This is a genomic window from Lysinibacillus sp. FSL M8-0355, assembly GCF_038008985.1.
GTDB classification, from domain to species: domain Bacteria; phylum Bacillota; class Bacilli; order Bacillales_A; family Planococcaceae; genus Lysinibacillus; species Lysinibacillus fusiformis_D.
Map to the genome: position 1 here is coordinate 1,787,816 of NZ_JBBPAI010000001.1, position 115,343 is coordinate 1,903,158.

General features: G+C 39.7%; 114 protein-coding genes and 1 riboswitch (1 of these 115 cut by a window edge). Of the genes, 82 read left to right on the forward strand and 32 right to left on the reverse strand.

Going from position 1 to position 115,343, the window contains the following annotated elements; translation table 11 throughout:
• The first annotated feature begins 18 nt into the window (after window positions 1-18).
• The 4 genes from MKY46_RS08490 to MKY46_RS08505 are packed head-to-tail and all read left to right on the forward strand — an operon-like array spanning window position 19 to window position 4,361.
• Window positions 19-981 (forward strand): P1 family peptidase, encoded by a 963-nt coding sequence (locus MKY46_RS08490; protein WP_330493835.1) that lies wholly within the window; start codon window positions 19-21, stop codon window positions 979-981.
• Window positions 982-1,006: 25 nt separating this feature from the next.
• Window positions 1,007-2,563, forward strand: a complete 1,557-nt coding sequence (locus MKY46_RS08495; RefSeq protein WP_340833951.1) for an ABC transporter substrate-binding protein — start codon at window positions 1,007-1,009, stop codon at window positions 2,561-2,563.
• Between the two features lie 16 nt (window positions 2,564-2,579).
• Window positions 2,580-3,521, forward strand: a complete 942-nt coding sequence (locus tag MKY46_RS08500; RefSeq protein WP_036123050.1) for an ABC transporter permease — start codon at window positions 2,580-2,582, stop codon at window positions 3,519-3,521.
• A gap of 12 nt (window positions 3,522-3,533) precedes the next feature.
• Entirely contained in the window at window positions 3,534-4,361 is an 828-nt protein-coding gene (locus tag MKY46_RS08505; protein ID WP_249646014.1) for an ABC transporter permease, read from the forward strand.
• Here MKY46_RS08505 and MKY46_RS08510 read toward each other — a convergent pair.
• Window positions 4,350-5,987 (reverse strand): PucR family transcriptional regulator, encoded by a 1,638-nt coding sequence (locus MKY46_RS08510; RefSeq protein WP_058844699.1) that lies wholly within the window; start codon window positions 5,985-5,987, stop codon window positions 4,350-4,352. The genes MKY46_RS08505 and MKY46_RS08510 overlap by 12 nt on opposite strands.
• Before the next feature lie 139 nt (window positions 5,988-6,126).
• Between MKY46_RS08510 and MKY46_RS08515 the strand changes: the two genes are divergently transcribed.
• A complete protein-coding gene (locus MKY46_RS08515) occupies window positions 6,127-7,479 on the forward strand; it encodes an aspartate aminotransferase family protein (RefSeq protein ID WP_340833952.1) in 1,353 nt (450 codons plus the stop codon).
• Between the two features lie 42 nt (window positions 7,480-7,521).
• Here the strand turns inward: MKY46_RS08515 and MKY46_RS08520 are convergent, their stop codons facing one another.
• Window positions 7,522-7,974, reverse strand: coding sequence for a MarR family winged helix-turn-helix transcriptional regulator (locus tag MKY46_RS08520; protein ID WP_271912938.1), 453 nt, complete (start codon window positions 7,972-7,974; stop codon window positions 7,522-7,524).
• Between the two features lie 124 nt (window positions 7,975-8,098).
• Between MKY46_RS08520 and MKY46_RS08525 the strand changes: the two genes are divergently transcribed.
• Window positions 8,099-8,530, forward strand: coding sequence for a GNAT family N-acetyltransferase (locus MKY46_RS08525; RefSeq protein ID WP_036126584.1), 432 nt, complete (start codon window positions 8,099-8,101; stop codon window positions 8,528-8,530).
• A 241-nt stretch (window positions 8,531-8,771) separates the two neighbouring features.
• Here MKY46_RS08525 and MKY46_RS08530 read toward each other — a convergent pair whose 3' ends face one another.
• The 6 genes from MKY46_RS08530 to MKY46_RS08555 form a co-directional block, all read right to left on the reverse strand.
• The gene (locus tag MKY46_RS08530) at window positions 8,772-9,161 is read right to left on the reverse strand and encodes an RDD family protein (protein WP_141903034.1); all 390 of its coding nucleotides are present in this window, start codon (window positions 9,159-9,161) and stop codon (window positions 8,772-8,774) included.
• A gap of 63 nt (window positions 9,162-9,224) precedes the next feature.
• On the reverse strand, window positions 9,225-10,187 hold the full coding sequence (locus MKY46_RS08535; protein ID WP_340833953.1) for a carbohydrate kinase family protein: 963 nt from the start codon (window positions 10,185-10,187) through the stop codon (window positions 9,225-9,227).
• On the reverse strand, window positions 10,184-11,071 hold the full coding sequence (locus MKY46_RS08540; RefSeq protein ID WP_058844704.1) for a DMT family transporter: 888 nt from the start codon (window positions 11,069-11,071) through the stop codon (window positions 10,184-10,186). Before MKY46_RS08540 ends, MKY46_RS08535 begins: the two co-directional genes overlap by 4 nt.
• Window positions 11,072-11,134: 63 nt before the next feature.
• Window positions 11,135-12,385, reverse strand: a complete 1,251-nt coding sequence (locus MKY46_RS08545; RefSeq protein ID WP_101966826.1) for a glutamate-5-semialdehyde dehydrogenase — start codon at window positions 12,383-12,385, stop codon at window positions 11,135-11,137.
• Window positions 12,375-13,493, reverse strand: a complete 1,119-nt coding sequence (gene proB / locus MKY46_RS08550; RefSeq protein WP_340833954.1) for a glutamate 5-kinase — start codon at window positions 13,491-13,493, stop codon at window positions 12,375-12,377. The genes MKY46_RS08545 and proB overlap by 11 nt, the downstream gene beginning before the upstream one ends.
• A gap of 466 nt (window positions 13,494-13,959) precedes the next feature.
• Window positions 13,960-14,343 (reverse strand): hypothetical protein, encoded by a 384-nt coding sequence (locus tag MKY46_RS08555; RefSeq protein WP_036126554.1) that lies wholly within the window; start codon window positions 14,341-14,343, stop codon window positions 13,960-13,962.
• A gap of 215 nt (window positions 14,344-14,558) precedes the next feature.
• Between MKY46_RS08555 and MKY46_RS08560 the strand changes: the two genes are divergently transcribed.
• Window positions 14,559-15,182: a LysE family translocator gene (locus MKY46_RS08560; RefSeq protein ID WP_036126556.1), complete on the forward strand. Its 624-nt coding sequence runs from the start codon at window positions 14,559-14,561 to the stop codon at window positions 15,180-15,182.
• A gap of 11 nt (window positions 15,183-15,193) precedes the next feature.
• Window positions 15,194-15,985, forward strand: a complete 792-nt coding sequence (locus MKY46_RS08565; protein WP_340833955.1) for a DUF1835 domain-containing protein — start codon at window positions 15,194-15,196, stop codon at window positions 15,983-15,985.
• Window positions 15,986-16,118: 133 nt separating this feature from the next.
• On the opposite strand, the gene MKY46_RS08570 is transcribed toward MKY46_RS08565, so the two are convergent.
• Together MKY46_RS08570 and MKY46_RS08575 are read right to left on the reverse strand one after the other, a co-directional pair.
• Window positions 16,119-16,703, reverse strand: a complete 585-nt coding sequence (locus tag MKY46_RS08570; protein ID WP_340833956.1) for a DUF5412 family protein — start codon at window positions 16,701-16,703, stop codon at window positions 16,119-16,121.
• A 167-nt stretch (window positions 16,704-16,870) separates the two neighbouring features.
• Window positions 16,871-17,752, reverse strand: coding sequence for a LysR family transcriptional regulator (locus MKY46_RS08575; protein ID WP_089932495.1), 882 nt, complete (start codon window positions 17,750-17,752; stop codon window positions 16,871-16,873).
• 283 nt (window positions 17,753-18,035) lie between these two features.
• Here MKY46_RS08575 and MKY46_RS08580 point away from each other — a divergent pair, with 283 nt between their 5' ends.
• Together MKY46_RS08580 and brnQ are read left to right on the forward strand one after the other, a co-directional pair.
• Window positions 18,036-18,788, forward strand: coding sequence for an alpha/beta hydrolase (locus tag MKY46_RS08580; RefSeq protein ID WP_036129148.1), 753 nt, complete (start codon window positions 18,036-18,038; stop codon window positions 18,786-18,788).
• 185 nt (window positions 18,789-18,973) lie between these two features.
• Window positions 18,974-20,314 (forward strand): branched-chain amino acid transport system II carrier protein, encoded by a 1,341-nt coding sequence (gene brnQ / locus MKY46_RS08585; protein WP_340833957.1) that lies wholly within the window; start codon window positions 18,974-18,976, stop codon window positions 20,312-20,314.
• A 51-nt stretch (window positions 20,315-20,365) separates the two neighbouring features.
• Here brnQ and MKY46_RS08590 read toward each other — a convergent pair whose 3' ends face one another.
• Window positions 20,366-21,124 carry an SDR family oxidoreductase gene (locus tag MKY46_RS08590; protein WP_058844711.1) on the reverse strand — a complete coding sequence of 253 codons (759 nt, stop codon included), beginning with the start codon at window positions 21,122-21,124 and terminating at the stop codon, window positions 20,366-20,368.
• Window positions 21,125-21,277: 153 nt separating this feature from the next.
• Between MKY46_RS08590 and MKY46_RS08595 the strand changes: the two genes are divergently transcribed.
• The 10 genes from MKY46_RS08595 to MKY46_RS08640 all read left to right on the forward strand — a co-directional run bounded on the left by MKY46_RS08595 (window position 21,278) and on the right by MKY46_RS08640 (window position 32,109).
• Window positions 21,278-21,859, forward strand: coding sequence for a TetR/AcrR family transcriptional regulator (locus tag MKY46_RS08595; RefSeq protein ID WP_036129161.1), 582 nt, complete (start codon window positions 21,278-21,280; stop codon window positions 21,857-21,859).
• Window positions 21,860-22,555: 696 nt separating this feature from the next.
• The gene (locus MKY46_RS08600) at window positions 22,556-22,870 is read left to right on the forward strand and encodes a PadR family transcriptional regulator (protein WP_036129164.1); all 315 of its coding nucleotides are present in this window, start codon (window positions 22,556-22,558) and stop codon (window positions 22,868-22,870) included.
• 1 nt (window position 22,871) lies between these two features.
• A complete protein-coding gene (locus tag MKY46_RS08605) occupies window positions 22,872-23,408 on the forward strand; it encodes a DUF2812 domain-containing protein (protein ID WP_058844712.1) in 537 nt (178 codons plus the stop codon).
• 76 nt (window positions 23,409-23,484) lie between these two features.
• Window positions 23,485-24,015, forward strand: coding sequence for a DUF2812 domain-containing protein (locus MKY46_RS08610; protein ID WP_036129170.1), 531 nt, complete (start codon window positions 23,485-23,487; stop codon window positions 24,013-24,015).
• Between the two features lie 13 nt (window positions 24,016-24,028).
• Window positions 24,029-24,934 (forward strand): ATP-binding cassette domain-containing protein, encoded by a 906-nt coding sequence (locus tag MKY46_RS08615; protein WP_141903045.1) that lies wholly within the window; start codon window positions 24,029-24,031, stop codon window positions 24,932-24,934.
• On the forward strand, window positions 24,918-26,162 hold the full coding sequence (locus tag MKY46_RS08620; RefSeq protein WP_340833958.1) for an ABC transporter permease: 1,245 nt from the start codon (window positions 24,918-24,920) through the stop codon (window positions 26,160-26,162). Before MKY46_RS08615 ends, MKY46_RS08620 begins: the two co-directional genes overlap by 17 nt.
• 469 nt (window positions 26,163-26,631) lie before the next feature.
• Window positions 26,632-27,801, forward strand: a complete 1,170-nt coding sequence (locus MKY46_RS08625) for a toxic anion resistance protein (RefSeq protein ID WP_340833959.1) — start codon at window positions 26,632-26,634, stop codon at window positions 27,799-27,801.
• 232 nt (window positions 27,802-28,033) lie between these two features.
• Window positions 28,034-28,570, forward strand: a complete 537-nt coding sequence (locus tag MKY46_RS08630) for a hypothetical protein (protein WP_036129188.1) — start codon at window positions 28,034-28,036, stop codon at window positions 28,568-28,570.
• Window positions 28,571-28,705: 135 nt separating this feature from the next.
• Entirely contained in the window at window positions 28,706-29,614 is a 909-nt protein-coding gene (rarD, locus tag MKY46_RS08635) for an EamA family transporter RarD (protein ID WP_058844716.1), read from the forward strand.
• A 590-nt stretch (window positions 29,615-30,204) separates the two neighbouring features.
• A complete protein-coding gene (locus MKY46_RS08640) occupies window positions 30,205-32,109 on the forward strand; it encodes an endonuclease MutS2 (RefSeq protein WP_036129198.1) in 1,905 nt (634 codons plus the stop codon).
• A gap of 38 nt (window positions 32,110-32,147) precedes the next feature.
• On the opposite strand, the gene MKY46_RS08645 is transcribed toward MKY46_RS08640, so the two are convergent.
• Complete coding sequence (locus MKY46_RS08645; RefSeq protein ID WP_036129201.1) at window positions 32,148-33,398, reverse strand: helix-turn-helix domain-containing protein; 1,251 nt, start codon at window positions 33,396-33,398, stop codon at window positions 32,148-32,150.
• Between the two features lie 123 nt (window positions 33,399-33,521).
• Between MKY46_RS08645 and MKY46_RS08650 the strand changes: the two genes are divergently transcribed.
• Window positions 33,522-34,817: an MFS transporter gene (locus tag MKY46_RS08650; RefSeq protein ID WP_036129204.1), complete on the forward strand. Its 1,296-nt coding sequence runs from the start codon at window positions 33,522-33,524 to the stop codon at window positions 34,815-34,817.
• Between the two features lie 78 nt (window positions 34,818-34,895).
• Here MKY46_RS08650 and MKY46_RS08655 read toward each other — a convergent pair whose 3' ends face one another.
• The 4 genes from MKY46_RS08655 to MKY46_RS08670 all read right to left on the reverse strand — a co-directional run bounded on the left by MKY46_RS08655 (window position 34,896) and on the right by MKY46_RS08670 (window position 38,644).
• On the reverse strand, window positions 34,896-35,612 hold the full coding sequence (locus MKY46_RS08655) for a LutC/YkgG family protein (RefSeq protein ID WP_036129206.1): 717 nt from the start codon (window positions 35,610-35,612) through the stop codon (window positions 34,896-34,898).
• Window positions 35,609-37,039, reverse strand: a complete 1,431-nt coding sequence (locus MKY46_RS08660; RefSeq protein ID WP_340833960.1) for a LutB/LldF family L-lactate oxidation iron-sulfur protein — start codon at window positions 37,037-37,039, stop codon at window positions 35,609-35,611. The genes MKY46_RS08655 and MKY46_RS08660 overlap by 4 nt, the downstream gene beginning before the upstream one ends.
• A gap of 15 nt (window positions 37,040-37,054) precedes the next feature.
• Window positions 37,055-37,771 (reverse strand): (Fe-S)-binding protein, encoded by a 717-nt coding sequence (locus MKY46_RS08665; protein ID WP_089932483.1) that lies wholly within the window; start codon window positions 37,769-37,771, stop codon window positions 37,055-37,057.
• Window positions 37,772-37,915: 144 nt separating this feature from the next.
• Window positions 37,916-38,644, reverse strand: a complete 729-nt coding sequence (locus MKY46_RS08670) for a FadR/GntR family transcriptional regulator (RefSeq protein WP_036129236.1) — start codon at window positions 38,642-38,644, stop codon at window positions 37,916-37,918.
• A 499-nt stretch (window positions 38,645-39,143) separates the two neighbouring features.
• On the opposite strand from MKY46_RS08670, the gene MKY46_RS08675 reads away from it, so the two are divergent.
• Genes MKY46_RS08675 through MKY46_RS08685 form a run of 3 tightly spaced genes read left to right on the forward strand, consistent with a single transcriptional unit; the run spans window position 39,144 to window position 40,792 of the window.
• The gene (locus MKY46_RS08675) at window positions 39,144-39,854 is read left to right on the forward strand and encodes a cytochrome c biogenesis CcdA family protein (protein WP_058844721.1); all 711 of its coding nucleotides are present in this window, start codon (window positions 39,144-39,146) and stop codon (window positions 39,852-39,854) included.
• Window positions 39,855-39,905: 51 nt separating this feature from the next.
• Window positions 39,906-40,274, forward strand: a complete 369-nt coding sequence (locus tag MKY46_RS08680; RefSeq protein ID WP_036129242.1) for a response regulator — start codon at window positions 39,906-39,908, stop codon at window positions 40,272-40,274.
• A gap of 23 nt (window positions 40,275-40,297) precedes the next feature.
• On the forward strand, window positions 40,298-40,792 hold the full coding sequence (locus tag MKY46_RS08685) for a CcdC family protein (RefSeq protein WP_036129247.1): 495 nt from the start codon (window positions 40,298-40,300) through the stop codon (window positions 40,790-40,792).
• Between the two features lie 257 nt (window positions 40,793-41,049).
• Here the strand turns inward: MKY46_RS08685 and MKY46_RS08690 are convergent, their stop codons facing one another.
• Window positions 41,050-41,478, reverse strand: coding sequence for a DUF2621 domain-containing protein (locus MKY46_RS08690; RefSeq protein WP_141903346.1), 429 nt, complete (start codon window positions 41,476-41,478; stop codon window positions 41,050-41,052).
• A gap of 122 nt (window positions 41,479-41,600) precedes the next feature.
• Here MKY46_RS08690 and MKY46_RS08695 point away from each other — a divergent pair, with 122 nt between their 5' ends.
• From MKY46_RS08695 to MKY46_RS08725, 7 genes are all read left to right on the forward strand, one after another.
• Window positions 41,601-41,816 carry a DUF1659 domain-containing protein gene (locus MKY46_RS08695; RefSeq protein ID WP_058844042.1) on the forward strand — a complete coding sequence of 72 codons (216 nt, stop codon included), beginning with the start codon at window positions 41,601-41,603 and terminating at the stop codon, window positions 41,814-41,816.
• 13 nt (window positions 41,817-41,829) lie between these two features.
• Window positions 41,830-42,054, forward strand: a complete 225-nt coding sequence (locus MKY46_RS08700; protein ID WP_036129258.1) for a DUF2922 domain-containing protein — start codon at window positions 41,830-41,832, stop codon at window positions 42,052-42,054.
• A 66-nt stretch (window positions 42,055-42,120) separates the two neighbouring features.
• On the forward strand, window positions 42,121-42,243 hold the full coding sequence (locus tag MKY46_RS08705) for a YvrJ family protein (RefSeq protein WP_080717186.1): 123 nt from the start codon (window positions 42,121-42,123) through the stop codon (window positions 42,241-42,243).
• A 104-nt stretch (window positions 42,244-42,347) separates the two neighbouring features.
• Entirely contained in the window at window positions 42,348-42,956 is a 609-nt protein-coding gene (locus MKY46_RS08710; protein WP_036129262.1) for an SCO family protein, read from the forward strand.
• Window positions 42,957-43,070: 114 nt separating this feature from the next.
• Window positions 43,071-43,586, forward strand: a complete 516-nt coding sequence (locus tag MKY46_RS08715; RefSeq protein ID WP_101966819.1) for an RNA polymerase sigma factor — start codon at window positions 43,071-43,073, stop codon at window positions 43,584-43,586.
• The gene (locus MKY46_RS08720; protein ID WP_271912971.1) at window positions 43,579-44,466 is read left to right on the forward strand and encodes a hypothetical protein; all 888 of its coding nucleotides are present in this window, start codon (window positions 43,579-43,581) and stop codon (window positions 44,464-44,466) included. The genes MKY46_RS08715 and MKY46_RS08720 overlap by 8 nt, the downstream gene beginning before the upstream one ends.
• A 68-nt stretch (window positions 44,467-44,534) precedes the next feature.
• Window positions 44,535-45,071, forward strand: coding sequence for a DUF1572 family protein (locus MKY46_RS08725; RefSeq protein ID WP_036129271.1), 537 nt, complete (start codon window positions 44,535-44,537; stop codon window positions 45,069-45,071).
• 41 nt (window positions 45,072-45,112) lie between these two features.
• Here MKY46_RS08725 and MKY46_RS08730 read toward each other — a convergent pair whose 3' ends face one another.
• On the reverse strand, window positions 45,113-45,667 hold the full coding sequence (locus MKY46_RS08730; protein WP_036129275.1) for a hypothetical protein: 555 nt from the start codon (window positions 45,665-45,667) through the stop codon (window positions 45,113-45,115).
• Window positions 45,668-45,770: 103 nt separating this feature from the next.
• Here MKY46_RS08730 and MKY46_RS08735 point away from each other — a divergent pair, with 103 nt between their 5' ends.
• The 5 genes from MKY46_RS08735 to MKY46_RS08755 all read left to right on the forward strand — a co-directional run bounded on the left by MKY46_RS08735 (window position 45,771) and on the right by MKY46_RS08755 (window position 52,429).
• On the forward strand, window positions 45,771-46,604 hold the full coding sequence (locus tag MKY46_RS08735; RefSeq protein ID WP_058844045.1) for a hypothetical protein: 834 nt from the start codon (window positions 45,771-45,773) through the stop codon (window positions 46,602-46,604).
• 155 nt (window positions 46,605-46,759) lie between these two features.
• Window positions 46,760-48,439, forward strand: coding sequence for a methyl-accepting chemotaxis protein (locus MKY46_RS08740; protein ID WP_271912975.1), 1,680 nt, complete (start codon window positions 46,760-46,762; stop codon window positions 48,437-48,439).
• A gap of 202 nt (window positions 48,440-48,641) precedes the next feature.
• Entirely contained in the window at window positions 48,642-50,603 is a 1,962-nt protein-coding gene (locus tag MKY46_RS08745; RefSeq protein ID WP_036129282.1) for a methyl-accepting chemotaxis protein, read from the forward strand.
• Window positions 50,604-51,083: 480 nt separating this feature from the next.
• A complete protein-coding gene (locus MKY46_RS08750) occupies window positions 51,084-51,590 on the forward strand; it encodes a helix-turn-helix domain-containing protein (protein WP_180957783.1) in 507 nt (168 codons plus the stop codon).
• On the forward strand, window positions 51,575-52,429 hold the full coding sequence (locus MKY46_RS08755; protein WP_145991300.1) for an IS3 family transposase: 855 nt from the start codon (window positions 51,575-51,577) through the stop codon (window positions 52,427-52,429). Before MKY46_RS08750 ends, MKY46_RS08755 begins: the two co-directional genes overlap by 16 nt.
• Before the next feature lie 214 nt (window positions 52,430-52,643).
• Here the strand turns inward: MKY46_RS08755 and MKY46_RS08760 are convergent, their stop codons facing one another.
• Window positions 52,644-54,038: an alanine/glycine:cation symporter family protein gene (locus tag MKY46_RS08760; RefSeq protein ID WP_340810862.1), complete on the reverse strand. Its 1,395-nt coding sequence runs from the start codon at window positions 54,036-54,038 to the stop codon at window positions 52,644-52,646.
• A 240-nt stretch (window positions 54,039-54,278) separates the two neighbouring features.
• On the opposite strand from MKY46_RS08760, the gene MKY46_RS08765 reads away from it, so the two are divergent.
• The 12 genes from MKY46_RS08765 to MKY46_RS08820 all read left to right on the forward strand — a co-directional run bounded on the left by MKY46_RS08765 (window position 54,279) and on the right by MKY46_RS08820 (window position 66,651).
• Entirely contained in the window at window positions 54,279-54,977 is a 699-nt protein-coding gene (locus tag MKY46_RS08765; RefSeq protein WP_101966815.1) for an aspartate/glutamate racemase family protein, read from the forward strand.
• A gap of 1 nt (window position 54,978) precedes the next feature.
• A complete protein-coding gene (locus MKY46_RS08770; RefSeq protein WP_036127057.1) occupies window positions 54,979-56,037 on the forward strand; it encodes a DmpA family aminopeptidase in 1,059 nt (352 codons plus the stop codon).
• A gap of 382 nt (window positions 56,038-56,419) precedes the next feature.
• The gene (locus tag MKY46_RS08775; RefSeq protein ID WP_101966814.1) at window positions 56,420-57,034 is read left to right on the forward strand and encodes a M15 family metallopeptidase; all 615 of its coding nucleotides are present in this window, start codon (window positions 56,420-56,422) and stop codon (window positions 57,032-57,034) included.
• Entirely contained in the window at window positions 57,031-57,825 is a 795-nt protein-coding gene (locus MKY46_RS08780) for a M55 family metallopeptidase (RefSeq protein WP_058844953.1), read from the forward strand. The genes MKY46_RS08775 and MKY46_RS08780 overlap by 4 nt, the downstream gene beginning before the upstream one ends.
• A 447-nt stretch (window positions 57,826-58,272) precedes the next feature.
• Window positions 58,273-60,096, forward strand: a complete 1,824-nt coding sequence (locus tag MKY46_RS08785) for a peptide ABC transporter substrate-binding protein (RefSeq protein WP_101966813.1) — start codon at window positions 58,273-58,275, stop codon at window positions 60,094-60,096.
• Between the two features lie 81 nt (window positions 60,097-60,177).
• Complete coding sequence (locus MKY46_RS08790) at window positions 60,178-61,122, forward strand: ABC transporter permease (RefSeq protein WP_340833962.1); 945 nt, start codon at window positions 60,178-60,180, stop codon at window positions 61,120-61,122.
• Window positions 61,122-62,096, forward strand: coding sequence for an ABC transporter permease (locus tag MKY46_RS08795; protein ID WP_340833963.1), 975 nt, complete (start codon window positions 61,122-61,124; stop codon window positions 62,094-62,096). Before MKY46_RS08790 ends, MKY46_RS08795 begins: the two co-directional genes overlap by 1 nt.
• A 13-nt stretch (window positions 62,097-62,109) precedes the next feature.
• Complete coding sequence (locus MKY46_RS08800) at window positions 62,110-63,165, forward strand: ABC transporter ATP-binding protein (protein WP_080717001.1); 1,056 nt, start codon at window positions 62,110-62,112, stop codon at window positions 63,163-63,165.
• The gene (locus MKY46_RS08805; protein ID WP_340810868.1) at window positions 63,155-64,102 is read left to right on the forward strand and encodes an ATP-binding cassette domain-containing protein; all 948 of its coding nucleotides are present in this window, start codon (window positions 63,155-63,157) and stop codon (window positions 64,100-64,102) included. Before MKY46_RS08800 ends, MKY46_RS08805 begins: the two co-directional genes overlap by 11 nt.
• Window positions 64,099-65,031: a S66 peptidase family protein gene (locus tag MKY46_RS08810; protein ID WP_340810869.1), complete on the forward strand. Its 933-nt coding sequence runs from the start codon at window positions 64,099-64,101 to the stop codon at window positions 65,029-65,031. The genes MKY46_RS08805 and MKY46_RS08810 overlap by 4 nt, the downstream gene beginning before the upstream one ends.
• Window positions 65,032-65,038: 7 nt before the next feature.
• The gene (locus MKY46_RS08815; RefSeq protein ID WP_340833964.1) at window positions 65,039-65,824 is read left to right on the forward strand and encodes a serine hydrolase; all 786 of its coding nucleotides are present in this window, start codon (window positions 65,039-65,041) and stop codon (window positions 65,822-65,824) included.
• Window positions 65,821-66,651, forward strand: a complete 831-nt coding sequence (locus tag MKY46_RS08820) for an NlpC/P60 family protein (protein ID WP_141903069.1) — start codon at window positions 65,821-65,823, stop codon at window positions 66,649-66,651. Before MKY46_RS08815 ends, MKY46_RS08820 begins: the two co-directional genes overlap by 4 nt.
• A gap of 50 nt (window positions 66,652-66,701) precedes the next feature.
• Here MKY46_RS08820 and MKY46_RS08825 read toward each other — a convergent pair whose 3' ends face one another.
• The 3 genes from MKY46_RS08825 to MKY46_RS08835 all read right to left on the reverse strand — a co-directional run bounded on the left by MKY46_RS08825 (window position 66,702) and on the right by MKY46_RS08835 (window position 69,562).
• The gene (locus MKY46_RS08825; protein WP_340833965.1) at window positions 66,702-67,139 is read right to left on the reverse strand and encodes a hypothetical protein; all 438 of its coding nucleotides are present in this window, start codon (window positions 67,137-67,139) and stop codon (window positions 66,702-66,704) included.
• Window positions 67,140-67,257: 118 nt separating this feature from the next.
• A complete protein-coding gene (locus tag MKY46_RS08830; protein WP_230593731.1) occupies window positions 67,258-67,983 on the reverse strand; it encodes a glucosaminidase domain-containing protein in 726 nt (241 codons plus the stop codon).
• A 199-nt stretch (window positions 67,984-68,182) separates the two neighbouring features.
• Window positions 68,183-69,562 carry a hypothetical protein gene (locus MKY46_RS08835; RefSeq protein ID WP_340833966.1) on the reverse strand — a complete coding sequence of 460 codons (1,380 nt, stop codon included), beginning with the start codon at window positions 69,560-69,562 and terminating at the stop codon, window positions 68,183-68,185.
• Window positions 69,563-69,708: 146 nt separating this feature from the next.
• On the opposite strand from MKY46_RS08835, the gene MKY46_RS08840 reads away from it, so the two are divergent.
• From MKY46_RS08840 to MKY46_RS08890, 11 genes are all read left to right on the forward strand, one after another.
• A complete protein-coding gene (locus MKY46_RS08840) occupies window positions 69,709-70,767 on the forward strand; it encodes an AAA family ATPase (RefSeq protein WP_036116864.1) in 1,059 nt (352 codons plus the stop codon).
• A 3-nt stretch (window positions 70,768-70,770) separates the two neighbouring features.
• Window positions 70,771-72,567, forward strand: coding sequence for a vWA domain-containing protein (locus tag MKY46_RS08845; RefSeq protein WP_340833967.1), 1,797 nt, complete (start codon window positions 70,771-70,773; stop codon window positions 72,565-72,567).
• A gap of 97 nt (window positions 72,568-72,664) precedes the next feature.
• Window positions 72,665-73,621: an ABC transporter ATP-binding protein gene (locus MKY46_RS08850; protein ID WP_036116868.1), complete on the forward strand. Its 957-nt coding sequence runs from the start codon at window positions 72,665-72,667 to the stop codon at window positions 73,619-73,621.
• The gene (gene opuFB / locus MKY46_RS08855; protein ID WP_058844943.1) at window positions 73,614-75,131 is read left to right on the forward strand and encodes an osmoprotectant update ABC transporter permease/substrate-binding subunit OpuFB; all 1,518 of its coding nucleotides are present in this window, start codon (window positions 73,614-73,616) and stop codon (window positions 75,129-75,131) included. Before MKY46_RS08850 ends, opuFB begins: the two co-directional genes overlap by 8 nt.
• Before the next feature lie 77 nt (window positions 75,132-75,208).
• On the forward strand, window positions 75,209-75,343 hold the full coding sequence (locus MKY46_RS08860; protein WP_340810873.1) for a hypothetical protein: 135 nt from the start codon (window positions 75,209-75,211) through the stop codon (window positions 75,341-75,343).
• A gap of 418 nt (window positions 75,344-75,761) precedes the next feature.
• Window positions 75,762-76,085 carry a DMT family transporter gene (locus tag MKY46_RS08865; protein WP_058844942.1) on the forward strand — a complete coding sequence of 108 codons (324 nt, stop codon included), beginning with the start codon at window positions 75,762-75,764 and terminating at the stop codon, window positions 76,083-76,085.
• Window positions 76,086-76,097: 12 nt separating this feature from the next.
• The gene (locus MKY46_RS08870) at window positions 76,098-76,448 is read left to right on the forward strand and encodes a DMT family transporter (protein ID WP_036116874.1); all 351 of its coding nucleotides are present in this window, start codon (window positions 76,098-76,100) and stop codon (window positions 76,446-76,448) included.
• Window positions 76,449-76,519: 71 nt separating this feature from the next.
• On the forward strand, window positions 76,520-76,738 hold the full coding sequence (locus MKY46_RS08875; protein WP_340833968.1) for a hypothetical protein: 219 nt from the start codon (window positions 76,520-76,522) through the stop codon (window positions 76,736-76,738).
• 19 nt (window positions 76,739-76,757) lie between these two features.
• A complete protein-coding gene (locus tag MKY46_RS08880; RefSeq protein WP_089932467.1) occupies window positions 76,758-77,417 on the forward strand; it encodes an HAD family hydrolase in 660 nt (219 codons plus the stop codon).
• A gap of 150 nt (window positions 77,418-77,567) precedes the next feature.
• The gene (locus MKY46_RS08885; RefSeq protein WP_036116879.1) at window positions 77,568-77,999 is read left to right on the forward strand and encodes a hypothetical protein; all 432 of its coding nucleotides are present in this window, start codon (window positions 77,568-77,570) and stop codon (window positions 77,997-77,999) included.
• A 97-nt stretch (window positions 78,000-78,096) separates the two neighbouring features.
• Complete coding sequence (locus tag MKY46_RS08890) at window positions 78,097-80,271, forward strand: YheC/YheD family protein (RefSeq protein ID WP_170829810.1); 2,175 nt, start codon at window positions 78,097-78,099, stop codon at window positions 80,269-80,271.
• A gap of 188 nt (window positions 80,272-80,459) precedes the next feature.
• Here the strand turns inward: MKY46_RS08890 and MKY46_RS08895 are convergent, their stop codons facing one another.
• Complete coding sequence (locus MKY46_RS08895) at window positions 80,460-81,671, reverse strand: ATP-grasp domain-containing protein (protein ID WP_036116881.1); 1,212 nt, start codon at window positions 81,669-81,671, stop codon at window positions 80,460-80,462.
• A 140-nt stretch (window positions 81,672-81,811) separates the two neighbouring features.
• Here MKY46_RS08895 and MKY46_RS08900 point away from each other — a divergent pair, with 140 nt between their 5' ends.
• Both MKY46_RS08900 and MKY46_RS08905 read left to right on the forward strand, forming a co-directional pair.
• Window positions 81,812-83,206 carry a Mur ligase family protein gene (locus tag MKY46_RS08900; protein ID WP_036116883.1) on the forward strand — a complete coding sequence of 465 codons (1,395 nt, stop codon included), beginning with the start codon at window positions 81,812-81,814 and terminating at the stop codon, window positions 83,204-83,206.
• Between the two features lie 146 nt (window positions 83,207-83,352).
• Window positions 83,353-84,741, forward strand: coding sequence for a Mur ligase family protein (locus MKY46_RS08905; RefSeq protein WP_036116886.1), 1,389 nt, complete (start codon window positions 83,353-83,355; stop codon window positions 84,739-84,741).
• 42 nt (window positions 84,742-84,783) lie between these two features.
• On the opposite strand, the gene MKY46_RS08910 is transcribed toward MKY46_RS08905, so the two are convergent.
• From MKY46_RS08910 to MKY46_RS08920, 3 genes are all read right to left on the reverse strand, one after another.
• On the reverse strand, window positions 84,784-86,139 hold the full coding sequence (locus MKY46_RS08910; protein ID WP_340833969.1) for a C40 family peptidase: 1,356 nt from the start codon (window positions 86,137-86,139) through the stop codon (window positions 84,784-84,786).
• A gap of 242 nt (window positions 86,140-86,381) precedes the next feature.
• On the reverse strand, window positions 86,382-86,747 hold the full coding sequence (locus MKY46_RS08915) for a VOC family protein (protein WP_036117818.1): 366 nt from the start codon (window positions 86,745-86,747) through the stop codon (window positions 86,382-86,384).
• A 1,560-nt stretch (window positions 86,748-88,307) separates the two neighbouring features.
• Window positions 88,308-88,853 (reverse strand): hypothetical protein, encoded by a 546-nt coding sequence (locus tag MKY46_RS08920; protein ID WP_036117815.1) that lies wholly within the window; start codon window positions 88,851-88,853, stop codon window positions 88,308-88,310.
• Between the two features lie 162 nt (window positions 88,854-89,015).
• Window positions 89,016-89,207: riboswitch (cobalamin riboswitch) on the forward strand.
• A 30-nt stretch (window positions 89,208-89,237) separates the two neighbouring features.
• On the opposite strand from MKY46_RS08920, the gene MKY46_RS08925 reads away from it, so the two are divergent.
• From MKY46_RS08925 to MKY46_RS08965, 9 genes are all read left to right on the forward strand, one after another.
• On the forward strand, window positions 89,238-89,360 hold the full coding sequence (locus MKY46_RS08925; RefSeq protein WP_255358843.1) for a hypothetical protein: 123 nt from the start codon (window positions 89,238-89,240) through the stop codon (window positions 89,358-89,360).
• Between the two features lie 64 nt (window positions 89,361-89,424).
• Window positions 89,425-89,601 carry a hypothetical protein gene (locus tag MKY46_RS08930; protein WP_170829809.1) on the forward strand — a complete coding sequence of 59 codons (177 nt, stop codon included), beginning with the start codon at window positions 89,425-89,427 and terminating at the stop codon, window positions 89,599-89,601.
• A gap of 87 nt (window positions 89,602-89,688) precedes the next feature.
• The gene (locus MKY46_RS08935) at window positions 89,689-90,333 is read left to right on the forward strand and encodes a TetR/AcrR family transcriptional regulator (protein WP_230593747.1); all 645 of its coding nucleotides are present in this window, start codon (window positions 89,689-89,691) and stop codon (window positions 90,331-90,333) included.
• Window positions 90,334-90,349: 16 nt separating this feature from the next.
• A complete protein-coding gene (locus MKY46_RS08940) occupies window positions 90,350-91,369 on the forward strand; it encodes a 2,3-butanediol dehydrogenase (RefSeq protein WP_036117812.1) in 1,020 nt (339 codons plus the stop codon).
• Between the two features lie 190 nt (window positions 91,370-91,559).
• Complete coding sequence (locus tag MKY46_RS08945) at window positions 91,560-92,921, forward strand: PepSY-associated TM helix domain-containing protein (RefSeq protein WP_036117808.1); 1,362 nt, start codon at window positions 91,560-91,562, stop codon at window positions 92,919-92,921.
• A 178-nt stretch (window positions 92,922-93,099) separates the two neighbouring features.
• Complete coding sequence (locus MKY46_RS08950; RefSeq protein WP_036117805.1) at window positions 93,100-94,578, forward strand: sensor histidine kinase; 1,479 nt, start codon at window positions 93,100-93,102, stop codon at window positions 94,576-94,578.
• Window positions 94,556-95,242, forward strand: coding sequence for a response regulator transcription factor (locus tag MKY46_RS08955; protein ID WP_101966808.1), 687 nt, complete (start codon window positions 94,556-94,558; stop codon window positions 95,240-95,242). The genes MKY46_RS08950 and MKY46_RS08955 overlap by 23 nt, the downstream gene beginning before the upstream one ends.
• A gap of 144 nt (window positions 95,243-95,386) precedes the next feature.
• Entirely contained in the window at window positions 95,387-96,097 is a 711-nt protein-coding gene (locus MKY46_RS08960; RefSeq protein ID WP_257982919.1) for an ankyrin repeat domain-containing protein, read from the forward strand.
• Window positions 96,098-96,278: 181 nt separating this feature from the next.
• Window positions 96,279-96,743: a hypothetical protein gene (locus MKY46_RS08965; protein ID WP_340833970.1), complete on the forward strand. Its 465-nt coding sequence runs from the start codon at window positions 96,279-96,281 to the stop codon at window positions 96,741-96,743.
• A 162-nt stretch (window positions 96,744-96,905) separates the two neighbouring features.
• On the opposite strand, the gene MKY46_RS08970 is transcribed toward MKY46_RS08965, so the two are convergent.
• From MKY46_RS08970 to MKY46_RS08985, 4 genes are all read right to left on the reverse strand, one after another.
• Window positions 96,906-97,511 carry a response regulator transcription factor gene (locus tag MKY46_RS08970; protein WP_058845269.1) on the reverse strand — a complete coding sequence of 202 codons (606 nt, stop codon included), beginning with the start codon at window positions 97,509-97,511 and terminating at the stop codon, window positions 96,906-96,908.
• Entirely contained in the window at window positions 97,508-98,500 is a 993-nt protein-coding gene (locus MKY46_RS08975) for a sensor histidine kinase (protein WP_271913006.1), read from the reverse strand. Before MKY46_RS08975 ends, MKY46_RS08970 begins: the two co-directional genes overlap by 4 nt.
• A gap of 91 nt (window positions 98,501-98,591) precedes the next feature.
• A complete protein-coding gene (locus tag MKY46_RS08980; RefSeq protein WP_340833971.1) occupies window positions 98,592-99,761 on the reverse strand; it encodes a DUF418 domain-containing protein in 1,170 nt (389 codons plus the stop codon).
• Window positions 99,762-99,913: 152 nt separating this feature from the next.
• Window positions 99,914-100,621 (reverse strand): class I SAM-dependent methyltransferase, encoded by a 708-nt coding sequence (locus tag MKY46_RS08985; protein ID WP_340833972.1) that lies wholly within the window; start codon window positions 100,619-100,621, stop codon window positions 99,914-99,916.
• A 157-nt stretch (window positions 100,622-100,778) separates the two neighbouring features.
• On the opposite strand from MKY46_RS08985, the gene MKY46_RS08990 reads away from it, so the two are divergent.
• A complete protein-coding gene (locus MKY46_RS08990; protein ID WP_036117161.1) occupies window positions 100,779-101,021 on the forward strand; it encodes a hypothetical protein in 243 nt (80 codons plus the stop codon).
• A 49-nt stretch (window positions 101,022-101,070) separates the two neighbouring features.
• On the opposite strand, the gene MKY46_RS08995 is transcribed toward MKY46_RS08990, so the two are convergent.
• Window positions 101,071-102,120 carry an NAD(P)/FAD-dependent oxidoreductase gene (locus MKY46_RS08995; protein ID WP_036117163.1) on the reverse strand — a complete coding sequence of 350 codons (1,050 nt, stop codon included), beginning with the start codon at window positions 102,118-102,120 and terminating at the stop codon, window positions 101,071-101,073.
• Between the two features lie 145 nt (window positions 102,121-102,265).
• Between MKY46_RS08995 and MKY46_RS09000 the strand changes: the two genes are divergently transcribed.
• The 7 genes from MKY46_RS09000 (at window position 102,266) to MKY46_RS09030 (ending at window position 109,713) form a co-directional block, all read left to right on the forward strand.
• Window positions 102,266-102,403 (forward strand): hypothetical protein, encoded by a 138-nt coding sequence (locus MKY46_RS09000; RefSeq protein WP_157492985.1) that lies wholly within the window; start codon window positions 102,266-102,268, stop codon window positions 102,401-102,403.
• A 157-nt stretch (window positions 102,404-102,560) separates the two neighbouring features.
• Entirely contained in the window at window positions 102,561-103,355 is a 795-nt protein-coding gene (locus MKY46_RS09005; protein WP_340833974.1) for a nuclease-related domain-containing protein, read from the forward strand.
• 739 nt (window positions 103,356-104,094) lie between these two features.
• On the forward strand, window positions 104,095-104,511 hold the full coding sequence (locus MKY46_RS09010; protein WP_036117167.1) for a MarR family winged helix-turn-helix transcriptional regulator: 417 nt from the start codon (window positions 104,095-104,097) through the stop codon (window positions 104,509-104,511).
• Window positions 104,512-104,525: 14 nt separating this feature from the next.
• Entirely contained in the window at window positions 104,526-105,725 is a 1,200-nt protein-coding gene (locus tag MKY46_RS09015; RefSeq protein WP_036117169.1) for an MFS transporter, read from the forward strand.
• A gap of 163 nt (window positions 105,726-105,888) precedes the next feature.
• Complete coding sequence (gene efeO, locus MKY46_RS09020; protein ID WP_036117171.1) at window positions 105,889-106,758, forward strand: iron uptake system protein EfeO; 870 nt, start codon at window positions 105,889-105,891, stop codon at window positions 106,756-106,758.
• Window positions 106,759-106,763: 5 nt separating this feature from the next.
• Window positions 106,764-108,023: an iron uptake transporter deferrochelatase/peroxidase subunit gene (gene efeB, locus MKY46_RS09025; protein ID WP_036117173.1), complete on the forward strand. Its 1,260-nt coding sequence runs from the start codon at window positions 106,764-106,766 to the stop codon at window positions 108,021-108,023.
• Window positions 107,998-109,713 carry an FTR1 family iron permease gene (locus tag MKY46_RS09030; protein ID WP_036117175.1) on the forward strand — a complete coding sequence of 572 codons (1,716 nt, stop codon included), beginning with the start codon at window positions 107,998-108,000 and terminating at the stop codon, window positions 109,711-109,713. Before efeB ends, MKY46_RS09030 begins: the two co-directional genes overlap by 26 nt.
• A gap of 35 nt (window positions 109,714-109,748) precedes the next feature.
• On the opposite strand, the gene MKY46_RS09035 is transcribed toward MKY46_RS09030, so the two are convergent.
• Complete coding sequence (locus MKY46_RS09035) at window positions 109,749-110,639, reverse strand: pentapeptide repeat-containing protein (RefSeq protein ID WP_155273166.1); 891 nt, start codon at window positions 110,637-110,639, stop codon at window positions 109,749-109,751.
• Window positions 110,640-110,752: 113 nt separating this feature from the next.
• Between MKY46_RS09035 and MKY46_RS09040 the strand changes: the two genes are divergently transcribed.
• From MKY46_RS09040 to MKY46_RS09055, 4 genes are all read left to right on the forward strand, one after another.
• Window positions 110,753-112,357, forward strand: coding sequence for a PucR family transcriptional regulator (locus MKY46_RS09040; protein ID WP_036117176.1), 1,605 nt, complete (start codon window positions 110,753-110,755; stop codon window positions 112,355-112,357).
• Between the two features lie 136 nt (window positions 112,358-112,493).
• On the forward strand, window positions 112,494-113,762 hold the full coding sequence (locus MKY46_RS09045) for a cytosine permease (RefSeq protein ID WP_036117179.1): 1,269 nt from the start codon (window positions 112,494-112,496) through the stop codon (window positions 113,760-113,762).
• Window positions 113,759-114,862, forward strand: a complete 1,104-nt coding sequence (locus MKY46_RS09050; RefSeq protein WP_036117181.1) for a DUF917 domain-containing protein — start codon at window positions 113,759-113,761, stop codon at window positions 114,860-114,862. The genes MKY46_RS09045 and MKY46_RS09050 overlap by 4 nt, the downstream gene beginning before the upstream one ends.
• Window positions 114,855-115,343: the 5' portion of a hydantoinase/oxoprolinase family protein gene (locus MKY46_RS09055; protein WP_330494062.1), read on the forward strand. It continues 1,062 nt past the right edge of the window; only the first 489 of its 1,551 coding nucleotides appear in the window; the start codon lies at window positions 114,855-114,857; the stop codon falls past the right edge of the window. The genes MKY46_RS09050 and MKY46_RS09055 overlap by 8 nt, the downstream gene beginning before the upstream one ends.

Sequence of the window (115,343 nt, forward strand, 5' to 3'; positions counted from 1 at the left end):
AGAGTGGAGGTGTTGCAGATGTTTGGCAATATAACGGATGTGCCAGGTGTCAAAGTCGGACATCGTGAAAATAAGGAAGGGATTACGGGCTGCACGGTGCTATTAGTAGAAAGTGGGGCGGTGTGTGGAGTGGATGTTCGAGGCTCTGCACCAGGCACTCGTGAAACAGATGCATTAGACCCTATTAATGAAATTGATCGAGTCCACGCCATCTGTTTAGCTGGGGGCAGCGCCTTCGGATTAGATGCTGCCACAGGTGTCATGCAATTTTTAGCCGAGCAAGGAATTGGCGTCGATGCAGGTGTGGCAAAAATACCGATTGTGCCGAGTGCTGTTCTCTTTGACTTATTTATCGGTGATCCCCATGCTCGACCTACTGCGCAAATGGGCTATGAAGCGGCACAAGCAGCACAAGTTGGCCCATTTACCAATGGCAATATAGGTGCTGGCTATGGCGCAACTATTGGCAAACTAGCAGGACCTAATTTTGCGATGAAGGGTGGGCTTGGTAGTGCTTCCTATGCGGGGAAAGATGGTCTCGTAGCAGGAGCCATCGTGGCAGTGAATGCCGTGGGAGATATCAAGGACCCTGCTACACGGCAAATTTTAGCAGGAGCCAGAGATGCGCATTCTGGTCAGTGGGTGGATTGCTGTGCCTATTTAGAGCAGCATGCACAATCAGAGGCATTAGCTGGCACTAATACAACGATCGGTGTGGTAGCAGTGAATGCCAAGTTAACGAAGGCAGAGGCTAAAAAAATTGCACAGCTTACGCAAAATGCTTTAGCACGAACGATTTATCCCGTTCATACCATGCTGGATGGCGATACGATTTTTGTGCTAGGGACAGGCGATCAACCTTATGCACTTGATTATCTAGGACATTTAGCAACAAAGGTAATGGAGGAAGCCATTCTCGCTGGCATTAAAGGCGCTGATAAATTGGCAGATGTTGAAAGCTATACAAGCATTCAAAGATAGGCATATGGGAAAAGGGGGAACGACTATGCAATGGAAAAAAAGAGGACTGATGCTCGTGACATTGTTATTAGCAATTATCATGACAGCATGTTCAGGTGATGGAAAGAAAAATACGACAGGTTCAAGTTCTATAGATGGTCAAACGGTAGCCGATGTTCCACAGGAAATCGTTGTACGTGTCAATGACGATCCAGATTTTTTAGATCCACATAAGGCTACAGCGTCTATTTCCTATCAAATGATTCTTAATCTGTTTGAAGGGCTTATGGCACCTGAAACGGATGGTTCCTTGAAAGAGGGGCTTGCAGAGAGCTACGACATCTCGGAGGATGGTTTAACGTATACGTTTAAAATACGCCAGGGTGTGAAGTTTCATAATGGTGATGATTTAACGATGGAGGATATCCAATATTCCTTTGACCGTTTAATGGGGAAAAATGGTGGGGAGAAAATGTCTAATAACTTTGATAATGTAGCATCTACAGAGGCACCTGATGCGACAACATTTATTATCAAGCTAAAAGAGCCGAACTCTAATTTCTTGTATTCATTAACAGCAAGACAATCAGCTATTATTCCTAAAAGTAATGATGGTAAGCATAATGAAAACCCAATTGGGACAGGACCGTTTGCCTTTGTAAAATACGCACCTGGCACCAATTTAGAGCTCAAGAAAAATGAGCAGTATTGGCAGGAAGGATTGCCTTATTTGAATAAAGTAACCTTTGCCTTCCAATCAGATGATCAGGCAGCCATTATGAGCTTGATGGCGAATGAGGTAGATTTAACGAGTGTTCCTTGGCATCGTGTTGGTGAGGTAGAGGGTAGCTATAATTTATCCCATCAAAATAATAACTCATCATTAATCGTTACTTTTAACGAAACAAAGGCACCTTTCGATAATGTGAAGGTTCGTCAAGCGATCAATTACGCCATTAGTAAATCCGATATTATTGATTCTGTATTTGCGGGCTATGCTGTTCCTCTAGGATCTAATATGAGTCCAGCAATGGGAGACTTCCAAAAGAAGGGCTTAGAAAGCATGTATGAACGAGATGTGGAAAAAGCGAAAACCTTATTAGCGGAAGCGGGTTATCCTGATGGCTTTAAAACAAAAATAACGGTGTCTTCACATAATGATATTTACTCAAATATTGCCCAAATTGTAGTGGCTAATTTGCAGGAAATTGGCATTGATGTAGAAATTGAAGTAGTTGAATGGGGTATCTGGCTAGATCGTGTGTACTTTGGCCGCGACTATGAGATGACAACGATTGATTTAACAGGTCGTGCATCTGCCTTTGAAATTTTGAATGACTATATCTCCACAAATGATAGTGAAAATTTCTTCCTGTTTAAAAACGAAGAATACGACAAAATTATGGCTGATGTCTTGAAGGAAACTGATCAAGCTAAACAAATCGACTACTACCATCGTGCACAGGAAATTTTAGCAGAGCAAGCCACTGCGGTTTACATTGCTGATTATCAAATCGTGTGGGGTACTGACAAACAAGTGACGGGGCTTAAGAGTTATCCATTCTGGTTCCATGATATGTCTGAGGTTAAGTTTTCAAACTAGAAAGGGATGAATGCTTATGATGTATATCCTACGTCGAATCATCCTGTTAATAATCACCATCCTTCTAGTATCCATCATTACATTTGGCGTTTTTCAAATATTACCTGGTGATCCGGTTCGCACGATGTTAGGGACGGAGGCGGATCCCACACAAATTGAAAATTTACGATCTGAGCTCGGCTTGGATCGTCCTCTTTATGAACAATATGTAGATTGGATGAAGGGCTTATTGACAGGGCAATTAGGGAATTCCATTCGATTTTCCATGCCAGTAAAAGAATTATTATTTGATCGACTTCCTGTCACCATGTCATTAGCAGGGCTTACCCTTATTATGGTCTTAATCATTTCCTTACCTTTAGGGATGTTTGCTGCAAGAAGACAAAATAAATTAAGTGATGTGTCATTATCCACTATGACGCAAATTGGGATGGCAGTACCATCCTTTTGGCTAGGGATGATGCTTATTCTTTACATTGGCTTACAGTTTAGCTTCTTTAAAATTAGTGGCTATATTCCTTGGACCCAAAGTATAGCAGGAGCACTTAGCACGCTTATTCTTCCAGCTTTAACGATTGCCATTCCACAAATTGCGGTGAATTTCCGTTATGTCCGTACAGCTATTCTAGAACAAGTCCAACTCGATTATGTCCGTACAATTCGCAGTAAAGGGATGTCTGAACAAAATGTAATGTATAAGCATGTATTAAAAAATTCGATGATCCCGATTTTAACGGTTTTTGGTTTGATCATGGCAGAGGTAGTAGCAGGAACGATTATTGTGGAGCAGGTGTTTTCCTTGCCAGGTATCGGTCAGCTACTAATTACGGCTATTAGTAATCGTGATTTTCCACTTGTGCAGGGGATTGTCATGTATATTACAGTAGCTGTCGTCATGATTAATTTTATCGTTGATGTTTTATATTCTGTGTTGGACCCTAGAATTCGATTACGTTAAGAGGTGGCTACCATGAAACAACTACAGCGCTATACTAAAAAAATCAATTTAGTCATTGGTCTCCTCGTTATTGTCGGCTTTTTGCTCGTCATGCTTGTTAGTTTCTTTTATACACCACATGATGTCAATGCGATGAATATACCTGAAAAATTGCGTGGACCTGGTGGTGCCTATATGTTTGGAACAGATGAATTCGGGCGTGATATTTTTAGCCGCATTATGAAGGGGACACAAACAGCCTTTGCTGTGGGTCTATTAACCGTGGCAATTGGAACGGTGTTTGGCATTCTTATCGGTGGTATTGCGGGCTATATTGGTGGCTGGATCGATGAAATCTTTATGCGGACGATGGACGCTTTAATGGCTTTTCCAGGCATTATTTTAGCCTTAATGCTTGTAGCAGTATTCGGTCCAGGGATTACAAATACCGCTATAGCGCTTGGCATTATCGCTATTCCAGCTATTGCAAGGATTGCACGTAGTGGCTTTGTGCAGCAACGTGACTCGGAATATGTACTGGCAGCGAAATTAATCGGGGTCAAGCCTTATAGCATTATGTTCCGCCATATTTTACCGAACATTTCGTCGCAAATTATTGTGGCTGCAACCGTGACATTTGCGACGGCGATGTTAGCCGAGGCAGCACTAAGCTATTTAGGGCTTGGAGTACAACCACCAAACCCTAGCTGGGGCAGAATGTTAAAAGATTCACAAGCCTATTTAATCGGTGCCCCTTGGTATACGTATGCGCCAGGAGGAGCCATTACCATTCTTGTTCTTGGTTTATATATGCTCAGTAATGCTTTACGAGATTTTATGGACCCACGTTCAAAATCGTAACACATCAGGTGCTGTTTTTTGTAAGAGTTCATATGCCTTAACAGCCATTTCAATATTGAGGCGATGGGGAGCTTGTAAAAAATCAGCACCTAATATACTTTCTAGCCGTTCAATTCGTTTATAGAGTGTTTGACGGACGATAAACAGCTGTTCTGCTGTATCATTTTTAGCCCCGTTACAGGCCAAATAAACAGCTAATGTTTGAAATAAATCAAGGCTACTTTTTTGATCTAATAACAATATCTCTTGTAAATAATCTTTCACAAATTGTAGGAGAGCTGTCTGATCCTGCTGTAATAATAATCGATAGACACCTAGATCCTTATAGTAGATGGAGCTAGCCAATTGCTGATGTTGCATTTGAATGGCCGATTTCGCCTCTTTATAGCCAAGATGAACACTTTCAATCGACTGATAGACATTGCTAATGCCACAGCTAAGGATAAGCTGTTCAAAAAACTGTGCTGCTTTTCTCGCTATAATCTGTGAAATGGCTTGATCGAAGGAATCACGATTGTCTTTCATATAATCTGCGGCAATAAAAAAGGCTAAAATAATAATCTCATGCTGTCGTACCGAAACAGTAGGGAAAAATCCGAGCTTTTTTAAAATTGAGCGAATATACATGGCATTTTGGAGCTGTATTTCCTGCCACTCTTCTTCAGACACAGTATTAGCTTTATCATGAAGATTGAATACGACGACTCGGTAAAATAAATTACGACTCTCGATTGGCAAATAGCTTTGATAGTATGGTATATCAACGGGCTGTCCTTGAATTAAGGCAAGGATAAATTCATCCTCACGGCTTTGCTGTCGCTCCTGCAGCATGCGATTACGCATTAAAATATGGGCTATCGACATCGTAGCCCGTTCTAGATTCAACAAGGTGTAATCACTCGGCTTTGGCAGTCCAGAATGCATACATAAATAGCCCCAAACTTGTCCAAGTCCATTCACAGGGATGATGACAAAATGATCCTTATCAATGGATAAAAGGTGCAGAGGCTCTTGTATTTCTAACTGCTGACAATGCTCCTCCATAACACGCAAGTATTTTTTAGCCTCCACGGGATAATAAAAGCTTTTTGTATCTTCTGAGACAAATAAAAAGGGCGCATCCGTATCTTGGTGGAGAACTTGTAATATTTTTAAAATTCCATTTGGCATTAACGATAATTCCATAAATGTTTTGGAGAGTGTATCTAGCTGTGTTAGTGCCTGCTGGTGTTGATTAATTATGTACGTGTGTAAATCTTGCGTAATATCGATAAATCGTACAATGTCTTCAAAAATAATAATTGGGAAATGATGGGCGTTCGCCATAGCAATCAATTCTACAGGGACATGATCGAAATAGTCTCCAATTTCTATACAAAGACCAGCAGCTTCATTGCGAATAAGGTTTTGTAAGTAGGCGATTTGTGTTTCACGTTCGAGCTGTAAACCAACACCAGTAGTTAAAATCAATTCACCACCATTAATTAATGTATCAAAATCTTTGATTTCTAATATATGTGTCCATAAAACTTGGCGATCAAGACCATGCTGCCCAGCGATAAGCTTCGCTGATTCAAAATGCTTGCGCTTGAGGACATCACGTACGAGTAGAGGATGTTTCGCCATCAATTAGCACCTGCCCTTCGAATGTACAATGTCTATTTCATTATGTTAGAGAAATCAGAAAATTTCAATATTAACTAGTTTAATAGGGAAAATGGTGATAGATAAAAAGACATCGATGATCACGATTGGAGGTCATGATATGGAGCAGAACGATCAATTCACACATGATTTACAGCAAAAAGACCATGAAAATGTTTGGCATCATATGTCTATGTACAATGACAATGCGCCCCCTATTATTGAACAGGGAGAAGGAGCATGGATTACCGATAGTTTAGGCAACCGCTTTTTAGATGGCATGTCAGGCTTATGGGCAGTGAACGTAGGCTATGGCCGTGAGCGTCTTGCTAAAGTTGCGTATGAGCAACTGAAAAAGCTATGCTATGCCCCTTTAACCCAAAGTCATGAACCGGCCATCAGACTCGCTGAAAAAATGAACAGCTTACTAGAAGATGACTATATGATGTTTTATTCCAATAGCGGTTCGGACGCGAATGAAGTAGCCTTTAAGCTAATACGTCAATACCATCAACAAAATGGGGAAGGAACTCGTTATAAAATCATTGCTCGTTATCGAGGTTATCATGGTAGTTCACTGGGAGCATTGGCAGCCACAGGACAGGCCTTACGTAAATATAAATATGAACCCTTAACACCAGGCTTTTTGCATGTTGCCCCACCTAATCATTATCGTCGACCAAAAGGGCAGTCCGTGGAGGCGTATAGTTTAGCATGTGCTCGTGAAATCGAGGAAAAGATCATTTGGGAGCAAAAAGAAACAATAGCGGCCGTTATTATGGAGCCACTGATGACTGGTGGCGTTCTTATTCCACACCCTACTTATGTTAAGGAAGTCGAGCGCATTTGTAGACGACATGGGGTATTACTTATCATTGATGAAGTCATATGTGGCTTTGGACGAACAGGGATGCTATTTGGTCATCAGCCTTTTGACATTCGACCAGATGTCATTACTATGGGAAAGGGGTTAACAAGTGCCTACCTACCGTTATCCATCACGGCTGTACGCAAAGACATTTATGAAAAATTTAAAGAGATGGATGGCTATAGTCATTTTCGGCATATTAATACGTTTGGTGGTAATCCAGCAGCCTGTGCAGTGGCTTTAGAAAATATAAAAATCATAGAAGAAGAAGGGCTCGTACAGCGCGCAAGAGATTTGGGTATACAATTGCTACATGATTTGCAAGACTTATTGGAGCTACCCTTTGTTGGAGATATACGAGGGCTTGGGTTGCTCATAGGCATCGAGCTTGTCGAAGATAAACCATCACAAGCACCCGCAAAGCCAGAGCGAATAGCGAAAATTATAGCTGATTGTCAAGCAAACGGGTTAATTGTTGGGAGAAATGGCGAAACAGTAGAGGGCTATCATCATATCATTATATTAAGTCCGCCACTTTGCTGTACTGATGAAGATCTTGATTTTATGGTAGCCGTGTTAAAAAGAGTATTGGCAGCCAATGTTTAGTACGTGGCGATTCCAAACATGTGGAAATACAAGGAATCGCCTTTAATAGTGTCGTTTATGCCCCTTTTTTACATCCTCCCAGTCAATCTCGATGTTATGCAAAACACGCGTTAGTAGATTGTGGATGCTGTCAATCTCTCCAGTGGAAAAACCTGCAAGTGCACGAGCATTGGAATATTCGCCCTCTCGTTTCAAGAAAGGATAAATCTCTAAGCTTTTTGCTGTTGGGAAGAGCAATTTATTTTTTTTATTTCCTTGTTCAATACGCTTTTCAATAAAGCCCTTGGTCTCTAATTTTTGAATAGCCCGCGAAGCAGTCGTACGATCCACCTTTAATAGCTCTGCAACTTTTTCTTGAATGATACCAGGATTTTCACAAATTCGGATGACATATAAATATTGTCCCTTTGTTAAATCCAACTCCTTAAATTCAATATTACTAATTGAGTCTAATGCCCGTGCAATAGCACCTATTTCACGTAAAATTTCTTTCATGGTCGATCCTCCTGAAATTTTTATTGTATTTGCAATAAAAATTATTCTATACTAATAGTATCATCTTCGAAGTGAAATTGCACCTAGTGAAGATGGTCAATAGGAGAAACTAGGAGGAATATTCATGAGCATAAAAAAAGTGACAACTGAAGAAGAATTACAAACAGCGTTCGATTTTCGTCGACATGTTTTTATTGAAGAACAACAAGTACCTGAGGTAGAAGAGTACGATGAATTTGATTCGCTCGATGCACCATGTGATCATATTCTTGTGTATTACAAGGAGCAACCTGTTGGAACAGGCAGGCTTCGCATTGTGGAGGGCTATGGCAAACTAGAACGTATTTGTATATTGGAACAATACCGTAAATTTGGCCTGGGGAAAGAAATCATTATGGGCTTAGAGCAAATCGCACGAGACAAAGGTTTAACAAAAGCAAAGCTGAATGCCCAGTCCTATGCAGAAGGTTTTTATGAAAAATTAGGCTACCAGCGTGAAGGCGAAGAATTCATGGATTGTGGCATCCCGCATATTTTAATGAAAAAATATTGGTAGTGGACGAAATCGTCTTTTCAATAACCTTCCTCATTAGTGCTAGATTTTGTCACTTAGTATTCGTTTGCAGGGGAGAAGGGGGAAGATCTGTTTTCGATAAAGTATACAATTCGATGGCACTACTTATGTTTAGCTGCCATTAGAAAAGGCTCCTCCTTAGCTAAGGGGGAGCCATTTTTGCACGACGGATTCTAGTTTCAATTAAAAACCACCTTCATAAAGAAAGTTGGGCAGCTTTCAATTATTTTTCTTTGACAATCGTACCTGCGAAATTGTCATGAGGTAGACGTTGTCCATGCTGTTGCTCAAAGGTCTGGCGATTTTTTAGATAATCAAACGTACTGAGGGTGTCTCGATAAGCCATTCGTTTAATTATTTGACCGTCTGATAGTGGATGACCATCTTCATTTTCGAGTGCCAGTTTCATTGCTTTGTAGCCAATGGTTTGTCCATTTTGACGGAGCTGTGCATATTCTAGTGCCCATAGCACGGCTGTTGGCGTAACGAGCGCATGAACGACTTCGTTTTTCACTTTTTTTCGTAGGAAATATTCAACACCCAACGTGACTGCGGTTGATATCGCTGTATCGATTAAAAATGCTGCTGTTCGTCTTTTTGTGATCGACTCCATGTATGTCCTCCTTTATTACTCTGTCACTAGTACATACGAAACATAAGGACAAGAAGTTTCGCGTTAATCTTGATTTATTTCCAATGGCAATACGGGATAAGAGGGAATGGCCCCATGCTTCGTTGTCGAAATCCCTGCATAACGGTTTGCAAAAGTGAGCAGGGACATCGCATGCTGTTCGCAATAGGTTTCAACATCAGCTACTGCTAGTTGATGTTGAAGGAATTTACTTAAAACTGCCCCAATAAATGCGTCTCCAGCCCCTGTTGTATCGACAGTTTGTACCTCCTTAGCAGGAGCCTTTACATGAAGCTTTTTCGTATATAAAGTAGCCCCAGCAGCGCCATGTGTAATGATGATGACGGCTACATGCCCCTGAAATAATGCTTGGACAGCCGCCTGTTCCTCCTCTACTGCTGTTAAAAACAATAGCTCCTCCTCTGAAAGCTTCACAATATGTGCTTTAGGTAGAAAGGTGAGGATGGTTGCCCGACACGCAGTCTCATCCTGCCATAAAGGTAAGCGCACATTCGGATCAAAGGAAACAAGACTACCTGCTTGATGTGCCTGTTCAATAAAAGCAAGATGTGCTTGCTTCATAGGGCTTTCCACAAGATTAACAGAGCAAAAATGAACGATATCTTGTGCAGTGAGTAATTGTAAGGGGAGATAGTCTTGCTTGTACAATAAGTCCGCAGCATGTCGGCGATAAAATTGAAAATCACGCTCACCGTGACCATTTAATGAGACAAAAGCAAGACTTGTTTCTCCATCAGCTGTTTGGCGAATGTACTGCGTGTCTACACCTGTTTGCTGTAACGTTTTTATTAGGAAATCGCCAAAGGCATCTTGACCGACCTGTGTTAGAAGAGCTGCCCGCTGACCTAGCTTTGCACAGACGGCTGCTACATTTGCAGGTGCACCACCCGCATGTTTAGTAAAGTGCTCGATATCGGCAAGGGAGCCATGCTGCTCTGTTGGCGTAAAATCAATTAGTAATTCCCCTATAGTAAAGAGCTTGCTCATGAGGATGCCTCCTGTGGCAGCCGCTTTTTCTTCGGAATGTAAACTGTATAGAAAATACCTCCGAAAATAAGCAGGATACCTAACGTTTGCATAATGCTTGGCATAAAATCAAGCAACAGCATATCCAGTAAAATCGCGACAACAGGGTCAACGAACACTAATACGGATACAAGAATAGTTGTAAGGTTGCGAATACTATCAAAAAATAAATAGTAAACAAATCCTGTATGAATAAAGCCTGTGCCCAAAATATAAAACCAATTGGAAGTGGTTAATCCCTCAAACAAGGAGAAGTCGATGAAAGGCAGTAGTATGACGATACCAACCGTTGTTTGAATATAGGTTAACGCATAGGAGCTAAGCTTCGTAATGGTTTTGCTTGTTAGCATGGTGAGGGCATAAAAGACCGCTGACAGTAATGCCCACACAAAACCAGATTGCATAAACTCTGAGAAAGACACAAAGTTATGGAGACCAATGATGAAAATACTACCAATAAAGCAAGTGATGGTTGCTACAAGTGCTTGAATGGTCATTTTTTCCTTTAAAAAGATAGCGCCTAAAATTAAGACAAAAATAGGGGCTAAATTATAGATGGAAATGGCAATCGAAATCGACATTTCTTCAAAGGCTTTAAATAAAAATACCCAGTTTAAAACGATAAAGACGCCACAAATAATTGTTTGGAGAATTTCCTTCTTATCCCAAACCTCTGATTTATGCCCCCCTGTAATAAGCCACATTCCTCCTAGAAAGAGGGTGGCACAAATGCATCGAACAAAGACAAGCTCTGTAGCAGGAACACCAGTATGAACCGTAAAAAAGCCTATGGAACCAAACAGTGCCATGGAGACGGTTAGTTTAATCATTGCGGAGATGTTCATACGACACCTTCTTTCTATTTTTTGTAAAATTATTAAAGCAAATAAGTAACGGGCGGCTTCCTTTTATTCACGAATTTGGCCGTTGCCATATATGAAATATTTAGTTGAGGTTAACGCTGGCAAGCCCATTGGCCCACGAGCATGTAGTTTTTGCGTACTAATGCCAATTTCTGCACCATAGCCAAATTCAAAGCCATCCGTGAAGCGGGTAGAGGCATTATGATAAACAGCCGCTGCATCGACATTATTTAAAAATGTTTCTGCGACCAATTGATCTTCTGTAATGATCGCTTCAGAATGGTGTGTGCCAAAGCGATGAATATGCTCAATTGCTTCATAGACATTTTCCACCAATTTAACACTTATTGTTAAATCAAGATATTCCATCGCATAGTCTTCCTCCGTAGCTGGAAGAGCAGCCTCAAATAGCTGACAAACTTGTTCATCACCGATGATGGTCACACCTGCGTCATGTAGTGCTGTTAACAGTTGCATACCATGAGACTTAAACCAAATAGGATGAATGAGTAAGCTTTCTGCTGCATTGCAAACAGAAGGGCGCTGCGTTTTAGCATTCAGGCAAATTTTTTCTGCTTTTATGTAATCCGCCATTTGATCCACGTAAATGTGACAGTTGCCCGCACCTGTTTCAAGTACAGGGACAGTTGCTTCCTTCACAACTAAATCAATAAGCGCTTTGCCGCCACGAGGAATTAATACATCTAAGTACTCTTTTAAATGAAATAATTCTTTCACCGTTTCACGACTTGTATCCTCAATTAATTGCACAGCCTCTATAGGAATAGATGTTTTAGCAAGTGCACGGTGGATACTTGCCACTAGGGCGGTATTTGAAAATTTAGCTGAGGAGCTGCCACGTAAAATGACGGCATTACCCGTTTTCAGAGAGAGAGTCGCTGCATCTACTGTGACATTTGGGCGTGCCTCATAAATCATACCAATGACCCCAAGTGGTACAATCCGCTTTTCGATGTGTAAGCCATTCTCTTTATCAATCTGCTCAATAACTGTGCCTACTGGATCTTGTAGGGAGACAAGTAAATGAATGGCATCGGCCATTGCCATTATACGTTCTTCATTGAGCATCATTCGATCTAGTGTAGAAGCAGGCAAGCTCTGTTTCTCACCCAGTGCTAAATCTTTGGCATTTTCAGCCATAATAGTATGCTGGTCAATGATTAACTGTTCTGCAATTTTTGTTAGCGCCTCATTTTTTTCACAGGTCGTTTTAATATTTAGTATGTAGCTGGCAGCCTTTGCCCGTTGTCCTTTTCCTTGAATTTCACTTGTCATTCGTCATTCCTCCCTCATTCGTTTGAATTTTCAGCCATTTATCTCTGTGTATCACCTCAATAGGGCATTTCGACAATGTATCCGTCCGTTTTCCCATTGCTACAGTTAACTCTAGGGAAGAGTACAGTACTTCGCCACGTCCTAATAAACCTTGTTCACTATAAACTTCTACAACATCCCCATTGTCAAAATCACCTTCTACACGATATACGCCAGCGGGTAATAAGCTTTTGCCATTGTCCATTAACGCCTTTTCAGCACCACTATCTATAAAAATTTTACCAGAAACTTCCGTAAGTGCAATCCACTGTTTATGATTTGTTAAAATCGCAAGTTCATCATGCTCGACATAGGTGCCATCCCCATGGCCTGCTAAAATAGCAAGTAGTTTATGTGCACCTTGACCTGTTCCGATAAATACTTTCACACCTGCACGTAGCGCTGTTCGGGCTGCCAATAGCTTAGATGCCATGCCACCCGTGCCAACCTTTGAACCTGTACCATCAGCAAAGCTTAACATGTCATCGGTAATAGCTGTTAACCGATCAATACGTTCCGCCTGCGGATTTTTAGCAGGATTGGCATTATATAAGCCATTGATGTCTGTTAAAATGATGAGCTGATCTGCATGGACAAGACCACTTACAAGTGCGGACAGCATATCATTATCCCCAAATGTCAATTCACTAATAGATACTGTATCGTTTTCATTAATAATTGGTAGCATGGAACGTTCTAATAATTCCTCGAAAGTAGCATAGGCATTTTTATAGCATTCTTTTTTAGAAAAATCTGTGCGTGTCAGTAAAATTTGAGCAGGCGTTATATCGTAAATGCTAAATAAGGCACTGTATGTTTGGATCAGTAAGCTCTGTCCAACAGCTGCCGCGGCCTGTTTTCCTTTTACCGTTACAGGACGAGCAGGGTAGCCAAGTTGTTTAAAACCAGCGGCTACTGCACCCGATGATACAAGCAAAACTTCATGACCCTGCCTCTTTAATTCGGCGATTGCCTGCACATGATCCATTAAACGAACTTTATCGATTTCGCCTTTTGCATTTGTTAAAGAGCTACTGCCAATCTTCACAACAATCCTTTTTCTCTCCATCACACTACCTCCAGTTGTCTTATGTTCGTCATTGCTTTGTTAAATAGAGCAATGACGTTTCATCTTTGACACCAAAATTTTGCTGAATCAAGATAAAAAAAGCCTTTTCATCCTAAAAATTAGGACGAAAAGACTTGCCTTCCGTGGTACCACCTACATTGAACATCATGCGACATTCCACTTTTCTCATAACGCTAGAGACTGCGCCTAGTTTGGCCAGGACGTTTTACGAAGTAGGTTCATCAGTCTTTCTTGTACAATGCCTTACAGCCGATGGGCATTGCTCTCTTTTCAAGCAGTGGCTAACTACTAGTCTCCGTTCGTTTTCTCATCATGGAGTTGGTAACTATTGACTAAAGAATGCACTACTTCCTAAAGTCTGTCAAGTTGAATAGTGAAATTACTTGAAAGTTTTGATAAATTAAGAAGGAGAGATTCAAAAATGCTAAAGAGGCAACCTATTCGATTATTTAAACCACCAAATGGCAATGAACAGGGGAAGCATAGCCAAAACAATGACAAAAAAACTCCAAATAACTTGTTTACCTGTTGACATATTTCTTGGTTTAATACTCATTTGTTCATAAAGCTGGTTAATGGCACGTTGCTCTTTCGAATAAAGCATTGCTTGAAATTCTTCGTAATCTTGAATATAGCTGGAGGGGGGACGTGGACTAAAGCGTAAATTTCGAATGGAGTCCGTAATCTCTTGATCGCCCATCCAATAGGTGATCACTGGAGCGAGACCTGCGTTTTGTGCGGCCTTGACGTCAATGTCATGTGATTTCATTTTATAGTAAATCTGTCCATGCTCATCCTCATACTGCGTAACAATATCACTTACTGCCATTAACAATCACCTCTTATGGAAGTTATCTATTTTTTCATGAGTTTCTACTATTATAATGGATTAGGGGAGAAAAGTATCGCATGAACGAGCAGAATTTGTGAAATGAAAATTTGTGAAAAATTTTTGATAAAGTCATAAACTTACATCTAATGAGTACAACGTCATGTAGTATAATGTAAATAGTTTTTTAAAAGAAGTTGAAAGAAGGGAAAGTTTTGGAAATTTCAACGTTATTCGCGTTTTTAGGGGCTGCTATTATTTTAACCATTATGCCAGGGCCAGATAATTTATTTGTACTTGCCCAAAGCATTACACAAGATAAAAAGGCTGGTATTGCTACATCCCTTGGTCTATGTACAGGGCTCCTTGTCCATATTAGTGCAGCAGTACTTGGTATATCGGCGATTATTTATCAATCCACAATCATTTTTTCAATTGTCAAATTTGCAGGAGCAGCCTATCTATTATATTTAGCTTGGCAATCATTTCGAGCCAAGGGAGATCCATTTACCTTACAGCAACAAAATACACAAGCTTATATTACATTATATAAAAAAGGTATTTTAATGAATATTTTAAATCCAAAAGTATCATTATTTTTCTTAGCGTTATTACCACAGTTTGTGAATCCCACACAGGGACATGTTGCGTTTCAAATGCTTATTTTGGGTATAGTATTTTTAGTGCAAGCACTCGTATTATTTTCGTTATTTAGTATATTTGCAGGGAAAGTCAGAAAACTCATTATTGGTCAACCTGCAATTGCCAAGCGATTAAATGTGATTCAAGGTATCCTCTTCACATTTATCGGGATACAAATTGCCATCAGCAAACAGTAGGAGGAATGGTCATGGCTATTTTACATATTACCTTTAGCTTAGCAACGCAGGGCTCCCTGAAGCTTGCAATTCGTCAGCATCATTTGCAGCGTAATGAAACGGTTTTAAGTGTCCATGATGATTTCTCAATTGGGCCACTTCAACATTTAGAAGAACGTAAAACTTGGTTAAACACTCATATTTTTAAGGATAATGAAGATCAGCAATTGTATGATGATATGTATGAGAACTGGATGAAAAAAATCGCAAGTTTACCTTGTGATTTGGATGTATGGATTTGGTATAGTCAAAACACACACGAACAAATTGGCCTGCGCTGTGTGATGAGTGAGTTGATTCATAAATGTAGTATGGTTTATGGAATTGATACAACTGAGGGTTTGAAACGATTGCAGCCTAATATGAGTATTCGTCATACAGGGGAACTTTCCTCCAATATGCTCATGAAGCTTCGCCCTGAGGCCAAACGATTTTCTGTTCAAGCATGCCAACAATTCGCGAAGGAATGGGAAGATATCAAAAAACAGCCAAGTACGTTGCGATTATGGAAAAATGAGCTAGTGCATGTAGAGGAAGATGCGCTGGATGCACTCATTATGGCTAGTGCAAAAGAGTTGCAGATCCAGTACAAGGAAGAATGGCTGATGCCTACACATATTTTGGCTCAAACATTTGGGGTAATTGATCATTATGTCGGGGATGAATTTGTAGAGTATCGCTTACGGACCCTCGTCGAGCAAGGATTGTTTGAGATTCAAGGTGATATAACGGACATCTTTTCATATCAGGTTAAAGTACGTTAGCGTATGGAAAATAACAACACAACTAAATGAACGAGCAATAAAAAAGATCAGGAGCGCAAAGCCTGATCTTTTTTATTGTTCCAAATTCATGAAGCAGTTGGTTCTATGCATAACAGGATATTTAAGTCTCTATCTAGTTATACGAAGTGCTTTCATGTTGATAGCACGTTACATATTCATCTTTCATTAACAAGCTTTGACAAGCCAAACCATTTTCGTGATAAATCTCTTTATCCACATTTAATTCTATACTTCTATTTGAATTTGTATACTTAGACTCATGATTAACAATAGATAATTTAACCTCGTCTAGCCATTCCATTGAAAATTGACTTTTTGCAGCTGCATAATAGATAGTTTTGATTGTATGATTCTCGTTATTTGAAATTTCTACCCATACATTGACACCACTACTTGGACCTGCACCACCATAGGGTTCATAATAAGCGTTCGCTGTGTATTTTCCAGAAGGGGATGATACAGATTCGGGTCCTTTTTGCATCAGTTTTTTATCTATAGTTCTAAATGTAAAAAAGTATTGGATAGATATAAATAGACCAAAAAACAGGACTAAACCTGCCACAAATGCTGTTAATGTTTTTTTAGGGAAATGATTCCGCTTAAAAAAGAAAATGATTAATTTGCTAACAAAAATGAAAAATAATAGCAATGTAAATAAAAAAACAAAGAAGCCAATAGTGTTAAGGTATAAATTCAAATTATTACCTCCTTAGTATGATGAACAGGTTAATAGATTGTATAGTGGTAATTAGAAATTTAACATGTTTTTCTACAGTTATCGTTAAAAATCTTTATGTTCAAAGCAAAAATCAAAATAAAGCGAGTAACATTGACACCGAGGTGATGTTGTTACTCGCTCTTTTTCTATTTTTTTTCATAAAAATCGAAGACAAACTGTTTAAATTGGCGTGCAGAGGGGGGAAGATAGCGATTGTCAATCCAAGCCATGCCGATAATTCGTTCACATACCATATCCTCAACATGGATTTTAACGATTTTCTTCGGATTTAAATCCTCATCATCTGGAAGTAAGGAAACGCCTAGCCCCGCACCTACAAAACCGGCAATGGTCGATACTTCGTCCCCTTCATAAGAAATTTTAGGCTTTATGCCAGCAGCATTTAACAACCGATCAGCAGAGCGGCGCAATGCATAGCCCTTTTTCATGAGTACAAAGTTTTCATGCTCCAGCTCTTTCATTTTAATGCTTTTACGATGTGCAAGCGGATGGTCAATCGGCACCATAATAAAAAGCTCATCTCGCCATAATTCCTTCCAACATACTGGCGGCTCTGTATCAATGGCTGCCAATAAGCAAAGGTCTAATTCACCAGCCAACAATTGTTTTAATTGTGAGTGAGAGTAGTTTTGCGTGAAATGAAAACGGATATGGGGGTGTTTCTGACGAAAAGCACGAATCAAGTCTGGTACGATACTCGTTCCAAGCGTATGTAAAAAACCGAGTGATACATCGCCGAGCTCTGGATTATTAAGTTCTTGTAATTCTAAAACTGCCTTTTCATATTCTTTGCGCATTCGCAGTACACGATATAAAAACAGTTCACCATATCGGTTAAGCATAATTGAGCGCCCTTGTCTGTCGAAAAGCGGTACACCTAATTCTTCTTCCAGCTTTGAAATAGAACGACTAAGTGCTGGTTGTGAAATCGCTAATGCTTCAGCAGCTCGTGTCATATGCTCTAACTTTGCCACGGTTACAAAATATTCTAATTGTTGCCACTCCATTTTTTCACCTCTTTTCTCGTTATTTTTAAGTTATCTGCATTATAACGGGAAACAGAGTGGAAGTATAGGTTGCAAATTATTTTTAAAAGGACGTTGCATTTTATTAGCAGAATGGAAAAGTTAAGTAGCAAAAGTGTGATAGCACAGCGGTTAAGTTGACATCATTCATGCATGGTACACATTGATTTGATAAAAACTATAAATTATACATTATGAATAAAGGGTGGTAAGATAGACACATAAAATACACAATTATAAATTTCCGTGAAGGGGATATCATAAAATGAAGTTAACTAAGCCACAACCTCTAACTATTGAGGGAGGCAAAAAAGCCGTACTATTACTGCATGGATTCACAGGTAGCACAAAAGATGTGAAAAAACTAGGAGAATTTTTATCTCAACGAGGTTATACCGTTCATGCACCAATTTATAGTGGGCATGGTGTAGAACCAGAAGCATTATTAGAAACAAAACCAGAGGACTGGTGGAACGATGTAGTGGAAGGTTATAACTTCCTCCAAGAGAATGGCTATGAAGAAATCGCTGTTGTTGGGATTTCACTTGGTGGCGTCTTCTCATTAAAAGTAGCAGAGACGTTTCCAGTGAAAGCGTGTGTAGCGATGTGTGCACCAATTACACGTGATAATTCAAAAGGCTTATTTACACGTTTGTACCATTATGCTCGTTTATATAAACACTTTGAAAATAAATCAAAAGATCAAATCATTTCAGAATTACATGAATTACGCATTACACCAAAAGATTCTTTGGATGGCGTAACACGTTTAACAACTGAAACTCGTGAAGAATTATCAACGATCAAAGCACCTACACTTGTGTTACAAGGTTCACTAGATGATGACCTATACCAAGAAAGCGCACCTTTCATTTTAAATACAGTAGAAACAGACGACAAAGAAATCATTTGGTATGAAAATTCTGGTCACATTATTACATTAGATAAAGAACGTGATAAAGTGTATGAAGATGTTTATAAATTTTTAGATCATATTGAATGGTCAGTTGCAAATTAGGGAGGGGCTGTCAGCAGGCAGCTCTTTTTTTGTTCAATCAACTGAACTTTGTAGCATTCATCTAGATAAACGAAAAAACTATTGTAATTATAATAAATGCTTGATAACATGATGAAATTATAGTGAAAAATCATTCGATTTAAATAATTTGCTATGGTCTAAAACTTCTAAGGAGCACATCAATTATGCAACAAAAAATACCTTTTTCAACCTATGCAGTCATCGGAACAATGCTATTTGGACTGTATTTTGGAGCAGGGAACCTCATTTTTCCTATTCAAATGGGTCAATTTGCTGGGACTAATTTTTGGTTTGGGTTAATCGGATTTTTAGTTACTGCCATCGGGCTACCATTCCTCGGAATTTTAGCGATTGGTTTATCAGGTAGTAATGGTTTACGTGATTTAGCGAACCGTGTTCATCCTATATTTGGCATTATTTTTTCATTGGCACTGTATTTAACAATCGGTCCGTTTTTTGCCATTCCACGTACAGCAACCGTACCATTTGTAGTAGGCTTTGAGCCATACATTCAACCACAACATGCAACGCTGCTACTAGCAGTATTTAGCTTTGTATTTTTTGCCGTTGTCTATTATTTCTCTTTAAATCCAGCAAAAATTATGGATTACATCGGTAAATATTTAACGCCTGCTTTTTTAGTCGTCTTATTTATTATAATTATCACAAGCATCATCAAACCAATGGGTGATTTCCAGCAGCCAGTCGGTGATTATTTGGATGCTGCTTTTATGACGGGCTTTAAAGAGGGTTATAATACGATGGATGCCCTAGCATCGCTGGCATTCGGGATTGTTGTCATCAATGCTATTAAAAGTGCAGGAATTACAGATCGCAAGGAAATAGCCAAGGCTACATGGACATCGGGTATTTTTGCGATGGCTTTAATGACACTTATTTACGGCTTAATTACGTATATGGGAGCTTCTAGTATTGATGCTGTTGGTACTTTTGACAATGGTGGTTTAATTTTTGCCGCAGTAGCAGATCACTATTTCGGCTCTTTTGGGGCCATTTTATTGGCACTTATTATTGTCCTCGCTTGTTTAAAGACAAGTATAGGGTTAATTACGTCCTGTAGTGAATTTTTCCACGAAGTGTTTCCAAAAATCAGCTATAAATGGTTTGTGTTCTTACTTTGTCTTGTGTCCTTTACGATTGCAAACTTTGGCTTAAACAATATCATCCAATTTGCGATCCCTGTTTTAATGTTCTTATATCCACTAGCCATTGTATTAATCTTGCTTGCTCTTTGCTCATCTTTCTTTAAGAATAAGCAAACAGTTTATGCCATTGCGATGATTTTTACATTTTTCATTAGTTTAATTGATGGCTATAAAGCCTTGGTGGAAAGTGTGCCAGGAGCGAAATTAGGCGTTTTGGACGCAGTGGAGAAGCTGTATTCAACGATCCTTCCTTTTTATGACATCGGATTAGGTTGGATACTACCAGCTCTTGTAGGAGCAGTGATTGGGAGCTTGTTCCCGTCTAGAAAAGTCATATAAATGAATAACCACGCACAGACATAATTCACTGTGCGTGGTTTTTTTTATGGCTTAATAAGCTGTCCAGCCACCATCCACCGCAATCACTTGTCCATTCACAAAGCTTGCTTCGTCTGAACCAAGAAAAATAGCTAATTGTGCGATTTCTTCTGGTTGACCAGCACGAGGATTAATCGATAGTCCAAGTGATTGGCGTGCAGCACCCGCTTCACTCATACTAGTCATAGAAGAGGCGATATTAGTCATAACTGCTCCTGGTGCAATCCCATTACAACGAATATTTTTATCAGCATACATAAACGCTGTGTTTTTTGTTAAACCGACAACGGCATGCTTCGAAGCTGTATAGGCTGCCCCTGCGCGTGCCCCGTATAAGCCACCAGCAGAAATATTATTCACAAAGACACCATGCCCTTGCGCAAGGAAAATTTCTGTAGCCATACGCATAGAGCGCATAACGGCTGTAGTATTCACGGCGAATACTCGATCCCAACGTTCATCAGAAATTTCACCAACTGGCTCCATCCCATCCATAATGCCCGCATTGTTCACTAAAATATCTAATTGACCGTAGTTCGTGTTCGTTTCGTCAAATAAACGTTGTAAGTCTTCTGTTGATGCGACATTTGTTTGAATGGCAAATGCTGTACCCCCAGCTGCTTGAATACCGTCCACAACTGCTTGGGCACCCTCTAAATTTAAGTCTGAAACGACAACCTTAGCGCCCTCTTTTGCATATCCTTCAGCAATGGCTTTCCCCATGCCTGAAGCTGCACCTGTCACAATGGCTACTTTACCTTCTAATCTCATCTCAAAGACCTCCTCATGTATGTCGATAGTTATTGAACATCTGTTCATTAAAATCATATAATAAATATGAAAGCGATTTCAATATGCAAATTATCATGATGTGTTGAGTATTCAACACTTTTGGAAAAACTGTTGAATAAGGAGCTGAAAAAATTGCGTACAACCGATTTACGGATTATTAAAACGAAACAAGCCCTGCACAACGCCTTATTGACCTTGCTCAGTCAAAAGCCATTGGAGCAAATATCGATTGCAGAAATTTGTAGAGAGGCGAAGATTAATCGAGGAACATTCTATTTACATTACGAGCAAAAAGAGGGGCTCTTTGAAGAATACTTTCAGGAAATTATGGAGGATTTATATCAATCCTATGAAGAACCCTACCGTGCCGTCCCAACCTTGGACACCCATCAACTCGATCCAACAACCATTCGGATTTTTCATCATATTGAACGCTTTAAAATGTTTTATCGTATCGTATTTTCTAAAAATGTCCCGTTGACCTACTATTACATGCTATTTGACGGGATTTATTCACTGTTAAAGCGAGACATTACTACACACCATGAGCATCAAATAGCGGACCATATTTCGATCGACTATTATAGTGCCTATCAAGCGAACGCCATCATCGGACTCATCATCCAATGGTATCGCGGCGATTTTAGCGACAGTGTAACAGTTCTAAACCAGCAACTAGCTTCGATTTTAAAAAATGTTCGGAGTGAAGGGTAGAGAGACAAGCGTAGGATAGAACCCGAAAAGAGATGGATAGCCTGTTGAAAGTGTAGGATAGGAAAGGAAAAGCGGTGGATAGAACGCTCGAAGTGAAGGATAGGGAGAGCAGCGCAGGATAGAACAAGAAAAGCGAAGGATAGCCTGCTGAAAGTGTAGGATAGGAAAGGAAAAGCGGTGGATAGAACGCTCGAAGTGAAGGATAGGGAGAGCAGCGCAGGATAGAACGCTAAAAGCGAAGGATAGCCTGTTAAAAGTGTAGGATAGGAAAAGAAAAGCGGTGGATAGAATGCTAAAAATGAAGGATAGAGAGAGAAGTGTAGGATGAAACCGGAAAAGCAGAGGATACTCCGCTCAAAACGAAGGATTTGCTTATCTCTTTCAAAGTGATAAAGCGATGGGCTACTAGCAACGTAGCCCATCGCTTATTTGAATTATGGGATTGGAGCAGGTTTCAGAGCGACAACGATTGTCACAAGGATGATGAGCTGTATAGCCCTTTTCACTTATCAATTGTAGAGCAGCTTCGATAATTCGTTGTGCAGTTCCTTTCGTGCAAGTAATTACTTACATGCTAACGAAGTATATTTTTATTTGCAACATAATGGAAGAGCATTGACAACTATATCGACTGCTGATATATTTTAATTGTATCGACTGACGATATATTGATGGGCGATATAAGGGGGGATTTAGATGACACAGGAACATCCGCCATTAACAGAGGGCGTTTATTATATTTTATTAGCATTATACGAGGCTAGGCATGGCTATGGCATTATGCAATTAGTGGAGGAAATGAGCAATGGGCGAGTGCGTTTAGGCGCAGGTACCATTTATGGTGCGATTAAAACATTGCTAGAACGAGGCTGGATAGAGGCGCTTGATGAAGATGGGCGAAAGAAAGAATATATCATTACCGCTACTGGAAAAACGGTCATTGAATATGAAATTTTAAGATTAAGGGAACTTTTTGACAATGGTATCCGTATAACGAAAGGAGTTGAATAATATGCATAAATATCGCTTGATGATTAATCCCTATGCAATAGAGAAGTGGGTTAATGACATGGCTTGTCAGGGCTGGCATTTAAAAAAATTCACATGGATTCGGTTTACGTTTGAACGAGGAGAACCAGGTCGCTATATTTATCGCCACGATGAATTGGAGCGATTTGGCAGTCACTATGAAGAGGACTACCTGGAATTTCTTCAATCCTCTGGCATTGAACAGGTTGATCGCTCTGGCAATTTTGTGTTTTTTAGAAAAGTAGCACAGGAAGGTCCATTTGAACTCTATACAGATAAAAAAACCAAAATTGGCAACTTGTCAAAAAAGATGACACTGTTGTTTTCCCTTATTCTACTTAATTTGTTCATTGGTATCATCGGTTTAATGGGCGATTTTTCGGAGCAAACGACTGACTGGGTTGGTTTCACATTGAATACGTTGAATCTAGTTGTTGTCGTATTATTCTCTCTCCCACTCTATAAGCTTATGCGTGTACGTAATCGATTAAAGAGAGAATTAAATGTATTTTCAGATTAACAAGCGAGCATTATTTTCCGGGAAATCAGAAAATAATGAAAATTTAAGCATGACTTCATAGTAGAGGTGATATTAGATGAAAAAAAGGATGTATCGTTTTTTTATGGATTACGAAAAGGAAGAACGATGGGTCAATGATATGGCGGATCGGGGGTGGAATCTAAAAAAAACAGTGGCAGGTTACTTTGTATTTGAAAAAGGCACACCAGAACTATATATTTATCGAAATGAATTTGTGAATAGAAAATCAAAGGATTATTTTGAGTTTCTAGACGCGATGAATATTGAGTGTGTGTCCAAATTTGGTGGATGGGCCTATTATCGAAAACTAAAATCAGAGGGACCCTTTGAAATATTTACAGATACCACTTCCAAATTTAACTATATAAAATCAATGAATCGCTTTTTTATACTCGTGTTACTGTTAAATTTAATGACTGGTATTTATAATATAGCGCTAGGTTTATGGGAATCTGCTGCAGGACTAGTGAATACTAGTGTAGGATGCATGAGCTTGATCGTAGCCTTACTGCTGGTCATTCCTATTGTGAAAAATGAAAACCGCAAAAAGGGCTTAAAACAAGACTTACATATATTTGAAGGATAAGGAGGATGACAACATGACATTACAGTTACAGCGTGTTACAAAGAAGTACAAGGATTTTACAGCTGTGGATGATTTGAATTTTACCATTGAAAAAGGTGAAATTTTTGGTCTGATTGGACAAAACGGTGCAGGGAAGACAACGACATTCCGAATGATTTTAGATTTACAGGAAACGACGGCGGGTACGATTACTTGGAGTGGTCAGCCAGTCAATGCCATTAACCGAGATATCCTTGGCTATTTACCCGAGGAGCGGGGTATTTTCCCAACGATGAAGGTAGAGGAGCAGTTGTACTTTTTTGGTGAGCTACGTGGTATGAAAAAAGCAGCGCTAAAAAAAGAAATAGATTTTTGGATTCAACGCTTTGAACTGGAAGAAAAACGTAAAGATAAGGCAGAAACATTATCAAAGGGGAACCAGCAAAAGGTTCAGCTCATTGCAAGCTTTATCCATAAACCAGCGTTTTTAATTTTAGATGAACCATTTAGTGGACTAGATCCCGTTAATAAAGATTTACTGAAGGATGCGATTTTACTATTAAAAGAGCAGGGTACAACCATTTTATTCTCCAGTCACCAAATGGATAATGTCGAGGAGCTTTGTGATCATTTGTGCTTATTAAAACGAGGTGTCTCTTTATTTTCTGGAAGCTTACTAGATTTAAAGAAACAATATGGTAAAACAAAGCTTGCAGTTCGTACGGATTGGTCGACAACACAGCTATTGGCGCTAGAAGGCGTCAAAGATGTGCGTGTAGAGAAGGAGCAAACGGTTCTTACATTAGCAGACGAAAGCTTTGCCCAAAGTATTTTTGAGCAGCTGTCCAATGGGAAATATATTGAAAAATTCAGCTTGGATTATTTATCGTTAGATGAAATCTTTAAAGACAAGGTAGGTGGCCATGTTGTCGAAGTTTAGTTTACTAATGAAGCAATTATATAAATCTAAAATCAAGTCCAAATCGTTTATCTTAATGACCTGTTTATATGTCCTTGTCATGTCTGTAGCTGTATTCTGGTCAGAAATTAAAGAGCTATTTACGGGTGATGATGAAGCACAGCAAATCGCAATTATTAATGAAACTTCTGCAGATTTAAGTGGAATCTTTATCTCCAATGGGGATATGGCCTTTATTCAGGATGAACAGGATGTTTCAAAACTTGAAAAAAAAGTAAAGGATGGCAAGCTTGATGCGATTGTGACGATTAACGATCAAGATGGTCAGCTACAAGCAGAAATAGCGACGTTCACACCATTGAAATTGAACGATCAATCCACATTGTCATCCTTATTGCAGTATGCTGGTCAGCATTATGCCGTACAGCAATTATCGTTATCACCTGAGCAAGCAGCACAAATTATGGCAGCTCAAACAACGATTTCAACGAAAAACTTAAATGAGGAATCAGCAGGTGGGAAAAGTGAGGAAGAAAAGCAATCAGGGTTAGTTGTTTCCTATGCTGTCGGCATTTTAATCTATTTCTTCATTTCTACATTCCTATCGATGATTACGACTGAAATTGCCTCTGAAAAAGGCTCACGAGCAATGGAAATGCTCCTAGTAAGTGTCAAACCAGCGACACATTTTAAAGCGAAAATTGCTGGTGTATTATTGCTGGCTTTAACACAGATGGGTATTATTGCAGCAGTTTTCCTCATCTATGCGAAATTTATTAAAGGTGGCATGGTATGGGATGCGGCTGCTAGCATTATCAAGGAGTTATCTATTGGCTATGTAATCTATGCTATCGTATTCCTGTTGTTAACGGTCATTCTGTATTTAATCATTGGTGCATTATTTGGTTCATTGGTATCAAAGGTAGAAGAAGCGGGTCAAGTTTTAATGCCAGCGATGATTATTACGATCATTGGCTTCTATGTCATGCTTACAGGCATGGGGAATCCGGATACATTAATCATTAAAATTTTCTCTTATATCCCGTTAACTTCTGGTATGATCATGCCAATGCGAATTGGTGCTACAGATATCGGAGGTATTGTTCCACTATTATCCTTAGGTATTTTAATCGCAACGATTGTTGTCGTGTACCTATTTAGTTTATCGTTCTATAAACGCAGTGTATTGACATATAGCTCTGGCGGTGTCATTCAAAAAATTAAAACGGTATTAAAGGTAACAACATAACACAAGACCAAAAGCAGCTACATGGATGATGTAGCTGTTTTTTTGGTCATTAGATGCCATTGCTAGCAAACAATGCAAAGGAATTTACGGAATCAGTCGAATTTTGTATAGAAAGAAGCTATAATTTAAAAAAGGGGTGAGACTATGTTAACTAAATCAGAGGTGGACGCGCTTCTTGCCCTAAAGCCAAAGTGTCGTTTAACAACACCTGAGGAAAAAGCTCAGTTCTTTCAAAAACTTCAACAGCGATGTCCCATCAATAAAGAAATGGAAGACATTCTCCTTCATCGTGCCCAGATAGAGGTTTTTATTCATAATGCTCACCCTAACCAATATAGCTTACAATATAGGCTTCACCAGAATGACTATAATGTAACAAACTCGTATTTTTTCATACTGTAGGAAATGAAACTTTTTTACATGGTAATCGTAAGTAATTAGTAGAGATAAATTGCAGGGGGTAAAACGTATGTCTGAATTCAACAATGATCTTTTAAAACCCAAGGACCCATTCGCTTCAGAAAATCCTTTATTACAGCCAAATCCACTAGTTCAACAGGCATCTGAGCAAAAGCCGGTACTTGTGTCAGAGCAGGAGTTATCGCAAATTGCACAAAATCAGCTGGTGTTAAAGCAAGATCCTGAGGTTCATGCACTGGCACAAAAAATTGATGTGAAAGATCAAATTGCTATGCTTGAGCTTGGTAAAGAAACAGCAAGTGGCATTTCTACCTTTTCAGATAAAATGCTCGCAACGATGAAAGCCAGTAAGCTGGAAGAGTCGAGTGTGCTATTAAATAATCTTAATAAAATTATGGATAAGTTCGATCCACAAGATTTTGCGGAAGAGAAAAAGGGCGGTTTCATCTCCAAGCTCTTTAATAAAGGGAAAGAGCAATTGGAAAGGTTCTTATCTAAATATGACAGCATGAACAAAGAAGTAGATGTTATTTTTCGTGAAATTCAAAAGTATGAAGGTGAAATGAAGCGTAATACCATCGACCTTGAAAATCTGTATGACCAAAATTTAAACTACTTCCAGTCATTAAGTAAATTTGTTGCAGCGATTGAAGTAAAAACAGAAGAGGTTCGCGCATCATTACCTGCACTTGAGCAAAAGGCACAAACAGGTGATCAACTGGCAGCAATGGAATATGAAACAATGCTACGCGCTGTAGAATTATTAGAGCAACGTCGCTATGATTTAGAAATGGCACAGCAAGTATCATTCCAATCAGCACCTCAAATTCGCTTAATGCAGCAGGGGAATAACCATTTAATTGGTAAGATTAACTCTGCCTTTGTGACGACGATTCCCATCTTTAAACAAGGGTTAATTCATGCAGTCACATTGAAACGCCAAAAGCTAATTTCCGATTCGATGGTTGAACTGGACCGTCGTACAAACGAAATGCTTGTTCGCAATGCTGAAAATATTAGTAAAAACAGTGTGAATATCGCACGTCAAGCTGGTAGCCCAAGCATTAAAATCGAAACGATTGAAACAACATGGCAAACGATTATGGCTGGTATTCAAGAAACGAAGCAAATACAAGCAGAAACAGCTAGAAACCGTGAAGAAGGTCGTAAACGAATTGAACGTTTGCAATTGGAATATGAAAAACTGAAAAAAATGTAAGTCTAAAGCTTCCTGCAATCATTTGGCAGGAAGCTTTTTCTATGCCATGTATGACGTGACTCTGTCTCAAATGGAAGTATTACGCCAAGTGAAAATTGTTTTTTGACAAAAAGCAAAATACTGATTATGATAAAATTAAATGAGAATGATTATCAAATGAAAAAGGAAGCGGATAAATGTTACTTCAAGCAATAGGATTACATGAATTGATTCGTGGAGGAGTGAAAAACGAATGCCAAATAAACTAAAGCCCTCTACATTGTCGTATGAGCCTTTTAAAGATGGCACGATTGCTCTCTATACGACAGATAGCTTAATGATCGTTCCACAAAGCCGCTATTTAGAACTGTTGCATATGGAAGAACTGTACAATACTATGCATACAGATTTAGATAACAAGCAAACAAGTTTAGAACGAGAACGAAAAATGCTAAAAAAACAAAATGCTCAGCTTACAGAGGATTTGCAAAAGGTCAAGCAGCAAAATATGGTGCTACAGAAAAAGGTAACCGAATACAATTGTGTGATAGAGGAGATGAAGGTGCTCCGCCAACAAAATACGGAGCTACTGATTGAATTAAGTAAATATACAGCTATGTCTAGAGAGTCACTGACGGGTCCTTTGAAGTCGATGATTCGAGATATGCGTGAACAAGGGGTTGGAATTAAAGAAATCCATATTCGCATCAAACGCCAGATCAATCCAGATATTAGCTATAGCACCGTGCGAAGATACATTTCCGAGCTAGAATCTGAGCCAAAAGGCTAACAGCTATTGTCAGGCACTTGAAATTTGGCATTTACAGTTGCCGCACAAAGTCCTATAATGGGTCTATTCTTTAACTAGTTTAAGAGTATGTGAAGTCGTTCATCGATTTCAATAAGAGTAGGAGCGTTATTGGCCATGTCAAATGAGAAAAAAGGGGTTTTGGCTGCTATTTTAGCCTATGCCTTTTGGGGAGCATTCCCTTTATATTGGAAACTACTTGAACATGTACCAAGTATGGAAATTTTATTATCCCGTGTCATTTGGTCTTTTGTCTTTACGGTACTGGCTGTCATCGTCTTTCGAATGCGGAAGGATCTTGTTGCAGATTTAAAATATTTATGGTCTCATCAAAAGCATTTTTGGCAGCTTGCGGGTGCATCCTTTGTTATTTCAATGAACTGGTATTTGTATATTTGGGCAGTCACACATAACCATTTAATTGAAACGAGCTTAGGCTATTATATTAATCCGCTCTTGTCTGTTATTTTTGGGGTGATTTTCTTTAAAGAATCGCTAAGTCGTGCACAATGGGTAGCGACGGGAATTGCTTTTATTGCGGTAATTATTTTAACGATTAATTATGGCTCTGTGCCATGGGTAGCATTGTTGATCGCGCTATCTTTCGCTATTTACGGTGTACTGAAAAAGAAAATTACACTGGACCCTACAAGGGGATTAGCGATTGAAACATTATTGATTTTACCGTTTGCATTAGGCTATTACATTTATCTGTTTACAACCCATCAAGCCTCATTTTTACATGTCGATGTCAAAACAGACATTTTGATGATCTTCAGTGGGTTAGTCACAGCTGTGCCGCTTATTTTATTTGCGAAGGGCGCACAAAATATTCCTTTATATTTACTAGGCTTTATTCAATATGTGGCGCCAACCATTGTCTTGATTTTAGGCATCGTGCTATACAAAGAGCCGTTTAGTCAAGTAGAGTTCCTCGCATTCAGCATTATTTGGGCGGCTTTACTGCTATTCTCAGGGTCTAAAATCATAGAAACAAGGAAGGCCCATCATAAATCCGTTTCGTAAAAGACTTGTAGAGTTTCTACAGGTCTTTTTTTGTGATGGAATTATGACGTCCACGATAACAATAATGGAGAAGTAGAAAAAGAGGTGTTTTAAATTGGAGGAAGTTTTCCTTTTCAACCTTTACTTCCATGCTAGCATATAGTAAAATGTCAATAATTAGATAACAATGATAATTTAATGCGAGGTGCATGTTTGTGAGTGCGGTAGGTTCTAACTAGGTAAAAATTGAATGAAATAAAGGCTATGACGACAGGGGATATATGTCATGAACACACCCCTTAATTTGTCATGGATTTATTTCAAAAACCTATGTAGATACCTACAATACTTTATGAAGCGTGGCACACATGCTTGGAACTTCAATTAGATGAGGTTTTATTTGTGATGCTAAAAAACTCGCCTTTTAAAGATGAAGCTGTGGGGAATCCTCACAGCTTTTTTATGTTGCTGTACCCATATGCTTTTGTGCCGAAAGTGAAGCGTCCATTACTTAGAGACGCAATTGCTATGTTCAAAAACCATCATTGCTATCTAATATTGGGTAGGTATCTTCATGTATGATAAAACATCACAATGAGGAGCATAAACAAATGAATAGTACGACTCTTGATAAATTACAATATGATGAATTAAAAGATATCGTTAAATCCTACTGTGTTAGCGGATTAGGAAAACAACTTTTAGATAAATTAATGCCCAGCTCAAGCTTAAAGGTAGTCAAAACGCGCTTGAATGAAACAACAGAGGCTCGTGCGATTTTAGATGCAGAGGGTCATGTACCCTTTTTAGGGGTATCGAATATAGAGCATTTGATGACGAAGCTTGAAAAGGGCATGATTTTAGATCCAAGTGAGCTAGTCAGTATGTCAGACTTTTTACGAGGCTGTCGTAACATCAAAAAATTCATGCTGGATAAGGAATTTTTTGCACCAGTTCTTTCATCTTATGCCCATTCCATGGCTGAATTTAAAAGCGTTGAAGAAGAAATTAATTTTGCAATCAAAGCCAATCGTGTGGATTCGGCTGCTAGTCGCGAATTAAAGCGTATTCGCCATCATATGGAGACGACAGAGGAAAAAATGAAAGAACGCTTAACGAAATTTTTGAATAACAGTGCCAATAAAACATACATTCAGGAGTTTTTTATTAGTCAAAAAGATGATCGTTATACGATTCCGATAAAGGCTTCTTATAAAAACCATGTACAGGGGACAGTAGTGGAAATTTCCTCAAAAGGGGCAACCGTTTTTATGGAGCCGAGTGTAGTGGCTAAATTAAATGTGGAATTGGCGACCTTAAAAGCCGAGGAAGCGGTAGAGGAGTATCAAATTTTAGCAACTTTATCTGGACTTTTAATGGAACATCTACAAGCCATCCATATTAACATGGAGTTAATTAGCCAGTATGATATGGTCTTTGCCAAGGCAAAGTTCAGTAGACAAATTGGTGGTATGGAGCCACATATTAATGATTATGGCTTTATCCAATTAATCAATGGCAAGCATCCTTTACTACCAGGAAATGCAGTACCTCTACAGTTTTCTATCGCGAGGGACTACCGTAGCTTAATTATCACAGGACCAAATGCTGGAGGGAAAACGGTCGTGTTGAAAACAATTGGTCTCTTAACATTAGCTACGATGTCAGGCTTTCATATCGTGGCGGATAAAGGAACTAAAATGGCGATATTTGATCATATCTTTGTTGATATTGGCGACAATCAAAGTATAGAAAATGCCTTAAGTACGTTTTCGTCCCATATGAAAAATCTGTCCGACATTATGAGCGCAGCAAATAATCATACACTTTTACTGTTCGATGAAATAGGCAGTGGAACAGAACCAAATGAAGGAGCTGCACTGGCAATTGCAATGCTAGAGGAATTTTACCAGATGGGCTGTATCACCGTAGCGACAACACATTATGGCGAAATTAAACGATTTTCAGAGATGCATCCTGATTTTATGAATGCGGCAATGCGCTTTAATAGTGAAACACTAGAGCCTTTGTATCAATTACTAATTGGCACGTCTGGAGAGAGTAATGCCCTATGGATCTCTAAAAAAATGAATGTCCGTGAAACGGTTTTACAAAGGGCAAAGGATTATTTGAATAATAAGGATTATCAGCTAATGCTTGTTCAAGACAGCAAAATTCGTAAGCCACAAGCAGAGAAAACGAGCATGGGGGCGACATATGCCTTTGCCAAAGGCGACCGTGTAAAATTATTGGATTATGATGATGTAGGCATTGTCTACGAAGAAATGAATCCATACAATAATGTCAGCGTATTCTATAAGAGGCAAATGCTAGAGGTGCATGTCAAACGACTTACCTTGGAATTACCAGCAGAGGAGCTATATCCTGAGGGGTATGATCTCGAGACATTATTTGTAGACTATCATGAACGTAAGCTTCAGCATGATATCGAACGAGGCTCCAAAAAGGCGTTGCGTAAAATCCATAAACAAATGAAGAACGATCGTCAGCAGTAAAAATAAGGGATTGCACGAGGCTGTGCAATCCCTTTATTTTAGGATATGGAATCAATTTGTGCCTTAATCGTCCGATAGACTTCCTCAATTTTGTGTTTATAGGGTAAATCAACTAATTCCAGTGAATCCGTGTAGGCCATTTTCGCAATGTCATAGGCTGTTGTTAGCTCCCCAAAATGGGCATAGCAAAGGGCTTTATAGGAAAAGCACTCATTTAAAGCTAGGATGTCATACGGATGGCTAATAAAGATCGGTTTTTTTGTAAAGTGTTCAAATGCGGCCTTCGCTTCCTCATAATGACCAAGTAAATAGCAGGACTTTCCTTTTTCAGCATAATAATAGTTTGCATCCAAAATTTCAAAATCTTCATGTATGAGCTCATTAAAACGCTCTATCTCTATCAGAGCCTGCTCATAATTAAGTTTGTAATTATTATAATAATGTGCTCGTAAAATAAAAATTAAAGCATCTACTTGAACACGTTCGGCAAATGCCCGATACTGTTCCAACTTCATAAACATATGCTCCGCTTGTTTAAAGTCATGGTCAATCATGGCACAATACGCACCAATACGATACATATCATCAATTTTATAGAAAAGTTGGTTTTTATGTGCATTGGCAATTGTCTCGTTTATTAACTTTTTCCCTTCCTCATGCTCCCCAATGGCAAGCTGTAAAACGCTTGAATAATAAGTCATTAACAGGGCATCCCGTGAATCAAGCTGATAGTCCTCTTGTTCAATGATTTCTTTTGCCTGTAAAATACAGCTATAAGCCAATTTATATTGACGTTTTTCAGCGAAAATGGTCATTTGTAGAACGAAGGTTTTAAACCAATGGCTCAGTAAATTAATTTCTTTAAAGATGATGCGTGCTTGTTGAAGTGGGGATTCCCATGTGGTTAATCCCGCTTCATACTGTGCATCAGCGTAAATATACAATAAACGGCCTGCTTCATAACTAAGCGGAAGCCCCTCTATAGACGGCCTAATCAAATCTGCAATTTTTTGATGATGGTCTGCATCACCACGTTTTACTTCTGCAAATAAAATTTCAACCTGCTCTAAAAGCTGGCGAATGGAGGATGAGGTTACTTCTTCCAGTAACTCACTAGCCTTTACACCTAAACGCTCAGCAATATAGTCAAGGCTTTCCATTGAAGGCTTGGCCTTATCATTTTCTATTTGACTTAGCATTCCTTTTGTTAGACGATCACCAGCAAGTGCTTCTAATGTTAATTTTTGTTCTTTCCTTAATTTGCGAATGCGTGTGCCTAAAGAGTCCATTACCTCGCCTCCTTTTGTTTAATTATATTAAACTTTTTATTGCGTGAAAAGGGGGAGCTGTGGTATATTTTGTTTAATATAATTAAACTTTTTAATTTAGTTAAAAAACGGAGGGATTTATGGATGAATGAAGCGGATAAATTAAAGAAGGCGACCTACCATTTGTGGACATTCACGGCAAGCAAAATGATTGCCATGCTAGGAGCAAATGTCATGGCGTTTGGCTTCAGCTTGTATATTTTAGCGATGACAGGATCGGCGATGAGCTTTGCAACGAATATGATTTGTTCTGTACTACCACGTGCACTTGTAGCCCCTTTAGCAGGCTATGTTGCGGATAACTTTTCGAAAAAACGAACGATTTTAATCGCACAGGCAGGGACTATTTTGACCGTAGGGGGTTTGCTGCTCTATACAGAAACAGTAGGAATGTCTGTTTATGCCATTTACATAGCTACTGTTTTTAATACGATTTGCTCAGCATTTTCTGGTGTAACGTTCTCATCTGCCATTGCAACGCTAGTCAATCCAGAGCGTTTACAGCGTGCGATGTCCTTTAATCAATTGTCGATGTCTGTGGCTGCGATTGGGGGACCAGTCATCGGTGGTATGATGTATGGATTTTTTAACATGGATGTATTTTTAATGGTCAATATGGTGGCCTATACGATTGCCTTTTGTTTAGAGGCTACGATGGATTTTAATCTTTATAGTACAAGAGGGGCAGATGTGATAAAAGAAAAGATGTGGGATGGACTGAAAAATGGGTTTCATTACATCAAGCAACGTACAGTTATTAAAACCATTATGTGGGTGGCATTATGGATTAATTTGTTCTTTTCTGCTATCGCTGTAGGGGGAACATACATTATTATTGAATTGCTAAAAGTAAAATCCATGCATTTTGGTTTTATTGAGGCTTCAGGAGCAGCGGGTATGCTTGTGGCATCCCTTTATTTCGCAACAAGACCAGAAGTGAAGGTGCCGTTACGCTTTTCGAAAATGAGCTTATTGCTATTGGCTGGAAGTGTTGCCTTAGCAATTATCCCATTACTCACAAGCTTTTCCTATATAGCCATCATCATCTTTTATTTAATCATCTACTTTATTTTCGCAATTTTCGAAATGGGCATTAATATGCCGATTGGGGTGTATATGCAAAAAATTATTGCAGAGGAGTATCGCGGGCGTGTCTTTGGCTTAATGGAGACAATGGCGATGTCCATGATGCCAATTGGTATGGTGGTCTATGGAATGTTATATGATACATTACCAGCAACTATTATTTTACCAGTAACAAGCATCATTATTATTATCCTTTCGCTAGCACTGCTACGTCCATCTATCTTGAAGGAAGCACATCCAGAGTATTATGAAAAAGAAAACTCAAGTGAAAACGTTCCAAATACAACAACATAGCTCGAGGAATTGAAAACCCAAACGATCAAAAACACTTCAGCGTTTTGTAGATCGTTTGGGTTTTTTGATGAAGCCATTTCAACGATCCTCAATAACCAAATAAGTAGCTTGAATAGGGCCATGTACACCAACGATGAGAATCATTTCAATATCTGCTGAGTTGCTGGGACCTGTTATAAAGTTAATGCAGGAAGGAATGTTGTCACCACGACGGATTTTTTCGCTAATCCAACGTGCTGCTTGTGTCATACGAGGGACAATCGTACTTTTTGGGATTAAAATAATCGATTTTTCTGGTAAAAAGCTAACGCTTCTCCCTCGATTCTTACTACTAAAAAGCACAGCAGTTCCTGATTCCGCCAAAGTCATTTCACTTATCGTAATGCCAATATTTGCTTTTTCTGCTTGCCTAATATTTTCCTCAGGTTGCTGTGCATTCCATTCATAGAGTTCGATATTGGCTTGTGGCCATTGTTCGGTCATTAGTGGAGATAGTCCATAATCTTTCAATCTTTCGTCCTTCCATGTAATGACGGACTGACCACCATAATGGTCAACAATAGCTTGTAAATCCTGGGGAAGTGTGGACGTACTAGATATTTTAATATCCGTATGAATGTTAGCACATTGCTTGATTAAAACCTCTACTAATTCATCCTGTGTCGACTCCTTGAGCACACGATCTTGTGGCTGATACTGCCAAGTTGGGCGTGGAAGTTCTGTTTTAGGAGAACGGCCAAGCTGTTTAGCAATGTTAGCTAAAAAGCTCTCTCGGTGTTGAATCATACTTGTCATTCATGCTTGCCTCCTTTTGTACGCTGCTTCATCCAATCTCGGAAACTATCTTTATTTGGTGCTGGGAAATCCCTTGCTTCAGTCCAAGCCTTTAATGGGCCTGGCCCCTTTGAAATGGTATGGTCCTTCGTAAAAGGGGACATAGCTGGAGCAGCTATTTTTGTTGCCATTTTATAGAGAGTAGGGGAGGAAGCCCCTAAACCGAAAGCCTTCATTAAAAGCTTTTCAGACATGGGTGCTTTGCCTTCATTCTCTACAATAACTTGACGATGTCGATGAATCAGCTGATGTAAAGGAATTTTAACAGGGCATGCATCCGTGCAAGCACCACACAATGTAGAAGCGTATGGCAGTTCTTTAAAATCATCATAGCCTCCTAATAACGGAGACAGGACAACCCCAACAGGACCAGAATAGATAGAGCCATACGTATGCCCGCCAACATGTCGATAGACTGGACAAGCATTGACACAGGCAGCACAGCGAATGCATTGTAAAATAGGTTGAAATTCGCCACCTAAAATCGCAGAGCGCCCATTATCAACTATGACTAAATGGAATTCCTCAGGTCCATCCGTTTCGCCCTCGCCTTTAATCCCTGTTAGTGTGGTAATATAGCTTGTTAGCTTTTGACCAACCGCACTTCTAGTCAGTAAGCTAACAAGGACCTCCATATCTTCAAATGTAGGAACAATTCTTTCCATCCCCATGACTGTGATTTGCGTTTTCGGCAGCGCTGTTACTAAATCCGCGTTGCCCTCATTTGTGACGAGTGTAATCGAACCACTTTCTGCGATAGCAAAGTTGCAGCCTGTAATACCGATATTTGCGGTTAAATATTCCTGTCTTAATTTTTCCCGCACATAGAGAGCAAGCTCCTCAGGCTTCTCGGTTTGACGATAGCCTTGTTTTTCTTTAAAAACATCGCGAATTTGTTCCTTATTTTTATGCAAGGCTGGCGCCACAATATGGGATGGCGGCTCGTGATCTGCGACCTGCAAAATATATTCGCCTAAGTCTGTCTCAATCACTTCACAACCAAGCGCCTCTAAAGCCGTGTTTAAGTTAATTTCTTCTGTCACCATGGATTTTGACTTCACAATTTTTGTCGCATTCTTTTGTTTCGCAATACTTTGAATGTACGCTGTTGCTTCTTGTGCGGTTTGGGCAAAGAAAACATGTCCACCTCTTTTAGCAACATTTTCACTTAATTGATAGAGGTAATAATCTAAATTAGCTAAAACATGCTTGCGAATTTCCTCACCATGCGAGCGCCATTCTTCCCAATGTCCCAATTCTCTTGTTTGTTGAAGGCGGCGTGTTTGGAAACGTTCTTGGGCACTCGAAACAGCATGACGCATAAATTGATTTTCCAGCTCTTTCGTTACACGTTGATGAAAGCGATCATCACTTGTTTTCATAGCCATTCTAATTTCCCCCTCTTAACGGCAGTTTAAGACTTCTGCAATATGCATCACTTTAATCGGCTTGCCTTGACGGTGAATGCGGCCACCAATATTCATTAAACAGCCAGCATCTGCCCCAATTAAAATATTTGCCCCTGTTTCTTCCACATTGTGTACTTTTTCATTGACCATTTCTCCAGAAATATTGCCCATTTTGACTGAGAATGTACCACCAAACCCACAGCATCGATCTTTGCCAGGGAGGTCCACATAGTGTAAGCCCTTGACATTTTTTAATAATTGAAAAGGTGCATCTGTTACACCAAGCAATCGTGTCATATGACAGGATGTGTGATAAGTAGCTTTGCCTTCTAAATGAGCTCCGACATCGTTTATCTTTAAAACGTTGACAATAAACTCTGTAAATTCATAGGTTTTATCTGCTAATGCTTGTGCCTTTGTTGCCCAGATCAGGTCTTCTTTAAAAACCTCAGGATATTCTTTTAACATATAAGCACAAGAACCTGAGGGGGAGACGACGTATTCAGCATGCTCAAAGGCTGTAATCATTTTTTTCATCGCATTTTTCGATTCCTTCACATAGCCGCTATTGTAGGCAGGCTGACCACAGCAAATTTGATCCTCTGGAAAATCAATCTCACAGCCAAGTCTCTCTAACACCTCAACAACGGCTTTCCCTACATCCCCTTGAAACAAATCCACTAGGCAAGTGGCAAATAGTGTGACTTTCATCTTTATCGCTCCTTTTAAAAAACAACTGGTCATCCGATGACTTATCGGTGATTTTATCATACAACAAATTTTACAGAGAATAAAACTATTTTTCATGAATTTTCGGAAAATAAAAAAACTACCTAGTGAGTGCTAGGCAGTTTACTATGATTGAGACTCAGTTGTTTCAAAATATTGTAAGAGCACTTTTTCAACATTGCTTAAATGAGACGCCATGGCATGTTTGGCTAGCTCCTCATTTTGTTGTTTAATTGCGAGGAAGATTTGCATATGTTCGTCATATAATTGTTCGCTCGTTGTTTTCTGGGAGTACAACCATATTCGTCGCGTTTCTTTCATCGTGTCTATCATTAGGCCAGAAATTTGATCTAAGATTGTAGCGAGTAGAGGGTTTTGTGAGGCAGTGGAAATAGCTGCATGGAATTGATAATCTACTTTTTCACCGAGTTCACCATCCCCATGTGCTTGCTTCATGTTCTCTAAAATTTGTAACATCGCTTGTACATCCTGTTCTGAACGATGGATTGCTGCACTTGCTGCTGCTCCTACTTCAATTATTTTACGCACCTCTAATAAATGTGCAATATCCTGTTTATTTGTTAACATGGCAGTGGATAAAGGAAAATCAAGTTGCTTGGCTGGTACACTTTTGACAAAAGTTCCAGAGCCTTGCTTGATTTCAATTAACCCCATAGCTTTTAATGCAGAGAGCGCTTCTCGAACGGCGGATCGACTCACTTGTAATTGTTCGGCAAGCTGTTCTACAGAGTCCAGTCGATCGCCTGGTTTTAGGACACCAGCCCTGATTTTTTCATGCAGGATTTCGGATACTTCTTCATAAATCTTTTTTGGTTTAATTTTTCTTAATTTCAAGGGCTACACCTCTTTTTTTCGATCCATTGCACATCGGTTATCAATATTATACATGAAAAGTAGTCATATACTCATGGTTAACATGAACACTTTGTGGAGTAGGGGATTCTTGTCGAAATGTAAGATAATAATATTGTTAATGTTACCTTATAATATGGTCATCTGATGAATTGGTGTTATGATGAATCTGTTCGTCTGAATAGTTTCTTACAATAATTAAGAGGGTTTCACTACTAAAGCCTCTTTCAACAATAACGGCAAGCAATCGACAATGTCAAGGCTAGAGGAAAGGAGTGAGCGATAACTTCTATAATAGGGTAGAAGAATGACGGATTATGTTGACAGAAAATCAAGAGGAGGGCATAATGCAGAAGGAGCTTGATGGAACTTCTTAAAAACCTCATTATTTTGCCATGAAACGTTCACAAACAGAAAGGACGCTTTTTAGCCTTTTTTTTGGTACGATGAATGCAGTAACTGTAAGGAGCGATTAAAAAATATGGGATCTGATATTAACGTATTTTTAGCTTTTGGTGCAGGGTTTTTAAGTTTTATTTCACCATGTACTCTTCCACTATATCCAGCATTTTTATCGTACATAACGGGTATGACACTAGATGAGCTAAAATCAGAAAAAGGCATGCTTCAAAAACGTGCCATTTTCCACACATTATTCTTTTTACTAGGATTTTCAATTATCTTTATCATTATTGGACTAAGCGCTTCATTTGCGGCGGAGTTTTTCCTAAATTATCAAACTTTATTACGACAGGTTGGCGCTATTTTAATTGTAGTATTCGGTTTAATGATTGTCGGATTATTGCAAGTAGACTTCTTAATGAAGGATCGAAAGTTCCAATTTAAAAATAGACCGTCTGGCTATTTTGGATCTGTCTTAATTGGTATTGCCTTTGCGGCAGGTTGGACACCATGTACGGGACCAATCCTTGCGTCTATTATTATGTTAGCTAGTACAAATCCTGGTGCGGGCTTTAGCTATATGCTTGCGTATTATTTAGGATTTGCGATTCCATTCTTCGTGCTATCTTTCTTTATTTCACGTATGACATGGATTCGTACACACAGCCAAAAAATTGTGAAAATCGGTGGTTATGTCATGATTGCCGTGGGGATTTTATTATTCTTTGACGGCTTAACGTATATTACCCGCGTTTTACAGCCTATTTTCGGTGGATTTACAGGCTTTTAATTTGTTAAACTAAAAGGCATACCGAACTTTAACGCGGAGGGAGATGAACATGTGCCTACAGTTTTAGTAGTGGATGATACGCTATTCATGCGTGTTGCAATCAGTAATATGTTTTCAGAATGGGGTTATGAGGTAGTCGGTAAAGCAGCAAATGGCAAAGAAGCTGTGGCGATGTATCGTGATTTACAACCAGATTTAGTCACAATGGATGTAACGATGCCCGTTATGACCGGTATTGCGGCAGTAAAAAAAATCGTCCCAGAATTTCCAAATGCAAAAATTATTATGGTGACAGCATTAGGTCAGCAAAAATTAATCGTAGAAGCGATTGAAAGCGGCGCCAAGGATTTTATCACAAAACCTTTCGAGCCAGAAAGATTAAAGGCTGTCGCCGATCAATTACTTGGTCAAAATTGCTAATTAGACATTAGAGGAGGATTTTTATGTTGAGCAGTATCCCTTCTCACTATTATGTTATAGGGTCAACTATCATGGCCATTCTTATGGGCGGCTTTGTGATGATCATACGAATGAGAGCTTCCAAAAAGCCGACAAATGAGAAGAAAATTATTATCCCACCAATTGCCATGTCTTCTGGTGCACTCATGTTTTTATTTGAGCAATTCCGCGTGCCAGCCATGCAAATTTTAGAAGCAGCCGCGGTGGGCATGTTGTTCTCGACAATCTTAATTGCTACTTCGAAATTTGAAGTAAAGGGACGAGACATCTATTTAAAACGTTCCAAAGCCTTCGTTTTTATTTTATTCGGTCTGTTAATATTCCGAGTCGTAGCGAAAATGATTTTAAGTAGTTCCATCGATGTCGGTGAATTAGCAGGTATGTTCTGGATACTAGCCTTCGCCATGCTATTACCTTGGCGAATCGCTATGCTGATCCAGTTTAAAAGAGTCAAAAAAACAATTCCAAAACTACACTAGTGCAGAAGCTAGTGTAGTTTTTTTGTGCTTGAACAGCAAAAGTGTGGATAGAAGCTTAAAAGTAGAGGATAGAATTTTGAAGCGTGGATAGAAGCTCAGAAGTGGTGGATAAAACAGCAAAAGTAGCGGATAGAATGAGGAAAGCGAAGGATAGCTTTGCGAAAGAAGAGGATAGAACCAGAAAAGCAGCGGATAGCCACGAACACCCACATTATAAATAAGAAAAAACGCTGCACATAGCTTCGTGCAGCGTTTTTTTAATCAAATAAATGTTCGTAGGGGGCGATGTCAATGTGCATTTGTTCTAATTTTTTGCGTAAAAATTTGTGATCGCGTTTTGGTGTGGCCTGGATATATCCACGAATAATAAGGTCATTATTGATGGCAGCAGCTTTTTCTTCTAATGCGAGCTCGCCAATTTTTCCTGCAATTTTTTCCTTTGCTACTTGTCTAAAGAGCTCAGGTACAGGGCTTACTAGCTCATAGAGTAAGTCTTTTTCAGCTTGTCCCCATAAGTGAATCGTTCTATCTAAATAATATTCTTGCCAATCTAAATCTGATTTTCCATCTTGTTTAGGGAGTGCCTTTAAAAATTTTCGGAACATGAAGAATCCGCCAATAGCCATCAATGAAATGAGGACGACAACCCAAAATAAAATAAACCATAAAAACCAACCTTGTAACAAATCGTTCACCTCTTTGCCTTCTCTCATTCTATTATAAGAGCTTCCGAAAAAAAATTCATCCTATAATGTCCCTTTTTTAGCAATTCGCCATTATATAGTGTGCAGAAGGGAGGTGAGACTCGATGGTAGACGTTCACTTTTTAAATGCAACACTGCGTCTTAAGTATGTGACGGGCTATGATGAACAAAATGAACCAATATTCATCACAAAATCATATCGAAATATTAGCCCCTCGCATAATGAGGGCGACTTAGTAGCGGTTGCACACGTCATTGCTAGTCTTTCATCACAGACATTGGCTAGTATTGTCAAGCAAGAAACAAACGAGTTATCTTAAGGAGGAATCAAACATGACACAAGTTTTAGAGTTACTCTTTGCAACGACTGATGGGAAAACGACAACACTTACAATTGATGCACCAAAGCCGCATATCACAGCGGCTGAAATTCAGCAGGCTATGACAACGATCCTTGCTAAAAATGTCTTTGCTGGTCAGACTGGTGCTTTATCTTCCATCAAGGGTGCACGCATGGTAGATCGCCAAGTAACAGAATTTGATGTAGCAACAGAATAATTCAAAACAGGTCTTTGCAATGAAACCGCAAAGACCTGTTTTACTGTAGGAGAGAGGGGGAGACAAATGGAACCGTGGCTGAACATGATATCCGATATCGGTTTTCCGATTTTAGTGTCATTTTATTTATTGCACCGTGTCGAAGTAAAGCTTGATGCGATTCATGCGGCGCTCGTTTCGTTAAAATGAAATTTATTTCACAAAGATGTACGAAAGCTGTCACGTAGAAGTTCTTGTCAACGTTTACAACCTACGGTAGGATGAGGGTAGTGTAGGTTAGGGAGAGTGTTGACATGAAACGTAAGTTAATAGGGCTAGTTCTACTTTTAGCCTGTGCATCTGTGCTTGGCGCATGTGGAAATTCAAAATTTAAAGCAGACTACAGCCTCGAAATACCCGATTTTGAACATATTAATCAACGTGGTGAAACCGTTTCGCTCGAAAGTTTAAAAGGTAAGCCTTGGATCGGCATGTATATTTTCACGAACTGTATATCGATTTGCCCGCCGATGTCATTGAACATGGCACAAGTGCAGGAAAAGCTCCAGAAAAAAGGAGTAGAGGATTATCACATCGTTGCCTTTTCAGTAGATCCAGACGTTGATAAACCAGAAGTGTTAGCTAATTATATCAGTAAATACAATGTGCCAGATGAATCTAAGTGGAATCTTCTGACAGGCTATTCACAAAAATATATTGAACAGTTTGCAGTGAAAAATACAAAGATATTAGTGAAAAACGACCCTAACAGTGACCAAGTCATTCATGGCAATCAATTTTTCTTAGTGGACAAAGATGGTGTAATGGTCAAAATGTATAATGGCTTTGCTGAAAATATTGAAGATGTACCAATTGATACGATAGCTTCCGATATCGAAACATATATTGATGAAAATTTATAAAGTAGCAATAAACCGTCTCGAATTTTAGAGGCGGTTTTTTTATGTCATTTTAAGCTGGAAAAATAATCTTTTTCTGGTTGGGAATCGTTTATAGTGTGGAAGGAGGGAAATCACATGTCAGATAACGAAAAATTAGAGCAGCTAATGGCTATACATACGGAGCAAATGTTTCGAATTGCTTATTACTATACGAAGGATTTACAAATAGCCGAAGATATTGTGCAGGACGTATTTATTAAATTTTATCATCAAAAGGATTATGAAGAGAGAGGGGAGATGAAAGCATATCTTGCCCGCATGACAATCAATAAATGTAAGGATTACTTAAAAAGCTGGGCATACAGAAAAATTACATTGCAGCATAGATTTTTTACAAAGCAAAAAATGGTCTTACAGGACACACTGATTCGTCAAGATGAGCAAGCCTTACTAGATGAAGCGATTTTACGCTTACCAATCAAGCAACGCGAAGCAATCGTTTATTTTTATTTAGAGGAGATGACGATTAAAGAGATTGCGGAATTACTTACAATTCCTGAAGGTACTGTGAAATCTCGTTTAAAGAAGGGGAAGGAGCTATTAAAAATAGATTTGCAACATATTGAATGGGAGGTACTTTTCCATGGATAAGCATACAATGCAGGCGTTACAAGATGTTTCAGCACATAAAGAAGCAATCATACATAAGGTTCGCCAACAAATTCAGCAAGAGCCTTATCCGTCCAAACCAAAGTGGACGTATCGTGCAGTTACCATCATGATGACATGCTCTATTTTATTTTTCATTGCCTGGCAAGCAGCCAAACCGTCTAATCAACTGACGACACAGGTAATGAATGAAGAAGAAAAACCTCCTTTTACGGATTTGTTTCAAACAGAAGTGGAAGGAACAGATACAACATACAGTCAGTTTTTCCCGCTAGCCAATTTTTTAAGTCAGGCAAAAAATATCAAATATTATGCACCACTTCAGGGTTTCGTGGCTATGCAATCAGTAGCAACCTCACTGGGCAATGTCGTTCATCTTACTACACCGGAAGAGTTGCCATTTCAACCAAATATTCAGGAGGTCTATGCGGTATCATCCAAAATGGATGATGGCAGTCAACAAACGCAATTTCAATTTAGCTATAAAGAAAAATCCTCCACTGGCAGGGATCTACAATACATTAATTTCTCAGTGACAAATGTAAATCGTAATCCCTTATCAACATATATTAAATCGAAAGATATTGAGGAAACTTTAGGGATTAAAGTTTCAAATGTAGGTTTAAATTTTATGAATCCTTTATATTATCGGGAGATGACACCAGATCGAGGTTTTGTTTACATTTACTATAATTACGATGAAACAGATAAGCGCATCTTTCAAATGACTACAAATGCCAATGAATTTTATACGTACTATAACGGCTATGTCTATCATATTGGTTATCAATTAGATGGCGACCCACAAGAAGTCCAAGAAAAAATGGCGACCATCGTAAGGACGTTTATTCTTGGCGATTAGTAAAGCGCAGATGAGACAATCCCTTTGAACTATTATAGAATGATAGAAAAGAGGGGATGGGTACAATCATGACAATCGCACACACTTATTTACAAGTTGTTCAAAAAAGATTTAACAATGTGAAAGAGCAGGGGGATAAGGCGCTTGCCCAATTAGAAGAGGCACAGTTACATTGGGCGTATAATGAGGAATCCAATAGTATCGCAGTTATTGTGAAGCATGTTAGTGGCAATATGATTTCACGCTGGACAGATTTTTTAACGACGGATGGTGAGAAGTCTACACGTAATCGAGATGATGAGTTTATGGATAGTCTTCACACGAAAGAGGCCATGCTCGTAGCTTGGGAAAAGGGTTGGCAAGTGTTTTTAGACGCCTTAGCGAGTTTAACAGAATCTGATTTGCAGCGATATGTCACAATTAGAGGAGAGCAGCTAGCAGTCATTGATGCCATTGAAAGACAGATGGCGCATTATGCACAGCATGTCGGTCAAATTATTTATATTGCGAAACAAGTTAAGGGCTCTGCTTGGCAAACGCTTAGTATTCCAAAAGGACAGTCACAGGCTTTTACAGAATCCATGCTAGATAAACAGCAACGTTAACTAAAGAAAGATCGTAGCCAATAACATGTGCTACGATCTTTTTATGTTAAATATAGCTTGTACATGGTCGTTTCTGCATCAATAGCTTGGGCGAGTTCGAATGCTTCCTGCTGATTTCTTTGATTCGTGATGATCTCATAGAAAAAGCGAATAAGAAACATGAGATTTGCGTTACCTTCTATATAATCATCGGGTGCTAAATAGGAGTGACAGCCACTTTCTAAAAAGGCTGTCGCTAGCTGTTGCCAGCCTAATGTACAGCCAGCTGCTATCACCTTGACATCCTGTAGCTGACAATAGGATAGGACATCCTGTCGTTCAAAGTAGATACTTTTAGGTTCATTGTCTTCATATACATCTTCGCCTAACTCGGGTAAACAAAAGCGTCCCTCATTACCGTGGAAGTTTAAAATAAGATAGTCCATTTTGCTTGGCAGATCCTCTCCAGACAAGACATCAATCAAATCATTTGGTCTTCCGATTAAATGAATTGTCACCCGTGCATCAAAGGATTCTAGTGCCGCTCTGATGGCCATGGATTCGAAATCACAATCAGGTCCAATGACTAAATGTACGTATAATGCTGGTTTACTCATATTTGCTTCACCTCTATTATTAGTATAGATGAAACTTATTGGGAGTGTAAACCGTATATTACAATAATTACTATATATAAAAGTCTGTAAAGGAGGCGTAGGGATGCACAAGGGAGGCCATATTTATACACTGTTACTAGGCATTATTCTTAGTATAAGTACACTTCTACTTTTCAGTTACAATGAAAGGCAGCGAGAGGAGCTAGTATCCCTGCATCATAGTGAATTTCAAACAATTCAAGAGGCTTGGTATTTGTCTGGAAGTGATAGCAAGGAGCAATATTTGTATCCATTAAAGCAAGTGTTCTACATCAACCGTTATGAGGTGAAAGACAAGGAACATCTCCAACAAGCATTACAGTCCCCAAAAAATCCGGTTAGTCGACCAGCTAATGCTACTACGGTAAGCGACTTATATATACGTCTTTATAATGGCAAGGAAATGGCCGTGAAGGTGATTAGCAAGGATGAACGATTATTCCTAATGGATCAGAAAACGATGCAGTATTATGAACTAAAGGCACAAGATATGGTGGATTATTTTCATTTGTTGAATGAAGAAAGTAGAATGCCGTTTCTATTATTTATTGTGTATACAATTATATTTTTCAGTCTAGCCTTTATGCTAGCAAAGAAACTTACAGGGGCTAAATCGATAGAAAAAGAAACGGCTCCTCCCATATATTTAAACAAAGCGAAGAGCAAGAGACCGTTAGCAGATTTTATTTTTCCAGCCGCCTTGCCATTCGTTATTACATTTTCTTTGCAGATCTATGGGGCTCAGCATAGCTTATTGTTACTAAGTGCTATTATGCTTACTTCAGGCATTCGAGAATATGTTGAAAAAAGAGGGCTTTTTCTTAAAATGGTTCTGTTGCTCCCTCTCTTTTGGGTTTACCTCTACGGTTTCCAAATGCTTTCTACCTATTTAAACTAGCGATATAGTGGATATTATTGTCAATAGATTGAGCGTGGAGTTCTTATTTTTGTTAAATTTTAGCGATAATTTATGAGGATAGATACATATTATATAGGTTAATAGGTTTAGGTAGGCTATACTCAATATGATTATAGTAGAATTGAGGGAATCATATGAGACTAACTGTGGAACGAAAACTACAAATTGCTTTTGGCATTGTACTCGTCTTCCTACTGCTTATTTCAGGTATTGCATTATACTACTTGAATCATAATAATCAGACTCTAGCAGAAATTGAAGACAAGACAGAATTTATTCATTTATATCAAGATATCTCGTTCCAAACAGTTCGAGCAAATGCAGCTATTCGTGGGTATATATTATATGGCAAGGAAGAAATGCTTAACAACCACCATGAAATCCGCGAGACCTTACATACGTCGATTAATCGTCTCCAAGAAAAAGGCGATAGCAATGAAGAATTTGAGCAGTTTTTACAGCAACTAGCCGATTGGGAAAAGGCGATAGATGGGCAGATAGTGCCACTTTATCAACGAGGAGATCATCAACAAGCCCAACAGCAAGCATTGCCAATTTTAGGTGAAGGTTCTCTGAAGTTAGTTGTCTTTGGTAAGACGATGGCAACGGCTCAACAGGAAGAGATGCAAGCTCATATTGAAGCAACCAAGCAAGAAGGAGAAAGAAGCGGGGTAGAAATTACAATACTAGCCGTTATTTCTTTGATTGTTAGTATCATCATTGCCACAGTATTTGGGAGACGAATCGCTAAAAACATTCAGCAAACAGTAATAGAAATGGATAAATTCTCTGAAGGGAATTTGCACACGCATTTACAATTTAAAACCAAGGATGAATTCGCCCATTTGGCCGAGTCCTTTAATAGTATGTCACAAAAGCTTCGACTGATGATGAAACAAGTAGGCAACTCCTCCGAACAAGTTGCAGCCACATCAGAACAACTGACGGCTAGTAGCATGGAGGTTACACAGGCGACAGAAGTGGTGACGGAATCTATTCACGATATTGCACAAGGAATTGACCAGCAGGACACTTTAACAAGCGATGTACGGAATTTATCAGCTCATATTTTAAAGAAAATGAATGATATTTCTACAAGTATCCATAACGTGAATCATGCAACCGTCGAAACGAAAAATATGGCGAGTATAGGGCGTTCTTCTGTGCATGATGTGACGGAACAAATGAATGAAATTTCTGCCAATACAAGCGAGTTAAATACCCGTGTGCAAGATTTAGATGACAATACAGCGGCGATTGTAAAAGCCGTGAATGTCATTAAAAGTATTGCGACACAAACTAATTTACTGGCAATCAATGCCTCGATTGAAGCGGCAAGAAGCGGTGAACATGGCAAAGGCTTTGCGGTTGTTGCAGAGGAAGTACGCAAGCTAGCAGATGAGTCCAATCTTGCAGCGGGGGACATTGAAAAAGTAGTGGCACAAATTACCGATAGCACGAGAGTCATTGAAGAGGATATGGTCAATAGCAATGATTCGGTCCATGTAGGACGTGAAAAGGTCAATGTGGCAAGAGATAATTTTATACAGATTGATGATGCCATTAATGATGTACAAGCACAAACTGAGATAGTGACAACAGCCATTCGGACTATTCATCAGGATGTAGAAAAGTTAGTCAAAGAAATTGATTATATTAGTGAAGTCTCAATGAAATCGAGTCGCCATGTACAAAGTGTTGCAGCCTCTTCAGAAGAACAAAATGCAGCAATGGAGGAGGTAGCAGCTTCCTCTACACATCTAGCGAAAATGGCGATAGATTTGCAAGAGTCTATACAGTCATTTAAATATTAACGAAACACTACCTCTGTATATTTACAGGGGTTTTCTAGTTGTCTGCAAAGCCTGAATAATAAGAAATTCAAAAATATGTTTGAAAAATAATATTTCATCCGATAAAAGCTTTGGGAGAAATGTGAAGCAGATAAAGAGAGGGAAATACTGTGGAAAATAGCTTGCTATTTTTTCACGACAAGAATCAAAAGGAGATTGATATATGAAGAAACTATTTAGCAGTTTTAAGGGCAAGCTTTATACTTTATTTGCGCTAGTATTACTAATTCCTGTCATTTCTGTTGGGAGTTTATCTTATTTATCTGCAAAAGACTCAATAGAAGAAGAAATATTATTTAGTGCCAATGAAAGTGTGGGCATTTTAAATAAGCTTATTGATAAAACCATTAGCGAAAAAATGGATGATATCAATGTATTTAGCAGTGAATTAGATGCAGGAAAATATCAGCAATCCCAAGCCTCTATTGAGACGAATTTGCATCAGTATGTAGAGCTAAATCCAGATGTGCTAAGTATTTATATTGGCATGAACGATGGCTCCTTTACACAAGAGCCAAAATTAAATGATGCAGACTATAATCCACTAGATCGAGATTGGTATAAAGAGGCAACAGCCCTCAAAGGAGAAACGTTAATCACAAATCCTTATAAAGATGCAGGAACTGGCGATATGGTTGTGACGGTTGCCAAACAGATTAAGGATCATGCTGGGGTTGTGGCTATTGATATTAAACTGACAGACCTTCAAAAAATTGCAGATTCCATTCGAATCGGGAAAAATGGTTATCCTTCTATTTTTGGTGAAGAAAATATGGTTATCTCACACCCTACGCTTGAAGCTGGAGGAAAACTAAAAGAAAGCTTCCTCGATCAAATGTACGAAAATCCTTCTGGTACCTATAAATATGTCTTTGACGGTGATAACCGAATCCTGTTCTATACAACAAATGAACTGACTGATTGGAAAATCACAGGGACCATTTTTGCCAAAGAAATTGATGAATCGGCATCTAAAATTTTATACCATACGATTTTAGTGCTGATTGCGGCTATTGTTATTAGTACGATTGTCTTTTATTTTGTTATGAGGGCTGTGTTAAAGCCAATTAAAGCTTTAAAGGATAGTGCTGTGACGATCAGTAAAGGCGATTTGACAGAAACGGTGACGGTTACGTCGAAGGATGAGATTGGTCAATTAGGACAAGCCTTTAATGATATGCAAGAAAGCTTACGGACACTTATTCAAAAAATTGAGCAAAATGCAGAGGAAGTGGCTTCGTCAGCAGAGGAGCTAACAGCCAACGCGAATCAAACAAGCATTGCAACGGAAAAAGTGGCGATTTCTATTCAGGATGTTGCCTCAAGTGCTGATTCGCAAACGATCAGTGCCAATAAAAATGCAGAATCACTGCATGAGCTTTCAACAGCTATTTTGCATATTGCCGAAATATCCTCTGCTGTGACAGACCTTTCGCAGCATGCAACATCACAAGCAGATGAGGGTGGACAAGCTGTGCAGAATACGAAGGATCAAATGCAATCCATTCATTTATCTGTAGCAGATTCCAATGCGAAAATTCAAACCTTGCATGAACGATCTCAGCAAATTACGTCCATCTTAGATGTCATTACGAGCATTGCCGATCAAACGAACTTACTTGCATTAAATGCAGCTATTGAGGCGGCAAGAGCAGGTGAGCATGGGAAAGGGTTTGCCGTTGTGGCAGATGAGGTTCGCAAGCTAGCAGAACAATCACAAGAATCGGCCAAACAAATATTTGAGCTTATTCGAGGTATTCAGCAAGAGACGGAGCAATCTGTCAGTATTATGGCGAAGGTAACGGAGGATGTGCAAAGTGGTCTGCATATTTCGGATGAAGCCATTGCAAAATTCCAAGTCATTATGGCAAGCATGAATGAAATTACACCTAAAATGGAGGAAGTCTCTTCAGCCTCTGAGCAAATGTCAGCAGGCGTCCAAGAGGTGGCAGCCGTAACAGAAGATTTGGCATTCTCTGCAAAAGGCAATGCTTCTGCATCCGAGGATGTAGCGGCATCAACAGAGGAACAATTAGCCTCAATGGAAGAAATCAATGCCTCGGCACAAGCACTCGCACATATGGCGGATGAATTAAAGCAACTGATTAGTCAATTTAAATATTAAAGCACAAACGCCACTCCTATCAAAAGGAGTGGCTTTTCATAGTGTTGAAAAACAAAACCATCCATAGAATTTATGTGAAAGGTGAAAAAGGATTTCCGTTGCAGGCTACTTGCTTTCCTGTGGGCGAGCGCCGAGCCGCTTCCTCCGCTACCGCTCCGTGCAGGGGCTCGCCTGTCTCGCTATTCCCACGGGAGTCAAGTAGCCTTCCACTCCAATCCATAAAATAAAAATGTTCACTTTTTAGCAAAAAAGTGAACATACTCACTACTCTTTTATGGAGGGGTGTTGTCACACATCACTTCTCCACATTGAAAGTAAGAAGCTATCCTCTCTTATACTATAAATAATGGGCTATTTTGTTCAGGAAAAGACACTTTGGCAGAATGGTTGATTGGAGTGGAGCCAGTGTCACTCCTAGGGGATTTAGTGAGCTGCACCCAAAATATTGGACTTAAAAATCTACTATAGGGGGTGCAGGTAGTGATTTCTGATGAACAAAAATTAGCCGCAGTTCTAGCTTACTTTGAAGAAAAAGAAAGTACGTATCAGATTGCCAATCGATTACAGAGGGATCGACAGTACATTCGATTATGGATTGAATTATATCGCTATCATGGCATCGAAGGAATTATTCGTCCTCAAGGGTTCACGAATTACGAAGATTCTTTTAAAATAAAAGTAATTCAACACCTGATAGAGACGGGCGATTCGCTCCTCCAGACTGCTGCGAAGTTTAATATTCCTTCCCGTGAAACCGTTCGGAGATGGAAAAAACAATGGATGTCAACGGCTGGTGAGGTGCTCTATCAAGTAGAAAAGGAGCGCCAATCAATGCCAAAAAAACAACCACCTTCGTCCGATTTAAATGGAAAAACAACGGATGAGTTAAAAGCCGAAATTGAGTATTTACGGATGGAAAATGCCTATTTAAAAAAGTTGAAAGCCTTAGTTCAAGAAAAGGATGCCTTCAAATCCAAGAAAAAGTAAGAGCTGTCTATGAGCTAAGGTTGGATTTTCCTCTTCAAGCTCTATTAAAAGTCGCGAAACTTAAGAAAAGTACGTATTATTATCATCTCCAAAAATGGGTAAAACCAGATAAATATCAGGCGATCAAAGAACGAATTCAGACGCTTTTTCATTACCATAAGGGGCGTTATGGCTATCGTCGTATTTGTTTAGCCCTCCGAAATGAAGGGTTTTTCATCAACCATAAAACGGTCCAACGATTGATGCAAGAATTGGGCTTAAAAGGGACGGTACGCCCTAAAAAATACCGTTCGTATAAAGGGACAGTCGGCTATGTCGCAGAGAATGTCATCCAACGTGATTTTGAAGCCACTGCACCCAATCAGAAATGGGTAACCGATGTAACGGAGTTTAAAATAAACGGTCAAAAAATCTATATATCCGCTGTATTAGATTTATTCAATCGAGAAATCGTTGGGTATGAGGTATCAAAATCACCTAATTTTGAGTTAGTTCAACAGTCTTTTAAGAAGGCGTTTACGTATACAAAGTTATCGAAAAAGAGTGGCTTAATCGTCCATTCTGATCAAGGATGGTTATATCAAATACCACGTTTTAAAGCGTTATTGGCAACACATGAAATCAAGCAAAGTATGTCACGGAAAGGAAATTGTTTAGATAATGCCGTGATAGAAAGCTTTTTTGGCATTATGAAATCAGAATTTCTATACGCAACAACGTTTAAGAACTACGAAGCATTCAAAAAAGCGTTAGTAGACTATATCCACTACTACAATCATGAGCGGATAAAAATAAAACTCAACGGAAAAAGTCCAGTTGAGTTTCGAAGAGTTTCTTAAAAGTTCAAATTTTTGGGGTCAGTTCATAGCGTCACAGAGGAGACCCTGGAGCGAACGCAGTGAGTGAAGCGGCTCATCGGACGCCCCCTGGAAAGGACGCTGGCGGAACGGAAATCAACCCCTCGCCTTACAAAATTGCTTATTATGCCGTTGACATTACCTTTTTTCAACAACATGAAACGCCACTCCTATCAAAAGGAGTGGCGTTAGCTGTTTATCGATCTTCTTCCCAACAATCTGTATTTTTTAAGGTTGGAATTGATTTTGCATAAAAGACAGGATTTTTACCAGCTTTACGTTGCTGTGTAAAGTCGTCTAATACAAGGAAGGCAATTTTACCGAGAATAATAATAATGGCTATATTGATGAGCGCCATTAGACCCATAAATAGGTCAGCTAAATTCCATACAAGCTGTACCTGAGCTACAGAGCCAAACATGACCATAGCTAACACTAATATACGATAGCTAAACATCCAACCTTTATGCGCATCCATAAACTCAATATTGGATTCACCATAATAATAGTTTCCAATGATCGAACTGAAGGCAAAGAAGATGATGGCGATAGCAATAAAGTAAGGAGCCCAGTCCCCAACTTGGACAGCTAAAGAATTTTGCGTCAAGATAATGCCGTCACTTTCGCCTTTATCATATAAGCCAGCTAAAATAATGATAAAGGCAGTCGCTGTACAAATCATGATCGTATCAAAAAAGACACCTAAGCTTTGTACCAGCCCTTGTTTGGCAGGGTGTGAGGTATTGGCAGTTGCCGCCGCATTAGGTACACTCCCCATACCAGCCTCGTTGGAAAATAAACCACGACGGACACCTTGCATAATAGCCGCCCCAATTGCACCACCAGCAGCTTCCTGTAGGCCAAATGCATGCGTGAAAATTAAGTTAAAAACATGCGGGATTTCCGAGAAATTTGTCACTACAACGAAAAGGGCTACAAGTAAATAGAAAATCGCCATGACAGGTACAAGAATTTGCGTCACCTTCACAATTCTATGAACACCGCCAAAAATAATTAAGGCTGTTAAGGCGACAAGTATTATCCCAATGATCGCTGGTTTGATATCAAATGCTTCTCCAACTGACGTGGCAATTGTATTGGACTGTACAGCATTAAAAATAAACCCAAAGCTAAATGTTAATAAAATACTAAAAATAATTCCTAGCTTTCGTTGACCTAACGCTTTTTCCATGTAGTAGGCAGGTCCACCCCGGAAGGTATTACCATCCTTCACTTTATAAACCTGTGCTAAGGTACTTTCAATGAAGGCAGTAGCCATCCCTAAAATAGCGATGATCCACATCCAAAAAACAGCACCTGGTCCTCCTACACCAATGGCTAAGGCAACACCTGTAATATTCCCTGTGCCGACACGTGAAGCAGCACTAATAGTAAAAGCCTGGAACGGTGATACACCTGATTCGCCCTCTCTTTTTTCTACAATTAAACGAAACATTTCAGGAAACAGACGAATTTGTACAAACTTCGTACCAAATGAAAAATATAGTCCTGCTACGATTAATAAGATAATTAGGATATATGTCCATAAAATATTATTTCCACTATTTACAATACTTGAAATCCATTCCATAAGTTGTCCTCCTTTTACAATACGCTTTAGTCTACACTGTTTTTTTATAAAAAATCAACATTTCTAAAATAATGAAAATAATCATAATGTTTTGTGATTTTAAAATATTTAAATGGATAGAGTTGCTTTAAATACTATTTTTCTGTCATATTCGATAGGGAGATAAAGCATTAAATTTGGAAAATTCTCTTATTTCATTGCGAGTTATGCGTATAATAATAGAAAAGGAGTGTGATGTTGATGAAAACAATCGGCTTAATTGGTGGGATGAGCTGGGAATCCTCCGCTGCCTATTACAGGCTCATGAATGAGCAGGTCAAACAGCGACTAGGAGGCTTACATTCTGCCAAATGTATTTTATATAGTGTGGATTTCCAACAAATTGAGCATTTTCAAGCGAAAGGAGAGTGGGACAAAGCGGGGAATGTTCTGGCACAAGCAGCGCAATCACTTGAGCGTGCAGGTGCAGATTTCGTTATTATTTGTACGAATACGATGCATAAGGTCATTGATATTATAGAGGCAGCGATTACCATCCCGATTTTACATATTGCGGATGCAACAGCTAGACAAATTAAAGAAGCAGATCTACAGAAAATAGCCCTTCTTGGCACGAAGTATACGATGGAGCAGGCGTTTTATAAAGCAAGAGTGGAGGGTTTCGGTATTGAGGTTATTGTGCCAGACAGCCACGAACGAATGGAAGTAAATCGCATTATTTATGAAGAACTGTGTTTAGGTATCATTAAGCAAGACGCCAAATCGTACTATATCCAAGTTGTTGAGGAGCTTGTGCAAGCGGGGGCACAAGGAGTGATTTTAGGCTGTACGGAGATTGGTTTATTGATTCAGCAGGAGGATATTAGTGTGCCAGTGTTTGATACAGCAGCCATTCATGCACAAACTGCGGTGTCCATGGCGATTCAGGAGGAGTTGTAATATGCCAGGCAAGGTACGACAAATGGGCATCAAGATTGGCAAGTTACCAGTTGGACCAAAAAACTGTATGACCGATGTAGCGGGAGTTCAGGTGGGACATGTCACATTGGATGAGCCATTAGATCAGGACGGTGCTTATGCGTGTACAGGAGTCACAGCCATTTTACCGCATGGTGGTAATTTATTTCAGCAAAAGGTAACGGCGGCAAGCTATGTGTTAAATGGTTTCGGAAAAACAACGGGACTTGTGCAAGTCAATGAGCTTGGTGTGATCGAATCACCTATTATGTTAACGAATACCTTTGGCGTGCCAGCCGTTACACAAGGAACATTAAGCTATATGTTGGACTTGAATGAAGATATTGGGCTCATAACAGGAACGATTAATCTTGTGGTAGGCGAATGTAATGATAGTTATTTAAATTCGATTCGAGCGTGTCCCGTGACACCAGAACATGCAATAGCAGCCATTCGTCAAGCCTCTACGGATATAGTACAGGAAGGAGCCGTTGGAGCAGGGAAAGGTATGATGTGTTTTGGCTATAAAGGGGGGATTGGTTCGTCTTCTCGCCTTGTTAAAGTTGAACAACAGGAAATTAGCTATACAGTAGGTTGTCTAGTTCTCAGTAATTTTGGTCAAAGCACTGAGTTTTTAGCCGAGCGTTACAACGCTTCCAATAGGCAAAGCCAATCAACATTATCTCCTACAGATGGTTCAATACTTATTATTCTTGCAACGGATGCCCCGTTGAGTAGCCGCCAATTGCTGCGTGTCATTAAACGCTGTGGTATCGGTCTCGGTCGGACAGGTAGTCACTTTTCACATGGTAGTGGGGATGTAGTCATTGGTTTTACAACGGCACACAGTATTCCTCATACGACAGATCAGCTGATGGAAACAAGAACACAGCTACGTGAGGATCACCCCATCATGAATCAGTTGTTTGCCGCCGCAGCTGAAGCGACAGAGGAAGCGATACTCAATTCATTATCTCAGGCCCAGACTACAACGGGGCGCAATGGCCATACAGTGGAAGCTTACGCTTTTCATAAGGCATAACGATTAAAGCTATTGAGACATCATCCATGTTTCGATAGCTTTTTTTGTACTTCGTTAGCATGAGCGAGCAATGCGATGAATAAAATCCTTAACTAGAGGACAAAAGTGATTTTTCGACAGTGTTTTGCTGGAATATGAATCATTATAGGAGAAAAACTATTATATTGTAATTATTCCTTTTTTATCTAGTCAATGCTAGGGAGATATGATAACATTCATTTTAAAAAACTGAATTATCTAAAAATTAAGGAGGTGTGCCAATATCATCAACCTATTTCAACCAATAGCGGCAGCTATAAATAGGAATCCACCTCTATCTCCGTTTGTTCGTGAAAACGGTGAGCCGCTTATCCAGGTCACAGCTACACATCCGAGACTATTCATGGAGCCTATCTACTATCAGCAACAGATTCCTGATAGTTTGCAAGTTATTTATGTGCGAGAAGGGGTCTATAAGCGTTTGCAGCAGGCGTTAACGTTATTACCACAAGAATATAGTCTCTTACTTTATGATGGGTATCGTCCGTTTCAAGTACAGCAATATTTGTTTACCCATTTTTCAAAGCAATTAGCACAACAAATGCCACAGGCAACACCACAGGAGCTTGTGCAGGCTACGAAAAAATATGTAGCTTTGCCAAGTGAAGAATTCGCCCATTTAGCCCCACATTTAACAGGTGGTGCAATTGATGTCACACTGGCTGATGTCCATGGTAAAGCGTTGGATCTTGGTACAGCTTTTGACGAAATGCATGAAAAATCTGCGACACGTTATTTTGAACAGCACTTGAAGGAAAATCCGCTGGCCTGTCAGCATCGGCGTCTGCTGTACAACTGCTTGTCACTTGCTGGATTCACGAATTATGCAGAAGAATGGTGGCATTACGATTATCACAATGTGGCATGGGCAAGACGTGTGCAAGCGCAGGTAGCCCATTATGGAGCAGTACACGCAACAATACAAAATCATAATGTAAAGGAGTTGCGATTTCTATGAAGGTTTATATTAGCGCAGATATTGAAGGGATTACAGGTACAACATCATGGAGTGAGACCGAGTTAAACGCACCGGACTATCTGTTTTTCCAAAGACAAATGACACGAGAAGTAGAAGCAGCCATTGAAGGAGCGATAGCAGGAGGCGCCACAGAAATTTTATTAAAGGATGCCCACGATTCTGCTCGCAATCTCGACATTTCCAATTTACCCATCAATTGTAAAGTCATCCGTGGCTGGACATATGATCCAATGTGTATGGTGGCAGGTCTCGATCAAAGCTTTGACCGTGCCATTTTTATTGGCTACCACAGTAAAGGAGGAAGTGAGCGCAATCCACTTGCCCATACACTTTGCACATATGCCGACGTCAAAATTAATGGTCATTATGCAAGCGAATTTTTAATCAATACGTATGCGGCGGCTTTACATGATGTTCCTGTATCCTTCGTTAGTGGGGATGTGGGGCTAACAGAGGAAATACAGGCCTTGAATGAACACATGATTACATTTGCCACAAAGGAAGGCATCGGAAATGCAACGATTAGTGTCAGCCCACAGCTAACCATTATGGAAACCAAACGTCTGGTAGAGTCTGCAATGAAAGTGCCACGTGCTGATTTGCAGGTAGCGTTACCAGAACGCTTTGTGGTGGAGATTATTTATCGAGACCATACACGAGCTTATCGCAATTCTTTCTATCCAAATGCCACATTCAAACCACATAATACCGTAGAGTTTATCACCGATGATTTTTATGAGGTGCTTCGTATTTTACAATTTTTAACATGATGCTACTGAGCTTGCTTTATCAATGAATGATCAATAGTGATAGCTTCGTTCCAAAATAGGAATAGAGTGCTCATCCAGGAAAATACTTACAAAGTGCTCATCGAAGCGATGAGCTCGCTCAGAAAGAGGAGAGGCGCTCACCCGAGTGAAGAATTTGCTCAGTAAAGCGCTTGCCCCGATCACAACAAGGCAAAATCGCTCATTCCAGCGAAGCCACCACTCAAAGATGTAGTCAAAAAGCAGTGGGACACGCTGTCCAATATGTTTGATTTGATAGAACCTACAAATTTATCTCATTACCGTGACAACGAGCATGGAATCGTTGTGCATTTCATCGATAGTGGGTCGATTTAGAAGGACCTAGCTTATGTTTGAAAGATCCTATTGAAGGTGCATCCGTCCTTGCAATAGGATTTTCATTATAAAAAGATGATTAGGGGGATGCTTGTGAGAAAGTCTTGGTTGCTGTTCATATGTCTGGTCGTATTGTTTTGTGTAGCCTGCAATGATGAATCATCGAGTGAAAAGGCATCGGAATATCGTGTTGTGTATTCGGGAGAAATTAAAACGTTAAATTATTTAAAGACGTCTGAAACAAATGAATTTGCGGTGGCCGCAAATATGGTGGATGGACTCATAGAATACGATCAATATGGAGTCGTTCAGCCAGGATTGGCGAAGGAATGGTCTGCTAATGAGGATGCTACTGTTTGGACGTTCAAGCTACGTGATGATGCTAAATGGGTCACACATGAGGGGAAGGACTATGCAGATGTTGTGGCACAAGACTTTGTGGATGGCTTACATTATGTGCTTGATGCTAAAAATGAATCATCGACGTCTTGGATTGCGACGGTCGTAAAAAATGGGGAGGCCTTCTATAACGGCGAGTTGGCTGATTTCAAGGAGGTTGGCATAAAGGCGCTAGATGAACATACAGTAGAATATACTTTAGAAGCCCCGACACCCTATTTCCTTTCTATGTTGAACTATGTTTGTTTCTTCCCGGTGAATGGCAAGTTCATTGCCGAGAAAGGGAAGGATTTTGGTACGACGCGTGAAAATTTCCTTTATAATGGCGCTTATCTTTTAGATAAATTTGAACCGCAAAATGAGCGTGTTCTTGTGAAAAATGAGTCGTATTGGGATAAAGACAAGGTGCTGATTGATCGCATTCGCTATAAATACAATAAAGAAGCGGCAACAGTGGCACCAGAGCTATTTTTACGTGGAGAAATTGATTCTGCTAGTATTCCAACCTCTATTATTGATGAATGGTTTAAAGACGAGAAGAAAAAATCCCAGGTTCGTCAAACACAAAATAACTTCTATACCTACTTCTATGCACTTAACTTTAATCCACAATTTGACGCCCAATATGAGCCAGATAACTGGAAGGTTGCAGTCAATAATAAAGATTTCCGTAAATCCTTATTCCATGCACTGGATCGGGTGTCCGCAATGCTGACGGTTGAGCCTTATAATCCAGCAGATTTGCTGAGCAATACTATTACACCGAAAAACTTTGTCGATGTGGAAGGGGTGGATTATACCCAATTAGCGCCACTTACGACCATTTCCAATGAAGATTCCTTCAATAAAGAGCTCGCTCTAGAGTACAAAGAAAAAGCGAAAACAGCATTAGCAGGTAAAGCCACGTTCCCTGTAAAAGTATTAATGCCCTATAATGCAGGCAGTCCAGATTGGGCCAATCGTTCTCAAGTAGTGGAACAGCAGATTGAAAAATTACTAGGGACAGATTATGTCGACATTATTGTAGAGGCTGGCCCATCGACAGGCTTCTTATCAGAGGTGCGTCGTCCTGGCAAGTTTGCGCTTTTAGAAGCGAACTGGGGTCCTGACTTTGCAGATCCCTCTACGTATACAGATCCATTCACAGTGGACGGTACTTACAATAAACCAGAATTAGCAGAAGGCTATAAAGAGGCAAATGGCAAAACGACGTACCAAAACCTTGTGGATCAAGCGAAAGAAACGATTGATGCCGCAAAACGCTATGAGCTATTTGCAAAGGCAGAGGCCTTTTTAATTGATGAAGCCTTTGTGATCCCTTATTCAGTAGGGGGGAGTGGCTATGTGGCGTCTAAATTAAATCCATTTGAGGCGCAATATTCGCCATTCGGTGTAACGGCAGAGAAATTTAAAGGACAGCAAGTGCTGGAGAAGCCAATGAGTAATGAAGAATTTAAAAAGGCGCTCGCGCAGTGGGAGCAAGAACGTGCGGAAGCGTTAGCGAATGCTGAAAAGTAGTATGGCTTCGTAGAGGAAAAGGAGATACCGAAAGAATAGTCGGCATCTCCTTTAGTCTTTTGGATAAAGGAGGATAGCGCCATGTTGCAGTATATAGGAAAACGTCTCTTACAATCCGTGTTTACCCTTTTTATTATCATCACGATCGTCTTTTCATTATTACGATTAATGCCGGAGGAAGGATATTTAGGAGCGGCAGCCGATAAAATGTCACCGGCTCAGCAAGAAGTTTATTTAACAAATCTTGGCTTGCGTGATCCATTGCTTGTTCAGCTAGGAAATTTTTATAAAAATTTGTTGCAATGGGATTTAGGCAAATCGGTCACTTATCGTACGGATGTACCGGTTGTGACGATTATTGCGGATAAAATTATGTATTCTCTGCTCTTTGGTTTGGGGGCAGTAGCTTTATCGCTACTCATTGGTGTGCCGTTAGGGATTTTGATGGCCTATCGTAAGGGGCGTTGGCTAGATCGGCTAGGGACAGGCTATATCGTCTTTGTCGTTGCTGTCCCTGCAGCAGTCTACTACTTAGTCATTCAAATGTATATTACGGAACTCTTTCAATTACCGATGCTGTTTGATGCGTACAGGCCGATTACTTGGATTTTGCCACTTACCTCCATGGCGTTGGCGCCGACAGCCTCTTATGCGATGTGGATGCGACGATATATGGTAGATGAACTGAACAAGGACTATATTAAGCTAGCAAGGGCGAAGGGTGTGAAGGAGCGGACATTGATGTTCCAGCATGTACTGCGAAATGCCTTTATTCCAATGGCACAATACTTACCTGCCACCATTCTATTTACGATTACAGGCTCTATTTATATCGAATCGCTCTATTCCATTCCAGGGATGGGGGGCTTGCTCGTGGATGCCATTCAGCGTCAGGATAATACGATTGTGCAAGGCTTAGTGCTAGTGTTCTCTTCTCTTGGCATCATCGGACTTATTTTAGGGGACATTGCCATGGCACTTGTCGATCCACGCATTAAATTAGGCAAGGGAGGGGGTGTACGCTAATGGGTATGTATACAGATGAAATCAATAATATTTCGAATAAGTCCCGTCAAACATTGTTTGAATTTGTTGAAGTTGACGCAAGACAGGCAGAGGAAACTGGCTATTCCAATTACTCTTATTGGCGGTCTACATGGCAATCCTTTTTAAAAAATAGACTAGCCGTTTTTTTATTAGTGGGAGTGTTCATTATTGTCAGCTTCACCATTCTCCAGCCCTATTTACCAGCGCAAAAATCACCAACTGAAATTTACTTGGATGAACAAACAGGGATGCAGGCACGCAATATTACCCCCAATGCAGAGTTTTGGTTTGGCACGAATTCCATTGGTCAGGATTTATGGTCTCGTATTTGGGCGGGCACAAGAACATCTCTCTTTATTGGCTGTGTCGTAGCCTTGGTAGAGGCAGTAGTCGGTATTACAATCGGTACACTGTGGGGCTTTTCACGAAAATTAGAAGCACCGATAACGCAGCTTTATAATGTTGTCGATAATATCCCCACAACCATTGTGCTCATTTTAATGTCTTATATTTTACGCCCAAGTATTTCGACGATCATTATAGCTATGTGTATAACGGGATGGGTGGAAATGGCGAGATTTATTCGCAATCAAATTGTTATTTTACGTGACCGTGAATACAACCTAGCCTCAAAATGTTTAGGCACTCCTGATTATCGTATTATCCTAAAAAATTTATTACCATATTTAATTTCAGTGATTATGTTGCGTATGAGCCTCGCTATTCCCTTTGCGATAGGAGCCGAAGTATTTCTAACATATATCGGTTTAGGGCTACCAATCAGCGAGCCGTCCTTAGGAAATTTAATTAATGAAGGACGCGTACTCATGATGTCACCAGATTTACGTTATCAGCTGATTTTTCCAAGTATTGTGTTAAGTGTCATCACGATAGCATTCTATATTATTGGTAATTCTTTTGCAGATGCAGCAGATCCGAAAAACCATGTGTAAGGAGAGGAAATAAGTGACATTGAAAAAATCGCGCATATTAGTCATACAAAATTTAATCATTCAGTTTACGCTACGGGGTCGTGTCTTAACAGCTATCCGCGATATTTCACTCGACCTTTACAAGGGAGAAAGCTTAGCCATTGTTGGTGAATCAGGTTCGGGAAAATCGGTGCTGATGAAATCCATTATGGGCTTGCTAGATAAAAATGGCAGCATTCAGCAAGGACGAATCATTTACAATGCACAGGATGTAACTCAGTTTACGACAGAGCAAGAATGGTTGCGTATTCGAGGTAAGGAAATTGCGATGGTAACGCAGGACCCAATGACATCGTTGAATCCGCTCAAAACCATTGGGAAGCAAATTGAGGAATGTGTCGTCATGCATCAAGGCTTAAGAGGCAAGGAAGCCTATGAAGAAACATTAAAGTTGCTAACAGATGTAGGTATTACAGATGTGAAAAAACGCTATAAGCAATACCCACATGAATTTTCGGGAGGCATGCGCCAACGTATTGTCATCGCTATTGCGATTGCCTGTAAACCGAATATTTTAATTTGTGATGAACCAACAACCGCTTTAGATGTGACCATTCAAGCTCAGATATTACAACTATTAAAGAATCTTCAGCAGAAATATGGCTTATCGATTATCTATATTACGCATGATTTAGGCGTTGTCGCAAAGGTGGCTGATCGTATTGCCGTGATGTATGCGGGTGATGTCATTGAGGTCGGGGAAACGCATGAAATTTTCTTTAATAGTAAGCATCCTTATACGTGGGCACTCATTTCCTCCTTACCTCAGCTTGGCTCAAAGGGGGAACAATTATATTCAATTAAGGGCACGCCACCGAATCTTTTTCAGGAAATAAAGGGTGATGCCTTTGCACCACGCAATCCATATGCATTAAAAATTGACTTTGTAGAGCGTCCACCTTTTTTTCAGGTCAGTGACACCCACTATGCGCGCACATGGTTATTAGATCCACTTGCACCAAAAGTAGAGCCGCCAGCCGCTTTACAAGCATTTTTTGTAGAAGGGAGGCAGTATGCTAATGACCGATAAAGAAGTGCTAGTAGAAGTGCAAAATGTATCCGTCGTATTTGGTAAAGGGAAACATAAATTTACAGCGATTGATGATGTCAGCTTTCATATTTTTAAAGGTGAAACATTTGGCATTGTAGGTGAATCAGGATCTGGGAAAACAACGATTGGTCGGGCTATTATGCGCATTAATGAGGTGACAGAAGGACAAATTTTGTATCATGGCAAAAGTATACAGGGCAAAATTTCGAAAGAGTGGGATAGAGAAATTACGCAGAAAATCCAAATGATTTTTCAGGACCCGATGGCCTCCCTCAATGAGCGAGCAAAAGTAGATTATATTATTTCCGAAGGATTATACTCTTCAAAGAAATATAAGGATGAGGCAGACCGTCAGCAAAAGGTTCGCAATGCTTTATTAAATGTAGGCTTGCTGCCAGAGTTCTCTAGCCGCTTTCCTCATGAGTTTTCAGGAGGACAACGGCAGCGTATTGGCATTGCTCGTGCTTTAGTGATGGACCCCGAGTTTATTATTGCAGATGAGCCTATCTCTGCCCTAGATGTGTCCATCCGAGCACAAGTATTGAATTTATTAGCTAGTCTGCAACAGCGTAATCATTTAACGTATTTATTTATTGCCCATGATTTATCAATTGTCCGTTTTATTACCGATCGGACAGCGGTCATTTATAAAGGGAAAATGGTTGAGCTGGCAGACACAGAAAAGCTATTTGCCCATCCGCTGCATCCTTATACAAAGGCACTGTTATCTGCAGTACCAGAGCCGAATCCCTATAAGGAACGAGGAAAAATCGTCGAAGTGTATGATCCGTCACAGCATCGTTATGAGGAAAATCCTCCTTCATTTGTGGAAGTAGAGAAAGGTCATTTTATTTTGGCCAATGAAGAGGAACTAACGCATTATCGTACTTCACTGAAAATGGAGGGAAAAACATGATTCGTCCAAAGGCATTGAAAAAAGGTGACACTATTGGTCTTATTAGTGCTTCTGGGGCAACACCACCAGAAAAGCTGCAGCCTGCTATTGCGAGTATTGAGAAGCTAGGGCTCAAGGTGGTCGTTGGGGAGACCTGTCACGCAAGGCATGGTTATTTAGCAGGTGCTGATGATGTACGGGCGGCAGATGTCCATCGCATGTTTGGTGATCCGACTATTGACGGCATTTTTTGTATACGTGGAGGCTATGGGGCGACGAAGATTTTAGCACAATTAGATTTTGAGCTGATTCGAGCAAATCCTAAAGTATTTGCAGGCTATAGTGATGTGACTGCCTTACATATAGCCTTTCAACAGCTATGTGGCTTTGTTACGTATCATACCCCTATGCCATCCACAGAATTTATTAGACAGGAAATGGACGACTACACATGGCAATCCTTCAGGCAGCAGATTATGGACAATGACAAAACGTCGTTCTACTTAGAAAATCCCTCTAACCAGCCCATGTCAACACTTGTCAGCGGGAATGCTACAGGTCAGCTAATTGGTGGTAATTTAACCTTGATTACAGCGTCACTTGGCACACCCTATGAAATTGATACAAGAGGTAAAATTCTGTTTTTAGAAGATGTCGATGAAACGCAACAACGGGTCGATCGTATGTTGACACAATTAAAACTGGCGGGGAAGTTGGATGACGCGGCAGGTATTTTGTTAGGAGCATGGACTAATTGTGGGCCTGAAAATCTGCAAAGGCCAGAGCATAGCTTATCACTACACATGATTTTCCAAGAAATACTAGTGCCTCTAGGTAAGCCAATTATAGCCGAAATGGCATGTGGTCATTGCTTACCAACGATGTCGCTGCCTTTAGGAAGAACGATCTCAATGGATGCGGACAACCAGCGAATCCATGTGATTGAGTAGGTATTATATGGAGCAGATTATTGAAAAAATGGTTCAGGAATCCCCTTACAACGTACATCTATTTGTTCATAATCTCACAACCAATCAATTGCTTACGAGTCATCAGCTAGAGACTGCATTTTCTAGTGCCAGTGTCATAAAAGTTCCAATTCTAATAGCCTTGCTCTCATATATAGAGCATAACAAATTATCACTTGATACTACGCTGCCGATTTCACCAGACGATTGGGTGGGTTTTAGCGTGATAAGTGAGCAACGGCTTACCCAAAGCACTTTATATGACCTTCTTGTATGGATGATTATTACGAGTGATAATACAGCTACGAATGTCTTAATTGATGAAGTAGGGATGAGCTTTTTGAATGACTATTTTCGGCATATTGGGTTACAGGACACGGTGTTACAGCGAAAAATGATGGATGTAGAACGGCTAGCTCTGGGCATAGACAATCGCACGTCAGCACGGGATATGGCGCATCTTTTTACGCGTATCTATCGGCAAGAGCTACTAACAGCCCCTTACAGTCAACTGGTCATTGATATCTTAAGCCGTCAGCGTGTGCACGACTCCTTAAAGCGTTATCTTGTGGAGGATGTGAAGCTGGCACATAAAACAGGCGGGCTTGATACGGTGGATCATGATGTCGGGATTGTTTATAGTAGCACAATCGATTATAGTATCGGTGTTTTTATGACAAACGTGATGGATAATGAGCAGGCTCGCCAACTAATCGGTCGTCTATCAAAGGTTGTTTATGCGCAGTTGGTGGAGGGAAAGGAGGGACACAGTTGAAGGCTATCGTGACAGCAATGGTTGCCAATTTACAGGCCAAGCCAGATGCAGCTTCTGAATTAGTCGATGAGGTACTTTATGGGATGACAGTAGATATTGTCAAAGAGGTGAATGAAGCTTGGGTATATGTCCAAACAGCCTATCGCTATGAAGGCTATTGTCTGAAGACAGATTTACTGTTAGATGCAGCAATTGCCTCTACGTGGCAACGGGAAGCACAGCATGTCATTCGTCAAAGCTTTGCAGATGTTTTGCAGCAACCACGTATCCAAAGTACCAAACGACTCACGCTTGTAAAGGGCTCGTTCGTCAAAGTCATGTCTTTAAAGGATGTACCAGAAGAATGGTCGGCCATTCAACTCGTATCGGGACAAACAGGGTATGTTCGGACAAAATGGCTGCAGCCGAAAATTTCAGTTCAGGCATTATCGGAGGCACAGTTTCGAGAAAACGTTGTGGAAACGGCACTTAGCTATTTAACAGCACCCTATCGATGGGGTGGTAAATCGCCTTTAGGGATTGATTGCTCTGGCTTATGTTCAATGGCCTATCTGTTCAATGGCGTTTATATTTTTCGAGATGCCAAAATAGTAGAGGGCTTTCCGATTGTCAAAATAGACCAAGACCAAATGCAAAAGGGTGATTTAATCTATTTCCCTGGTCATATTGCTTTATATATGGGCGATCAGCTTTATATCCACTCATCACTAGGAGGCAATGAAGTGACCATTAATAGTCTAGATGAAAAACATCCGCTCTTTAGACAGGATTTAGCTACGACGATAGTAGCAGTAGGTACTTTTTTTCAGGAGAAGCCAAATATTTAGGCTTCTCTTTGAGTTTTTATAAGAGAAAAATCGATGGCATGTCTGTCCAATCAACAATGAGATTTAAGTCGATCCAGTTTTTTTAAGGACATCCCAATTTTGGTGATAACTAATGTACTAACATTCACAAGCAGTAACGCTACTAGCTGCCACACACCGATAAAAAAAGTAATCATACATAAATCAAAGGCTGCTTCACCTGGGGGCATGTCTGGATAGGGCTCTAATTGCCAATAATGCAACACAAAATAACAGGCTAAAGCTGTTCCTTGACCGACATAGATAAAGATCCAATGGATAGAGGATGCTATTTTGAGTCGACAACACCAAAGCGCTAAATTTAGCAAAAGGATAAGTAGCGGAAACAGCAACAGTTGAAACATACTTTCAGCTATGGTCGTGATGAAAAATAGGTTATAGCTTAGCTGAATGACTGGCAAAAGGATTAAGTTGACGGTGATAACACTGAGCAGTTGTATGCGCGTCATGATATGTCTACCCTTTCCGTATTTTTACATAAAGACGTTTTGACAAAAGAAAGGGTTTCGTCCACTATAAGAAACCCTCCATACGCTTGTTTGTTGGCTGAGTACGGAGGGTTTTGGATTAATAATGATAAATATTAAGTTGTTGGCCTGCTTCAAGGCGATCTGATCGCAGTTGATTCCATTGTTTAATTGATGTCACCTTTACATTATAGACCTCTGCAATCTTCATAAGTGAATCCCCATCAGCCACCGTAATCGTTTTCTTATCTTTCACAGGGGTGTCATATTGTTGTAGATCATATTTTGCAATTAGTGCATTTAATTTTTCACTGTATGATGAATCAGTAGCATAGGAGCCTGTTAAAAACGCCGTCGCATCTGTATAGACCTTTGTGTTGCTTTTGAAAACGCCCGCGTAAAAATCCTTGTTCCATGAAACGCCATTACGCATTAACTTTACATAATCTTGCATGGATGCCTCATAGGAAGGGTATTTGCGGAAGGCAGCCATGATTGTGGAAAGATTACCTGAACCATCATCCTCTGATGTTTCGAGTGTTACGGAATCATTTTGGTAGCTGCCTTTCATGCCAAATAAATTATAATTGGGTGCAGAACCTAGTCCACTTTGACCATGCTCACTTTCTAGAATCGCTTGGGCAATCATGACGGATGCGTATAGGTCATTATCAGCACCAAGGTCCCGAGCAGTTTCGGCGATTTCACCAATAAACTCCTCCACACTTGGGCCATTATCAATGACGACAGGCTCTTCTCTGTCAGTCGTATTCAATAACTGTGTTACCATATAAAACGAAATACAAATAACAACAATGGTAATCATAAGTCCTTTAAAAAAGTTTAGCACGTATTTCATTGTAGCTGGATGTTGGTCGTGACCACATCTCCCTCCCTTCTATTAAAAGTTTAGCTATCTCTCATTATTACAGAGAGTTTAAAAGAAATAAAGAGCAGTCTAAATAAATAGATTTCATCATTAATAGAACGCTACCAGTGCTAATTAGTTCCTCGTTATTGCTCACTTATACTTTAAAATTTTGGGACATAAATTGTTTGAATCTCTCAAAATATTGCTCGGAGGCTTCCCATTGCCTAGTGTTCAAATAAGATAGCTCTTGAAGACCATAATAATGAGGAGGCTGATAATAACGGGAAACATAGGATTGATTTTCAAGTGTATAAAAATAATACGCTTCGTCAGGCGTCTGAATTTCAATGCGAGCATGTATCCTATCACCATCCTCATCCAGATAGGCTTGACGGAAACTATAGCATTTGGAACCATCCCAGAAACCATCATGGTCTTCTTCTAATTCTTGGATTGCTGACTGCTGGAAAATTTGTCGTACATATTGTATCTCGATAGTATGCAAGTAAAGCTCTGCTACATTGATGCACGTTAAAAGCATGAGCCAGTGATCGTGAATATCCACTAAATGCGCCTGCGATGATTCTGTAATATCCCACCATTCAGCTTCTTCCTCTAGTGTTTTTCTCAAGAGGGAGACGGATTGATCCTCATTAAGCCAAATAAAATAGTGATACTGAGAAGTCTTCATATAAACACTATCATTGCGTTTGTCTCCATCAGCATTGGTATGTGCGCGCTGGATCATGAAATAAACATCCTGTTCCGTCAAATCAAAAGAAGGCTTGTCTGGTGTCATCAAAATACATGTAGTCAGTTTCAGTATGTTTTCCGCATTAATCGAATGGTGCGTGAAATAAACAGAAGATGCTATCGTCCTTTGAGGAACGCTTGTAAAATGAGTGAGTGCGGAACGTCCTTCTTTAAAAATTTGCACCAGTGAAGCGAATGAAAAGCCGACCTCATCTTCATCTTCATCCTCGTCTAAAAATACTTCATCGATTAATATGTCCTGAATACGAATGGGGAGTTCTTGAAAAATACCGTCTCCGTGCCAAATATTTACGATACACTGAAGCGACCTCTGGCCATTTACATTGATGCGATACTCGTCATCCTGAACTAATGTTGCTGCTTGAAGATTGCCGTTAACAATAGCTTCTCCATGATTGTATGAGCCACATAAAATATTCTCGACCGTCAGATTTCCATGTACATAGATTTCCTGACCACCGACCGCTATATTTTTAGCCATTAAATTGCCCATCACCATCAGCCCAATTGCACCATCTGTTTCTAAATTGTATAGGATGTCAACGGTTAAATGGCCATTGATGAAAATAAGAATGGTTTTATCTTGCTGTGGAAAAGGCATACCCCAATCCAAATTAAGAGAGGGAAGTGTCAAATCGCCCTCATAGTACGCTACTAGATCATCCTCACTAAAATCCTTGTAAAACTTTGCCCACCAAGAGTCTGCTGGAAATCTTTCAGCTAGTTGGGAAATCGCCATGAATTGATAGACATTGTGCATACGTCACGACCTCTCTATTGCTATTTTTTTTATCTTCTCACAGCGAGTAATTGGCAGTCAATTTCATAGATTGGTAGAGACAAGCACAATTTAATAGAAAATGGTATTATGAACCTTTAAAATGATTAGTTGAAAGGAAGTTTTGATTGAATACGATTTTTAGTGTTACACAAAAACAACTATACGATTTTCTACTGAATGTAGCGACGATACGACCTGTCTTTATTTGGGGAGCACCTGGCATAGGGAAATCAGCGATTGTTGAAAATTTTGCTAGCGAATTAGGCTTGCCCTGTGTTTCGTTATTGGGCAGTCAGCTAGCACCCGAGGATATCATTGGCGTTCCGCAAATTAAGGATGGCTACAGTGTTTTTTGTCCACCCAAAATGATTGCGCGCAATGAGCCTTATTGCCTTTTTTTAGATGAATTAAATGCTTGCTCACAGGAAGTACAAAAAGCTTTTTATAGTCTCATTCATGAACGCAGAATTGGAGAGTTTACGTTGCCAGAGGGCACGATTGTCATTGGCGCAGGCAATCGTGCTCAGGATAATGCGATTGTTAAACCGATGTCCTCAGCATTAATCAATCGTATGGTCCATGTTCAGCTAAGGGCATCGCACAAAGATTGGCTTGAATGGGCCTATGCACATGAAATACATCCCTATGTGATTGAGTATATTCAAATGCGTCCCGACCATTTATGGAGCGAACCGCCGAAAACAGAGGAACCATTCTCTACACCACGTTCATGGCATATGCTAAGTGATTGCTTGTATGCATACGGCAATAGCTTGCCAGAGCAAACAATCGATCTATTAGCAAGCAGCTGCCTATCTGCACATATTGCCAGTCAATTTAAAGCCTTTATCAAACAAGTGCAAAGTAAATATGATCTAGCCAAAATTATCAATGGTGAATTGCGTTGGCCAGATCGACCGGAAGAAAGAGATTTGCTTTATTTCATGGCGCAATCCTTCCGTGCGCAGTTACTGAAGGAGCTTCCAAACGAGCATACGACATTGAAGGGGAATCAACGACAATTAGCCTTTCGTGCCAAAGATTTGATCAAGGACTTAGCGTCCATTAGCTTAGAAATTGCACAGATGGTTGTGTCAGAGCAAAAGGGTGAAGCTTTACCCGCTTGGTTTATGCTGGAGGTTATTCGGGATTTACCACGTTTAGTAGCTAAAAAGGACGGTTAACATATGGCCAAAAAAAAGAAAGCATCACAGCAGGAGCAGAAAAATGAGAAAGCGATTGCGCGTGGGCATGAGATTGTCAGTACACATCCCTTGTTCGAGGCGTTATGTCATGCTGTGTACATGCAATATGAAAGTATGTCACAAAAGGATTGGGCTTACGTCACAAGCGCGGGTGTCATCTGTGTTAATCAAGATAAAAAAGGACAGCCCAACGAATGGGCCTATGTCATAGCGCATTGTTTGCTACACCTTGGCTTACATCATCATCAACCAAAAGAGCAGCAGGAACTGTGGAATATCGCCTGTGACTGCTATATTACAAAGTTTCTAGCAGAGCTAAAATTTGGTCAAGCACCTAAAGACATGAGTAATCCGCTTTTTGAAGCCTTTAGCTCGGAGGAAAAATTGTATGACAGATTTTTACGCGAAGGTGTGCCAGACGATTTGAAAGGCTATAGTACAATGCCAGGGCAAGTGGACTTTATTATTTCACAAAATAAAACAAATGTTCTTTATAGAGGCGCTAGCAATTACGCTGCGTTATTTGCAGAAGGTTTATCGAAAGCAGTGCAAAGCGCCATTCGTGTAGCAGGTGGGGTAGAAAACACATTTGGAGAAACAACGAGGGTAACACAAGCACAACGCGCAAAGGCTTGGTTTATGAGCTCATATCCCTTATTCGGTGCTTTAGCTGCGGATTTTACCATAATTGAAGACCCACTTGTTTGTACAAGAATGGATATCTCGGTTGCCGCCATCGCAGTGGAAACGAAGGAGATTTATTTGAATACGGCTGTAGGCATGACCGATGAGGAAATGCGCTTTTTAATGGCACACGAACTGCTGCATGCGGGATTAAGCCATGCTACGCGCAGACAAGGACGTGATCCCTATCTATGGAATGTTGCTTGTGATTATGTCATCAATGGCTGGCTCATCGATATGAAAATTGGCGAGATGCCAGCATTTGGCGGGCTATATGATCCAGCCTTAAAAGGGCTCTCGGCAGAATCTATTTATGATCGCATTGTTACGGATATCAGGATGTATCGCAAATTAAGAACCTTTCGAGGGCAAGGCACAGTAGATATGATTGAAACGAATCCACCAGACTTTTGGGAAGGTAAGGCAGGTGTGGATTTGGATGCTTTTTATAGAAGAGCATTGAGTCAAGGATTAAGCTATCATATGGCACAGGAGAGAGGATACTTACCACAAGGACTCATTGAGGAAATTCGTAGTCTAGCACAGCCACCTATTGCTTGGGATGTGGCCTTAGCCAAATGGTTTGATCGGATGTTTCAACCGATAGAGAAAGTGAGAACATATGCCCGTCCAAGTAGAAGGCAAGCATCGACACCTGATATAGCTAGACCAAGATGGGTTCATCAAAGCGGAGAGGAAGATGGGCGTACTTTCGCAGTCCTTATTGATACCTCAGGCTCTATGGATCGTCTCTTACTAGGAAAAGCACTCGGCACAATCGCGAGCTATAGTATTGCCAGAGATGTTCCCCTTGTACGAGTGATATTTTGTGATGCCGTTGCCTATGATGCAGGCTATCTAGCACCTGAAGAGCTATTGTCTAAAGTGAAAGTAAGAGGCAGAGGAGGCACCGTGCTACAGCCTGGTGTCCGTTTACTAGAAGAAGCGCAGGATTTTCCAAAGGATGGTCCTATCCTTATTATTACGGATGGTCAATGTGATCGTTTAACCATAAAAAGAGAGCACGCCTTCGTATTGCCACAAGGGGCCAAGCTACCGTTTGTGCCAAAAGGCGAAGTATTTAGAATGAAATAGCCAAACCTACCTGCACATGTTTGAAAGAACTGTTGTTGGTGAAATATAGAAGTGAACTTATTCTCATTTCATTCGCAAATTTAAAAGGAGATGACAGATGATTACATTTGACAATGTCTCAAAAAAATATGATAACGACCATACAGCTGTCAAAGCTCTAAATGTCGAAATTAAAAAGGGTGAATTTTTTGTCATTATCGGCCCTAGTGGATGTGGCAAAACTACTTTATTGAAGATGATTAATCGATTAATTCCATTAACAGAAGGAACGATTTGGATCAATGGTAAAAGAATCAGTGACTATAATATCCATGAGTTACGTTGGAGTATCGGTTATGTATTACAGCAGATCGCCCTGTTTCCACATATGACGATTGAAGAAAATATTGCGATTGTGCCAGAATTGAAACATTGGCATAAAACAAAAATTCAAAAGCGTGTGGAGGAACTGCTGGAGATGGTTGGGCTTGAACCAGAAAAATATCGCCAGCGTAAGCCACAGGAGTTATCAGGTGGCGAACAACAAAGAGTGGGCGTTATTCGTGCCTTAGCGGCTGACCCATCGATTATCTTAATGGATGAGCCGTTCAGTGCCTTAGACCCCATCAGTCGTACAAAACTCCAGGATGATTTACTGGAGATGCAACGTACGATAAGGAAAACCATTGTATTTGTCTCACATGATATGCAGGAGGCACTGAAGTTAGGGGATCGCCTCTGTATTATGAAAGATGGCGAAATTGTCCAAATAGGTACGCCACAAGAATTGATACAAAACCCTGCCAATGACTTTGTACAACAGTTTATTGGTAGCAAGCATCAGGTAGAGCATGCGTTTACTATCCATGCCATCATGCAACCAATCATGACAACAAGCGAGTTCCAGGATACGATACTTGTGGATGCTTCACTTGCGACAATTTTTGACAAGCTAGCCCAGCATGACTTATTAGGTGTCGAGGAGGATGGCAAGCTCATCGGTATGGTGACAAGAGCCTCTATGCTGCACTATTTAGCAAAGGATTCAAAGGAAAGAGGTCTTGCGCATGACTAATGTGATGGAGATGTTTCAAGAACGGAAGGCACAACTGCTAGCGGCATTGCTAGAACATATCCAACTATCCTTCATCGCTTTATTTTTTGCTGTTCTCATTGCCATTCCTCTAGGTATCTATTTAACCAATAAAAAGAAAATAGCTGAAAGTATCATTGGCATCAGTGCCGTTTTGCAAACGATTCCTTCTTTAGCTTTACTGGGCTTATTAATACCTCTATTTGGTATTGGGAAAGTTCCCGCCATTATTGCGTTAGTCGTCTATGCGCTATTGCCTATTTTGCGAAACACCTATACGGGCATTAATGAAGTCGATCCATCATTAAAGGAAGCGGCATTAGCCATGGGGATGAATAGACCGAAGCGTTTATTGAAAGTAGAATTACCACTGGCCATGCCTGTCATGATGGCAGGTATTCGAACAGCGATGGTGTTAATTGTGGGGACCGCCACATTAGCTGCTTTAATTGGAGCTGGGGGATTAGGAGACATCATTTTACTTGGAATTGACCGTAATAATACAGCCCTCATTTTAATAGGAGCTATACCGGCAGCCATGTTAGCATTGATTTTTGATGTGTTGCTCAAAAAATTAGAATCCCTGTCCTTTAAAAAAACATTGACTACATTGAGTCTCGTTAGTTTGACGGCATTCATCATTATTTTCTTCCCGCTATTTAGTAATAAACCACAAGATGAAATCGTGATAGCAGGAAAGCTAGGCTCTGAACCTGAGATACTCATCAATATGTATAAATTATTGATTGAACAGGAAACGGACTTAACTGTGCAACTAAAGCCAGGGCTTGGTAAAACCTCGTTTGTATTCAATGCGTTAAAATCGGGGAGTATTGATATTTACCCTGAATTTACGGGCACAGCTATTACGGAATTTTTAAAAGAGGAAGCGATCAATCATAACCAAGCCGATGTCTACCATCAGGCAAAAGATGGCATGCTGGCGCAATTTGATATGGTCATGCTAAGCCCCATGAACTATAACAATACGTATGCATTGGCCGTATCACAGGATTTGGCGGAGACGTATCAATTGCAAAAAATTTCTGATCTGCAAGCGATAGAGCAGAAGGTGAAGGCAGGCTTTACATTAGAATTTAATGACCGTGAAGATGGCTATGTTGGCATTCAAAAACGTTATGGGATTGTGTTTCCAACACTTGCAACGATGGAGCCAAAGCTTCGCTATCAGGCGATACAATCGGGCGATATCAATTTACTGGATGCCTATTCAACGGATAGTGAAATTCGTCAATACAAGCTACATGTATTGGAGGACGATCAAGCATTGTTTCCACCCTATCAAGGAGCACCATTACTAAGAAAAGAAACGCTAACAAACTATCCAGAGATTGAAAAGGCATTAAATCAACTAGCAAACCACATTACAGACGATGAAATGCGAGAAATGAATTATCAAGTAAATGTGGAAGGAAAGCTCGCAGCAGACGTAGCAAAAGCATTTTTAGTAGAGACAGGATTATTAAAATAAAAGCCAGGCCCTCTAGCATTAGAGGGTTTTATTTTTAACGATAATTATTGATAGGGATAAAAAAGGAAGGAAAGGGGATGCTGATTTTTGGCTTGACGATGCTTGCGATTCTTTTGGTAGGAACAATGAAGGTATCAGAACAATTAGTAGCCAAGGGGAGTATGGCGGCTTCTATTCATTTTAAAGGGTTGGAAATGCTGTTGTCCGATTAGGTAGGCAAGGATATGCATTATGCAAAAAAGATGTCATGACCCTTTTATTTACTGCTACAATATACATAGCTATTGTCTTATTGATTGTTGTCTAATTTACAAAAGGTATCCTATTTTCGTTAGCTAATAGTAAAAAAATAGCAAGAATTAGATACTGTGTGATCGTGTTGAGCTTGATAGCTAATGCATTCCATACCTATTTCCCCTATCTGATGATGCAACAGCTTAGGAAGTGAGAACATGACCATAATGATTCGCTTAGATCGTATGCTAGCGGATCGTAAAATGCAGCTAGGTGATGGTCAATCTCTCTAATTTAAAAAACGGGTAAGGTAAGGCGATTCGTAAAGCGCAATCTATTGGAGTATGTTGAGGAAGAAGATGACAGATAGAAGTGAACTAGAAAGGATTTTCAAGAATGATGGTTTTTAGTTTTTTATTGATCGCCATTGTAGCAGAGGTTTTTGCAAGCTCCATGCTAAAGCGCACAGAAGGTTTCACGCGCATTTGGCCATCTGTTGGTGTGGTGGTTGGCTACGCAGCGGCATTTTATTGTTTAGCCTTGACATTACAGGTTATCCCTATCGGCACAGCCTATGCCATATGGGCAGGTTTAGGGACAGCGTTAACGGCTATTGTCGGGGTTGTCCTTTATAAGGAACAATTTAATCGCAAGAAGGTCATAGGGATACTATGTATTATTTTGGGTGTCGTAGTACTCAATCTTGCAGGTGGACATTAGGAGGCGAACAGCATGAAGGGCTATTTATTTTTAACATTATCGATTATAAGTGAGGTTTTTGCGACAACTATGCTCAAGCTTTCTGAAGGCTTCACCGTGCTGGGTCCCTCTTTAGCGGTGGCACTTGGCTATGGTATTTCATTTTATAGCTTATCCTTATGCCTAAAAACATTGCCATTAAGCCTAGCCTACGCTATTTGGTCAGGTGTTGGGACAGCTTTAACCGTTCTCGTAGGTATGATTATTTGGCACGACATGTTTAATCTCTACTCGGCACTTGGCATAGCCCTCATAATCGGCGGCGTGATTTTGTTAAATCAAGGGGATAAACGTGACAAGGTGATGGATAGTTTGCAGGAGTAGGTGGATAGAGTTATCAAAGTACTGGATAGCAGGAAAAGAAGGATAGAGTTGCAAAAAAGGTGGATAGAACAGTGAAAGCGGTGGATAGAAATGCAAAAGTAATGGATAGAACAGCAAAAGAGGTGGATAGAAATGCAAAAGTAATGGATAGAACAGCGAAAGAGGTGGATAGAAATGCAAAAGCAACGGATAGAACAACAAAAGCAACGGATAGAACAGTAAAAGCAGAGGATAGAACAGTAAAAGCAGAGGATAACATGCTGTATAGAAGTACGATAGCGTTGGATTAGTTCAAAGGGGGAAAGTAGGATGTTGAAAGCGATTGTTTTTGATTTTGATGGTACGATTATTGATACAGAAACGGCGTGGTATACCGTTTTCAAGGAGGCCTATGCTCATTATGGTGTTGCGTTATCCTTAGAAATGTATGCAAAATGCCTTGGTACAAATCTTCAAGCCTTTAATCCTTATACATATCTTGTTACACATCATCACATCAAATTAGATGTGGAGGCATTTCGAGCATCTATTCAACAAAGTCATGCACAATTAATGGAAAAGGAAACGCTCAGACCGGGTATATTAACACTGCTGCAGCAAGCAAAGGAAGCGAGTTTACAAATTGGTCTTGCTAGTAGCTCGAGTCGTCAATGGATTGATCAGTATGTTGATAAGCTTGGCATTCAAGATTTTTTTGATTGCTATTGTACCGCGGACACCGTGACAAATGTTAAGCCTGATCCAGAGCTATACTTGCAGGCGCTTAAACAATTAGGTGTAAAGGGCAAGGAAGCGATAGCGATTGAGGATTCACCGAATGGCGCACAAGCAGCTGTGGCGGCGGGCCTTTATACAGTGGTTATCCCAAATGCTATTACGAAGCAATTACCATTCGGCACAGGGCATCATACAATGGATACATTAGAACCGAATAATGTACAAGAACTGCTGACATGTTTCTCTCAATGATCTCATGAAGAAAGCCTCTCCATTCTATGGTAGAGGTTTTTTTAGTTTCTGTGTGAAAAAGTCGTCATATTTTTTGTCGCTACATATTATAACGAGAGGGCAACTTACATGGACCAACAGACATATTCAAACTAGAGAGGGGGCTACAATTTGAACAGTGAGAAGAAAAGAAATCACTTTTTATGCGAAGCTTTAAGTGATTTGAAGGATCTTCAGGATATTATGATGAATTTTCATTCTAAATATTTCGGTCAGCTACTTGTCAAAATAGTCGGTAGTGATACGATTCCATTTTTTTTAATTACACATAGTGGCGCTCATTTAAGGTTAATGGATACAGTGAAACAATTTGAAACGGAGTATTTCCGTATCGAGGCGATTGATAAAGAGCGTTGCCGTGGCACAGTGTCGTTGTTGCGCGCTTTTGATTATGAAGGAAATGATACTAATTCGATTGCTGACGTGGTGAGGTTAGAAAAAACAAGTACGCACAAATCGATTGAACTTAGTGGGATATCGGCGATTCAGCTCTTAAAGCCAGACATGTTGAAGGGGAAATTTATCATTGAGCCTAAATGGTAGCGCCATATTAAACTACTAAAGCTAGAGCATCTGTCTATATGTGAGGGATACAAAGTGAATGTAATAGAGAGAGAATCTAATGAAAGGAAGTTTAACTATGACGATTATTGGTATGCTGCATCATCGACTTGATCCAACTACAGTTCTCAAGTCATATGCCTATGCAGCAGTTGCGAAAGCAGAAGGGGCACAGTTTTTTTACTTCACCCCTAAAAGTGTTGACTTTGCCAAACGCTCCATTCAAGCAAAGATCTATGAGAATGGCGAGTGGCAGGAAAAAACGATGCCCTTTCCTGATGTGATCTATAATGCGGGGAGCCCAGAGAAATTATCTGTTTCTAAAGATATTATCGATCGTTTAAAAGAAGAGATTCCATTTACGACCCATTCGATAGGGAATAAATGGAATGTCATGAAGCGATTGAAGGAAGCAAAGGAATTTGAACAGTATTTGATTCCATCGGAAATTGTAAAGGATGTCGATTTATTTCACAAGTTCATTAATTATTATAAACGGGTTGTCTTCAAGCCGATTGATGGACGTAAGGGGAAGGGCATTTATTTTATTACGAAGGCGGGAACTAAGCATTTCGAGGTTCGAAAGGATAGCACCAATACGGTTTATTCAAAGCCTCAATTAGATGCATTGATAAAGGAGCAGCTTGCGTCTGGTACGTTTATTATGCAGCCCTATATTCAATCGGTCACAAAGTCGGGTCAGGTTTATGATTTCCGTTTGCATGTTCAGAAAAATGGAGAAGGCAAATGGGTAGTGACGACAGTGTACCCACGAATTGCACCAAATGGTTCCATCATACCGAATATTAATAATGGGGGCTATACGAATTATTTAGATCCATTTTTAGAACAGGAATTTAAGGAAGAGGCTTATAATATTCGGCGAATGCTGGAGCATTTCTCCTTAGCGCTAGCTCATCACCTGGATGAAATTCAAATGGTGAAGTTTGGGGAAGTGATTGATGAAATTGGGATTGATGTTGGCCTAGATCAGCAGCAAAAAATTTGGATGTATGAGGTCAATTGGCGACCAGGCTGTCCTCCTGCCTTTTACTTGGAGCTAGATGTGGTCATTCATTCCATCCGCTATGCGATGTATCTTGCGAAAAATCAAAAACCTCTAAAAAAGAAAATTGTCCAACAAAAAAGTAAGCAACAGGCTGACAAGAAAAACTTGCCGATTATTGCCATTACGGGAAGTGCAGGCAAAACAACAACAAAGGCATTTGTCGGCTCGATTTTATCGAAAAAGTGGAATGTTTTTGAGTCGAAGGATTATTGGAATACGACTGAGCATACGAAAAAGCATAAGGAAGAAATCAATGATACACATCAGGCTGTCGTATTAGAGTATGGTATGGCCTACCCAGGTATTATTACCAACCACTGTAGTATAATTCAGCCGAATATTAGTATTGTAACGAATATTGGCTTAGCGCATGTGGGGAACTTTGATGGGGATGTAAGAGGCGTTGCCAAGGCGAAATCCGAATTGATTCATGGTATGGATCAGCAGGGCTTACTCATTGTCAATCAAGATGATGACAATTCCAGATACTTAGAGACAGAGCAATTTAAAGGGAAAATCTTGACGGTGGGTATTAAAAAAGAAGCCGATTATCGTGCCTATGATTTGCAGTATAAGGATATTGGCATGTCCTTTAAAATGAAGCTACATGGGGAAGAAATCGAAATGTATATTCCAATTTTAGGGGAACATCATGTTTACAATGCGCTCAATGCAGTGGCAGTGGCAGATCTTTTAGGGTTCACGCCCTTTGAAATTCAGGCGGGGCTCAACTTTAAAAAACCACCAAGACGTTTAACGATCTATAACTTGCGTGATGATATTACGGTCATTGATGATACGGTTCACTCTCATCCACAAGGGGTTCGAGCTGCGATTGATGTACTAACGAATATCGCGAAGGAACGGAAAGTAGCGATTATTGGACAAATGCGAGAGCTCGGCGTCTTGAGGGAGGAAGAATATAAAAAGGTTGGGGAGTACATTTACGAGGTAGGCATTGATGAATTCATTACCTATGGCTTTAGGACGGAAGAAATGAGCAATGCCGCCATTGCGAAGGGCATGGACCCATCCAAGGTACATCATTTTATCAATAAAGACGAATTGCATGTCCTACTAGAAACATTGGTAGAGCCTCATGATACCATTCTTGTAAAAGGTGCTAGTAAAACGAATATGTTTGAAACTGTGAAATTTTTAGACGAAACGTTTAAGGAAGAATGAAGTATGCTCTGATGTAATTGCGGCTGACGCTTCGCTTCCGTGCAGATACAATAATGCGTCCAACTTCATATTGAATAATGAACAGACCTGCATCGTGCAGGTCTCTCTTTCATGATATCTGTCAAATCAAGATAAAAAAGCCCGAGTAACTGTCCACTGGCAAGCGGCAATTATTCGGGATATTTTTTTCAAACTCTCAAAATAAATTTAATTTCTTTTGCTGCATTTGTTGCATGATTTCTAGCTTCCCTCAATGTTGACCCTTCTGCAATTACATAAGCATAACGATGTCCCATCGATAAAGGTGGCATTAGCAGTGTCCCTTTTCTCGGTTTGACATACACTTCTACGACACCTGTTGATCTTGTCGCTCTTGCCTTGCCAATCACCTTCTCTAAAATGCCTTTACTTTCCACAATAACATATTTTGTATAAACAAATTTTTTATGTCTTGGCTCGAGATTAGGCTGTTCACCAAGTAATAGTTTCAATGTTTCTTCCACTAAACTAAATCCTAGTGCTGCCTGTAGCATATTGTTCATGGCACCACCAGAAATCCGTGGATTGATTTCGATAAGCTTCCATCCATTTTGCGTTAATCGAAGCTCTAAATGGAGTGCTCCATTTTCGATATCAAAGGCCTTCACAATGGAATGGAGTACCTCTTCGATTCCTGATTGGATGTCTTGCGGAGCTTTCACTAAAACACCGTAGCCTGTAATAATAAATCGTTTTCCTTGCGTAATTTCCTGTTCAATAATGCCAATGACATGTGGTTGTTGTTGGTACACAACCGCTTCTACTAAATATTGTGGACCATCCAAATATTCTTCAATCATGATGGATTCGTAGGGATTTTTACTGCGTAATGCTTTGAGGTGATGATTAAGTTGCTCTGCATCTGTTGCTAATAATACATCTTTTGAACCTGTTGATTTTGGTGATTTTACGATTAATGGGAAGGTCAAATTTTTAGCAATAGGTTCCTGGGGCTTCAGAAGCGAAAACTTTGGTGAGTATGGTTGGTCTTTTAAAAAATTTCTTGTTTTCTCTTTATCCTCCATCATTTCAATAGCAGTGGAGGATGCATAGTTATGACAAAATTCATCACATAGCATAGAAGCAACATGGACAAATGGATCAACAAAACTAACGATACTTTTAATCTCTAATCCGGTTTTCCCTAGTTTATCAATTTCCTCTTTCATTCTCTCTATATTCAAAGTATCAATGAGTATCATTTTGTGGATGTCGGGGTAGGCACGTCGCTGCTGAAGTTGTTTTTCATTATTTGTGAAAAGTACTGTGAAGTAGCCTAGTTTTTCTGCTGCTCTTGTTGCTTCACGACTAGACCCGGATTTGTTTGTACCGATAAATACAATGGCTTTCAGGTATATCACTCCTTCTATTGGTACTTAGATACTTAATCACCTTTATATATATGCAGTGAAATAGTTTTCTTCTAGTTATGTATCTTGTCTACATCCAAGCAACTTTTAAGAGGTTACATATACTAGAAAAGAAAGGAGGGAGAAAAGATATGAAGCCTCTTTCGGTGAAAAATTTAGCAATGATTACGGCAGGCTATCTAGTGCAAGGGTCAGAGGATGTACTGATTCAGCATGGGGCTTATCGATTAAAACAAGTGAAAAAGTCCAATACGGCACTATTTACAAGTAAACGTATTGTGAATTGGAAAAGTCTTGAGCCGCTTTCTCCTCTAGTGCTAGTGACCGATAGAGCTTATCGGCCAAATGACATTCCAAACCAAGTCATTATGATACAGGTAGCGAATGCAGAAGAGGCCTATTGGAAATTTGTTCATTTTTATCGCAATCAGTTTCATATTCCGATTGTAGCGATTACAGGTACTTCAGGTAAAACAACGACAAAAGAGATGATTAAACATCTTCTTTCTGCTGATCGGAAAGTGACAGCAACGACATTAAGCAGTAATTCTAGAACCGCTTCATTGCAATATTTATTGGGCATTGAGGAAGAAACAGAGGCAGCCGTCTTTGAAACAGCAGTTGGCTCGCCAGGAGATGTCACGAATGCGGGAAAATATTTTAAACCGACCATAGGGATTATTACTAATATCGGAGCTCACCACTTAAACTATTGCAAAACATTAGAAGGCTATATACAAGCAAAGGGAGAAATGCTAGATATCATTCACCCCAAAGGTACATTAATTATTAATGCGGAAGATAGCAATACGCAGAAGCTAGATATTTCTAGATTCCGTGGTCGTTTGCTTAAAGTAGGGAAGCATGAGTCCTGTGATTTTCGAGCAAGTCATATCCACTACTATCAAAAAGGGATGAAATTCGTTCTTCAGCACAATAAAAAAAACTATGACATTCTTGTGCCAGGATTTGGAGAACACCAGGTCTATAATGCGCTTGCTGCCATCGCAGCCGTCTATGACATGGGAATGCCCATTCCAGTCGCAGCCAAACTACTCCAATCATTCCGTCAATTGAAAAAACAATTACAACTTTTTGAGGGCATCAATCATTCCATGCTATTGGATGATACCTGGAGTATTACAACCACTTCCTTGGAGGCAGCCTTAAAAGTGTTGAATGAGCTAGGAGATGGCAAGAAAAAGATTGCTGTCATTGGTACGATTACCGACTTAGGTTCATGGGGTTATATTATTCACGAGCAAGCGGGGGAATTAATAAAACGCATTGGCGTGGATGTCTTGATTACCATAGGGGAGCATGCAAGGATTATGGCTGATCATGCAGTCAAGTTAGGATTTAGCGAGTCTGTCTATACATTTAAAAATAGTACACTCGTCTATCCGTTATTGCAGAAGATTGTCGATGACAATACGATTGTGCTCATAAAGGGAGATATGTATAGCAAACAGATTTCTAAACTAGCAGCGGAGCTAAAGCTGAAACCTACCCCACCTGCTGATTAGTCAGCTTCTTTCTATATAGGATATTGACTGTGCCACATAGAAGAACATTCTAATAAGGTATAGTAATTGATCAGAATATAACACGCTGAATCAAGAGAAGGAGTAAGTCATATACAAGATTGATAAAGAGAGGAGGCGCAGTACACTTGCAACCCATTAGTGTGCAAAAACTTAGAACCGTTCTACAAGGAAAGCTCATTCATGGATCAGAACAATGGTCTGTGCAGCAGGCCATTTACTATAATCGGCATGACCTAACAAAAAGTCATTCCCTCATGTTTGTTAGTCGAAACGATAAAATCAACTGGCAAGAGGTTGATCGGAAGGGACCGTCTTTAATCATCTCCGATAAACCGTCTACAGAATTGAAAAGCGCTTTAGCTAATACAACCGTTTTACAAGTGAAAAGTGTTGCACAGGCCTACTGGACATTTATCGAGTATTATCGTGGTCTTTTTCAAATTCCTGTTGTGGCTTTAACAGGAACTTGTGGTAAAACAACGACAAAAGAGATGCTAAAACATATCGCTAGTAAGCATTGGCAAGTGCAGGCATCCGTTAGCAGTAAAAACGAGCCAAGGCAATCATTGCCTTATTTAACGGGGATTGAAGAAAAAACACAAGCCGCTATCTTTGAATTAGGTTTAGGCAACACAGGGAATATTAAACATCAGTGTATGATCTATCAACCGACTATTGGTATTATTACAAATATTGGTGTGCATCATTTAGATGGCTGTCTCAACCTAGAAGGCTATATAAAGGCCAAGGCAGAAATTGTGGAAGGCATTAAGGAAGATGGTACGTTAATTATTAATGCCGATGATACCAACATCAAAAAAATTTCGCTGAAAAAGTTTAAGGGGAAAATTATTAAGTTTGGTTTACATGAGACGGCAGATTTTAAAGCGTCGAATGTAGAGTTTGCCAATACGGGCATGAAGTTTACTTTAGAAGTAGATGCTATCACGTACAATGTATTTGTCCCTGGCTATGGTGAGCATCAAGTCTATAATGCATTAGCCGCGATTGCAGCTTGTCGTGAAATGGGGCTGACAATTCGTCAGGCTATAGCTGGGTTACGAACGTTTAAACAGATGGCAAGACATTTAGAATTTACGACAGGGCTTGGTGACAGTACGATTATTGATGATACGTGGACAAATAACCCGACATCTGTAGAGGCAGCTCTAAAAGTGCTAGATACGGTAGGAAAAGAGAAGAAAGTCATTCTCGTTCTAGGGGATATTAAACGATTAGGTAATTTTGAAGAAAAATACCATCGCGAAATTGGCTCCATGGTAGCAGAAAGAAAGATTGATACATTAATTACCATCGGCAAAAGGGCGGAAAAGATTGCCGATCAAGCTCAAAAAGATGGAACCAGCGCAGAGGTTCATACGTTTAAAGAGGTAACAGGCGTTTTAGAATTATTGAAACCAAAGCTCGATGCAGACACAATTGTCCTAATAAAAGGACCGATGTCGAGTAGATCAATGATTGAATTTGCCAATACGCTTAAAAACTCATCCTAGCAAAAAAGGGTGTCTCAACATCATTGAGACACCCAACCATTCTTATTTTAAAACACGTCGAGCTGTTACAAAATTCTTTTGTGCCCAAGTGGAAGAAATGTTTTGTTTCACAATACCATTAGTAGTCATACTAATATATTGATTATTTCCTAAATAAATACCAGTTTGCGTGATATCTTGTCCACCATTATTCGTTGAGAAGAACAGTAAATCACCTTTTTGAAGCTGTGATTTTTGGATACGTGTCCCTACTAAAGCTTGCTTACTTGCTAGCTTATCCTTTAAATCAATACCATGCTTTTTAAAGACATAGTACGTAAAACCAGCACTTGTAAAAGTCAGTGCACTTTCTTTGTACGTATAGCCGAATTTTGCTTTGCTTGTTAACCCGGTAGCTGTTGCAATAATTTGATTGGCTGAAGTACTAGCTGAAGGTGCACTTACACTGGGAGATGAGTTGGAATCAGAGAAAACGCGCTTCGCTGTAATATAATGTTCAGTATAATAATCTACAAATAACACTCTTGTCATCACACCGTCTGAATTAGGAATGATGATTCGATGATCGCCCGCATAAATCCCTACAAGCGAAGGTGTCTTAGAGCCTTTAACACTATTAAAGAAGACTAAATCGCCCTTTCTCAAATTAGCACGAGCCACTGTTGATCCTTGGTTCATTAAATTGCTTAACGTAGTAGCGCCGAGTGTCACGCCACTTTTACGATAGATGAAATCAACAAATGCTGGAGCTGTGAAGCGTAGGCTTGACTCGCTTGTTGAAGTGCCAATCGTTACTTTGTTTTTATACGTCAGGGCATTCTCTACAATTTTATCGCCTTTTGTTGCAGGATTGGCTGATAGTAGGGTAGGCAATACTCTACGTGCAGATACATAGTTTTCTGTATAATACGGCTTACTGTTTAAATCAGAAATGACAATATTTTGTTTGGAATCAGCCATGTGGATGATTTTATTGTCACCGATATACATGCCGACATGATCGGGGTCAGTCCCTGTTTTTTTACTTTTAAAGAACACTAAATCGCCTTTTTGTAATTGGTTCCTTGCTACATATGTCCCTTGCTGAATCATATAATTTTCATTATATGTCCCAAGGTCTACACCATTTTTCTCAAAGATGTACATTAAAAATGAAGCACAAGAAAATTTATATGGATATGTAGACTTGTAAACCGAATTGCTATATGTCGCTTGACCCATTAAGCTTTTCCCTGTCTGAATGAGTTGATCTGCTTTCGCTGCAACAGCCTGTGCGTTGTTTTGAGCATTTGTTGTAGCAGCCTCGACCTGTATCGGCTGGATGGCTGTGTGCACCATTCCGAATGAACTGAAGCCAATTGTTAAGGCAAGTGTTGTAGATAAAAATCGTTTATTCATGTTGTTATAACCTCCTGAAGCATCTAGTAGAATTTCTCCTGTATAGCTTTGCCATGGAAATAATCGTAGCATGAAAATAGAGGGCTTCCGGGAGGTAAATGTTACCAGGGTAACTAGAGGGAGGGCTTCAACACTTGCTATAAAAGGCTTTATCAAGGGAATTTACAGTTTTATTACAAATGTTTCAACAAGATGTAATATGGAACAGTTCCATGAAAAAACTGCCCTAATAGCAGGGCAGTTTATCTTAATTTTTGAATCATTTCGACGCGATTACCAAACGGATCTCGAAATTCAAATCGCTCATAATGAGGGATTGGCACAGAATCCAGTATGTCTATTTGATGTTCTGCTAGTTTCCTCTTCCAGTACTCAATATCTTCTACTTGATACGCAATATGCGCCTTTGTTGTCAAGCGATCAAAGCCATCTTCCGTGCCCACATGAACCTCCTGCTGACCAAGCTGTAACCAGAATCCGCCTCGTCCCTTCAGCGACTCAGGCTTCTCCAATTCCTGCAAACCTAAAACCTGACAATAAAAAGCTTTCCCCTGCTCCTCTGATCCTTGTGGAATGGTAATTTGCACATGATGTAAACCGATAATCATCTCATAATGCCCCCTTTTTCTTTAAGTATAGTTTAATTTTTGAATATTTAAAATGTTGGCGGATAGCAATGGGAAAGTGATGGATAGCTTTTCAAAAGAGGAGGATAGAATCTTCGAAGAGAAGGATAACCTTCAAACAGAAGGAAAGCCCATTAAAAGTGATGGATAAAATCTCAAAAGAGGTGGATAGAACCTTCTAAGTGCAGGATAACCCATCAAAAGAGGTGGATAAAACCTGCAAAGAGAAGGATAACCCTCAAACAGGTGGATAGAACCTTCTAAGTGCAGGATAATCCATCAAAAGAAGTGGATAAAACCTGCAAAGAGAAGGATAACCTTCAAACTGGTGGATAGAATCTTCTAAGTGCAGGATAACCTATCAAAAGAGGTGGATAAAACCTGGAAAGAGAGGGATAACCCATCAAAAGAGGAGGATAGAACCCCTGAAGAAAAGGATAACCCTCAAAGAGGTGGATAGCACCTTCGAAGAGAAGGAGAACCTATCAAAAGAAGTGGATAAAACCTGCAAAGAGAAGGATAACCCTCAAACAGGGGGATAGCACCTTCTAAGTGCAGGATAATCCATCAAAAGAAGTGGATAAAACCTGCAAAGAGAGGGATAGCCCATCAAAAGAGGAGGATAGAACCTTCTAAGTGCAGGATAATCCATCAAAAGAAGTGGATAAAACCTGCAAAGAGAAGGATAACCCTCAAACAGGGGGATAGAACCTTCTAAGTGCAGGATAATCCATCAAAAGAAGTGGATAAAACCTGCAAAGAGAAGGATAACCCTCAAACAGGGGGATAGAACCTTCTAAGTGCAGGATAATCTATCAAAAGAAGTGGATAAAACCTGGAAAGAGAGGGATAACCCATCAAAAGAGGAGGATAGAACCCCTGAAGAAAAGGATAACCCTCAAAGAGGTGGATAGCACCTTCGAAGAGAAGGAGAACCTATCAAAAGAAGTGGATAAAATCTGCCCTCAAACAGGGGGATAGAACCTTCTAAGTGCAGGATAATCTATCAAAAGAAGTGGATAAAATCTGCAAAGAGAAGGATAACCCTCAAACAGGGGGATAGAACCTTCTAAGTGCAGGATAATCTATCAAAAGAAGTGGATAAAATCTGCAAAGAGAAGGATAACCTTCAAACTGGTGGATAGAATCTTCTAAGTGCAGGATAACCTATCAAAAGAGGTGGATAGAACCCCTGAAGAAAAGGATAACCCTCAAACAGGAGGATAGCACCTTCGAAGAGAAGGATAATCCATCAAAAGAAGTGGATAAAACCTGCAAAGAGAGGGATAGCCCTCAAACAGGAGGATAGCACCTTCTAAGTGAAGGATAAAATCTCAAAAGAGGTGGATAGAACCTTCGAAGAGAAGGATAACCCATCAAAAGTAGTGGATAAAAACTTCAAAGAAAAGGATAACCCTCAAACAGGAGGATAGAATCTTCGAAGGGAAGGATAACCCTCAAAGTATGGATAGAACTCAAAAAAGGGGGATAGAGCCCCCAAAAAGCAAAGGATAGTCACTCATACAACACCTACATATTCGCTTATTCTTCAGCTCCAAAAAGATTCAAATTATACTTTTCTGAAAGGGATATGATAGTATTCCATGATTTATTTAGTTCCTGTAAAGATTGCTCATACTCTTCTTTAGCATTTACTCTATCAATTTGGTATGTTGCATCGACTAATCTAATAGTTGGAAAATCATGAGAGCTTTTTTTTTCTTTAAAATCAATTATCGCATTATAGAGTTCTTTTTCTTCTGGGGAGCTTGTTTTAGGTTTGAAATCTATTTTATTATGTGAATAGTCTATTGCATCTTCATAATATGCTTGTTGTTGTGAGAGTGCTTTTTTTATTCCATCGCTGGAATGGGCCATTGAATATGTTTGTGATTCATATAAATTATTCAAGTTATTTATATTATTTTCTTCTATGTTTTTATATTTCGCTTCTACTTGAATATAGTCTTTTAAATCAGCGATAAATTGATCATCGAAGCCTGTCTCATTTTCTTTACTACAGCCAGATAAAAGTAAGATAAAGAGTAAACTTTTCAACAGTAGTATTGCGGTCTTATTGCGTTTCATATGTATTCCTCCTGAAATCTATGTTTCTTTATATGGTAACATAGTAATAAAATAGAAGAAAGTTAAGTGTAAATGGAAGTGCCGATCAAGTCATTACATCTATCACAGTATTTTATGAAGATCGGGTCTGTGCACACAAATCTTTATGGTATAATAATAAAAACGGAATAATAGGATAGAGGTACAAATCAGATTTTAGGATTTGTTTAAAAGGGAAGATCGGTGTAATTCCGACGCTGTCCCGCAACTGTAAATGGGAGCACTTTTCAAAAGGCCACTGTTACGTGTCGTAATGGGAAGGTGAAAGGTGTGATGAACATAAGCCAGGAGACCTGCCTTTATCTAGTACAGCCAAAAAACCTACGCGGATAGGGGGTGTTGAGTGTGACTAGAGAAATTCTCCTGCATGCTCATAGTACGATGACTGCTAAAAAGGTAGCTTCTATGTTGAATAGAAAGCTTATTTCCAGCTGGCAATCACCGTATTATGTCATGTATTTGTCATAGTAGACATCTTTCTAATAAGAGAAAGATGTCTTTTTTTATGTAAAACATTAAAGGAGCGGTCCACATGAATCCACAAGTTGTTGAGTATTATGAGAGCCTATTAAAAATTGAAATTATGCAAGAGCCTTATGCTGCAAAGCCTCTAAAGGAGCTTGTTGAACAATATGTTGGGCATGATGCTGCACATGAGCAATCCATTTTAGCAGCGTATACCAATGTTTTAAAAGAATTACTTGGATAGAATGGTTTTGGCTACTTCGTTTTTCGAAGTAGCCATTTTTAATAAGCGCATGCTTTGACAATTAATAAGAGAAGGCGTAAAATTTCGTTGAACAATTGTTTTGAACGTTTGTTCAAAAAAGAGGTGAGTACAGTCGATCAGAAAGAGAACGTATCAAAAGAAAAAAATAAAGAGGTAAAGGATCAAATTTTACAGGCCGCGAAATCGTTGTTTTCGTCCAGAGGCTATGATGGGACGACGGTGAGACAAATTTGTGATGAGGCAAATGTGTCACTTGCGCTTGTTTCCTATCATTTTGGTGGCAAAGAAAATGTATTTAATGCATTGTTTGAACCGCTACGCCACACCTTTATGAATGCCCATTATGATATCCATGATTCACTTGGTGCACTTCGTAGCTTTTGCCGAAACTTTGTGCTTTATCGCATTCATGAGCATGAATTAATTGATATTTTACAGCAAGAGATTGTTATGAATAGTCCTAGGTTAGAGATGCTTAAAGATGTTTTTTTACCTTCCTGGGAGCAACTTCGGAAGATTTTATTAGCTTGTCAGGAGCAGCAGACCATTCGCTTTGAGTCGCTTGACGTTGCGCTGAACTTTATTATGGGGACGTTAATGTACTCCTTGAACAATCCATTTTTAAATCGTTCTTCCTTACAATCAACACCTGAACAAATTGCAGAACATGCAGTCAACTTTGTGTTATACGGTCTTCAAACTAAATCATAAAAAGAAGGTAATTCTAATGAAAGCAGCAAAATATTACGGTATTCAAGATATTCGAGTAGAGGAAGCACAATTGCCAGCACTAGAACCAGGCATGGTAAAAGTAAAAGTCGCATTTGCAGGAATTTGTGGTAGTGATTTACATGAATATGTAGGGGGTGCCTATGCATTTCGTACACAACCTGTATTAGGTCATGAATTTGCAGGTGTTGTTGTAGAGGTCGCAGCAGGCGTTACTCAAATAAAAATAGGGGATCGTGTAGCAGTGGAGCCACCGATTCCTTGTGGAAAATGTAATAATTGTCGACGTGGGTATACTAACTTATGTAAACGTGGACAATCCTACGGTTATACGATTTCAGGTGGATTTGCTGAATATGCTATTGTGCAGGAAGAAAATATTCACCACCTTCCGGATGACATGAGCCTAGAGCTAGGCGCACTTGTTGAACCTACAGCAGTAGCCGTTCATGCAGTGCGTCAAAGTCAATTAAAGCTGGGCGATACAGCAGCTATTTTTGGCGCAGGTCCTATTGGTTTATTAGTCTTACAGGCTGTGAAGGCAGCGGGGGCAAGTGAAATTTTTGTCGTGGAGGTTTCTGATGAACGACGCCAAAAAGCACTTGAATTAGGCGCAACCTATGTCATCAATCCAATTGACACAGATGCTGTCGCGTTTATTCGTGAAAAAACAAAGGGTGGGGTGGATGTTGCGTATGATGCAGCAGGTGTGCAGGCAACGTTTACAAGTGGTGTCAGTGCGGTACATCCAGGCGGCGAATTTAAAATCGTTAGCGTCTGGGAAAGACCAGTAGAATTTAATCCAAATGCGGTCGTTTCTCCAGAAGTGAAAATTAGTGGCTCATTTGCTTATGTTAATATTTTCCCCGAAGTAATTCGTCTACTCGCTCGTGGGGTCATTGATGGTCAAGCTGTTATTACAAGCCAAATCGCTTTAGAGGATATTGTGGAAAAAGGTTTTGAAGCATTAACGAAAGACCGTAGTCAATGTAAAATTCTTGTCAATATGAATCTATAAATCTTACTGAAAATCGTAGCCAAACTTGCGTTAAAACAGGTTTGGCTACCATTATTTTTGGTCTATTAAATAGCATAATACCAATTGGATTACATTTATTTGTCATAAAACTGTCTTTAGGACTTCATTCATATTTCACTTTTACTTTATATAATAAATTTGCTATTTATAAATAGAATGGAGATCAAATATGAAAAATCTGCTTTATTCAAGGTTTTGGCGATTGCATTTTTTCGCAGCACTTTTTATTACACCATTACTGCTGTCTCTCACATTAAGCGGGATTGGCTATTTATTTTTCACAGATGTAGAAAATCGATTATATGATGATTACTTCTTTGGCGAAAGCCATAAAGAAGAGGTTTTAACGATGGATGAAGCCGTGGAAAAAGCGGAAGCGGCATTTGCAGGCTACTCCACTACGAAAGTTATTATGCTGGAAGAGCCTTATAATACGCGTTTAACTTTATCAAATGGCAAAGAACAGAAGTACGTATTTTTAGATGATCACAATCAAATGGTTGGTAGTCAGGATGCGAATTATACATTTTCTAATATTATGAGAAATACACACAGCTCCCTATTTATTGGCGGTACTTTTGTCAATTATTTAGTGGAACTAGCGGCATGCTGGACGATCTTTTTATTATTGTCAGGACTTTATATGACATTTAAAGGAAATCTTTTGAAGAAGCCAAAGGCAGAGAATAAACGACAAAAAAGTAAGAGATTGCATGCACTCGTTGGGACAATCATTACAATTCCAATGGTGCTGTTTATTTCTACAGGGCTATTATGGTCTGCTTTTCAAGGGTCGATTCTTGTGAATATAGCTTCAGAAAGTCCAACTTTTGGTTACCCATTATTACAGCAAAAGCCACCAACATCGGATGTCTCTGAAATTCCTTGGGCCACTCGACAATTAGAGGCGCCTATATCAGAAGGTGAACATGCGCAGCATCATGGAGGCGGAGCTGTCCGTTATACAAATGACAGCCAAATTTCGATTGCTGATCTTGAAAAAGAAATCAATGTCATGAATATCGCAAAACCTTATTCGATTATTTACCCGTCAAATGAGGAGGGCGTATATACAGTGGCGAAGGCGAGTAATTCAGGTGTAACAGGTCTGGATGTGAAGCCTTCAGCAGAAGCAACGATGTATTTCGATCAATATAGTGGGAAGTTTATCGATCAAGTAAATTATGCTGATTATGGCATGTTGGCTAAATTCTTTACATGGGGCATTCCTTTACATGAAGGTCACTTATTTGGCTGGCCTAATAAGATTCTAAACTTAGTGGTTTGTCTAGCCTTTTTAGCCGTCATTATGTGGGGCATTCGCACATGGATTTTACGTAGAAAAAAAGGGGAGCTTTCTGCACCACCGCAAATTTCTCATAAAATGTCCATGCCGTTTATCATTTTCCTTGTTATTTTAGGCATTATAATGCCGTTATTTGGCGCCTCCTTGATCGCTGTCGTATTGATGGAGCTCATCATTATAGGCTGGCAAACAAAGAAGAAGTTAAGAGCAGAAGAAACTAAATAATGCGAATGGATACGGTACAACAGGATTGTGCCGTATCTTTTTTGTTTATTTCGTTTATATGAACGCAATACTATACTGAAGCTGCAAAAATGTTTATAGATTTTTCAGCCCAATTTTATAAAGTTTTAAGATTTGTATGGTACATTGCTAGTAGTTTCAGCTTATTGGGGGAGTGTAGATGTCAATTAAAACGAGGTTTTTGCTATCTTATGTGGGTGTTATTATCATTGCTATCACGCTTTTACTTGCAGCCGTTTTTCTTTTTTCCTTTGCGATTACGGGTGATATCAAAGCAATAGAGCATTTTTATAAAAAATCCTATGTACAAAAGCCTTTGACGACGGTAGAAGAAAACGCTTTTCTAGATTTAAAATTACTAGCTAAAAATAATCCCCAGCAGCTTTTAGATCTCGAACAGCTAGAAAAAATCAATGCACCTTCGATTGAGATTGTGGTACGAAAAGATCATCAAATTGTTTATTCAACGCAGAAAGAGCATGAACAATTATTACTTCAAAGCTTACCTGGCTTTGAAGCGACCAATATTAATTCGCGTGATACCATCATGATTAATCAAGCCTTTTATACGTATGTAAAATTTGATTTTTATTTTCCAGATAAAACCGAGGGAAGTATTTTCGTTTTAAGAGAGGTTAGTTCTCATGCGGAAGTAACGCGTGAACTGTTGCCCATTCTTTTAGGAATCTTATTTGTACTATTTATGATGATTATTGGCTTATTAAATTATTTAGTTTCAAGAAGTATTATTAATCCAATCTCAGCTTTAAAGGATGGGGCTGAACGCATTAAATCGGGCGACTTAGATTTTGAAATTACGTCTCATTCCAATGATGAAATTGGTCAGTTGAATCGATCGTTTGAGGAAATGAGAGTTAAGCTAAAAGAATCAATCCAGCTTCAGCTTCAATATGAGGAAAATCGGAAAGAGCTATTATCGAATATTTCCCATGATTTAAAAACGCCTATGACTTCCATTATCGGCTATGTAGAGGGCATTAAAGATGGCGTGGCGAATACAGAGGAGAAGATGGATAAATATTTAACAACCATCTATACAAAAGCAAAGGATATGGATGTATTAATTGATGAGCTGTTCTTATTTTCTAAATTGGATTTAAAAAAGGTTCCATTCCAAATGGAAAGCGTCAATCTCCAGCAATATATGCATGATTATGTAGAGGATGCGAGCTTTGATTTTATTGCACGAGACATTCATTTACAATATATATCAGCAGGTTCTCCTCTTTTGGCCATGGCTGATCGTGATAAATTAAGACGTGTCCTGTCAAATTTACTAAGCAATAGTGAGAAATATATGGATAAATCCTATAAGCAAATTATTATTTCGTTGCACGAGCGAACTGAGGATGCGATTATTCAGGTAACAGATAATGGTACGGGCATTGATCCTGCTGCGTTACCTCATATTTTTGATCGTTTTTACCGTGCGGAGCCTTCCCGTAATTCGCAAACAGGGGGCAGTGGCTTAGGGTTAGCGATTGCGAAACAAATCGTCCTTGAAATGGGCGGCGACATTTGGGCGAAGAGTGAATTAACGAAGGGAACGAGCATATTCATTTCATTGAAAAAGGCTGAGGAGAAGGGGAGTCATCATGAAAAAAATTCTGTTAATTGAAGATGAAGTGAGCATAGCAGAGCTCCAACGAGATTATTTAGAGATTAATGGTTTTTCAGTAGATATCCATCATAACGGAGACGATGGCCTGAAGCAGGCACTAAAAGGTGATTATGCTTTAATCATTTTGGATATTATGCTGCCTGGGATGAATGGCTTTGATATTTGTAAACAAGTTCGAGCAGTGCACAATATGCCCATTTTATTTGTTTCAGCCAAAAAAGAGGATATTGATAAAATTCGTGGCCTTGGTCTAGGGGCAGATGATTATATTACGAAGCCCTTTAGTCCAAGTGAGCTAGTAGCAAGAGTCAAGGCACATTTAGCCAGGTATGAGCGCCTCGCTACGAATCAGCAAACAAATCATACGATGTCCATTCATGGCATTACGATCGATACATCTGCTAGAAAGGTTTTTGTCAATGGGGATGAAATTGCCTTTACAACAAAGGAATTTGATTTACTCGTTTTTTTTGTTAAACACCCAAATCAAGTATTAAGTAAAGAGCAGTTATATGAGCGAAACTGGGGCTATGAATCAGCTGCAGATGTTTCGACCGTTACCGTTCATATTCGCAAGCTACGTGAAAAAATTGAACGTGATCCAGCACAGCCAAAGTTTTTGGAAACGGTATGGGGAGCAGGCTATCGTTTCAATGTTTAAGAGCAAAATATCTCGTCCATGTGGCGAGGTATTTTTTTGGCCAATTTTTAGACTTTTTTAAGAAATGGTTAATGGAATATTTAGCATTACCACTTACACTAAAATAAGGAAGACAGCAATAAATAAGAGAGTGTGGTGCAAGGGGTGAAAAAAATACAAACGGTTATGATCGCATTATCACTTTTGCTTCAAGGATGTGCCTCCAACGAATCAGAGGCAATACAGTTTGATAAAGGGGAGAGTGAAGTGGTGAAATCAAATTGGAAGAGTGAACGGTTTAAAGCAGCCGAAATGGGAGATATAGAAGCGTTACAACGTGCTTTGGATCAAAAAGTTGATATCAATGTCCAAGATTCAAATAGCAGAACAGCCTTGATGATTGCAACCTATAATCAGAATGTCGAGGCAGCACAATTATTAATAAATGCTGGGGCCGATGTCAATATACAGGACAATAGGCAAAATACGCCCTTTCTTTATGCTGGAGCAGAAGGCTATCTGGATATATTAAAGATGACGATTCAGGCTGGTGCTGATCCTACTATTTTGAACCGATATGGAGGAACCGCATTAATCCCAGCTGCAGAGCATGGTTATGTGGAGGTCATCGAGGAGTTGTTGCGTAACAGCGACATCGACGTCAATCATGTGAATCATTTAGGATGGACAGCGCTGATGGAGGCGATTGTGTTAAATAACGGCAATCCAACACAGCAAACGGTAATTCAGTTATTGATTGAGCATGGTGCTGATGTGAATATTCCGGATCAAAATAATGTGACACCATTACAACATGCGAGACAGCGAGGATTTAACGAGATTGAACAAATCCTGATTGCAGCGGGAGCGAAGTAATGCAAACTGTAGGGATTTTTATGAAAGCCCATTACAAATTTTGTAGTGGGCTTGGAAACATTAATTCAGTATACGTATTACCAATTGGAGTTGCAGTTTCAGTACGTCTTTTTTTACACCAACACGGCTATATTTATTAGGATACAGCGATAACGAAGATTTTAAAAAAGGTGGCATAAGAGTGGTGAAAAACAGGCGGATTTTTTGTGCTTTACTTGGACTATTGTTTACGCAAACGGCTTGTAGCAACGGTGTGAGAGTTGATTATGAAGAGGAATTTGTAATTTCGGAAACCGCGCAATTAGAAAATGTAAGAGTACTAGAACTGGACACTAATGACGAAGATAATCAAAAGGTACTTAACGTATTTAGAGGAGACTTAAAAAATGGCGTTTATGCTTATGACGAGAATAAGCATAAAACCTATATCTTGATAAATGCCAATACTAGGAATTATGCTGATTATTCGTTTAAATTAGATAAGGAAAATAAAATTCTAACACTTTTCTATACAACTACAGAAGGAAGTGTTACAAATAAAAAAACGCTATTCCTTATAGAAAGTAAAAACAAGCATCCATTTGAGGAAATAAAATTGATTAACAACGGTAATGATGATGGTTTTATAGGAGTGTATACTAATTAAAGAAGGTCTGACATCATTTATAATTATCCATTGATTGTGTGGCTAAAAATAGCCCCACTTCAAACCAACAATTGCGTGAAGTGGGTAAACTATTAATAATCAAGCGAAGTATCTTATTTTAAAATGGTGAAAATCTCGTCACGGCTGTGGCGAGATTTTTTGTTATAGCCAGCCTTTGTCACTTGCTATCTGAGCAGCCTGCTGTCTTGATTCCACTTGCAGCTTTTGAATAGAGGTAGATAAATAATTGCGAATGGTACCCTTTGTTAAAAACAATTGCTTGCTGATTTCATTTGTGGTCAAACCCTCTTTGACAAGCTGTAGTACTGCAATTTCTCGTTCGTTTAAAGGGTTTTGCTCCTTCATAAACAAGGTAGCGGCTAGATCCTTACTAACCACCTTTTCTCCCTGCATGATTTTTCGAATGGTAGCGATTAAATAATCGATCGGTTCATCTTTCAATAGATAGCCGTGTACCTCGCAATCCATAGCCTTTTGTAAATAGCCAGGCCGAGCAAAAGTTGTGACAATCATCACTTTACACGGTAGGTTAGCCTGTTTAATTTTTTCAGCTAGCTCTAGCCCAGACAGATGGGGCATTTCAATATCTACGAGGCAAACATCTGGTAGCTCCTGTTGGATGTAGTCCCATGCTTTTAGCCCATCTGCCACCTCGGCTATGACTTCAATATCTGGTTCAAACGATAAGAGCGATGTTAAGGCACCGCGTAGCATTTGTTGGTCCTCCGCTAGTAATACACGTATCATGATGTGGGCTCCTTTCCGTCTTGAATTGGTAGCGTAAGAGTTACGCTCGTGCCTGTAGGTGTATGGCTGTTAATTGTGGCATAACCTTGCAGGATATGCATTCTTTCCTTCATCGAGTGGATGCCATTGCCAAATCCTTTTTGCTGTAAGCCTATGCCATCATCTTTCATGATTAGCGTGTATTGTCCCGTGTGATATTGAATGATGATGTGGCATTTTTTTGCCTGACTGTGCTTGAGTATATTGGTCGTAGCCTCTCTTACACATAATGCGAGCATCGTTTCCTCCACACTAGAAAGAACAATTTGAGGGCATTGATTGTGAAGGCTTGTTGTGATATTTGCACTTTGTAAAAGCTGTTTGCAATGCACTAGCTCCGTCTGTAACGAAATGAAATTCATATCAGATACTAGCTCACGCACTTGTTTTAAGGCTGTACGTGTAGTGGCTAATATATCATCCAATTCTTGCTTCACCTTTGAAGGATCTCGGTCAATTAGTTTTGTCGTTAGTTCCGTTCTAATTTTAATCATTGTGAGTGTATGACCAATTGTATCGTGAAGGTCTCTTGCAATACGCTGTCGCTCCTCCTGCTGAACAAGCTGCATATTGACGTCTGCCAATTCAGCTTGCAGATTTTTCGACTTTTCCACAAAGTAAATAAGAATTGGCAATACTAGCTGAAACATCATGATAGGTACTAACACCTGTGATTCCTTCTGTAAAAAGGAGTCTGTCGCCAGATACATGACCGTCAAAAACATGATCGCGATGGCTAATATTCCACAGCCGATATGCCATTTTGATTTCGCCCGTCCAAGTAAATCGGCAAAGGTAAAGCCAAAAATAAGCATAAAGGGCTCTATATAAATACTTAGTATAGTGATAACGATGAAGCCTACTAATGATGCGACAAGGAGTCTCCCATTTTTATGCCATAAAGCATTATAGAAAGCTCCTAAGTATAAAAGGAGCAATGTTATTTTCATAGCTAAAGGAAGTGATCCAGACCATAGTACTATTGCGATGAGAAAAATCACAGAAGCTACATCGATGATTAAATAATGCTTTATTTGTTCTCTAGGATATATTTTTATTGCCTACACCTTCCTTTGTTGCAAATTGTTGCGTCATTGCTCGAATGGATTTTTGACGAATCCATTCCATAGGACCCAATTGAAAATGCTGTAACCAAATAGACGCTATGACCAGTTGTAGGAATGACAAAGTTAGCCAAATGCAAATGACGATCACGCTATTGACATGCCCTCCTAAGCCAAGGCCCCAACCATAAAAAATAAATGATGCAAGTATGTTTTGAAGGACATAACAGCTTAAAGACATTTTACCGACTTGTGCAAAACGTTGCCAAAGCCAATTGAACCTCTTATATTCTACCAGTTTCCCTAAAATTCCAATATAGCCAATCGATAGAATAGGGGCACATAAATAGCGAACAGGAAAATCAAAAAGTCCCCCTGGTATAAAGATAAGTAAATTGAGGGGAATGCCAATGTATATACCAATCGTAAACAGCTTTTGGCGTATTTGCCGTCCTCTATCTGTTTGTGAAAATACATCGTTGCGCATAAGCTTCACACCAAGTAAAAATAAAAAGATATTCATAGGGATAATGAAAATAGCTTCTGATCGATAGAATAAAAAATTTATCAGACGATGCTGTACTTGTGCTAGCCATGAGCCGTTTTCATACAATGTGGCAACGCTCTCCATTCCATTTAAGGAAACACCAACACCTTGTAATGTACTGATAAAAATAAGGAGGATTAGTAGGACATGAAGGCTGCCAAAAAGATAGAAAGCCCATGTCATGGCTTTGTTACCTAATCGGATGAGAAAGGCAACGATGAAGGCTGTAGCAGCATAGCTCATTAAAATATCATATTCCATGACAAGGGTATAATGAAGCAGTCCCTCTAGCCCTAAAAAGACGATTGACCAAAGATAGACCCCAGGCCAAGCATTGCCTCTGCGTAAGGCTTGCTGATATTTTAATTGTAAACCTACCCCAAACATAATCGTTAACAAGCCTAGTAGCTTACCGTTGACGAAAAATAAAACTACCATTCGTAAAAAATCCTGGAAGGACCACCAACCAGAGTAGTTGCTTGTTGTGATATACGATAAATCACCTAAATAAGCAAAAATCCAAATATTGGTGCCGAGCGTTCCTAAAACGGCGAAGCCTCTTAACATATCGATAAAGGGAAGTCTTTGTTGCATTTGCATATGTTCAATCACTCTTTCTGTATTTTCTTACCTTCAGGATAAGAAAATACGAAGAAAAAACCTATTCACACCAGTCAAAGGAATTTTATGACAGGTGTCATAAAGTGATTGGGATCACATAAAAAACCAGCACGCTTTGGGTGCTGGTTCGTTTATTTCGTACAAGTATAGATGCGATAGTCTAAAAATGGCTGATATTTTTCGTTCATGGCAAGATGCTGATCCATGACCTCATAAAACTCGGATTCAATCGCTGCGGAAACATCAAATTCAGGCTTGGAGGAGATGGATTGATTTTTTTGTATGCGAATATCGTGAAAACCAGCCTGTTGCAGTAGCTTTACCCAATCCTTTTTCATAAGGAGGGACTTGAATCCGTAAAATTGTTGGATGTCGTCTGCTAGGTCAGGGGGGAGAGTTGTAGGTTTGGTGAATTCAATAGCAATGAAGCGTCCACTTTTCTTTAATAAACGATAAATTTCTTGCAAAGCCTGTTGCTGATTTACAAAGGCTAGTACTGATTCAGCTAGAATCAAGTCAAATGATTCATTTGGTAACGAAGTTTTTTCAATTGAGCCTTGCAATAGACGGACGGGTAAACGTGCTTTTTGCATTCGTTTCTGCGCCTTTTTGATCATGACGGGGTGAATATCGATGCCTGTGACACTAGCTTGATAGGCAGTCGCCAAATAAGCAGCCGTTTGTCCTGTACCACACCCTACATCTAAAATATCGGCGCCTGGCGTAATGTTCTCTGTTGAAAAGAGAGCCTTTGATAGATTAATTCCTCCTGGATGCGCTCCTCCAATGCCGAATTGAGCTAAAAAGGTAAGATAATGTGAGCCTTGAATGCGTATCACCTTCTTTTTTCTTATAGTATGACAGGGAAACTAGTCTTGTTCCCTCAAACATCTTGAGTGGGCAAGAGAATATTTTTACAGCCTTCTTCAAAAGTCTATTTCACTACTAAAATTCCCACATATACTAGTTAGAAGCTTTCAGACAGGAGGTGTATAAATGCCATATTTTCAGCCGAATGCTAGAAGGGGTCCCTATCCGCCAAGCAATAGACAATATTTTGGCCCACCTTTTCGAGGTAGAATGGTGCAACCTTACTATTCTCCCTATCAACAACAACAAGGATCCAGATTAGGCAGTTTGCCAGATCATTTAAATACGATTATGGGGCATGCTGGGACGATTACAAATGGAGTCAATATGTTGAGGCAGATGGGATCGTTACTAAGTTTATTTAGATAAAGCTAGAAACCCTCTTAAGAAAATATCTTAAGAGGGTTCATGTTCGTGCTTAATCGGCTTGGACAAGTTGTTTTTCAATAATCGAGCGATTCTTTTCTTTAAATAGCTCATTATGAGACGATACCATGCCATGACGATAGGCTGTTGGCTCCAAATACGTTTTAATGGAGTTGACCGCATTGGCTGCATCTTGGAATGTTCCAAGTAGCAAGTGGATTTTTCCTTCAAATGATAAAATATCACCAGCCGCAAAAATACCTGGCTGTGCCGTTTCACCTGTTGCTTTCCCTTCAAAATAATAATCATCCTTTTTGGGAATAGCAATGGCTTCATCAAATGCGAGAGATGCCTCACGGTTATAGCCATGACTAACGATCACCTCATCGATTTGACGGGTATAACTTTGCTGCGTTTTCGTATTTTCACATGTTACTAATTGAATAGCCGTTTTATCAGCATTCGCTGACAGCTTTGTAATCGTCGTATTGCACTCTATATTTACTCCCGCATCAAGTGCTTCCTGTACCGTTGCTTCATGCGCTGATAAATGCTCTTTACGGTAAACGAGGGTCACGCTTTTAGCAATTGGGCTTAACTCAACAGCCCAATCGATGGCTGCATTACCACCACCAGAAATCATAATATCTTTGTCGACAAAACGTTTATAGGATTGAACGGTATAATGTAAATTTGACATTTCATATTTTTCAGCGCCCTCAAGCGTCAGTTTTTGAGGGTTAATAATACCACCACCTACAGCTAGCAGCACCGTTTTAGAATAATGCTTTTCACCAGCTGCTGTATGGATAATAAAAACATCATTCTGGCGTTCAATCAAATCTACTTTTGTATCTGTCAAAATGGTAGGATCGAATGTTTTGGCTTGCTCGATTAATTGTTTGACAAATTGCTCGCCTAAAACAGGAGGATGTCCGCCAATATCCCAAATCAGCTTTTCAGGATAAAGTAATACTTTTCCGCCAAGCTGTGATTGACTCTCAATCAATTTTGTTTTTAATCCACGCAGACCGCTGTAGAAGGCACTATATAAGCCAGCAGGGCCGCCACCAATAATTGTCACATCATATACATGTTGCATTTTTATTGCCACATCCTTAAAAAATAGTAAAAAGTAATTGACAAATTCTTATCAGAAACTAGACTGAATCTAGTGATAATGATTATCATTTTAAGCTGTGAATAGCATAGCATGGAAAGATGTAAAAAGAAAGAGAGGCTCCGATTTGCAGGATGCGCTAGTGACTGCTGCTGTCTCTATAACAGATGGTGTAGCCTTGTTGGTTCATATTGCCACTTTTCAGTGGAGCGAGCTTGCTGAAATGGTTATGTCGGCACACTTCTTGTATTTATTGAATGACTAGAAAAGTATTAGCAAATGTTAGTTGCTGCTCGAAAGAACAGACTTTTGATCTAATAAAAACTGTGAAAAATTAATTTTACAACATCGACCTTTCAAGTTTTTGAGAACCTCATTTGTTGTGGTTCTTTTTTTATATAATCAGGGCAGGAGGTGAATACATGATTCTATTAGCACGGCAACCATCAGATTCGCAGAAAATACTGGAGGCGATGCTACAAAGATTGCCTCAGACACACAAGGAATACGCGTATGTACGAGAGCGTTTAGGACGTGTCAAAGCAGGGCTCGCTGGTGAACAGCGTGTCGATGCAGAATGGCTTGAGCTGGACTTACCAACCCCCCATTATTTTCTCCATGATTTTCAAACAATGAATGACTTCGGTTCAACACATCAAATGGACACCATCTTTCTCTGTCCCCATTTTTTACTGATCCTAGAAATCAAAAATATAACAGGCATTCTCTCATATGATGCTTCATACGCTCAACTAACACGCACGACCATAGAGGGTACGGTCGAAGGGATGGTTGATCCATTTCTTCAACTGGAGCGGCATGTGGCCTGGATGAAAAAATTATTACAGCGTGAACGTTTTCATTTACCAATTGTGCATGCAGTTGTACTGGCAACGAGAAATGGAATTTTAACAAAGGGGTTTGAGGAGCAGCCTATATTTCATGTGACGGGGCTGCGTTCTTGTATCCAAAGATGGACAGAGATGTATCAACCCGTAAAGGCAGAAACCCTCTTACCCTTTGCGACACGTTTATTGTCGATGCACACAAGGTTAAAAAAAGAGATGACTGTGCCTTTTAAGGAAATGATGAAAGGCGTAGTATGTCCTCATTGTGGGAATGGACAGCGATTACAGTATCACTATAGAAAATGGACTTGCCCTCACTGTGGATTGGTGGATCACAATGCATTAAATCGAACATTGGAGGACTACTGATTACTAGTCGGACCACAGCTGACCAATCGAAGCTTTCGTGAATTCTTCGCCATTGAATCCCCAAACCTAGCGTACAAATTGTTGCAGCAACTACCTTTGAAAGCAGAGGGTGAAAAAAAGCATAGGAAGTACTGGATTATAGATTAAGGATTTAAAAGCCCAGCAACCATTCAAGCGGTCTGAATGTGTTGCTTGGTGGATAGAACGCGCAGAGTGGTGGATAGAGCAGAGAAGGAGGAGGATACGCGTGAGGATGGTGGATAGGAAAAGAAAAGTGTTGGATAAATTAGAGAAAGTAGCGGATAGAACGCGCAGAGTGATGGATAGAGCGGAGAAAGAGGAGGATACGCATGAGGATGGTGGATAGGAGAGGGAAAGTGTTGGATAGAACAGAGAAAGTAGCGGATAGAACGTGCGAAGTGATGGATAGAGCGGAGAAAGGGGAGGATACGCATGAGGATGGTGGATAGGAAAAGAAAAGTGTTGGATAAATCAGAGAAAGTAGCGGATAGAACGCGCGAAGTGATGGATAGAGCGAAGAAAGGGGAGGATACGCATGAGGTTGGTGCATAAACCAGAAAAAGTAGCGTATACGCTTGCTTCAATTGGACAGGATAGAACCCCAAAAGAGCGCTATAACCTGCCTTTCGGAGCAAGGGTTCGCTTATTTCCTACTAGACAAATGGATTTTTTAAGTATATAGTTAGCTAGGCTAACTAATTTAAAAGGAAGTGATAGTGTGACAATTGAACAGGAATTTTTTAATCAGTACCGCTTAATGTATAGGCCATTTATTAATCAGCTGAATGTGCAGCTTGAACCTTATCAGTTATATAGCTCGCAGTGGGCAGTGCTTCGTTTCTTGAAGGATAAGGGTCCACATTCTTTTGTAGATATCGCTAACTTCATGTCTATAGAGAAGCCAAGTGTCACGAAGCTTGTACATAAACTAGTGGAGCTAGGCTATGTGGAAACGATGACGGGCAAGGATAAGCGTGAAAAACTGGTACATCTATCAAAGCATGGGGAAGAGCTTGTGCTGGAAATAAAGTCGCATCTAAATCCGTTTTTTGTGCAGGCATTGGCAGGTGTGCCGAAGCAAGATATTGACATTGCGACACAGGTTTTAGCAAGAATTTGTATGAATATCAATTAGTAGGAGAGAGTAACGTGGAAGCAACTAGAAAGAAACTATGGACAAAGGATTTTTTAATTGTCTCACTTATTAATTTTACCATTACGTTAATCTTTTATTTATTAATGGTGACCATCGCGGCTTATGCTGTGGAGCATTTTAATGCTTCTACAAGTACAGCGGGGCTGGTATCGAGTATTTTTATTATTGGAACATTGTTAGGGCGGCTTGGTACAGGGCGTATTATTGGTGATTGGGGTAGCAAAAAAACATTGTTTTGTGGCTTGCTGTTATTTATGTTATCCACGATGTCTTATTTTGTAGCAGGCAATTTACCGCTGCTTATGGTTAATCGTTTAATACAAGGGATTGCTCTTGGAATTGCTAGTACAGCAACGGGAACCATTATTGCACAAATTCTACCGCCGGAACGACGTGGCGAAGGGATTGGTTATTATAGCTTAAGTGCGATTTTAGCGACAGCTATTGGTCCATTCATTGGCATTTTATTAACACAATTATTTGAGGATTATCGCATGATCTTTGCAGTCGATTCGGTTTTAGCTATTATTTGCTTTTTTATGTACTTCATAGTGACCGTACCAGATGCACCGAAAAAAGCGACGGATACAGCTGTGAAGGCAGGCTTTAAGGTGACAAACTTTATTGAAATGCGTGCGGTGCCGATTGCCTTTGTGGCACTTGTTATTGGCTTTGCCTACTCAGGTGTCATGTCCTTTATGACGTTTTATGCAAAAGAGCTACATTTAGTATCAGCAGGAAGCTATTTCTTTATTATTTATGCCATTGTCATTTTGGCTACCCGCCCATTTACAGGGAAATTATTAGATACGCGAGGGGCTAATATTATTATCTATCCTTGCTTAGTGCTTTTTGCAATTGGCATGTATGCCTTTAGTTCAGCGACAACAACGATCGCCTTTTTAATCGCTGCTGCCTGTATCGGGGTTGGCTATGGAAACTTCAACTCCGTTGCGCAGGCGATTGCTATTAAAGTGACACCGAATGAGCGTTTAGGACTTGCGACATCCACGTATTTTATATTTTATGATTTAGGTTTAGGTATTGGGCCTTATTTCTTAGGGCTATTTGTTCCTTCTATGGGCTACAGTACGATCTTCTTTGCTATGGTCTTTGTCATTTTTGTATCGATTGTGCTTTATTATTTCTTACATGGAAAACATGAAAATTTGAAACAAGCAAAAATCTTGTAGATTAGAATCATTATATTGTAGAAAAAACGTTATTTTTCTAGTTGTGTATACAGATCAACTGAAAAATGACGTTTTTTTCTATTTCAAAAAATAGTTGTTGCAATAGATGATGATAATCATTATCATCACAAATATAAAACTAATTCGGAAGTAGGTACTAAGTATGAAAAACAGATCATTTTTGTCGGTATTAGTAGCAGGGGGCATTTTAATGGCTGGCTGTGGCAATACAGAAGAAGCTAAAAAAGAGGACAAGCCGGCAACAGAACAGGCAGAGCAAGCGACACAAGAGGTGGATTTATCTGCTGAACTATCAGCCTATCAGCAATTTGCTTTAGAGCAAATGGATCAATTTTTACTGGACACAGAAAAATTCGTGAATTTATTCAAGGCGGGCGATATTGAAGGCGCTAAAGCAGCGTATGCGCCAGCACGTATGTATTTTGAGCGCTCAGAGCCAATCGCAGAAAGCTTTGGTGATCTTGACCCTCGCATCGATGGACGTTTAGCGGATATTCAAGAAGAAGGAAAAGGCGAGGAAGAATGGTCAGGCTATCATAAGCTTGAGTATGCACTATGGGAAGAAAATACAACTAAAGGTTATGAGGCTGTAGCAGATCAACTGCTTGCGGATGCGAAGGAATTACATGCACTAGTGCAAACGGTGGAAGTGACACCTGATTTAATGATTACTGGTGCGGTAGATTTATTAAATGAAGTTTCAACATCTAAAATTACTGGTGAGGAAGAAATTTACTCACATACAGACCTGTATGATTTTAAAGCGAATATTGAAGGCGCAGAAAAAATCTTTGAAATTTTACGTTCAAAATTAGAAGCGAAAGATTCAACACTAGTGTCAACACTTGATGAAAAATTTAAAGCGGTGGACGATTTATTAGCGCAGCATGCAACGGCTGATGGTGGTTATGTATCCTATGAGGAATTAACGGAAGACAATACGAAAGCACTTGCGGCAGCGGTGAATCAGCTTGGTGAACCATTAAGTCAAATGGGGATCATTTTGGAGTGAAAAAAATGACAACGTCCAATGAAGAAAAATTGATTAATAAAAAAATTTCTAGACGTGATATGTTGAAGCTGACAAGCATCGGTGTGGCAGGTGTTGCCATCGGTGCCTCCGGTTTGGGTGGTGTCATGAAAGCGATGGGCTATGATGTTTTTGAGACAGCAGCAGATAGCACGACGGCTAGCAATAAGATCAATTTCTATGGCGAGCACCAGTCGGGTATCGTGACACCTGTTCAAACGAATATTTATTTTGCTTCTTTAGATGTGTTAGTGACATCGAAGAAGGAACTACAAGAGTTGTTCCAGCAATGGACACCTCTTGTTGTGCGTTTAATGAATGGTGAATTAATGGTCGATGTTTCGACGAATACGAGAGTACCAACAGGTGATACAGGAGAGGCAGAGGGCTTAGATGCAGCCAATTTATCGATTACTATCGGTGTAGGTCCTTCGCTATTCGATAAACTGGGAATGCAGCATGTAAAACCAGCGGAGCTAAAGGATTTACCACATTTCCCTAAAGATCAGCTACAGAAGGAATATACAGGTGGTGATCTGTGTATTCAAGCCTGTGCAGATGATCCACAGGTGGCATTCCATGCAGTGCGCAATTTAGTACGAGCTGCTTCTGGTAAAGTAGAGATTAAATGGTCACAGGCTGGCTTTAACTCGTTTCCAGCTGGTGGAGGGACACCTCGAAATCTCTTTGCCTTCAAGGATGGTACGGTGAATCCAGCCATTACGGATGAAAAAGACTTAAATAAGATTGTGTGGGTGGATAAAGGCTGGCTAAAGGGCGGCTCTTATTTAATCGCACGAAAAGTTCAAATGCATCTTGAAACATGGGATCGCACATCATTGAAAGATCAAGAGGCTACATTTGGTCGTTATCGTGACAGTGGTGCACCATTTGGCAAAACAAAGGAATTTGATGATTTTGATGTAGAGGCAAAGGATGACAAGGGCAATTATATTATGCCTGATACGTCACATGTTCATTTAGCACGTAAATCGGGTGCACGTGTTTTACGACGTTCTTACTCGTATGCATCGGGTGTCATGTCGAATACAGGAACCCATGATGCAGGGCTAATCTTTATTTCTTTTCAAAAAGACCCAGCCCAATTTACAACAATCCAAAATAGCTTAGGGCGTATGGATAAAATGAATGAATACATTACCCATCGAGGCAGTGCCGTGTTTGCTTGCTTCCCTGGTGTACAAAAGGGGAGTTATTTAGGTGAAGCACTTTTTAACGCGCTGTAGTATTATCATTGCCTTAATCCTAACTTTAGCTCTACCTGTGCAGGCAGCGCAATCTTATAGCCATTTATATATTGCGATTAGTGATGCACTGATGAATACGAAGCAGGATAAAGAGACGGAGGCCAAGCAGGCGCTCGAACAATTTGCTGCGGACTGGGCTAAAGTTTCTTCAGAGCAGAAAGATGCCAAAGCAAAGGTCGATGAAATGCTTGCGCAGGCTACTGAAGCAACATCCAAAGACGAGCGTTTAGAGGCGTTGTCGGCACTGTCGAATGCATTACGTGCCCTAGAAAAACTTGAAAATCCAGTGGACGAAGCGGCACAGCGAGCAGAGTTTGGGCAAAAGTTTAAGCCGATCATGGCAGACTTCGAAAAAGCTTTAGCCAGTGGGGACATTCAGGCTATTGATGAAGCCTACAAAGATTTTAATAGCAAATGGAATAAAAATGAGCGCCCTGTGCGTGAGCAAAGCATTGCGATGTATGGGCAAATCGAAACACAAATGGCGTTTCTACGTATCGCCATTTCGGCAGAGGAGCCAGATATAGCCCTTATGCAATCTCAATTTGAGGATTTGCAGCAAACGATTGAGGATTTTGTGGCTGGTAACGAAACAGCTGAAGTGGTTGAAGGGGACTATTCGTTAGCGACATTGATTGCTTATATCGATGAGGCAAAGGACTTTGTTGATGCTGGTGATTATCAGGCGGCTTCTGATAAAATACGTGAGTTTATTACCATTTGGCCAAGTGTAGAGATTGAAATTTCCACACGTAATGGCAGTCTTTATACGAAAATCGAAAGTGATATGCCGATTATCGCAAGTGATTTATTAAAATCCAACGTCGATCAGCAAGCAATCACAAAAAAATTAGATACTTTCCGTACTGAAATCGAACTGATTCAAGGGGATTCAGATTATACAATTTGGGATGCTGCATTAATTTTGCTGCGTGAGGGACTAGAGGCGTTACTGATTATTTTAGCCTTAGTATCATTCCTCAATAAATCAGGACAGAATAAGATGCGCAAATGGATTTATGTTGGAGCGTTTGTCGGCGTTCTATTATCAGCCATTGCTGCCATCCTCATGTCCACGATTTTGAATTCAGCAACAATTGATACGAATCGAGAATTAATGGAAGGTTATGTTGGGCTAGTTGCAGCAGCGATGATGATCGGTGTTGGTATTTGGCTGCATAGTAAATCAAGTGTAGTCAGCTGGAATCGTTATATTTCGAAACAAATGGGCAATGCCATTTCCAGTGGTTCTATTTTTGCGATGGCTGCCATTAGTTTCTTATCGGTCTTCCGTGAAGGAGCCGAAACACTAGTCTTTTACGCGGGTATTGCACCGAAAATGGAGACTTCGCAATTTATTCTTGGGATTGTTGTAGCACTGCTTATACTTGCTGTACTGGCTATTGTATTATTTAAAGCAAGTGGCAAAATTCCCATTCATAAATTTTTTGCTGTCGCAACGGTGCTTATTTATGTATTAGCCTTTAAAATTATTGGTGTCAGTCTGCATACATTGCAGCTCACGGATAATCTGTCCACGACGATTGTTGATGGCTTACCTGTCATTAGCCTGATTGGCTTCTATCCAACAGCGGAAACCATCATTGGGCAGGCAATCTTACTTGTGTTAGTAGCAGCTACTATAATCTATAAAAAGAAACGAGCCTAACGATAAAGGGTAGATGAGCGTACGTAAACCGCCATCTACCTTTTTGATTGCCAATGGGCAGGTCGTTTCAGATAGGAAGGCAATTTAGTAGAGCGGTCACCTTGTGCGGCGTTCATTTGCATTTGTGTTAAAAACAGACTTGTCGAAAGGTCAGCCCCACGTAAATTGGCATCACGTAAATCAGCCCCGATGAAATCTACTGCTTGTAAATTAGCATCTTGAAGATTGGCTGCGATTAAATAGCTACCCCTTAGATCAGTCGCTCGTAAATCCTTGCCTTTTAAATTTTTGCCCATCCAATCCGCTCCACGCTGATTCAAATGTCGCGTGATTTTGCCTTTCAGCCTCTGTTGACGAATTTGTTCGCTTGTTTGTAGTAATAGCGCATTGACAGGCATACGAATAGCCATCATATCGAGTGCTAATAAGGCATCGGCATCAAGTGATTTTGCTTGTTGTAGCTGCTCCAATTGCGTTAGAAGCTGCTCATCAAGCGTGCTGTTCACCTGATAGGATAAGGCCTCAGCTACATAAGCAAGCATTTCGTAAAGCTGTTCCATGATTGGGAAAACCCGAAACAACTTGTCAGCATGCTCACGGGATTGTCGCCAATCTTGTCCATGAAACGTGACCTGTGACACTTGCTGCCCAGCACCCAAGCAATCAAAAACCGTACAGCCTTTAAAGCCTGTGTCTTGTAGCTTGCTATGGATATGACAGCTATAGTCATCCTGTAAATTAGGGCATGGGGAGCCAGCTGGTTTATTGATGGCAAAGTCACTGGAAGCAACGATATTTAAAGCGGTACAGCATAAGCCGAAATAGCTTTGGCAATCCGCCTGTAAGCTTTCACGGATTTTTTGCCAACAGAGGTAGCTCTTTTTGTCTGATGTGACATCCTCATTGTCCTCTCTTACCTCATTCATATAGTTAATAGTTTATTATTAAAGACAGACTAGCAGTTAAAATAAGGATAAAACTGTATTTTGAAAGATCGTAGGGGATATGGTATTCTTCTTCAAAAGAGTTGTGAAGAAAAGTGGTGGTGAAGCATGGGGTAACGGTCAATGAATTATTACAATTGCCATCCTTTCGGGGGGCAGAGGTGCTAACAGGTCGAAATAATTTACATCGTACGGTATCTTCCTTATCTGTATTAGAGGTATCCAATGTTGATTTTTATTCTAAAATTATTAATCGTGTGCAAGAGGAATGGTATGCAGAAGAGATTGTCATTAGCTCTTTTTACTCCATAAGAGATAGTGTGGAGCAGCAATGCGAAACGATTCAGCATTTACATGATTTAGGAGAGCTTGGTCTTATTTTATATTATGTCGGTATTGTCTTGCCCGATATTCCAAAGGAAGTGCTTGACTTAGCGGAGGCGCAAGGATTTATTATCATTTGTATGCCAAGAAATGATTATTCACTGCGTTATAACGAGGTAATTTATGAGGTAATGGAGGCAATTGTTAGCAATCAAGGTGTGAATGATCATTTTGTGAAAGAAACGTTGGAAAAGGTATCCTTACTGCCAGAGCATTTAAGAAGTGTTGAAATTACGCTGAAAATGCTCTCAGATCGTTTGAAAGCCAATATTGTGCTCACAAATAATCATTTTGATATTGTGAATCAAGTGATGTGGCCACGAAATTCATCATTAGATGTAGCGAACGTTATTGAAGAATGCTCGCAGGCCAACTTCCAGCACGAAACAGGAAAGCTAGAGCTAGAAAGAAGTGATGTCTCCTGTGTCGTTGACTATAAAAGAGTGCATCAGAAAAATGGCGAGCCCCTCTTTTTATTCTTAATTAAAGAAAATACAAAACTGCCTGCCAAAACGATTGAAAAAGTAAGTGAGGTTGTGCAAGTAGCCATTAATTTATGGGGGGACAAGCATGATGAGGTAAGTGAGTATGCCTTAGTGAAAGCCATTATTAATGATGAAAGTGAAAAAATGAGAAGATTAGCGAATCTCCTTCATATAGATGTTTCCGCCATTCAAATGATGTGGCTCGTCTACATGCATGATTTAGCGGACGAAAAAAGAATTCGCGATGAATTAGAAGAGCAGCTGTCCAAGTATTACCAAACAAGAGTGATACAATGCATTGATCATTGTATAATTGTGTTACTAGGGAATTGTTTGTATAAACATCATGAATTTGAAATTGCCACTGAATTTAACGATACTACAAGCTATACTGCTCAAATAGCGGAAATTGTTTATGCGCCCAAAATGAGAAATACAAAGTCTGTTCGTCAAATGTATCAATTGGTCAATCAGGTGGGGGACAAGGCCCATACCATTTATCCAATGCAAAAGCTGTTTACGGCAGCGGAAGTACGCTCCATGAAAAGGGCGATGGATGTCAGTATACAGGGAGAAGAAATGATTGAAGAGTATTTGTCTGTCATTGAACCTATCTTGCGCGATCATGATTCCTTACAGACCTTAATTACCTTTTTATTAGACGCAAATGCTAGTGTGGAGCGCTGTGCAGAGCTACTTTATATTCATAAAAATACAGTGAAATATCGCATTAAAAAAATTAGTGAGTTGATTGGCACAGATGTCACAGTATACGCAGAATTTTACGATGTGTATATGGCTTGTATGCTGTATCGATTAATTAATGATTGATTAGAATAATCTGAAATTTTGTCATTTTGAACAAAATTTCAGATTATTTTTTTCATTTACGCAAAAGACGTGAAACCACCCTTTCTTTTATAATGAAGAACATTAACCAATCAAGCAATAACAAGGAGGGAGTCATATGCAAAACGAAAACAAAGGTCAATCATGGTATAGCTTAGGCATTATTTGGGCGGGTGCCATGATTTGTATTCCCAGTTTATTAGTAGGTAACGCACTCATAACAAATATGAGTCTATCAAAGGCACTTGCTGTCGCTTTTGTAGGCTACGCGATTGTCGTATTCATTATGATTTTACAAGGAATGCAAAGCAGTGATTTAGGAAAACCAACTGTTCATGTGGCAGGGCAAGTGTTTGGTAAAAAAGGCTCTCGTACTATTTTGTCCATTATTTTAGCCATTGCTTGCTTAGGCTGGTTTGGTATTCAGGCCAATGTTTGTGGCGTTGCCTTAGCGAATTTACTAGCAATCTATCATTTGAATATACCTATTCCGCTTGCTTCATTGATAAGTGGTATGGTGATGGTCGTATCCGCTCTTTATGGAATGAAAGTGTTACGTGTATTAAGCTATATCGCCGTACCATTACTTGTCATCATTTGCCTTTACGGTTTAGGGCAAACATTAACGGGCGATCAGCTACAGCTTATTCGAGACTATCAGCCACAGGGGAATATGAACTTTATGGATGGTTTAGCTGTAACGATTGGATCTTTTGCTTTAGGGGCTGTCATAGCGGGAGATTATTCGCAATTTTCCAAAAAGCGTTCAGATGTAGTCAAGGCTGCTGCATTGGGCATTATTCCAGCTGGTGTACTAATGATTGCGGTAGGAGCCATCTTAACGATTGCCTATCAGACAAGTGATATTACAGCTGTCTTTCTGCATATCGCAACACCGTTTATTGGCGGGGTTGGCTTGATTTTAGCGACATGGAAAACGAATTTGGTCAATGCCATTTCTGGCGGTATCGCTTTAATTAATGTGTTCGATGTTGCCAAAAACAAAGAGCGCTTAGCGATTGGGGTTGCAGGAACAATTGGCACAATTTTAGCGGTAGTTGGGATATTAAATTATTTTACACCTATTATGTCGATCTTATCGGCCATGATTCCACCTGTTGCAGGGGTGATGATTGCCTCCTATTGGGTGATTCATAAAGGCAAAGCAGCTAGCTGGCATGAGGTGGAAGGGGTCAATCGATTAGGCGTATTTTCTTGGTTAGTAGGGGCTATGATTGCCTGTATGCCAGTGGTATTCTCTTTATTCCCTGAGTTGCCATCACTGCCAAATCAACCGATGATTGGCATTATTATTTCATTCGTTATTTATTATATTGGGTATCGTCTATCCATACAAAAAACGGTCATACTGGAGGAACATAGATGAGATATTTAGATCAAGCAGCTATTGAACATATTGCCATTGGTGCAGCATTTCTAGGAACAGGTGGAGGCGGAGATCCATACATTGGGAAACTTATGGCGCTTTCTGCCATCGAAAAAAATGGGCCTGTGAAGTTGTATTCGGTGGATGAAATTGGGGATGATGACTTTTTCATTCCAGCAGCGATGATGGGTGCACCTTCCGTGTTAGTAGAAAAATTTCCACGTGGGGATGAATTTGTCAAGGTATTCCAAAAGCTTGCTCAATATTTAGGAAAAGAAAAAATTGCAGGCACTTATCCAATGGAAGCGGGCGGCGTCAATTCGATGATTCCGATTGTAGTAGCTGCACAGCTTGGATTACCGCTGATTGATTGCGACGGGATGGGTCGTGCATTCCCGGAATTACAAATGGTGACCTTTAACCTAGATGGAATTTCGGCAACCCCAATGGCCATCACAGATGAAAAAGGGAATATTGGTATTTTTGAAACCATTGATAATAAATGGACGGAGCGTCTCGCCCGAACTGCAACGGTAGAGATGGGCGCAAGTTCATTAGTGAGCTTGTATCCTACGACCGGTGCACAAATTAAGAAAAGTGGTGTTCATCATATTGTGACGCTTTCTGAAAAAATCGGTGAAATTATTGCCTCTAAAGATCAAGAGGTGAACGATAAGCTAGAAAATCTTTTAACGCTTGTAGAGGGCTATGAGCTATTCCAAGGAAAAATAGTAGATGTTATTCGTGAAACAAAAGGTGGCTTTAATCTAGGTAAAATGAATCTTGAAGGGATTGATTCCTATAAAAACGATCAAATGAAGGTTCATTTCCAAAATGAAAACTTATTAGCAGAGAAAAACGAGCAGGTTGTTGCGATGACGCCAGACTTAATTTGTTTGGTGGATTATGAAACATTATTGCCTGTTACAACAGAAAGCTTAAAATATGGTAAACGTGTGCGTGTGATTGGCTTACCAGCACATGAAAAGTGGCGTACAGCAAAAGGCATTGAAACAGCAGGACCAAGATACTTTGGCTATAATTATGATTACATGCCAATTGAGGAAATGGTGAAAAAGGAGGTAGCAAAACATGTATAAAATTGGAATTGATGTAGGCGGAACAAATACGGATGCCATCCTTTTAGATCATAATAGTCAACTTATTTACAGTGTGAAATCACCAACAAGCTTAGATATTAAAACGGGTATTGAAAAGTCCTTGCAACAATTACTCAAGGGTGCAAATATTGATAAAGCAAAAATAACACATGCAATGTTAGGGACAACCCAATGTACAAATGCCATTGTTGAACGTAAAAAGCTAGCAAAAGTCGGTGTTATTCGGTTAGGCTATCCAGCAACGGCATCAGTACTTCCTTATACAGCTTGGCCAGCGGATATGATTGATCAATTGTCGGGTCATTATGCGATTGCACATGGTGGCTATGAATACGATGGTCAATTATTAAGTGCTCTTAATCAAGAAGAAATTAAAAAACTATTAGAGGAATGGCACGACCAAGTAGAATCGATTGCAATTGTTGGTGTCTTTTCTTCTATTAAAAACGATCAAGAATTA

Coding starts and splice junctions, on each gene's coding strand:
- MKY46_RS08610 (WP_036129170.1), top strand. CDS start 23,485: ATGAAAAAAAGGATGTATCGTTTTTTTATGGATTACGAAAAGGAAGAA.
- MKY46_RS08545 (WP_101966826.1), bottom strand. CDS start 12,385: ATGACAAGTGAAATTCAAGGAAAAGGACAACGGGCAAAGGCTGCCAGC.
- MKY46_RS08890 (WP_170829810.1), top strand. CDS start 78,097: ATGACGATTATTGGTATGCTGCATCATCGACTTGATCCAACTACAGTT.
- proB (WP_340833954.1), bottom strand. CDS start 13,493: ATGGAGAGAAAAAGGATTGTTGTGAAGATTGGCAGTAGCTCTTTAACA.
- MKY46_RS08865 (WP_058844942.1), top strand. CDS start 75,762: ATGATGGTTTTTAGTTTTTTATTGATCGCCATTGTAGCAGAGGTTTTT.
- MKY46_RS08720 (WP_271912971.1), top strand. CDS start 43,579: ATGGATAAGCATACAATGCAGGCGTTACAAGATGTTTCAGCACATAAA.
- MKY46_RS08495 (WP_340833951.1), top strand. CDS start 1,007: ATGCAATGGAAAAAAAGAGGACTGATGCTCGTGACATTGTTATTAGCA.
- MKY46_RS09035 (WP_155273166.1), bottom strand. CDS start 110,639: ATGAATGAGGTAAGAGAGGACAATGAGGATGTCACATCAGACAAAAAG.
- MKY46_RS08630 (WP_036129188.1), top strand. CDS start 28,034: ATGCCAAATAAACTAAAGCCCTCTACATTGTCGTATGAGCCTTTTAAA.
- MKY46_RS08795 (WP_340833963.1), top strand. CDS start 61,122: ATGGGTATGTATACAGATGAAATCAATAATATTTCGAATAAGTCCCGT.
- MKY46_RS08830 (WP_230593731.1), bottom strand. CDS start 67,983: ATGATTACCATTGTTGTTATTTGTATTTCGTTTTATATGGTAACACAG.
- MKY46_RS08760 (WP_340810862.1), bottom strand. CDS start 54,038: ATGGAATGGATTTCAAGTATTGTAAATAGTGGAAATAATATTTTATGG.
- MKY46_RS08955 (WP_101966808.1), top strand. CDS start 94,556: ATGAAAAAAATTCTGTTAATTGAAGATGAAGTGAGCATAGCAGAGCTC.
- MKY46_RS08735 (WP_058844045.1), top strand. CDS start 45,771: ATGCACAAGGGAGGCCATATTTATACACTGTTACTAGGCATTATTCTT.
- MKY46_RS08950 (WP_036117805.1), top strand. CDS start 93,100: ATGTCAATTAAAACGAGGTTTTTGCTATCTTATGTGGGTGTTATTATC.
- MKY46_RS09045 (WP_036117179.1), top strand. CDS start 112,494: ATGCAAAACGAAAACAAAGGTCAATCATGGTATAGCTTAGGCATTATT.
- MKY46_RS08790 (WP_340833962.1), top strand. CDS start 60,178: ATGTTGCAGTATATAGGAAAACGTCTCTTACAATCCGTGTTTACCCTT.
- MKY46_RS08505 (WP_249646014.1), top strand. CDS start 3,534: ATGAAACAACTACAGCGCTATACTAAAAAAATCAATTTAGTCATTGGT.
- MKY46_RS08675 (WP_058844721.1), top strand. CDS start 39,144: ATGGGATCTGATATTAACGTATTTTTAGCTTTTGGTGCAGGGTTTTTA.
- MKY46_RS08725 (WP_036129271.1), top strand. CDS start 44,535: ATGACAATCGCACACACTTATTTACAAGTTGTTCAAAAAAGATTTAAC.
- MKY46_RS08930 (WP_170829809.1), top strand. CDS start 89,425: ATGAATCCACAAGTTGTTGAGTATTATGAGAGCCTATTAAAAATTGAA.
- MKY46_RS08540 (WP_058844704.1), bottom strand. CDS start 11,071: ATGAACATCTCCGCAATGATTAAACTAACCGTCTCCATGGCACTGTTT.
- MKY46_RS08575 (WP_089932495.1), bottom strand. CDS start 17,752: ATGGAGTGGCAACAATTAGAATATTTTGTAACCGTGGCAAAGTTAGAG.
- MKY46_RS08740 (WP_271912975.1), top strand. CDS start 46,760: ATGAGACTAACTGTGGAACGAAAACTACAAATTGCTTTTGGCATTGTA.
- MKY46_RS08880 (WP_089932467.1), top strand. CDS start 76,758: ATGTTGAAAGCGATTGTTTTTGATTTTGATGGTACGATTATTGATACA.
- MKY46_RS08815 (WP_340833964.1), top strand. CDS start 65,039: ATGGAGCAGATTATTGAAAAAATGGTTCAGGAATCCCCTTACAACGTA.
- MKY46_RS08990 (WP_036117161.1), top strand. CDS start 100,779: ATGCCATATTTTCAGCCGAATGCTAGAAGGGGTCCCTATCCGCCAAGC.
- MKY46_RS08920 (WP_036117815.1), bottom strand. CDS start 88,853: ATGAAACGCAATAAGACCGCAATACTACTGTTGAAAAGTTTACTCTTT.
- MKY46_RS08650 (WP_036129204.1), top strand. CDS start 33,522: ATGAATGAAGCGGATAAATTAAAGAAGGCGACCTACCATTTGTGGACA.
- MKY46_RS08685 (WP_036129247.1), top strand. CDS start 40,298: ATGTTGAGCAGTATCCCTTCTCACTATTATGTTATAGGGTCAACTATC.
- MKY46_RS08695 (WP_058844042.1), top strand. CDS start 41,601: ATGGTAGACGTTCACTTTTTAAATGCAACACTGCGTCTTAAGTATGTG.
- MKY46_RS08615 (WP_141903045.1), top strand. CDS start 24,029: ATGACATTACAGTTACAGCGTGTTACAAAGAAGTACAAGGATTTTACA.
- MKY46_RS08525 (WP_036126584.1), top strand. CDS start 8,099: ATGAGCATAAAAAAAGTGACAACTGAAGAAGAATTACAAACAGCGTTC.
- MKY46_RS08835 (WP_340833966.1), bottom strand. CDS start 69,562: ATGCACAATGTCTATCAATTCATGGCGATTTCCCAACTAGCTGAAAGA.
- MKY46_RS09005 (WP_340833974.1), top strand. CDS start 102,561: ATGATTCTATTAGCACGGCAACCATCAGATTCGCAGAAAATACTGGAG.
- MKY46_RS08995 (WP_036117163.1), bottom strand. CDS start 102,120: ATGCAACATGTATATGATGTGACAATTATTGGTGGCGGCCCTGCTGGC.
- MKY46_RS08600 (WP_036129164.1), top strand. CDS start 22,556: ATGACACAGGAACATCCGCCATTAACAGAGGGCGTTTATTATATTTTA.
- MKY46_RS08645 (WP_036129201.1), bottom strand. CDS start 33,398: ATGGACTCTTTAGGCACACGCATTCGCAAATTAAGGAAAGAACAAAAA.
- MKY46_RS08590 (WP_058844711.1), bottom strand. CDS start 21,124: ATGAGATTAGAAGGTAAAGTAGCCATTGTGACAGGTGCAGCTTCAGGC.
- MKY46_RS08555 (WP_036126554.1), bottom strand. CDS start 14,343: ATGGCAGTAAGTGATATTGTTACGCAGTATGAGGATGAGCATGGACAG.
- MKY46_RS08940 (WP_036117812.1), top strand. CDS start 90,350: ATGAAAGCAGCAAAATATTACGGTATTCAAGATATTCGAGTAGAGGAA.
- MKY46_RS08500 (WP_036123050.1), top strand. CDS start 2,580: ATGATGTATATCCTACGTCGAATCATCCTGTTAATAATCACCATCCTT.
- MKY46_RS08745 (WP_036129282.1), top strand. CDS start 48,642: ATGAAGAAACTATTTAGCAGTTTTAAGGGCAAGCTTTATACTTTATTT.
- MKY46_RS08775 (WP_101966814.1), top strand. CDS start 56,420: ATGGAGCCTATCTACTATCAGCAACAGATTCCTGATAGTTTGCAAGTT.
- MKY46_RS08705 (WP_080717186.1), top strand. CDS start 42,121: ATGGAACCGTGGCTGAACATGATATCCGATATCGGTTTTCCGATTTTA.
- MKY46_RS08860 (WP_340810873.1), top strand. CDS start 75,209: ATGCTGATTTTTGGCTTGACGATGCTTGCGATTCTTTTGGTAGGAACA.
- MKY46_RS08660 (WP_340833960.1), bottom strand. CDS start 37,039: ATGGCTATGAAAACAAGTGATGATCGCTTTCATCAACGTGTAACGAAA.
- MKY46_RS08900 (WP_036116883.1), top strand. CDS start 81,812: ATGAAGCCTCTTTCGGTGAAAAATTTAGCAATGATTACGGCAGGCTAT.
- MKY46_RS08535 (WP_340833953.1), bottom strand. CDS start 10,187: ATGAGCAAGCTCTTTACTATAGGGGAATTACTAATTGATTTTACGCCA.
- MKY46_RS08825 (WP_340833965.1), bottom strand. CDS start 67,139: ATGACGCGCATACAACTGCTCAGTGTTATCACCGTCAACTTAATCCTT.
- MKY46_RS08810 (WP_340810869.1), top strand. CDS start 64,099: ATGATTCGTCCAAAGGCATTGAAAAAAGGTGACACTATTGGTCTTATT.
- MKY46_RS08780 (WP_058844953.1), top strand. CDS start 57,031: ATGAAGGTTTATATTAGCGCAGATATTGAAGGGATTACAGGTACAACA.
- MKY46_RS08845 (WP_340833967.1), top strand. CDS start 70,771: ATGGCCAAAAAAAAGAAAGCATCACAGCAGGAGCAGAAAAATGAGAAA.
- brnQ (WP_340833957.1), top strand. CDS start 18,974: ATGCAACAAAAAATACCTTTTTCAACCTATGCAGTCATCGGAACAATG.
- MKY46_RS08710 (WP_036129262.1), top strand. CDS start 42,348: ATGAAACGTAAGTTAATAGGGCTAGTTCTACTTTTAGCCTGTGCATCT.
- MKY46_RS08805 (WP_340810868.1), top strand. CDS start 63,155: ATGACCGATAAAGAAGTGCTAGTAGAAGTGCAAAATGTATCCGTCGTA.
- rarD (WP_058844716.1), top strand. CDS start 28,706: ATGTCAAATGAGAAAAAAGGGGTTTTGGCTGCTATTTTAGCCTATGCC.
- MKY46_RS08770 (WP_036127057.1), top strand. CDS start 54,979: ATGCCAGGCAAGGTACGACAAATGGGCATCAAGATTGGCAAGTTACCA.
- MKY46_RS08665 (WP_089932483.1), bottom strand. CDS start 37,771: ATGAAAGTCACACTATTTGCCACTTGCCTAGTGGATTTGTTTCAAGGG.
- efeB (WP_036117173.1), top strand. CDS start 106,764: ATGACAACGTCCAATGAAGAAAAATTGATTAATAAAAAAATTTCTAGA.
- MKY46_RS08520 (WP_271912938.1), bottom strand. CDS start 7,974: ATGAAAGAAATTTTACGTGAAATAGGTGCTATTGCACGGGCATTAGAC.
- MKY46_RS08565 (WP_340833955.1), top strand. CDS start 15,194: ATGGCTATTTTACATATTACCTTTAGCTTAGCAACGCAGGGCTCCCTG.
- MKY46_RS08530 (WP_141903034.1), bottom strand. CDS start 9,161: ATGGAGTCGATCACAAAAAGACGAACAGCAGCATTTTTAATCGATACA.
- MKY46_RS08510 (WP_058844699.1), bottom strand. CDS start 5,987: ATGGCGAAACATCCTCTACTCGTACGTGATGTCCTCAAGCGCAAGCAT.
- MKY46_RS08605 (WP_058844712.1), top strand. CDS start 22,872: ATGCATAAATATCGCTTGATGATTAATCCCTATGCAATAGAGAAGTGG.
- MKY46_RS08910 (WP_340833969.1), bottom strand. CDS start 86,139: ATGAATAAACGATTTTTATCTACAACACTTGCCTTAACAATTGGCTTC.
- MKY46_RS08490 (WP_330493835.1), top strand. CDS start 19: ATGTTTGGCAATATAACGGATGTGCCAGGTGTCAAAGTCGGACATCGT.
- MKY46_RS08945 (WP_036117808.1), top strand. CDS start 91,560: ATGAAAAATCTGCTTTATTCAAGGTTTTGGCGATTGCATTTTTTCGCA.
- MKY46_RS09050 (WP_036117181.1), top strand. CDS start 113,759: ATGAGATATTTAGATCAAGCAGCTATTGAACATATTGCCATTGGTGCA.
- opuFB (WP_058844943.1), top strand. CDS start 73,614: ATGACTAATGTGATGGAGATGTTTCAAGAACGGAAGGCACAACTGCTA.
- MKY46_RS08655 (WP_036129206.1), bottom strand. CDS start 35,612: ATGACAAGTATGATTCAACACCGAGAGAGCTTTTTAGCTAACATTGCT.
- MKY46_RS08625 (WP_340833959.1), top strand. CDS start 26,632: ATGTCTGAATTCAACAATGATCTTTTAAAACCCAAGGACCCATTCGCT.
- MKY46_RS08620 (WP_340833958.1), top strand. CDS start 24,918: ATGTTGTCGAAGTTTAGTTTACTAATGAAGCAATTATATAAATCTAAA.
- MKY46_RS08580 (WP_036129148.1), top strand. CDS start 18,036: ATGAAGTTAACTAAGCCACAACCTCTAACTATTGAGGGAGGCAAAAAA.
- MKY46_RS08765 (WP_101966815.1), top strand. CDS start 54,279: ATGAAAACAATCGGCTTAATTGGTGGGATGAGCTGGGAATCCTCCGCT.
- MKY46_RS08915 (WP_036117818.1), bottom strand. CDS start 86,747: ATGATTATCGGTTTACATCATGTGCAAATTACCATTCCACAAGGATCA.
- MKY46_RS08515 (WP_340833952.1), top strand. CDS start 6,127: ATGGAGCAGAACGATCAATTCACACATGATTTACAGCAAAAAGACCAT.
- efeO (WP_036117171.1), top strand. CDS start 105,889: ATGAAAAACAGATCATTTTTGTCGGTATTAGTAGCAGGGGGCATTTTA.
- MKY46_RS08730 (WP_036129275.1), bottom strand. CDS start 45,667: ATGAGTAAACCAGCATTATACGTACATTTAGTCATTGGACCTGATTGT.
- MKY46_RS08715 (WP_101966819.1), top strand. CDS start 43,071: ATGTCAGATAACGAAAAATTAGAGCAGCTAATGGCTATACATACGGAG.
- MKY46_RS08975 (WP_271913006.1), bottom strand. CDS start 98,500: ATGAAAATAACATTGCTCCTTTTATACTTAGGAGCTTTCTATAATGCT.
- MKY46_RS08980 (WP_340833971.1), bottom strand. CDS start 99,761: ATGCAAATGCAACAAAGACTTCCCTTTATCGATATGTTAAGAGGCTTC.
- MKY46_RS08640 (WP_036129198.1), top strand. CDS start 30,205: ATGAATAGTACGACTCTTGATAAATTACAATATGATGAATTAAAAGAT.
- MKY46_RS08700 (WP_036129258.1), top strand. CDS start 41,830: ATGACACAAGTTTTAGAGTTACTCTTTGCAACGACTGATGGGAAAACG.
- MKY46_RS08870 (WP_036116874.1), top strand. CDS start 76,098: ATGAAGGGCTATTTATTTTTAACATTATCGATTATAAGTGAGGTTTTT.
- MKY46_RS08970 (WP_058845269.1), bottom strand. CDS start 97,511: ATGATACGTGTATTACTAGCGGAGGACCAACAAATGCTACGCGGTGCC.
- MKY46_RS08850 (WP_036116868.1), top strand. CDS start 72,665: ATGATTACATTTGACAATGTCTCAAAAAAATATGATAACGACCATACA.